This window comes from Roseibium sp. (assembly GCF_965232425.1).
GTDB lineage: Bacteria > Pseudomonadota > Alphaproteobacteria > Rhizobiales > Stappiaceae > Roseibium.
On record NZ_OZ246971.1, the window covers coordinates 5854133 to 5968291 of the forward strand.

A 114159-nucleotide genomic window follows, 5' to 3' on the forward strand; every position below is an offset into this window, starting at 1 on the left:
GCAGATGAGCCGGCCCCCACAAGCTCGCTTTATCACATTGTCTGCGCGATTTCGGAACTTGAGCGGTTCGTGCGCACCTCCTGAGGCGTGAGGACAGGCGCGGTGGCGAAACCAGAGTAAGAAACGACGCAATCTGCCTTTTTCAATTCGGACGGCCATTCTATAGCTGGTCGCAGAATTCGTTTGTTCCAATCGTATAATCGACAAGGAGGCTGAATGCCCCAGGCCCAAATCATTGATGGCAAAGCCATTGCGGAATCCGTGCGCGATGAGATCACGCGCCGCGCGGCAGCCCTTCTCAAGGAAAGCGGAAAACGCCCGGGGCTCGCGGTCGTGCTCGTCGGCGAGGATCCGGCAAGCCAGGTCTATGTCCGCAACAAGGACCGGGCCGCGGAAGCCTGCGGTTTTCATTCGATCAAGCACACGCTTGATGCCGCTTCCAGCGAGGAAGAGGTGCTGTCGCTGGTCGACCAGCTCAACAATGATCCGGAAATCCACGGGATCCTGGTCCAGCTGCCCCTGCCCGGCCATATCGGTGAAAGCAAGGTGCTGCGTCTGATTCGTCCTGAAAAGGACGTTGACGGCTTCCATCCGGTCAATGTCGGTCTCCTGACCGCCGGGGAACGCGACAGCGCCCTTGTTCCCTGTACACCGGCCGGAAGCCTGGTGCTGCTGAAACGCACACTCGGCGACTCTCTTTCCGGAAAGACCGCCGTGGTTGTCGGCCGCTCCAACATTGTCGGCAAACCGATGGCCAGCCTGCTGCTCCAGGAAAGCTGCACGGTCACGATTGCCCACAGCCGCACGCAGAACCTTCCAGACGTCGTGCGTGACGCCGACATCGTGGTTGCAGCCGTCGGACGTCCGGAAATGGTCAAGGGCAACTGGATCAAGGACGGCGCAACGGTGATCGATGTCGGTATCAACAGGATACCGGCACCCGAACGCGGTGAAGGAAAGTCGCGTCTGGTCGGCGACGTTGCGTTCGACGAGGCGGTGGACCATGCCGGCGCCATCACGCCGGTACCGGGCGGCGTCGGCCCGATGACGATCGCCATGCTCATGGTCAATACCCTGACCGCGGCACGACGTCTCATGGGACTGCCGGAAGAAGATCCGCTGTTCTGAGAACAAGCAGGTTCCGAAGAAAAGTAAAACGCGCCGGACTTGTCCGGCGTGTCTGTTTCTACCGCAGAGGAAATCAGTGTTGACCTGCGACAAGAACCGCTTCAACTGATTCCGGCAAACCCTTGCACTGTCTTCTCTCTTGCTTTCAGCCAGTCGTCATGGTCTATCAAGATTCAGCAAGATTTAACCATGGCAGCATACGTTTGCGTTAGTAGGGCTGCATAAGCAGTCCGGACGTTGTGCTTTTCAGTATCGGGAAAGCCCGGCCGGACCAACCCGTCAGGCGGCAGTTAGTGAAGGGTCTACCGTCTTGCTTCTCCGGGCTTGCCCGGATCGCGGTTTCAACCGCACCCAAGGTGTTGGTTGCCAGTATGGCGGCCGGCCCTTTTCGTGTTTCAAAATCCACCGTCGCAATCGGAGCGTTACTTCTCAGCCTCGCGCTGCCGCTTTATCCAGCCGGCGCATTTGAAATCTTCGGGTGGAAACCCTTCGGCGGTGAGGAAGAAGAACAGGGGGAAGCGGTCCCCGATCCCACCCCTTATGAAGCTGAACTCGCCGTCTCGGACGGCGACGAAGACCTGACCGGCGACCTGAAGGGCGCTTCCCTCCTCCTCCAACAGCAGGACAAACCGCCGTCAGGAGAGGCCGGTCTGATCGCGCGCGCGCTGTCGGACCGTGAACGGCTCGTTGCCAAGCTCTACTCGGAAGGCCGCTACGGCGGAACGGTTTCCATCAAGTTGGCAGGCATTCCCCTGGAAACCGCGCTTGAACAGAGCGACCTGCCCGATGCCCGGCCGGTGCGGGTTTCCATTCTGGTAAATCCAGGCCCGGTGTTCACCTTCGGCAACGTTGCCATCACGTCGGACACCAGCGAATTGTCGACGGATCCCTCCTTCTGGGGCCTGACACCTGGCGAGCCTGCCGAATCGGGCAAGATCCTGTCCGCTGAGGGACGCATCGTCGCGCTTCTGCGCGGGCGCGGGTACCCGAAAGCGAGGATCGCCGAACGCAGGATCACCGCAGACCACAGCTCCAACAGGCTGGATGTCACGCTTGTCGCCGACGCCGGGCCTCAGGCCCGGTTCGGACCGGTCGCCGTCAACGGAACCGACGTCACCGATCCGGACTTCGTCAAGCAGCAGGCAATGCTGCCGGAAGGCGGCATCTATTCTCCCGAGGACATCGCGCGGGCGCGCAAGCGGCTGAACGATCTCGGCATCTTCTCGTCCATCCGGTTTGTCGAGGGCGACATTGCGGGACCGGACGGCACTTTGCCGATCACGATCGAAGTGAGCGAACGCAAACGGCATGTCATCGGAGCCGGCGCCTCCTGGTCGAGCACGGAGGGCTTCGGAGTGGAGGCCTACTGGCGGCGGCGCAACCTATTCGGCCGCGGAGAGTTGCTCTCCGTGGAAGGCTCCGTCGGGCGGATCGGCACCGAGAGTTTCGCAAACCAGGAATACTCGGCACGAATCGCCTTCGAAAAACCCGGGGTTTTCGGTCCACTGACCAGTTTCTCGACAAGCCTGGAAGCCAGACAGGAAAACCCGGACGCCTACAAGAGCCGGACCGCGACCTTTAACGCCTTTCTCAACCGCGAGTTTTCCGACACGCTCAAGGGACGCGCGGGCGCGGAGGTTTTCTTTGCCGACGAGGAAGATGCCTTCGGCGAAAACGAATACCTGCTGCTCGGTCTGCCTGCCGACCTCACCTTCGACAACCGGGACGACAAGCTCAACCCGTCCAAGGGCGTTTTTGCATCGGTCTTCGCCGAACCGGCTTACGATACGCTCAACTCCAATGCGATGGGTTTCGTGCGCGGCACGGTGTCCAGCTATTATGCATTGGACAAGGCCAAGCGGTTCATCCTGGCCGGCAAGGTCACGCTCGGGTCCATTTTCGCACCTTCGGTCGAGGCGGTTCCGGCGAGCCGGCGCTTCATTGCAGGCGGCGGCGGCTCCATTCGCGGATATGCCTACCGCAATGTCGGCCCCAGGGTGAACGGTGAGGTTGTCGGCGGCCGATCCCTGGTAGAACTGTCAGGGGAAGTTCGTGTCCGGGTGACTGAAACCATTGGCGTTGTCGGGTTCGTGGACGCCGGAAACGCCTACGAAGACACCGTTCCGGATTTTGCCGAGGATTTGAAGGTGGGCGTGGGCGCAGGTTTGCGGTACTTTACTCCCATTGGTCCGCTTCGCGTCGATGCCGCGATTCCACTCGATCCAGGCAAGGATGATCCCGATTTCGCGTTGTATGTGGGCTTGAGTCAGGCCTTTTAGGGTACGGACCACTTTGAACACCGGTTCGGCAACACTGCTGCCTGGAAACACGTTGCCGAACGCGCTAAACCCTTGAAACCCGATTGATCAGCCTCGCGGCACCGGACAGCAGAAAACTCTGATCCTCATGCGTTTTTTGAACCTGACTCTTCGTATTTTCGGATTTCTCATCGCCCTCGTGGTGGCGATTCCGCTGCTCTTGATTGCCGTGTTGCAGGTGCCTTCGGGCCGCAATCTCGTGTCGAATGTCGTCAGTTCGGTCGCTTCGAACGAAACGCTGGCAATCAAGATCGAGGGGCTCTATCTCAGCTTCGGCCTGAACGCCGCCGTCGAGAACGTTACGCTTGCAGATCAGGACGGCGTCTGGTTCGAAGCCGAACAACTCGGTCTGAACTGGCACCCGCTCCAGCTCCTGTCGGGAACACTCGATGTCGCCAGCCTCACCGCTGACAGGATCGACCTGAACCGGCTTCCTGCCGCTCAACCCGCGAGCGCCACCGAAAGCGAGACCGAAACGAGCGAAGCGTCCAGCGGCCTTGCGCTGCCGCTTGATGTTTCGTTGACCGATCTGTCTCTTGATGAAATCAACATCGGCAACTCCGTTCTCGGCGAACCGGTGTCGTTTTCCGTTGCCGGGTCCGGGGATTTCGAACGCGATCCCGCCCTCATATCCGGCAAGCTCGACGTCAAGAGGGTGGATGGCATCGATGCGAGCCTGAACGCCTCCGCCGAGTTCGAACCCGCCGCGGAAACCCTGGCCTTTGACCTTGTTCTGTCCGAACCGCGCGGCGGAATGGCGGCGCGCCTGCTGGAGGTTCCCGACCTACCGGCCATCCGGCTGGACCTGAAAGGCAGCGGTCCGCTGACGAACTGGGCGGCCAATCTCGGTGTCGCACTGGACGGAAGGACAACCGTCACAGGGTCCGCCAACCTGGAAGAAAAGGACGCGGAACGTCTTCTCACATTCGATCTGGACGGAGATCTCGAACCGCTCGCACCACCGCAAGCCAAGGCCTTCCTGACCGGCACCACGCATGCAGCTGGCAGCGCACGTTTCACACCGGAATTCGCACCCGTCGCGGTTGATCTCGATCTCAAGACTCAGACCGTGGCACTGGAGGCGTCCGCAGACCTTGCCGATGAAAAGATCAACGCCGAAGCAAAAATGACGGTCAACGCCGGCGACAATGCCTTGATCGCCCTTGATCTCGGCGACCGGCGGATCGTTTTCGGCCCCGTTGACGCCACCGTTGCGGTGACAGGCAGCCAGTCGGCGGCAGACTGGTCGACAAACATCGGCATGGGTTCCTTTCAGACGACCGAGGCCAGAACAGGCGCAATCAAGCTTGATGCCAGCGGAACCGGCGCCAACCTGCAAGCGGATGTCCTGACATCGCCCTTCGACCTGCAACTGGCGATCGCCGACCTGGAAGGCCTGACGGCGGAGACTGAACCGCTCACGGGCGGGTTATCGCTCAAGGCTTTGGGAACGGCGAACGGCAGCACCCGGGAAGTCCGGATATCCGACCTCGCGCTCACCTCGTCCGCAGCAGCGCTCACGCTGACCGACACCCTGCTTTCGTCCACCAGTGTTACCGGTCAGGGACGGCTATCGCTGTCCGACATCAGCCTGTTCTCGAAACTGGCGCAACGGGACCTCGGCGGGAGCGTTTCCGCAACTTTTTCAGCGGACCTTGATCCGGCCGAACTCGCCGGAAAGGCAACTGCGGCGGTCACGACGCAGGACGTCGAAACCGGCATTGCCCAGGCGGACGCCTTGATGTCCGGTTCGACGCAGCTCGACGCCGTTGTTGCCCTGGCGGGTGCAGACGACATCACGGTGGAGAGCCTTTCGATCAAGAACGCCGCCTTCGCGGTTGATGGAAAAGCGCATTACCAGAAACAGGAACTGGCTTCGGACATCTCGGTCGACCTTTCCGATCTGGGCAAGCTCGATCCGCAACTTGCCGGCGCGGCCAAACTGTCCGCCCGCACGTCCGGACCGATCGACGCGCTGAATGTCGAGCTGGATGCCTCCTCCAAGCAGATCCTGCTCGCCGGCACACCACTGGACGCGCTCGAGTTCGCGGCGACGGCCATCGCGGACATGGCGGCGCCAAGCGCCAAGGTGACCTCCTCGGCCAGCCTCAAGGGCCAGCCGATTGCGGTCGATATCGAGCTGAAGAGCGAAAACGGCGGCGCCGATATCAACCCGCTGTCTGTCAAACTCGCCGGAAACACCGTTACGGGCGCGCTCGCGGTGGCCGATCTGCAGAAGCCTGTCGAGACCCTCAAGGGCGACCTTGAGATCGACGCCCCCGATCTTGCCTCGCTGTCCCCCCTCGTCCTGACCGAAATCGGCGGACAGCTTAAGGGGAGCGTCCTGGCCGATCCCGACGCTAAGAAACTCGCGATCGATCTCACCGGTTCCGACATAGATGTTCCGTCCCTGAGCATCGGAAGTGTCAGGGTGAAGGCGGACATTGCGGCCCCCTACTCTCCACAGACGGCGACCGCGGATGTCGAGCTCTCCGACCTGATCACCGACGCAACGCCGGTTCATGCGGTGGCGCTATCGGCGAAACCCGAGGGAGACGGCACCTCGATCAATGCCGACGTCAAGATTGATCAGGACAATGACGACGGGCTTTCCCTTGCCGCACGGATCGCGCAACCGGCGTCCGACACCTATGTCGTCGACCTTTCCGAATTGTCCATGCGCTACCAGGGCCTCGCGAGCCAGTTGCTTGAGGCAACACGCATTTCCTATTCGGCCGGGACCGCCGATATCCAGCCGCTCAAGCTCAAGCTCGGCGACGGATCGCTCTCCGTATCGGGAACAGCGGGTCAATCGCTTGACATGTCCGCCGAACTGAATTCCGTGCCGCTCAACCTCGCCAATGCCTTCGTGCCGTCGCTCGGACTGGGCGGAACGCTCTCCGGCTCAGTGAAGGCCGAGGGCAGTTCCGCGGCGCCGGAGGCAACCTGGTCGATTACGGGCGCGGGCCTTACCGCGAGCGAACTGAAGAACAACGGGCTCTCCGCCCTCGCCCTGAAAACGACCGGCACCCTGAAGGACAACCAGGTCTCCCAGGAAACCACGGTCAGCGATCCGAACGGCCTTGCCTTCTCCGCGTCCGGGACAGTGGGCCTTGCCCAACCGAATGCCATTGCGATCTCGCTTGACGGCACCGTTCCGGTCAACGCGCTGAAACGCCCCCTTCTCGAGGCGGGACTGCGGGGCGACGGCTCCGTGTCCCTCAAGGGCAATGTCGGCGGGTCCGCTGCTGCCCCGACCTACCAGATCACCGCGACGCCTGCGGGTCTCAAGGTCACCAGTCTGTCGACGGGTCTGACCGTCCAGAACATCGCCGGGTCGGCGACTGTCACGCAGGAACAGGCGTCGCTGAATTCAATCACGGGTGAGCTTGCCACAGGCGGCTCCTTGTCCGCGTCCGGCAGCGTCGGGATGAACGACGGCTTTCCGGCGGATCTTGCGCTCAAGCTCAATCGCGGGCGTTACGTCGACCCGGGCCTGGTCACGGCAGAAGTCGATGCGGACATCAAGATCACCGGACCGCTCGCCTCCGCATCGAACTCAGTGCTGATCGGCGGGTCCATCACCATCAACAAGGCGGATATTTCAATCCCGGAATATCTGCCAGGGGCGATTCCGCCGGTCGAGGTGAAACATGTGAACGCGTCCCAGGCGATCCGGCAGCAGGTTGCCGATCTTGGCGGAGAACCCAAACAGTCGCAGGCGGAACAGAAGTCCGTGCCGCCGCGTCTGGACATCGTGCTCAATGCACCCGGGCGGATCTTCATCCGCGGGCGGGGCCTCGATGCCGAACTTCAAGGCAACCTCAAGGTGGTCGGCACGACGGCAGATCCGCAGGCCATCGGCGCGTTTTCGCTGAAACGCGGCCAGCTCGACATCCTGACGCGCCGCCTGACCTTCTCGCGCGGCAGCGCCACCTTCGACGGCTCGCTGACACCGCTGATCGATTTTGCCGCCACGACGACCGTCAACGACACGACGATCACCGTTACCGTGAGCGGCCAGGCGGACGATCCGGAAATCGCCTTCACGTCTTCGCCTGAACTGCCCCAGGACGAGGTTCTGGCCCTGCTCCTGTTCGGCAAGAGCGTCGGCAATCTTTCCGCGACACAAATCGCGAGCCTGGCGGCCGCGATCGCGACCCTGACGGGCGGCAGCGACAGCGGGCCGCTGGCGACCTTGCGCAAGTCGCTCGGGCTGGACGCCATCGATATCAACACGGACGGAGAGGACGGCCCCTCCGTCGCCGTCGGGAAGTACATCAACGACAATATCTATCTCGGCGTCGAACAGGGAACGGGATCCGGCTCGAGCCGGGTAAAGGTCGATATCGATCTCGACCGCGGGCTGAAAGTGCGCGGTGAAGTGGGCGCGGACGGTGAATCCAAGGCCGGTATCTTCTTCGAGCGCGAATACTGACGAGCTGTCCAAAACCGTCATTTTTACCGAGGAATTTGCTCATTCCCGCCGTGGCCCACTCTCTATGCGACAAATCGCCCGGCAGCTGTTGCACTGCACAGGCCGATCATGCAAGTGTGCGCGCCATGACCCATCATTTCAGAAAAAATGTTCCGTTCTTGGCGAACGAAACCGTTCATTTGGTGACGGACCGAACCGGCCTCGACGGGAGTTCAGTCATGACGACACGAAGCAGCGAATACACTCTTGGCGAGCGTATCTGCAAGGCGCGCGACGCATCCGGTCTGTCGACAGCGCAGCTTGCCCGCCGCCTCGGCATCAAGACGTCGACCATGCAAAGCTGGGAAAGCGACCGTTCCGAGCCCCGGTCCAACAAACTGGTCCTGCTCGCGGGCGTTCTCAATGTCAGCCCGACCTGGCTGCTCGTCGGGCGCGGAGCGCCTCCCTTCGCGGAGGACCACGACGCTACGGATCTCGACAGCATGAAGGTTGCGCTCGACCGCGTGCAGAAACAGGCTCAGGCGCTCGCGGACGAAATCGCGGTGCTGCAGGAACGCCTCAGCGGATCCTGACAAGGCTTTGCGGGCCCTTCGGGGCCCGTTTTCCCTCCAAACCAGACCTCTGAACGCCCCTCCCTTCGCGAACGGTTGACTGTGATCCGACCGGTCTGACACCTCGGGCCGGGCCCAATTCCCCCTATGGCCTGAAAACGCTTGCCAGACGGCTCAAAGGCGCACTATCTCTTTGAAAACCGGTCCGGCTGGCCGTTCGGCCGCCCTTCTCCGCACAAGAATTCGGGAGTGATCCATGTCTTTGAACACCGCACTAATAAAGCAGAACGTCTACATCAACGGCGAGTGGGTTGATGCGGATAGCGGCCAGACCATTGCCGTTGCAAATCCCGCGACCGGCGAGAGCATCGGAACGATCCCCTATTGCGGACGCGGCGAGACCGCCCGTGCCATCGCAGCGGCGAAGGCGGCGTTTCCGGCGTGGAAGGCCCTCACGGCGGATGCCCGTGCGGACTATATGCACAAGCTGTGCGACGCCATCATGGACCAGGTGGACGACCTTGCCGTGCTTCTGACCACCGAAATGGGCAAACCGGTCGCCGAGGCCAAGGGTGAAATCACGCTCGGGGTCAAATACATCCGCTTCTTCGCCGAAGAAGGAAAACGCATCTACGGCGACACGATACCGTCTCCCTGGGCGGACCGCCGCATTCTGGTGACGAAGGAACCGGTCGGCGTTGTTGCATCGATCACGCCCTGGAATTTTCCGAATTCGATGATTGCCAGGAAGCTCGGCGCGGCGCTCGCCTCCGGATGCACCATGGTCATGAAGCCGGCGGAATTCACGCCCTATTCCGCCCTGATCTACGGCATCATGGCCGACAAGGTCGGCCTTCCGGCCGGCGTCGTCAACATCGTCACCGGCGACGCTCCGGCCATCGGTGAGGAGATGTGCGAAAACCCGGCAGTGCGCAAGATCACGTTCACGGGGTCGACCCGGGTTGGCAAGCTGCTGGCCGCGAATGCCGGCAAGAACATGAAGAAGATCTCGATGGAACTCGGCGGCAACGCGCCTTTCATCGTGTTCGACGATGCCGACCTGGACCGGGCCATCAGCGGGGCCATCGCCAGCAAGTTCCGCAATTCCGGTCAGACCTGCGTCTGCGCGAACCGGATCTACGTCCAGGCCGGCGTCTATGATGCGTTTGCGGCGAAGCTGAAGACCGCCATGGCTGAACAGCTGAAGGTCGGCAACGGTCTTGAGGCCGGGGTCACCCAGGGTCCGCTGATCAACGAGGCCGCCGTGGAAAAGGTTGCGGCGCATGTGCAGGATGCCCTGAGCAAGGGCGGCGAACTCGTTTCCGGCGGCAACCGGCCCGATGGCGAGGGCACGTTCTTCGAACCGACCCTGATTACCGGCGCCACTCCGGACATGAAAGTCGCACATGAAGAGACCTTCGGTCCGCTTGCGGCCCTGTTCCGCTTCGACAGCGAGGCCGATGCCATCCAGTTGGCCAACGATACGGAATACGGGCTCGCCTGCTATTTCTATTCGCAGGACCTGGGCCGGTGTTTCCGCGTGATGGAGGCGCTCGAATACGGCCTTGTCGGTGTCAATGAAGGCGTGATCACGACCGAGGTGGCTCCTTTCGGCGGCTTCAAGGAAAGCGGCGTCGGCAACGAAGGCTCCAAATACGGTCTCGATGACTATCTCAACGTGAAATACAACTGCCTCGGCGGACTGGGTCTCTAGGGTACGGACTCATAAATGAAGCCGACTTGTCGGCAGAAATGGCAAAATCTCGCGAGGAAGTGTGCGCAGAGCGGGCTTTATGCCCGGTCAAGCGCGGTGACGTTGCGAGGTGAAGCCATTTTGCCGTCCTTCGGATTTGGCCGTTTTGGCCATCTGCATCGTCGCGAAAGGCTTGAAAATGAACCACATTTCCTGCGCTTGCGCTCCTCGCAATTGGTCAAAACGATCCAAACCAAGTTGACTTCATTTATGAGTCCGTACCCTAGACACACCGAACTTGGTACCGCGTTTCAAGGTTAGACTGCCAACAGCAGAAGCGAAATCCTGACTGTCTTCGTGACGTCAGGTATTGCGCGTCACACGCACCGCCAGAAGCGGCACGAGACACATCAGCAGCGCCAGCGCCAGGAAAGCCGTTTGCAGGCTGGTGGCGTTGGCAACGAAGCCTATGGCGGCCGGTCCGAGCAGGATGCCACCGTAGCCGGTCGTTGCGACCGCGGCGACCGCTTGCCCGCTCGGCATGTCCTTCTGCGTTCCGGCGAGGCTGAACAGCACCGGCACGATGTTGGATGCACCCAGTCCGATCGCGACGAAGCCGATCGCCGAAATCGCGATGTGAGGCGTCAGCGTCACGAGCAGTATGCCGCCGATCGTTACCCCGCCACCCCAGATGAGGCACCGGCGGCTCCCGACCGCCGCGACAAACCTGTCGCCGAAGATCCGGCCGACCGTCATGGCAACGGAAAACAGCATGTAGCCGAACCCGCCCATGGCGATGCCGACCAGCCCCTGTTCGGTCACCAGCAGCGCGCCCCAGTCGAGGATCGCGCCTTCGACGAGGAAGGTCGTGGCGGTGAGCAGGGCGATCACGAGAACGACGCCCCTTGGAAAAACGATGGCGTTCGACCCGGCTTCCGGTTCCGCCTTCAACAGCATCGGCCAGGCCACCAGGATCGCCGCAAGGGCCAGAAGCGCGCAGGCGCTCGCGGTCAAGCCGGGCGACGCGCCGGAGGACAGCAACACGGTTGCCCCGCCTGCCCCCGCGAAGCCGCCAATGCTGAAAAGCGCATGAAACCCTGACATGAGCGGTCCGGGCGATCCGCGTTCCACTTCCACGGCGTGCGAATTCATGCCGACTTCAAGCATGCCCAGGAAGATCCCGATCAGGATGACAACGGCCCCCATGGTCCAGAGCGATCCGACGAACCCCACGGCTGGAAACAGCAGCGCCAGCCCCAGTCCGCCGGCAACCGTCACCTTGCGCGTGCCGAAGTGTGTGCAGGCAATTCCGGCAAGCGGCATTGCGGCAACCGACCCGGCACCCAGGCCGAGTAGTAGCAGGCCGAGGCCGGCATCATCGAGGCCCAGTCTCTGCTTCACGTAAGGAATGAGCGGCGACCAGCATCCGAGCACGAACCCGGCGGCGAAAAACGCGAGGCGCGTTGCCAGCCTGGTTTCGGGGCGATCGGCCGAAAGACCTGCGGCTTCCACACTCATCGGACGGCCCCCCGTCTTGCCGCAGGCGGCGCGGCCGTCAGGACCTGATTTGTTTCGGTCCTGAACTCCGCCCGGCAATCTTCGCTCACACGCGCTTCCAGAACCAGGCAGTCGATCCCGCCAAAGGGGAGGATCCTGTGCGGCAAGCGGGCGCCAAGCTTCTGTTCGGTCGCCAGGATGACAACCCGGTCGCTTGCGCTGACTGCAGCCCGCTTCACATCGGCATCCTGCGCGTCAAAGGCGCTGACGCCGGTCTCGCGGCAAAGGCCGCAGGTGCCGAGAAATGCCAGGTCGAACCGGAAAGCCTCCAAAGCCCTGATGGTTTGCGACCCCGTCGTCCCACCCACGTCCGCGTTGACGGCGCCGCCAAGCGAAAAGACGTTCAGGCCCTTTTTCCCCGTCAGCTTGGCGATTACCGGGATGGAGTTGGTGACGACCGTGAGTTCAAGGTTCAGAGGCAGGTATTCCGCGAGGATGATGTTGGTGCTGCCGACATCCAGAAACAGGCAGTCTCTTGGCCGGATCAGCGAGAGCGCGGCTTTTGCCAAGGCTTCCTTGCGCTCGACATCTTCCGTGGTGCGCACCGAAACCGGCTGCGCTGACGGCGCCACCGGCAACGCGCCGCCATAGACTTTCTCGCAATGGCCCTCTGCGGCCAGTTTGCGCAGATCCCGGCGGATAGCGTCTTCGGAGACGGCGAAGTCGGCTGCCAACTTTGCCGCCGACACTGCTTCGCCACGGGCAAGGATTTCGAGAATGGCCGCGCGACGCTGATTGGGAAGATGAGAAACATTGGACATAAATGTGCAATAACATGCAAAACTGTGCATGAACAAGAACAAAATTACGTCCCATTTCAAGTATCACCACGTGCGCGAACGCGACGACTTCAAACGGATGGATGGATTTCGGAAAGGAGAATGCCGGGTCAGGCGGCGACCACAAGACGCTCGGCAACGTCAATCGCTGTCATCGGACGGCCGAAGTAATAGCCCTGACCGAGCTGACAGCCCAGTTCCTGCAGCCGGCAGGACTGCTCGAATGTCTCGATGCCCTCGACGACCACCGACATGCCGTAGCCTTCAGCGAGCAGGAGCACCGCCTCGATCACGGCCGTGTCTTCCTGCCGGTCGATCGTTTCCTTGATGAAGGACCGGTCGAGCTTGATCTTGGAGAACGGGAACTTGGTGATGTATCCGAGCGACGAGTAGCCGGTGCCGAAATCGTCCATGGAGAAGTTGCAGCCGCGCGACTTCAGGTCTTCCATGCACTGCATCAGCTCAGGGCTGTCATCGACGAACAGCGATTCCGTGACTTCGAGATCCAGCCTGTCGGCCGGAAAGCCCGAACGTTCAAGCGCTTCGGAGACCGTTTCGACAAGATCCCCGCGGAAGAATTGCACAGGCGACACATTGACCGAAAGCCGCAAGGGCTGCTTCCAATGCAAGGCTTCCTTCATGCCGCGATTCAGCACCCAGGCGCCGAGTTCCTGGATGTATCCGTTTTCCTCCGCGATCGGAATGAACTCCGCCGGCGAGACCGGACCGAATTCCCGGCTGTCCCATCTCAAGAGCGCTTCAACACCGAAAAGCGTGCTGTCGTTCAGGCGCACCAGCGGCTGGTATTCGAGACGCAATTCATCCCGGATGATTGCCTTGAACAGTTCCGTCTCCAGCTTTCTGCGACGCTGAAGGGCGGTGTCCATTTCCGACTTGAAACAGACGATCGGATTCTGGCTGTCACGCCGTGCCGTCGACAGCGCGTTGCCGGCGCGTTTCAGAATGAGGTCCGGATCCCCCTCACCTTCGGACACGACATAGCCGAACTTGAGCTGCACCGAGATGCGCGCGCCATCGATGGCGTAGTCTTCGCCGATGATTTTCTGAACTTCCTCGACGATCGCGAGTTCCGTTTCACTGCCGGTTTTCGACACGCTGAGGCCAGCGAAGACGTCGGCGTTGATGGCGGCCCAGGTGACGTCCTTGGCCAGATGGCTTTTCAGACGCGACGCGATCGACTGGCGCACACGGTCGCCATAGGTGAAGCCGAGCGTCGCTACGATCTGGTCGAGATTGGTCACGGCGAACTGAACCACGCAGACAGCCTCGCTCTTGGAACAGGTACTTTTGGTCTGTTTTTTCAACGCCCGCTCAAATCCGTTGCGGTTGAGGAGGTCGGTGATCGGATCGAAACGTGCCAGGTATTCCAGCCGGGCCGCGGATTCCCGCTCGTCGGTGACATCCCTGCAGGTCAGGCAGGCTAGCGCCCGCGTTTCAGTCTTGTTGGGGTGTCTGGCTTCGGCCAGTGTCTTTTCGGCCTTCGTGACCACGTATTCGATGAAACGGCGTTTTGTTCCTTCCTGGGCGAGAACAAGGATCTGCGGAACCGGATCGCGCCCGTCGGCGGCCTGAAGCGCAACGATCGCTTCTTCAACGAGCGCATTCGGCAGAGCTGAGCGCGCACTGCTGCCGGCAAGCGTTTCGTTGGAGAAAAGGGACCGCGCCGTCCTGTTGGCCGCCGTGATCAGGCAATCGCTGTCGATGACGATGATGGCGTCGAAACTGTCATCGAAAACCTGACCGAGCATCCGGTCGCTGTTGCGCTGCTTGATGTCGGCGACATGTGCGAGAAGCTTGTGCAGTCCGAGTTCGCGCAAAACGACAATCACAGCCGCCAGGAGAAGCAGAACATGGGCGCTGCCGGTGGGAACGAGAACCGGATGCGACTGCTGGACGGTGAACGCCACGATCTCGATCGCCAGGGCGGACAGCAGGAAGATGCCGAGCTTGATCGCCCATCCCTCGATCTTGGTGATCAGCAAAAGGGCGAACACAAGCACCGCGAAGAGGAGCGCAAAGGCTTCGCTCACGGGGGTCAGCGCCCGCTTCTGGAGGAGCGTTTCCGCACCGAGCGCCTGGACAAGCGCTCCGGGGATGATCCCGTGCACCGGCACGGCGAAAAGGTCGCGCAGTTCGAGCGCGCTGGCCCCGACGATGACTTTCTTGCCGGTGACCTGACCCAGATCGGCCGTTCCATTCAACACGTCGGCCATGGGAATTCGGGCAATGCCATCGACGTCGATCCCGTAGTCGAGATAGAACGCGCCTTGCGTGTCACCGCTGTGTTCCCCGAGATAGGCGGCGGCGGAGATCTCGGTGATCCCGTCTATCTCATAGCCATAGAGATTGCGCCAGATCCGGCTGTCAGCCTCCATCGGCACCATGACGACCACTGGCCAGGCATGATCCAAAAAAGGGTCCGCAGGAAGATTGATGACTTCATTTTCGCCGGACTGCGCGGAGGCCGCCTGACGGAAGGCGGCGAGGCTGACATTGCCCGCCTGCTCGATCGCACGCGCGAACAAAGCATCATCTTCCGGGTTGGACGCGGCACTGAAATCAACGTCGAAGACGATATCCTGCGCACCGGCGCCCGCGAGCCGGTCGACGAGATCGGCATGGATCCGGCGGGGAAAGGGCCAGACCCCGACCTCCTCGAGACTGCCGGCATCAATATCAATGAAGACGATCTGACCCGAGACCGGTTTGGTGTCCAGGCTGAACCTGGTCTCCCAGGCAAGTCTGTCGATGCTGTCGGTCAAACCCGCGAAGCGCAAAACGAGAATAGCCGCGGCCAGGAAGACCGCGACCAGAAAGGCGTTCACAAAACGACCGCCAAATTTCTCGTTCCAGACGTTCACCCCGCCTCACCCGGTTCGCAAACGATGCAACACTGGGCGTGTCTCTTTCGAGTTCACATCATTTGCCACTGTTGCCGTTCGAATTGCCATTTCCGTTGCCGTTCGAGTTACCGTTGCTGTTGCCGTTCGAATTGCCGTTGCCGTTGCCATTCGAATTACCGTTGCTGTTGCCGTTCGAATTGCCGTTGCCGTTGCCATTCGAATTGCCGTTGCCATTGCCATTCGAATTGCCGTTGCTGTTGCCGTTCGAATTGCCGTTGCTGTTGCCGTTCGAATTGCCGTTGCTGTTGCCATTCGAATTGCCGTTGCCATTGCCATTCGAATTGCCGTTACCGCTCGAGCTCTCGTTGGAGCCGAACAGACCGCCGAACAGTCCCTTTGCCTTTTGAGGCTTCTCTTTCTGAATCTCGACCGGTGCCGGACGTCCGAGCGCCGCCACTTTCGGGCTGCGTTTCGGCCCCTTGCGCACGTCCGGTTTGGTGCGTCCGCCGACACTCAGGCCACCATTGTTTCCGTTCCCGCTGGAGGCGTTCTGCCCGGCCGTCAGATCGGCGCGATCTCCGGAAGAGAAGTCTTCAACCCCGACAACACCCCTGTCCACGGAGACGCGCGCGCGCGACTCGTCAACAGAGACGTCGAACCGGGTGCCCTTGACCACGGCGGCCAGAAAAGGCGTTTCGACGAAGAAGTGCGGCCGCGACCGTTTCGCGACATCGACGGTGACCTTTCCCTTGCGCTGCAAGAGGGTCGTTTTCGACCTGTTGCTTTGATATTTCGAGATCGCAAAGGTGGTGTTGGGCCCCACGCTGATGGTTTCCTCACCGCGCGCGATCAATGCCCGGCCGCCTGCCCTCGTGCCCATGGTGTAGCCTTTTTCAAAAGCCATGCCGCGCTTGACGCGGAAGGCCTCGACATCCGGGGCGACAAAATAGACGATGCCGGATACGCGCTTGACCACCCATTCGGACGCTGCCGCGCCGGTCACCGTCCCTGCGAGGAAAAGCGGTATTAAAAACAAGGCAGCAAAAAGGACGGCCGGGGTTTTACTCGACCGACTTTTATATTTGGAATGCTTTGAAGGGTCTGATATCTTTAAGTTGCTCTTCAAGTTACAGACAACCATAGCTAAACTACCTCACAGGTAAAATTCAGCTTTTTTCTTAGCGATTTCTGCTTAACTCAAAATAAATATTTAGAAATAATTGACCCGTTCGACGAACAGGGTTTCCAGTAAGTGAATCCCTCTTCTCAAATTTGAACAAACGGGACAATCATTCAGCAGGTGCCAGCAACGCGCTTTCAACTTCCCGGAACACCTCGACATGATCGATGTTCATCTGTTCGATACCGTAGCGAACCGCTTTTTCGAACATGTCCCTGTCGTCGCCGTCGTAGAACATCTGCGTTATGAGGTTCGCATCCCGGGCTTCCTTTACGAGATCTTCGCGCAGAGTGTCCTTGTCGAATTCGAGGATATGGGCGTCCTGGGCCACGGCGCGTTCCACGGAGCCGACATGCGCGAACAGAAGCATGCGCTTCAGATCCGGCACCTTCGCCCGTGCCAACGCACGGATCGACTGATCGAAGGAAAAGGTCCAGGCGTCATTGAGCATGCCACGCGCCGCAAGCATGTCCCGGACTTCACCGGGATCGCCTTCCTTGATTTCCACGTAGGTCCCGATCCGGCCGCGGCAGGCATCCAGGAATGCATCCAGACGCGGGATGCGTTCACCGGCAAACTCGGGTGAGAACCAGGTGCCTGCGTCGAGGCGGTCAAGTTCGGCGGAAGAGAAATCCGAAAGCCGGCCGGCCCCGTTTGTGGTCCGCTCGAGCGTGTCGTCATGCAGAACGTAGAGGACACCGTCCTTCGACGGCCTGACGTCGAGCTCGACGACATCCGCGCCGAGTTCGATGGCCTTTTCGAGCGAAGCAAAGGTATTTTCGGGAGCGTGTCTGCATGCACCCCGATGGCACACGATGACTGCCTGTTTCACGTAACGTACTCCTTGTAGCCGAACCGGACCGGCCGCCCCCCGATTGCCTTCTCACCTCTTTGGACAAGATTATCCATACTTGCTGCCTGAATTTCTTGATGGATTGATGACAAATGTACTCGTTCTTTGTTTTCATGAGCTTACGAACTCTGCTTTTGCCTTCCGCAACCAGAAAATGCAGGAATATCGCAGAACACGCGTTTTCGATTCGCTGTCTGAGCCTCCCGTTTCAACGGCCGGCATCTCCCGGGAGAATCGCTCCAGCGGTGCGACATATTGTTCAGCGACACCGAACGGTCAGTCAAATTGCACTGCAAAATTTCTTTCTTATCTTCCCGGTGCAGCGTTCATGAGCGAACGCTCTTCGATCAACGATATGAGGTTCTCCCATGATCCGTTTTGCAGCTTCCGCACTTGCTCTTTCCCTTCTCGCAGCCCCGGCGATCGCCGAACCGGTCGCTTATGACTTCGACAAGTCCCACGCCAATCTCTCCTTCACCTACAACCACCTCGGCTATTCGACGACCGACGGACGCTTCGGCGACTGGGACGGCACCTTGCTGATCGACAAGGAGACGCCTGCGAACTCCTCCATCGAGTTCACGATCAACATCGACAGCCTCGACACGTTCTGGGCGGATCGCGACACGCACCTGAAGAGCCCAGATTTCTTTGACGCGGCCAAGTTCCCGCAGGCAACGTTCAAAAGCACCAAGGTCGAGCAGACCGGCGAGAACCAGCTGGACGTCACCGGCGACCTGACGCTGCGCGGCATCACCAAACCGGTCACGCTGACGGTCGACGTCCTTGCCATGGGTGACCATCCGATGGCCAAGAAACCGGCTGCCGGATTCTCGGTCACCACCGTGATCAAACGTTCCGACTTCGGCATGGACAAGTTCGTGCCCTATGTAGGTGACGAGGTCACTGTGACGTTCCATGCCGAAACGCTGGTTTCGCAGGCAACGAACTGACCCGACCGACACGGAGGCCGGTTTGACCGGCCTCCCAACTCAAGGAGCCCGCCATGCTGCGCAACACTTCAACCGGTTACGGACGCATTGCAATCGCCTTTCACTGGACGATGGCCGTGCTGATCGCCGGAATGCTTGCTTTCGGGCTCTATATGACGTCGCTGCCGCCAGCAGACCCGGAAACGTTTCAGCTCTATCAGTTGCACAAGTCGGTCGGCTTCGTGGTCCTGACGCTTGCCGTCCTCCGGTTGGCCTGGCGCTTTGTGAATCCCTCCCCGAAACTGCCTGCCGGCATGCATCCGCTTGAGAAAACGGCCGCGCATCTCGGACATATCGGTCTCTACGCCCTTATCTTCGCGATGCCGATCACGGGCTGGTTCATGGTTTCGGCGTCGCCCTGGGGCATTCCGACGGTGCTCTTCAACGTCCAGCCCGTGCCGCATCTGCCGGTTCCCGAAGCACTCGGCACCAAGGAACAGGCGGAAGGCTTCTTCAAGGTCCTGCACGCATATGGCGCCTACCTTCTGATCGCGCTGATCGTCGTTCATGTGGCCGCCGCACTCAAACATCACTTCATCGCCCGGGACGACACTTTGAAACGCATGGTGTCGACCGGACCGGCCAAGGCCAAGTCTTAATTTCTCACTTCAGGATTTCGTAACATGATACTGAAACAACTTGTCCTCTCCGGCTTGTCCTTGTCAATGTTTGGCGCGGTTTCCGCTGCGCAAGGCGAGGCCTGGAGCGTGGATCCAGCGAGCAGTACGCTTGCCTTCGAAGTCCAGCAGGGCAGCGCAGCACTGACCGGAACCTTCACCACCTGGGATGCCAGCATCGATTTTGATGCCGCCGCTCCCGAGAGCGCCGTCATCGTCGCCACGATCAACCCGGCCAGCGCCTCGACAGGCAATCCGCAGTTCGACACGACCCTGCCCGCCGCAGACTGGTTCGATGCCGTCGGCTTTCCCGTTGCAGAGTTCAAGGCAGAAGGCGCCACGCTCGTTGAAGGCAACAGCTACAAGGCCGACGGCACATTGACCATCAAGGGCGCGTCGCATCCGGTGACACTCGACTTCACGCTCGACATCGACGGCGACACCGCGAGGGCGGCCGGAACCGCGAAACTCAATCGCCTCGACTACGGGCTCGGCGCCGGCGTCGGCACGGACACGGTCGGCGATATCGTCACCGTCACGCTCGACCTGACGGCAACGCGCTGACATTCACACAGATTGTGCAACCAATTGTGCAGGCCGCGGGACTTGGCGTCCGCGGCCTTTTTGCCGTATGAGAACGGCAGATATCGTTCCAGCGCCGCCGGGTGATGCCGAGGCAGCCAGATCAGGAAAGACGCCTCATGAACGCTCCCGTCACCCCTCCCGAATATCACCACAGCGCACTCTTCCCGCAGGACGAGGATCAGACCCCGTACCGCAAGCTGACGTCCGACCACGTCAGCACCGCCGAATTCAACGGAGAAAAAGTGCTCATGGTCGATCCGGAAGGGCTGCGCCTGCTGGCGGAGGAAGCCTTCAAGGACATCAATCACTATCTCCGGCCCGGCCACCTTGAGCAGCTGAGGAAAATTCTCGACGATCCGGAAGCAACGGAAAATGACAAGTTCGTCGCCTTCGATCTTCTGAAAAACGCAAATATCGCCTCGCACGGTGTGCTGCCGATGTGCCAGGACACCGGCACCGCGATCATCATGGGCAAGAAAGGCCGCAGGGTCTGGACCAAGGGCGGCGACGAAGCCGCCCTCGGCGAAGGCGCCCGGGACGCCTATTTCAAGAAGAACCTCCGGTATTCCCAACTCGCGCCGATCTCCATGTTCGAGGAGAAAAACACCGCGAGCAACATGCCGGCGCAGATCGAGCTCTATGCCGAAGGCGAAGATGCCTACAAGTTCCTGTTCATGGCCAAGGGCGGCGGCTCGGCGAACAAGACGTTCCTTTTCCAGGGGACGCCGTCGCTGCTCACGCATGACCGCATGATCGATTTCCTGAAGGAAAAGATCCTGACGCTCGGTACGGCTGCCTGCCCCCCCTATCACCTGGCGATCGTGATCGGCGGCACCTCGGCTGAAATGAACCTCAAGACGGCCAAACTCGCCTCAGCCAGATACCTCGACGGCCTGCCGACCGGCGGATCGGAAAGCGGCCACGCGTTTCGCGACCTTGCCATGGAAGAGGAAATCCACAAGCTCACGCAGGCAACGGGCGTCGGCGCCCAGTTCGGCGGCAAATATTTCTGCCACGATGTCCGCGTCATCCGCCTGCCCCGTCACGGGGCCTCGCTCCCCATCGGCCTTGCGGTCTCCTGCTCGGCGGACCGCCAGGCCGTCGGCAAGATCACGAAGGACGGTATCTTCCTCGAGCAACTGGAGACGCAGCCCGAAAAGTACCTTCCGGAAGTGACCGACGAATCGCTGTCGGACAATGTCGTGAAGATCGACCTGACCCGGCCAATGTCCGAAATTCTGGGCGAGCTCAGCAAGCATCCGGTCAAGACGCGTCTGTCCCTCACCGGTCCTTTGATCGTGGCCCGCGACCTCGCGCACTCCAAGTTGCGCGACCGCCTTGAAAGCGGCGAACCGCTGCCGGACTATTTCAAGAACCACCCGATCTACTACGCGGGCCCGGCAAAGACACCGGACGGCATGCCGTCGGGCTCATTCGGACCGACCACGGCCGGGCGGATGGACGCTTACGCCGATCAGTTCCAGGCAGCCGGCGGCTCCATGGTCATGCTGGCGAAGGGCAACCGCTCGGCCCAGGTGCGCAGAGCCTGCCAGGCCCATGGCGGTTTCTATCTCGGGTCCATCGGCGGACCGGCAGCGCGTCTTGCCCAGGACTGCATCAAGAAGGTTGAGGTCGTCGAATTCGAGGAACTCGGCATGGAAGCCATCTGGAAGATTGAAGTCGAGGACTTCCCCGCCTTCATCGTCATCGATGACAAGGGCAACGATTTCTTCAAGGAACTGAATTTGGGCTGACCGGGGTCAGGACTCATTAATTTGGTTGAATTGGCGCAGCGAACGTCGATGAGCTGCAAGGAAAAGCGCGACAAGCGGGCTTCCCGCCCGGCCAAACAAGAAAAAGGCGGCTCTGGCCGCCTTTTCCCAACAGGTTCTGTTGGTATTTGTCCAAAAAACTTTACCTGATCTTTATTCCATGCAGTCACAAATGTGGGTGAAAACTCAACATCATAGATGTCTGCATGGTTAAATTCGCACTTTACCTTCTGGTTCTTGTCATTTTTGCGTATGGCAGCAAGCAGCTCGGCTTTCCCAAGGCATATTTTCTGTTTCTGGTTGCGATCCTGGGAAGTGTCGCGGGCATGGTGCTGCTGCCGCTTTTCAAACCGGTCTTCAGTTCGCTCTGGTCGCTTTTGCCGCTGAAGTCCAACCGGAAGCAGAATGCCGAGACGCAAGACATCAATGACGGCCGCTTCCAGCAAGTCCTGGTGAAGGAGACCAAGAAGCTGCCCGAGGAAACGGAGCCGGCAGAAGCCGACGCCGAGCCGGCGCCGGAACGCAAGGAGGTCCTTGAGCTCAAGCGCGAGCACAGGAAAGAGGCAAAACTCGACCCGGAAACCGGCGACACGTTCGACAGCCTGCGCAGCCGGCTTGCCCGTCCGGCGGTTTATGCGTTTCGTCCCTATCCGCCGCATCGCGAGAAACACGGGCGCAGCAAGATCGGCGGACTGCCGGATCTTCCCAACAGCATTCCCTGGCCGAAGGCACCGGGGCACGGCGATCAGGTCAAGGCGGACCTTCCGCTGCACTTTCTGGCGCAGATCGACCTTGCGGATCTGCCCTGGCGCCCGGAAGGCATTCCGAAAGCCGGCATGCTGTTTTTCTTCGGCCGGTTTGACGAGAGCCTTTCCTGGTCCGAACCCGAGGTCGCCAGCGCGAACGACATTCGTGTCCTCTACGATGCGGACTATGCCGGCGCACCAACCGCTTTCCCGAAGAACCTGCCCTCGCTCCGGGACGGCAACTATCACTTCGACCTCCTGTTCGGCCTTCCGGGCGACGAGAAGTCCCGCATCTTCCCCGAATGGCCGCTGAACTTCGCGAAGGTCGAAACGATGCCGGTTGCCGAGGGGCTGCCCTTCGAGGCGCCGGAGGGATACAGGGAGGCGCACACCCGCCACCTGACGGATCAGCTGCTGACCGCGTTCGGAACCATGACGGCGGACAACGCCCGGCACCGGGAGTTCCATCTGTTCGCGCCCTGGACCGAAGAGGACAAGGCGGCCGGCAAGCCGCTTGTTGTCAGGCCCCACGAGGAAACCGGATTCCCGTTCGCCCCGAGAGGCATCGGCCTGATCTGCCGTATCCTGCGCAACCGGCACGCGGCCAAGCTGGAGGAAACCGGATTTGAAACCTGTTTCGAAGACTGGCAGCTGCAGGCGGACAGATCTCACGAAACAGCCATCGAACAGCGCGCGATCGAGGCCTTCATCGAAGACCTCAATGATTTTCTCGCCCAGGCGGCCGACAAGCGATACAGCAACTATCTGAAATCGGATATCGAACGGGCGATGCACAGGCTGGTGACGGAATCGGGTGCCGATCCGGAGCTTGCAAAGCATGTCCCCGAGCTGGTCTATGTCGCGGCGGCGGACAGGCATCCCGTATTCCTGAAGGATGCCGACGGTGTCCAGTGCCCCGAATTTCCCGGCGCCCGCTCCGGCAACTGCTACCACCAGATGTTCGGGCACCTCTCCTCCGTCCAGTTCCAGATGGCCCATGACAGTCCGGAGCAGTTGCTCCTGCAGCTGTTCAGCGACTGGGGTGCCGAGATGACCATCGGCGACGGCGGCGAGTTCGACTTCATGATCAATGAAAGCGATCTTGGCGAACAGGAATTCGACAAGGTCTCGGCGGCGCATTGCGCGCATTGATCCCGGAAGTCGGAATCAGGCCGGACCGTTCGTGATCGGACGGAAAGCGTCGACATTTCGGCGCATATCTCTTCATTTCCCTCAGATCAATAATCGAGGCGGATCACTGCCGAATTGAAGAAAGTTGCGCACTTTTTAAGTGCAATACCAAAATTTTTCTCTTAATGGGAGAAATTTCCGTTGCAATTTCGGCACATTTGATCGACCGGCCGCCTCCTCACATCATCGTGAGATTCCTTTCCAATCAAAATTAGGCCATGATTGTTAATAGTGCGGCAAGGAGATTTTCCTAACGTAACCTTCGATGTGATGCGCGCTCTGACGTGGGCAGGCGCTGAAGGGGGATAAATATGAAGACTTATTTCTACGCAGTGATTGCAATACTGGCAGGCTCGTTCCTGTTACCCGCCGAAGTGTCGGCTCGCGCCGGATACTTCGACCACAGCACCAACACCTGGGTGACGCCGAAGTATCACCCCGGCGGCAAGTCGCCCGTGCGGCGCAAGCAGGTCAAATATAGCGGACCATACTCGCCCGGAACCATCGTGATCGACACGTCCGAGCGCCGCCTCTATCACGTTCTGCCCAACGGCAAGGCCATGAAATACGGCGTTGGCGTCGGCAAGCAGGGCTTCCAGTGGGCCGGCACGCACCGCGTCACCCGCAAGGCGGAATGGCCGAGCTGGACACCGCCTGCGCAGATGCGGGCGCGTGAGCGCAAGAAAGGCCGGATCCTGCCGACCTACATGCCGGGCGGCCCGAACAACCCGATGGGTGCGCGCGCGCTCTATATCGGCTCGACCCTTTATCGCATTCATGGAACCACCGAGCCGTGGACAATCGGTTCTGAAGTTTCTTCAGGCTGCATCCGTATGGCGAACGAAGACGTGATCCATCTCTACAAGAACGTCAGCGTTGGCTCCAAGATCGTGGTCAAGCGCTAAGCATCGACCGCAGCTCATTCAAGAAAAGGCCGGATCTTGTGATCCGGCCTTTTTTCGTACCCTCGCCAGCTTTCCCGCCTTCCCCTGTCATCCGGGTCCCGGGTGAACAGCCAGCTTGCCGTCATGCAGAAAGCAGCCCCTGTCGAACAGCGACAGGTTGACGGGGTTGGGCAGCCTGACGTCCGCCCAGTCCGGGAGAGCCTTGCCTGCCGGGTCATAGGACCGGTGAACCTGCGACAGGACCACCAGCCGCAGGTCCCCGGTGGCCGCAAACCCTTTGAGCATTTCGACCTGATCAGACAGTTCGGGGGACGCGCGGTTCTGGTCCAGAACCTGCAGATAATCGATGACAGCGACCACACCACCGGCGTTTCCCGAAAGACAATCCTTGACCGTATTCGCATTCAGCGTATCCGTGAGCACGGCTTCGAACCTGTCGCGTCCAGGCCCGGGATGCCGGATCGCCGGACCAAGCTGCGACAGCTCCTTTTCGGAAAACTCCGAGGAGAAAAACACCGAAGAGAAACCACGGCTGGATGCCTCCGACAACAGATCGAGACCCAGGCGTGTCTTTCCATGCCCGGGCCGTGCGGCCAGCAGCATCAGTTCACCCGGTTGAAGAACCTCCAGCAAGCGTGCTGATGGCGCTCTTTTTCCGTGGACGGAGACCAGGCGGTTCCAGCTGCTGAACCCTTCCGCATTCGCAATGCGGTCCAGTGCCCTGGAAAGAGGAATATTTTCGCGTCTGGCAAGGTTTCTGGCCCTGCGTCTGAGGCGATAGACCGGAGCGGACAACTTCATTGGCAGATCCTGTTTGCGCCGGTCCGCAATCCCTCCTCATGCGCGCGCATCTAGCCAATGTCGTGTGGAGCCCTGCAGGTCAGCTGCTTTTCCGGTCGGAGGGGGAAGGCTCGGGTCAGCCTTGCGCCAGTCTATCCGATTCGCGCCATCAAGGTGGGTAATCCGGATCTAGATGTCCCGGCTGAGGCCTTTTTGCGCAAGTTCCTGGAGGTAGACGCCCCAGTGGCTCTCCGGCCGTTCGCCAAGGTCCAGCAAATAGCGCCATGAATAGATGCCCGAACTGTGCATGTCGTCGAAATGGATGCGAACGGCGTAGTTGCCGACCGGTTCGACCTTGATGATCTCGACATTGCGCTTGCCGGGAACCGTCTGCTTTTGCGACGGTGCATGACCCTTGACCTCCGCAGACGGCGAGCAGACCCTCAGGTATTCAGCGGACAGGTCATGGGCAGCCCCATTGTCGAACGCAACTGTCAGCGTTTTCCTGTCGCTTGCGACCCGCAGTTCTGTCGGCCAGGGAGTGGACTCGTCCGCCATTGATTTTCTTCCGGAACGTTTGAGTTTTCAGGTGTGCCGGGACGATACTGCGCACAATCGATGCGTCAAGCGGCGTTTTGACCGGCGAGCTTCACCGCCTCATATCCGTCGAGAGCCGCCTGCCGCGCCGCCGCGTGATCGACAATCGGCATGGGATAGTCCCTGCCGAGCACGATATCCGCCCGTTCCAGTTCGGTCTTTGAGGCGCTGAACGGCTCGAACAGATAGTCCGTTTCCAACCCTTTCAGCTCCGGTACCCAGGTCTTCACATAGGTACCGTCCGGATCAAATTTCCTGCCCTGCGTGATCGGATTGAAGATCCTGAAATAAGGTGCCGCATCGGCCCCGGATCCGGTCACCCACTGCCAGCTGGCAGAATTGTTGGCAAGGTCCGCATCGAGCAACGTGTCGCGGAACCATGCCTCGCCATGGCGCCAGTGCAAACGAAGGTGCTTGACCAGAAAACTCGCGACGATCATCCGGACGCGGTTGTGCATGTATCCGGTCTGCCAGAGTTCACGCATGCCCGCGTCGACGATCGGATAGCCGGTTTCACCTTTTTGCCAGCGTTCGAGATCTTCCGGAGACTCCCGCCAGGGATAGGCGTCGAACGAAGGACGCCAGTTTGCCTGCGGCAGCTCCGGAAAGTGATAGAGGAGATGATAGGAAAACTCGCGCCAGGCGATTTCCGACAGGAACTTGTGACCGTCCTTGCGGTATCCGTCCTCGGCATCGATTGCCTTCCAGGTTTCGTTCCAGATCTGCCGCGGAGAGATATCGCCGAAATGCAGATGTGGGGACAGCCTGGAGACATTCGGCAAATCCGGCCGGTTTCGAAGCTCGCCGTAACCTTCCAGGCCTTCCGCCAGAAACGTCTTCAGGCGCTTCGACGCGCCGTTTTCACCGGGCTGCCACAGGCGATCCCATCCCGCCGCCCAATTCGGCTTTGACGGCAGCAGCCCGAGGTTCTCAAGGGCTTCGCCATGCGCGCTGTCCAAGAAGGTCACCTCTTTTGGTGCGGGCAAGGGTGCGTTCACCGGCTGCTGCTGCGCCGTCTTCCAGAAGGGCGAATAGACCTTGAAGGAGCCTCCGGTCTTGTTGGCGAGTTCCCATGGTTCGAACAGAAGCGATGCCTTGAAGCTCTGGACCTCGAAACCGCCGTCCTTCAGAAGGGACTTGATTTCCGTGTCGCGCTCGATCGCCTGCGGCTCGTAGCACCGGTTCCAGTAGACCGCGCGAACCCCGCTCTCCCGTGCGATCTGTGGAATGAGATGGCGCGCGTCGCCCCTGCATACGATCAGACCCGGCAGGTTCCGTTCGAGGGTTTCAAGGCTGTGATGAAGCCACCATTTGCTGGCACCTCCGAGCGGATGGGTCTCACCGGTCTGCGCCGGATCCTCTAGCACGAACACGGGCAGAACCGGCCCGTTTTTCACCGCTTCATGGAGCGCCGGGTTATCAGCCGTTCTCAGGTCCTGCCGGAACCAAACAAGTGTGGTCATGATGCCTCGAATTTGTTGACTGTTCCAGATACGTCCATGACCGCGACTGGATCAACGGTGCGGCCGGCAATTTCCGCCGGCCGCCGACATCAATACTCCAGTTACGCGGGAACAGGTTCGCGAACCTGGGTGCGGAACCGTCCGAAATGCTCGTCCCAGCCCGCATCAAGCGCGCTCAGCATCATGAAAGCTGCCTCTCCTGCCGCCTGTTCGATGCCTTCGTGAACAAGCGTCAGACGCGTTCCGCCAGCCGCATCCTCCAGCGTCCAGCGAACGGTGGTCATAGCCCCGTTCAATGGCTTCACGGTAAAGGTGTAGACAAGGCATTCGTACGGTTTCATTTCGAGAACCCTGCCCCAGCAGATCCTGTTCATGTCACCATGCTGGTCGAGAAGCGTATAGTCCGCGCCTTCCTGCAGGTCTTCTTCCGCCGGATGGAACCAGCGTGCAAGCTTGTCCTTCTCGGTCAGGAATGACCAGACATGTTCGCGCGGCGCGTTCAGGAATATCGTCTTGGTGATCGTGGTCGCAGTCATTTCGGTTTTCCTTCCTTTTCCTTCATGTCCCTGGCAATTTCACGCTGCAGATCGGCCAGTTTGCGGTCCCAGAACTGTTCGAAGAATCCGAGCCATTCGAATGCCGACCTCAACGGCTCCGGAGAGAGGCTCTTCCGGCGCTCCCGTCCGATCGTCTCGCTCCTGACGAGACCGCCCTCTTCAAGGATCGCCAGATGCTTGTTGATTGCGGTCCGCGTGATGCCGAACCGTTCCGAAATTTCGGAGATCGCGAGGCTTTCCCGGCTCAGATGCAGCAGGATCTCGCGCCGGGTCGGATCGGAAAGCGCCCGGAAAACAGGTTGCGGTCCCGTATTCATCGGCGCTCCTCCCCGACCGGCAGAAAGTCGAACGGTCCGTCCTGGTACAGAAACGTGACGCAATCGACTTGCGAGACGCATTTGCTCAGGTGCGGCAGTCCGGCGGGGATTTCATAGTAGTCTCCGCTTCTCAGGACGTTTTCCGCGCGGTCCGCCCCGTCCCCGGCCAAATGAACCATTTCACCGGCAACGACGAGGCCATACATTCCGGCGCTCTTGGTGTGGACCGGACTGACGAGACCGGCCGGCAACCGCACCATCGCCATGTAGCTTTCCTCGAAACGGTTCCCTTTCAGCGGCGCAAAGGCGACACCCTCGCCCGTCGTCTGCCATGCAAGATCCGGCTGAGCCGTCAGCTTGATCTCTGCCGCACCGGCCCCGACAACCGGAGCACCAGCAAAAAGGGTGGCAGCAACCGCTCCCAGGCATTTCGTCATGCACATCTGCACCTCCATTAACAACACCTTTTGGTGTCATTTTAAATAACACCTTTTAGTGTCATTACAAGCCTCTCTTTCAAAGATTTCCGAAAACGCGGCAGCCAGGTTGATTTTAGTACGATATCGCACTATTTAGTTCGATATCGTACCAATGGAGAGACTGATGACCCTGACACGCAGAAAGACCCTCGCGATTCTCGGCGGCGGCGCCGTGGTTGCGGCCACCGCGTCGGCCGGCACCTTCCTGGCAACACGTACACCCGAAAAAGCACTCGCCCCCTGGGACACTGCCGGCACCTACGAGGACCCGAGGCTGTTCGCACTGTCCCATGCATTGCTGGCACCCAACCCGCACAACAGGCAACCCTGGCTTCTTGAACTCTCAGGCAACGACGATTTCCTTCTGCATCGGGACGAGACCCGGGATCTGCCGCATACCGATCCGTTTCACCGCCAGATTTTCATCGGTCTGGGGTGTTTTCTGGAGCTGATGTCCGTCGCCGCCACGCTGAAGAACCGTGCCGCCGATATCGTGCCATTCCCGGAGGGCGAGCACGGCCCTGTTGCCCGCGTGTCGCTGCGGTCCGGCAGCGGCGTTGATCCCCTGGCAAACCAGATCCTGGCAAGGCGGACCTGCAAGGAGCCGTTTCAGGACAGGGCTGTCCCGGCCAGCATGGTCGCCGCACTTGAAGCGTTCGGAGCCGTCATAACCGACACCGCGCAGGTGGCCCAGATCAGGGATCTCACCTGGAATGCCTGGCTTACGGAAATGCAGACCCACAGAACACTGAAGGAAAGCGTTGACCTGATGCGGTTCGGCAAATCCGAAATCAATGCCAATCCGGATGGTATCGATCTCGGCGGCCCCTTTCTAGAAACCCTGATGCTAGCCGGCGTGTTGAACCGGAAGGATCAGCTCGACCCGGCCTCGACCGGGTTTCAGGAGGGGGTGAAGATCTATCGCGAAATGCTGGCTGCAACACCGGCCTATGTCGTCCTGACAACCCGGTCAAATGCCCGGAGGGACCAGATTGACGCCGGGCGGCGCTGGCTGCGTCTGAACCTGGAAACCACGAGACTGGGGCTCGCCCTGCACCCGGTAAGCCAGGCGCTCCAGGAATTCGAGGAAATGCAGCCGCATTATCGTGAGGCGCACGAACTCCTTGCCAAGCCCGGCGAAACGGTTCAGATGCTGGGCAGATTGGGCTACGGTCCGACAACGCCTCCCTCGCCGCGCTGGCCGCTCGAAACACGGATCATGAATGGATAACGAAACCCGAACGCTGTTTTTCGCGTTCTTCAACGAAATCGGGATAATCGCGCAGCTCAGCCGAACGGCTCTGGAGGCGCGTTTGCCCAAGGGGCTGACCCTGCCTCATTTCAGCGTCGTCAATCACCTCATCCGGGTCAAGAACGGACAGACCCCGCTCGCGCTCGCCAGGGCGTTTCAGGTCCCCAAGACCACAATGACCCATACGCTGAGCGGCCTTGTTGAGCACGGCCTCGTCGAGATCCGTCCAAATCCCGAAGACGGCCGCAGCAAGACCGTTTGGCTGACGGATGCCGGCCGGCTGTTTCGCGATGCCGCCATCAAGTCGATCGATCCCGACATAGACGTCTTCCGGAAGCAGTATCCGGAGGACAGGATCCGAGAGCTTGTCCCTGCCCTTTCCGAAATCCGCACCCTTCTCGATGCGAACCGGGACGAGAAGACCTGAAGCACGCGATTGACAAAACTACACTCTCAAGTTTACCTGTCGTCCGGGGTGCCCCGAAGCATGGCGGTTTCCATTGCTATTGTCGCACGGCGCGCCATATGATGTGGTCAACAAAAATGAACGCATGGGAGAGTAAAGCGTGACAGACGGGAAAATTGTCGTTCCTACCAATTCGGCCGATGCCCCGGGCCCGACATCTCCTATGATTGATCCCTTCGGCCGTGCCGTCACCTACCTGCGCGTTTCAGTGACCGATCGCTGCGACTTCAGATGCGTTTATTGCATGGCGGAGGACATGACCTTTCTTCCCAAGCGGGAGGTGTTGAGCCTCGAAGAACTCGACCGGCTTTGCTCCGCATTCATCGAAAAAGGCGTGCGCAAGCTGCGTCTGACGGGCGGCGAACCGCTGGTGCGCAAGAATATCATGAGCCTGATCCGGAGCCTGGGACGTCATCTCGACAGCGGGGCTCTCGAAGAATTGACGATCACCACAAACGGATCCCAGCTCGCCCGCTACGCGACGGAGCTCTACGATTGCGGTGTCCGCCGCATCAATGTGTCCATCGACACGCTTGATGCGCAGAAATTCAAGGCGGTAACCCGCTGGGGCGATCTTGAAAAGGTACTCGGCGGCATCCGTGCAGCGACCGCTGCCGGTCTGAAGGTCAAGATCAACATGGTGGCCCTCAAGGACGTCAACGAGCACGAAATCGTCGAAATGCTGCAATGGTGTCATGGCGAGGGCCATGATCTGACCCTGATCGAGACAATGCCGCTCGGCGAAATCGACGGCGACCGGACAGACCAGTATCTGCCGCTCTCGACAGTGCGCCAGCGGCTTTCGGAGCAATACACGCTGACGGACATCCCCTACAAGACGGGCGGGCCGGCGCGGTATGTGACGATCGAGGAGACCGGCGGCCGCTTGGGCTTCATCACGCCGTTGACACATAATTTCTGCGAAAGCTGCAACCGCGTGCGCGTCACGTGCACCGGACAGCTTTACATGTGCCTCGGGCAGGACGACATGGCCGATCTACGCGCCCCGCTGCGTGCATCGGAGGGTAATGACGTCCTGAACGACGCCATTGACGAGGCGATCGGCCGCAAACCCAAGGGCCATGATTTTGTCATCGACCGGAAATCCAAGCAGCCGGCGGTCTCGCGCCACATGAGCGTGACAGGCGGCTGATTGCAGCCTTCAGGCTTGTCACCAAAAAAGAAGTGAGACCGCTATTCAGCGGGTACGAACCGCTGTGGAGCCGTGGCCCGCTTGATTGTCATTGCCGCGACAAGGTTGGCTGCGGCCCCGAGAGCCATGATCAGGATCATGCTCCAGGCAGAGCCGGCGAGAAAACTGTCGGCAAACAGCCACGCGACGAGTGTCCCGGCAGCGGCCCCCAATCCGACCTGCATCGAGGCAACCAGCCCGGATGCCGCACCCGCGAGCTCGGGACGGACACTGACCGCACCCGAAATCGTACTCGGAAGGCACACACCGTTGCCGAGCCCCAGCACGAACATCGGCAGAAAGAGGCTCGCCGCCGTAACGATGCCGGCGGAGGCGAACCCTGCCATCATCGCGACGGCGACGGCGCTCAGCAGCGTGCCTGAAATGATCATCGGATAGAGCCCGAGCCGCTCGGAAAATTTCCCGGACAGGAAGTTTCCGGCAATGTATCCGATCGCAACGAACATGAAATACAGACCCATGTCCGCTGCGCTCAACGCGAGCAGCTGCGCAGCGATGAAAGGCGCACCGCCGAGATAGGCAAAATACGTCATCGCGGCAAAGGCTGCGGTCAGCGCATAGCTCCAGAACAGGGGTTCACTCATCAAGGTGCCATAAGCCCGGAAGGCCCTGCCGAAACCTGCCGAACGGCGTGACCGATTGGTTTCGGGAAGAAAGAGATAGCTTGCAAGGAAAGCGCCGAGCCCGATCAGCAGCAGCAGGAAGAAACCACCCTGCCAGCCATAATACGCATCCAGGACACCGCCAAGGGCCGGTGCGATCGTAGGCATCACGGCCATGCCCATCATGACATAGCCGATCCGGCTTGCTGCCTGGGCAGGGCCATAGAGATCCCTGACAATTGCCCGTGCGAGCACCATGCCGGCGCTTCCCCCCGCGGCCTGCAGGACCCGTGCGGCAATCAGCCATTCAATTGTCGGGGCAAAAAGACACCAGACGGTGCCCGCCACAAACAGAGCCATTCCCGCGACAATCACGGGCCGGCGTCCGAACTGGTCGGACAGGGGTCCCCAGAACAGTTGCGAAACCGCCACCGCGATGAAATAGGCGGACATGGAGAGTTGAATTTCGCCGGCCGATGCCGAAAACACGATCATCATGCCGGCCAATGACGGCAGATAAATCTGCATTGCCAGCGGACTGACCGTGGATATGGCTATCAAAACGCCGAGAGACGGTGCCTCGACAATCCTGTTCTGCTCTGGATGGCCATAGTCCATTCCGCAGCGCAACCCCTACGTCCGATTGAAAACTTTTCACACTCAACGCTGGGTACTCTAATGCCGGGGCGTGATCCGCCCGTGAAAATGTGTCACGTAACGTCACGACGACTTCGATATGCGCTTCCTCTCCTTAGGAAAAGCAGCTCTAACTCTCTGACTTATCGAACTTTCTAAAAACCTGTGTGTTTTGAAAAATCGCCCGCATACCACCATCCGCGTCCCCTGAACGCGTCCGGTCATGAACGTGGTCAATCACGGAATCCCGCCCGCATTCGTCTTCAATCGCAGTCAACCGGGTTTTCGGTTCAATCGAAGACGATCTTGGGGGCGGCCCGATCGGGCGAGGTTGCAGCGCTTTCGATCGTGGCGACAACCTGCCCCGCAATGGTCTTGTAGATCTCGGCGACCGGACCTTCCGGATCAGACACCACGATCGGCGTGCCGGCGTCCGAAGTCTCGCGTATCTTCATGGTCAGCGGTATTTCGCCGAGGAACGGAACGCCGAGGCGCTCTGCTTCCGCACGCGCACCGCCATGTCCGAATATGTCGTGGCGGCTGCCGCAATCGGGGCAGAGGAAATAGCTCATGTTCTCGATGATCCCGAGCACCGGCACGTCGACACGCTTGAACATGTTCAGGCCCTTGCGGGCATCTATCAATGCAAGGTCCTGAGGTGTCGAAACGATCACCGCGCCGGCAAGGGGAACCTGTTGCGCCATGGTGAGCTGGGCGTCGCCCGTTCCGGGGGGCATGTCGACGACAAGCACATCGAGGTCGCCCCAGGCGACTTCCCTGAGCATCTGGGTCAGCGCGGAAATGACCATGGGCCCGCGCCAGATCATGGGGGTTTCCTCCTCGACCATGAAGCCCATCGACATCACCTTGATGCCATAGCCCTCAAGCGGCTTCAGAACGCGCCCCGACACGGTTTCCGGCCGGCCCGACACATTGAAGAGCCGTGGCACGGAAGGGCCATATATGTCGGCATCCAGAACGCCGACCTTCAGGCCGTTTGCCGCCATACCCAGCGCAAGATTGGCCGTTGTCGTCGACTTGCCGACGCCGCCCTTGCCCGAAGCAACGGCAATTATGTGCTTGATGCCCGGCACGCCGGGCTTGGCTGCCGCCTGTTCTTCAGGCGCACGTTGCGCCGGACGGGGAGCCGGCTTGGGTGGGGGGGCGGTGTTGCGCGTGGCGCCCGGTGCGCGCTCCGCGGTCAGCGCCACCATGGCGTTCTCAACGCCGTCCACTTCCCTGACAACTTTTTCGGCCGCTTGCCGCAAGGGTTCGAGTTCCTGCGCGCGTGCGGCGGGGACGGTGATTGAGAAGGCGACACGACCGTCGGAGACGAACACATCGGAAACCAGCCCGAGCGACACGATGTTCCCTTCAAGGTCCGGACCCTTGATCTGTTTCAGGCTCTCGATCACGGCCTGCTTGATTCCATCGCTCATTTCACTGTCCTGTTGCTGTGCGCGCTGTCTGAAGGAAACGCGGTATTTCGCAAGGAAATCTAATTTGCGCGCCGACAAAAACAAGCCGCCAAATTGCTGCATGCGTCTGTTTGTTGACTACGACGGCCACACTAGGAGCATATTCCGGTGGCTGGCGCGAATCCGGTTGCACCGCAGCCGGCTCACGGTAGTGTACTGGCCGCACTGCAAAGCGCCATCTCAAGGCCAACGAAACATCAGGACGTCACATGCCCACTTGTCTCATCACCGCGACCAATCGCGGGATCGGCTTAGAGCTTGCGCGAAAGGCTCTCGCCGACGGCTGGACCGTCTACGGATCGGTCCGGTCGCAATCAGCAGCACAGGAAAGCGCTGAAACGCTGGGTGAAGGTTATGTTCCGCTTGTTTTCGACGTGACCGACCATGACGGCGTGCGCCGCGCTGCAGAGGATCTCGATGAAGTCCTCGACCTGCTCATCAACAATGCCGGCATCATCACCCCGGACCGGCAATCCCCGCTCGACATGGACTTCGAGGGCTTCCTGAAAACGCTGGAAGTCAACACGCTCGCCCCGCTGGCGGTCTCGCAGATCTTTTTGCCGCATCTCAGGAGGTCGGGCGTTGCGAAGATCCTCACCATCTCCAGCCAGATGTCCTGGATGGGATACCGCAAGCCGGACACCCTCGCCTACCGGGCTTCGAAAGCCGCGGTCAACAAGGTCATGCAGGGGCTGGCAACCGAACTGGAGCCTGAGGGAATTCCGGTCGCACTGATCGATCCCGGCTGGGTACGAACGTCGATGGGAGGGGCTGCGGCAGACAATTGCCCCGCCGATGTCGCCGCAGGTATCCTGGCTGTCGCGGCAACGCTCGACCTTGAACGCACCGGAAGGTTCTTCAAGTGGACCGGCGAGGAACGTCCCTTCTGAAACACCGCAATCCGAACTCCGGAGCACACGCATGAGCTGGCCCCCTCCCGTTACCCTGACAGGCATTCACGCAACCCTTTGCCCGCTGGCGCAGAGCCATGCCGCAGACCTGGCCGTTGCCGCGGCCGAGGGAGACCTGTGGAAAGCCTGGTACACATCCATTCCTGCGCCCGGCGAAGTCGAGGCCGAGATCAACCGCCGGCTCGCGTTGCAGGAGGCCGGGTCGATGCTGCCTTTCGCCGTGTTGACACCGGACGGGACGGCTGTGGGCATGACCACCTATATGAACATCGATGCCGCAAACAAGCGCGTTGAAATCGGCTCAACCTGGTACCGCAAATCAGTTCAGAGAACCGGCTTGAATTCCGAATGCAAACGCATGCTTCTCGCCCACGCCTTCGAAGAGCTCGACTGCATTGCCGTAGAGTTCAGAACCCATTTCATGAACAGGCAGAGCCGGGCGGCGATTGAACGCCTCGGTGCGAAACTCGACGGCGTTCTCAGATCGCATCAGCGTGCTGCGGACGGGTCATTGAGAGACACGGCGGTGTATTCGATTCTCTCTCATGAGTGGCCTGCCGTCAGAACCGGGCTGGACTACACCCTGTCAAGGCAACGATGATTTTTCCACACAAAGGTTTGGTGTCCGGTTTTTCACAGCTTTCTTTCACTAGGAACGCAACGGTGAAGCACTGATTTCCTCAGAACTTTACAATCTATTCAGCGTTTCCCCACTTCTTCTTCCAATTTGACTAAGATTTTAAGCAATTGTGAGGAATTGAGGCGCAGGCTTTGTCTATCGGCACAGAAACGATTGGACACGCAATGGAGCTTTATCGCGCCTGCTACCGCAGCAAAATCAAATGGGACAACATGCGTTTGCCGTTGCCCGACGAGATCGACAGAACCCTCCTCCGGATCCGCAGGATCAACCGGAAGGCGGGGGTGACCGGAGCCCTGCTGCTCGTCGACCAGCATATTGTCCAGATCCTTGAGGGTCAGACCGGACAGGTGCTGGATACCGTCTATTGCGTGATGAACGATCCGCGCCTCGAAAGCATCGAGGGCATCATCCACGAGCCCGTGGATTTTCGCCTGTTCCCCAATTCACTCATGTTCTTCCGCGATCTGACCGACGGTGTCGCAGCGGCGTCCCATCCGGTGTTGCGCCCGCTGCTGGATCACCCGGGCGACGTCACGCGGGACGAAGCCTATCTGGCCTTCAGCCACTTCGCGGCCGAATTGCAGGCCGGCCGGCTCACCAATGACATGCTGATGATCTGATGCCCGTCGCGGCGTTGCCTGCGCCGCGTCAACCGTGATGCCCTGAAGCGCATGCCGGAAGCCCATCGTGTCCAGTCCGTGCTTCCGCCGCGCCCAGCTCCTGCTTCCGCACATCGAATTGCCAGCGCCCGTCCTGCGGACGGGTGCAAGGCACTTTGCACAGTTCCTTGCCCGCGAACCTGAACAGAGCATCGAATAGGTTCTTACCTATCGAGGTTGGTATAAGACCTTGCCCTTTGCCTGCCGCGTCCCATAGTGTCTCCAAAACAATCAGTTGTGGAGTTACGCGCCTTTGTCAGGCCCTTACGTGCTGAAACCCGACCCCCTGGACGCCAGGCTTTCAACGACGGTCACCGGAATCGATCAGAACGGGCAATCCGTCGAAACCAGGGTCGTGACCGAAAAACCCCTGACCCTTTATCTCAACGCGCAGGAAGTCGTCACGATGATGACGATCGGCGATCATCCAGACCTGCTCGCTGTGGGCTACCTGAAGAATCAGAACATGCTCACCGACGACGATGTGGTGACCGAGATCGACTATGACGATGATCTCGAGGTCGTGGTTGTCCGCACCGAGCGGGAAACCGACTACGAGGAGAAGCTGAAGAAGAAGGTCCGCACGTCTGGCTGTGCGCAGGGAACCGTTTTCGGCGATGTCATGGACGGCTTCGAAACGGCATCGCTGCCGGCTGACGCCAGACTGCGGACATCCTGGCTCTACAGTCTGACCAAGGCGATCAACACGACACCTTCGCTCTACCTGGAGGCGGGAGCGATTCACGGCTGCGTGCTTTGCCAGGAAGACCGTCCGCTGGTCTACATGGAAGACGTCGGCAGACACAATGCGGTCGACAAGATCGCCGGATGGATGATGCTCAATAGTGTCCCTGCGGGTGACAAGATCTTCTATACGACCGGGCGGCTGACATCGGAAATGGTGATAAAGACCGTGATGATGGGCATTCCCATCCTCGTGTCACGCTCCGGTTTCACAGCCTGGGGCGTCGAGCTGGCACAACGGGCCGGGCTGACGCTGATCGGCCGTGCAAGGGGCAAAAGGTTCGTGGCTCTGGCGGGATCAGAGCGCATCGAGTTCGACATGGACCCTGCCACGGCCGAGGACGAACCGGAAAAATCGAAACGAAAAGGGAGCCTGGCAGCGCAATGACGGCAAAGCGCGACGCCTTGACCATCGACAAGGTTCTCGGGTGCGTCCTGGCGGGCGGGCAATCGCGGCGCATGGGCGGCGGCGACAAGAGCCTGCTTGATATCGGCGGCAAGTCGATGCTCGACGTGATCCTCGCCCGGTTGTCGAGACAGGTCCCTGACATCGTTTTGAACGCCAATGGCGATCCGGCGCGGTTCGCGCAGTTCGGGCTTCCGGTTGTTCCCGATCCGGTCGGGGAATTCGCAGGCCCGCTTGCCGGGGTTCTGGCGGGACTGACCCACGCGGACACATGTCATCCCACGGTCAGTCACGTGGTATCGGTCGCCGGTGACACGCCGTTCTTTCCGACCGACCTTGTGGAGCGCCTGTGTGCGTCCGTGCCGGCCGATGTCCCCGTGATCGCGCTTGCCTCGTCCTCGAGCAAATTGCATCCGGTCTTCGGGCTCTGGCCCGTCAGACTGAAAGACGATCTTCACAGGTGGCTCGAGACCGGACAGAGCGGAAAGGTGCTCGCCTTCGTCGACCGGCACGACAGCGTGGAAGTTTCCTTCGATCGGGACCCGGCAACGGGTCTCGATCCCTTTTTCAATGCCAACAAGCCAGACGACCTGGCGACCGTCCGCAATACGCTGAGTGCACGCTTCACATGACGACCACACCCGTCTTCGGTATCACCGGCTGGAAGAACTCCGGCAAGACGCAACTCGTGACCCGGCTGGTCGCGGAGTTCACTGCACGCGGGTTCAAGGTGTCGACCGTCAAGCACGCGCACCACAATTTCGACATCGACAAGCCTGGAGCGGACAGCTACCGGCACCGCGAGGCAGGTGCCAGCGAGGTCGCCCTGGTTTCCGGCCGCAGGTGGGCGCTGATGCACGAATTGCGGCAGGAGGACGAGCCGTCTCTGGCCGACATCCTCGCGCGGCTCGCACCGTGCGATCTTGTTCTCATCGAAGGCTACAAACGCGAGGATCATCCGAAAATCGAGGCTAGGCGAACGGAAACCATCGATCGTGGCCCCCTCGCCCCGAAGGACCCGAACATTCTCGCCGTCGCTGCGGACCATGCCTTGCCCGATGAGAGCCTGCCCGTCTTCGACCTGGACGATGTTCCTGCCATGGCCGATTTCATCGAGCGCCACCTCGATCTGGAGAGGACCGGACCATGACGGCAAAACGTCTGCTGGATGACTGCTTTCTGCACGACAAGGACAGGCTGAAACATCATGAGGCGCTCGCGATCCTCAAGGACAGGCTGACGACGATTGCGGATGCTGAAACCATCCGGCTCGAAGATTCGCTTGAACGGATCCTTGCCGAAGACGTGAGTGCCCCGCGCGATGTTCCTCTTGCCGACAATTCCGCCGTGGACGGCTACGCGTTCCGGCATTCGGATTTCGACGAAGCCGGCGGTTTCTTCCGGCTCAATCAGCGCGTCGCCGCCGGCCACGCGAGCGGTACCGTACTTGGCCCCTGGGCCGCCGCCCGGATTTTCACCGGTGCCGTCATGCCCCCCGGCGCCGATACCGTGGCCATGCAGGAAGACTGCGAGACCCACACGCAGGACGGCGAGAACTTCGTCATCATTCCGCAGGGCCTGAAACCCGGTGCGAATTGCCGCAAAGCCGGTGAAGACGTTTCGGCCGGCACGTCAATCGTCAAGGTTGGTCACAGATTGCGGCCGCAGGACATGGCGGCCATTGCATCGACCGGCAAGCCGGATGTCAGCGTCTACAGGAAACTCAGGGTCGCGCTCGTTTCGACCGGAGACGAGGTGCGCCGGCCCGGCGACCTGATAACGGTCGGCGACGTCTATGACAGCAACCATTTCCTTCTTCGCGGCCTGTCCGCCATTGCCCCGGTCGATATCGAGGATCTCGGTATCCTGAAGGACGACAAGATGCTGATCGAACGCACGCTACGGGATGCGGCGGAGCGTTTCGACGTCATCCTGACGACGGGCGGCGCCAGCCGCGGTGAAGAGGATCACATTCTCGATACGCTCGACAAGCTCGGACAGCAGCATATGTGGCAACTGGCCATCAAGCCAGGCCGGCCAATGATGTTCGGAACCATCGGGTCTTCCGTCTTTCTCGGACTTCCGGGAAACCCGGTTGCCGCGATGGTCTGCTTTCTTCTCTATGCGCGGCCGGTCATGAGTGTCCTCGCCGGCGGGCAATTTCTTGAACCGCAGAGCTTTCAGGTGCCGGCAGGCTTTGAAATTCCGAAGAAAAAGCCGGACCGGAGGGAGTTCTACCGGGGCTATCTGGAAACGAACAGCGATGGTGTGCAGGTTGCCCGGAAATTCATGCGCGACGGATCCGGCCTGATCACGGGGCTGCGTGAAGCAGACGGCCTGATCGAGATCCCGGAAGATGTCACGCAAATCAAGGCAGGCGACCTGGTCACCTACCTGCCCTTCTCCGGCTTCGGGATCAAGTAATACCAACCTCAACAGGTAAGACCCTATTCGATGGTCTTTTTCAAGCCCGGCGGCTGGCCGCCGGGCTCGAAATCAACATCATCAATAGGCGTAGGGCCATCCGGCGGCGACGAAACGATAGGCGTCACCATCCTTGGCAACGCGGCCCATGCCCGGGAACGGGATGTGGGAGCCGGCAAAGAGCAGCTTATCGGTCGCCGCCTGATCGAAGAAGCGCTTTCTGGTTTCCGCGGCCTTGCCGGAGTCGATGTCGAACCCGATTCCCCAGCCCGGCTGGTCAAACTGGTAGACCGTCATGTGGATGATATCACCCGCAATTACCAGTGTTTCGCCGTTGCTGTCGAAAACGTAGCCCGTATGACCTGGTGTATGTCCCGGAAGCGCCATCGCGCTGACACCCGGCATCAGTTCCTTGTCGCCGGTGAAAAGCGTCTGGCTGCCCTTGTAGGCATCCGCGGCCTTGCGCGCGCCGAGGAAGAAGGGCTTGAACTGTTCGGGCGCACCATTCATGGCCGCATCATCGAACCAGAAGGCATTGTCGGTTTCCGGAAGCATCAGTTCCGCGTTGGCGAACACCCTGTTGCCGTCGCCATCGACAGCCCCGAAAAGGTGGTCGGGATGCATGTGCGTGATGAGGATCGCGTCGATCTGGTCCGGCGAGACACCCGCCGCTTCAAGCGCCGAAGGAAGACGGCCCATGGTCGGGCCGAGCGCATCGGAGGTTCCCGCATCAACCAGCACCAGCCGGTCGCCCGTATTGACCAGATAGGCGTTGACGGGAATGCGCAGCGCGTCGCCCTCGATCAGCGCGGCGTCCCTGAGGCGCTTGCCTTCCGCCGCATCGTAGCCGACCACGACCTCGGGCGTGACGTCGAGATAACCGTCCAGCAGCGCGGTCACTTCCATGTCGCCCACCTTGTAGCGCAAGGCACCCGCCATCGGCTGGCCGGCCTTGGGCGCAGCCGCATTGGCTGCGCCACCGACTAGCGTGATGCCGCCGGCAGCCGCAATTGCACCAGCGCCAGCTGCGGCGCCCAGAAGGGAACGTCTGGAAAGAGAGGGATTGGAATGGGTCATGAACTGCCTCCCGGCTTGACCTGAAGAAGATGTATTTGAAGGCCGGCAACCGTGACACCGGTGCGGCTTCCTAGAAGTTGTTTCATTCATATTGTTTTTGAAGAGCGGACAACCTTATAAAACTCATAAGCAGCAATTATATATACGGATACCTCCACCGACGTCGGATTCAAGAACTCAAATGGACAAACTCAGCGCACTCTCGGGCTTCGTTCAATCAGTCAATCTCGGCAGCTTTTCGGCTGCAGCAAAGCACCTCGGGGTGTCTCAACCCGCCATCAGTCAGCAGGTCAGAGGACTTGAGGACCAGCTCGGCACGCGTCTGCTCAATCGCACGACGCGGCAGCTTCAGCTCACGGAAGCCGGTGAACGCTATTACGCCTACGCACGCGACATTCTGGAAAGGATGGTCGAGGCCGACAGATCGGTCCAGAGCGATGAAACCCAGATGTCCGGCCCGCTCTCGATCGGGCTGCCGCTCGGATTTGCGGAAAGCGTTCTGTCCGATTTCCTCATCCGGTTCAAGAAGGAACATCCCTGTCTGCTGCTGGATATTTCACTATCCGACCAGTTTGTCGATGTCATCCAGGAACGGCTGGATGTCGCCATCAGAATGGGGGAAATCAGGGACGAACGGCTGATCGTGCGGCGTCTTGGTGTTGCGCAGCGTTGCCTGGTCGCGTCACCGGAGTATCTCGACCGCAAGGGCCGCCCCCGCCACCCGGCCGAACTGCCCGAACACGAGTATCTGCTCTACAAGAACATCTCGACGGGTGACCGGGTGCCGTTCATCAGCACGCTGGGAGAAAAGCTGTCGATCAAGATCAATCCGGCGATGATCGTCAACAATTCCTCTACCCTGCGCCAGGCGGCGCTTGCAGGGCTCGGAATTTCGATTGCAAACCGCTGGCTGATCGAGCCCTACCTGGTCTCCGGTGAACTGGAGCTGGTCCTGCCCGAATGGCAATACCCGCCGCACCCGATCCACGCGGTCTACCCGTCCAACCGCTTCATTCCGATCAAGGTGCGCCGGTTCGTCGACAGGCTTCAGGACTATTTCAAGGAAATGGGTGCGCTGGACAAGACTTTCGACGCGCGCAGCTGAGGGACCGGGTCAGCGGATCGCAATTCCAGGCGGCGACAAAACGGAGGAACGCCGCGACGCGCGTTCTAGACTTCGTCGACCGCGACGTACCAGGTTTCTTTCAGTGCCTCCGCCTCCCAGGCCTGCCAGGCTTCCGTGCCGGTCAGCGCGGCGTGATACTGCTGAAAGACCGGGTCCTGCGTGAGCGTATAGGTCGCGAAGCGGCTGACAACCGGCGCGTACATGGCGTCGGCGATCGTGAAATCGCCGAACAGGAACGGCCCGCCGGAGGCATTCAGGCATTCGTTCCAGATATCCACGATCCGCGATACGTCCGCCTTGACGGCATCATCGACGGCCAGCACCTCCACCTGACGGCGCATGTTCATCGGACACGCGTTTCTGAGCGCCGAGAAGCCGGAGTGCATCTCCGCCGAAACGGCGCGGGCGCGGGCGCGCATCTGCCTGTCCTGCGGCAGGAGACCCTTTTCCGGAAAACTCTCGGCCGCATATTCAAGGATCGCAAGACTGTCCCAGACCGTCAGCGATCCGTCTTTCAGCACGGGCACCTTCATGCTCGGAGAAAAGGCGCGAAACTCCGGGTTGCCGTTTTCGAAGTCGAAGGGAACGAGCTTCTCCGCAAAGGCAATGTCCTTGTGCCGCAAGGCAATCCACGGCCGGAACGACCAGGACGAATAGTTCTTGTTGCCGATAAAGAGTTCGAAAGACGTCATTCGGGCCTCCATGGATCGGGAACGGACACCATGCGGCCGGTTCACGAGTTTCACTGTTGCGGTTACCAACTGCTTAGTGGGTCTCTCCGGCCCGAACAAATTCAACTATTTCATGAATTCGATGAAAAAGTCTGATCCGTCCGCGCCACGCGCCGCCGAAACCGGTCAGACCGGCAGATTGGCAACAAGCGGCTCCGATCCTGCCGCCAACGGCACAGCCAGATGGTGCCTTCCGCATCGGCACACAATCTGAAGGCGCAAAAAGCGCAAATTACAATGTGTTTTTTTGTTGGGCATGCTTGAAATTTAGACGGAAGTGTATGGAATAGGGCCTTCGGGCAAAAAGGCGGGAAGAACCCGCTTGCGCCGCGACAAAATATTAGGGGAAGTAAAAATGCGTGTTTTGCGTATGGCTGCAGCCGCAGTTGCTGTTCTGGCTGCCGTTGGTGGTGCTCAAGCGAAGGACTGGTCGAAGGTCCGTATCGGGACTGAAGGCGCCTACCCTCCATTCAACTCACTGACCTCCGACGGTCAGCTCATCGGCTTTGACGTCGACATCGCCAAGGCGCTCTGTGAAGAGATGAAGGTCGAGTGCGAATTCATCACTTCTGACTGGGACGGTATCATTCCCGGCCTGCAGGCCGGCAAGTACGACGCGATCATCGCGTCCATGTCGATCACCGACGAGCGCAAGCAGAAGGTCGACTTCACGAACAAGTACTACAACACACCGCCGGCGATCGCCGTACCGAAGGATTCCAGCATCGCCGGAACCTCCGATGCGGACCTGAGCGGCATCGCGCTCGGCGCCCAGTCGTCGACCACCCATTCGAACTATGCCGAGGAAAAACTGGGGTCGGCTGACCTCAAGCTTTACCCGACGCCGGATGAGTACAAGCTCGACATTGCCAGCGGCCGTATCGACGCCGTCATCGACGATGTCGTGGTCCTTTCCGACTGGCTGGCAACCGAAGACGGCGCCTGCTGCAAGATCCTCGGCACCCTGACGCCGGACCCGGTCATCAACGGTGAAGGCGCGGGCATTGCCATCCGCAAGGACGACGGCGAGCTCAAGGACAAGTTCAACCAGGCACTCGAAGCCATCCTCGCGAACGGCAAGTACAAGGAAATCAACGACAAGTACTTCACCTTCGACGTTTATGGCGGCTGATTTGACGGCCCTTTGACGACCACGGGAGCGCGGCGCGGAACAAGCGCCGCGCTTTCGTTTGCGATATGAATCGCAATACCGGCCAGAGGGGTGGCCGGGCCAGCAACGACAAGAAAAGAAAGAAGCGCCGGCTTATGGAAGAAGCTTTGACGCTGCTGTCCTTCGGGGAAAATGGCTGGGGCGACACGATCGCCAAGGGTGTGCTGATCACCGTCTCGCTTTCGCTTGCCACACTGCCCTTTGGACTGATCATCGGTTTCCTGATTGCGCTCGCCAAGAATTCCAGCGAGCCGAGCCTCAAGCTGGCGGCCAATATCTACACGACCATTTTTCGCGGATTACCGGAACTCCTGACCCTCTTCCTGGTCTTTTTCGGCGTCCAGATCGGATTGCAGCAGCTCCTGAAGCTCATGGGCTTCGACATCTATATCGAGGTCAATTCCTTCGTCGCGGGCATGATCGCGCTCTCGCTGGTGTTTTCCTCTTTCGCCTCGGAAGCGTTTCTGTCGGCATTCCGGGGCATCCCCCAGGGCCAATATGAGGGCGGTTATGCGCTGGGGCTGTCGCGCTTCCAGACGATGGCACTGATCATCCTGCCGCAGCTCATCCGGCTGGCCTTGCCCGCGCTCGGAAATCTCTGGCTGATCCTGCTGAAGGACACGGCCCTCGTCTCGACCATCGGCCTTTCTGATCTGCTGCGCGAAACCAGCATCGCGGCGCGGGTCACGAAGGAACCGTTCCTGTTCTTCGGCCTCGCCTGCCTGATCTACCTTGTCCTGGCGATGATTTCCTCAACCGCCTTCACGCGCATCGAGCGCTGGTCCAAACGCGGTGAGGTGCAAAGATGATCGCGCCTGATCCCACAACGGGCATGAAACCGCCGCCTCCGCGCCCCCTGCCCTGGACCAATGCCAGGATTGCCGGTCACGTGCTCATGGCGCTGTGGATCGTCGCCGGCGTCTCCCTGGTCGTCTATCTGCTCGGCAATCTCGAAAAACCGATCCTGGAGGTCCTTCGGCCCTACCTTCCCGCCGACTGGGCGACCTGGGCGAACGCGCGTCTGGAAACTCATGAATTCGACAGCTTCCTGGAGCGCTACGGCGCCAAATATGTCGAGGGTTTTCTGGTCACGCTGCAGATCGTGGGCCTGTCGCTCCTGTTCGGAGCCCTGCTGTCCATTCCGATCGCGCTGGCGCGGTCGTCATCATGGCGGATCTTTTCCGCGCCGGCCTATGCCTATGTCTACTTCTTCCGCGGAACGCCGCTGCTGGCACAGACCTTTCTCATCTATTACGGGTTCGGGTCCTTCCGGCCCGAACTGCAGTCCGTCGGTCTCTGGTGGTTCTTCCGTGACGCGTTCTACTGCGTCGTCTTTGCATTTTCGCTGAACACGGCCGCCTACCAGGCAGAAATCCTGCGCGGTGCGATCCAGAACATTGCGCGCGGACAGTGGGAGGGCGCGGCCGCGCTGGGTCTCACGCGGCCTGTCACGTTCTTCAAGGTGATTCTGCCCCAGGCACTCATGGTGGCCCTGCGCCCCTATGGCAACGAAATCATTCTCATGATCAAGGGATCGGCCATTGCGGCCATCATCACGATCTACGATATCATGGGTGAAACCCGGCGCGCCTATTCCCGCACCTATGACTTTCAGGCCTATATCTGGGCCGCGGTCATCTATCTCATGATCGTGGAAACGCTTCGCCGGGTGTGGGACAAGATCGAAGCCCGCCTCACCCGTCACCTGAAACGCTGACGCCGGTCGCCTCCCGGGAAGCGTCACAACCCGTCAAGGTCACATGTCAAAGTCACCACGTCCGAATTCCGGTCTTCACCCTGACAGTCTCCTCGCCCATGCGGGCGGCGGGTTCGATCCTGCGACGGGAGCGGTCGTCCCGCCGATCCAGACCGCAACGACCTTCGTGCGCGACGAAGACTATGAACCGATCCGCTCAGGGCACATCTACAGCCGCGACAGCAACGATCTCTACCTCAAGGCGGAAAAGCTGATTGCCGCGCTGGAGGACGGTGCGGAAAGCCGCCTGTTCGCATCGGGCATGGCGGCGATAGCGGCCATCGTCCGCAGTATCAAACCGGGCGGCACCCTTCTGGTCCAATCCGGTATCTACTGGGGCACGACCCTGTTCTTGCGCAAGCACTGCGCGCGCAACGACATCGTCCTCGTGGAATCGGATGCCAGCAATTTCGACAGCATTCACGACGAGATTTCGATCACCAAGCCCGACATGGTCTGGCTGGAAGTTCCGAGCAACCCTTATCTGAAAGTCGCCGATATCGGCCGGATATCAAAGCTGTGCAAGGAGCATAATGCCCTGCTTGCCGTCGACGCGACGGCGGCAACGCCCCTGATCCTGAAGCCGCTTGCGCTCGGTGCGGATCTTGTCATGCACTCGGCGACCAAGGCGCTTAACGGCCACTCTGATCTTCTGGGCGGTGTCGTTTCGACCAGGGATGCCGACAGCGAGGCGTGGACATTCATCTGCGAGGAACGCCAGATAGCAGGCGCTATTCTCGGCTCATTCGAAGCCTGGCTGCTGCTGCGCGGTCTCAGAACGCTGGCGCTGCGGGTCGAACGCATGAACGCCAACGCGATGGCGCTGGCGCAATATCTGAAGACGCATCCGAATGTCGACGATGTCCTTTACCCCGGGCTTCCCGGCCACCCGCATCATGATCTTGCGAAGGCGCAAATGACCGGTGGTTTCGGCTCGCTCCTGTCTGTCCAGGTCAAGGGCGGCAAAGCCGCTGCGCTCCGTGTTGCCGGAAGTCTCGACGTCTTCCAGCGCGCCACGTCGCTCGGCGGTACGGAAAGCCTCGTTGAGCACCGCCACACGATCGAGGGCGACGTCACGAATGTGCCGGAAAACCTGCTTCGGCTCTCTGTCGGCATTGAACACGAGGCCGACCTTGTTTCGGATTTCGAGCAGGCACTGACGGCGATCAAGTGAGGCTTGGAAGACACGCGTGAGGTCCGGCGTGCAACGTGGCTGCTGACACCTCGGCACCCATGCAGGCCTTACGAGGCCGGCGATGGCTTGTTGCGATTTTTTCCGATGCCTGCGACGACCGGTTCGTTGAACCCGTCTTGCTACGACTGCGCAGTTCACATTTTCTGGCGAAATCGCGCAAGTTCGGGGCGTTGTGCCTGTTGATCGCGCTGTCAGACGACGACGCCTCATTTTCAACGTGATAGGATTTCGACGTTTCATATCTTTGGGCGAGATCATTTCGTGAGTACAATCAAACGCTTTTGCCTGTTGGCGACGATCTCTCTGGCGGTTGCGTCTTGTGCCGGGAATGGAATAACCCACCAGCCGCTTCCGGAAGACCTCGTCGAAGGTGCGTCGGTCCTGAATTTCGAAACTGCAAGGACATGGGCAGATGCGTTTTCTCCCGGATACTCCGCGACACTGAAGACACGCGAGAAGCAGATCAGAGCTTCGGGACTGGCAAGCGGAGATGTCAACATCCTGGTCTTGTCCGGAGGCGGTCAGAACGGAGCTTTCGGGGCCGGCTATCTGAATGGCTGGACGAAACGCGGAGACCGCCCGCAGTTCGAAATCGTGACGGGTGTCAGTACGGGTGCGCTCATTGCGCCGCTCGCGTTTCTCGGACCGAAATACGATGCGGATCTGGAACGCTTCTACACCACCCACAGCACGCGTGACATCATAAAGCCGAACTACATCGCAGGTCTTTTGAGCGGGGCGGCCGTTACCGACAGCAAGCCTCTTGCAAGCCTTATCGCGGAATTCGTAACCCCGGAATTTCTGGCCGAGGTTGCCAGGGAACATCGGCGTGGCCGGCGCCTGGCGCTGATCACGACAAACATCGAAGCGCAGCGCCCGGTGATCTGGGACATGGGACAAATCGCGGAAGCCGGAACCGTCGAATCCGTCGACCTGTTCCGCAAGGTCGTGCTGGCCTCGGCCTCCATTCCCGGCGCGTTCCCGCCGGTTCAGATAGACGTTGTGGCGGACGGTCAAACCTACAGCGAACTGCATGTGGACGGCGCGACGACGACAAACCTGTTCCTTGCCCCGTTGAACCTGACCGTCTTCAACGACACTCCGAAGCGCAGGGGCCGGATTTTCATTTTGACGAACGGGAAATATCTCCCGGAATACAGACCTGTGAAAGCCAAGACCATACCGCTGGCAGGCCGTGCGTTTTCAACACTGCTGAAATACAGCACAAAGGCCGATGTCCAGCGGCTGCAGCTTTTCGCCGACCGCACCGGGGCCGAACTGCGCTTCGTTTCGATACCAATCGAGTTTGACGAGGACAGCACGGAACCCTTCGACAAGGATTACATGAACGCGCTCTACGACTTCGGCTACGGTGCCGGTGAGCGCCGCGACCTGGAGACGTCCCGGCCAAGGGTGTTCTAGGCGCGGCGTGCGGCGCGACCGCTGCCAATCGAACACCCGATCAATTGCCGAAGATCCACACCCTGTATCCGGCCAATGCCAATCCTGCCTTTATCGAGCTCTCGGGGACAGAATGCCGGTGTTTGTGCTAGGGATTCGGGGAACGCCCCGGACCTGACCCGGCCCGTTGACAGCCGCCACGTTTACCTGAGAGAACTCAAATGCACACACATGACATGTCATCCTGGACGCACGACCACGTCTTCGGACAGGACAAGGCACGCCCCGGTGAACGGCGCACGCTGATCATCGTGCTTGTGACCGCCGTCTTCATGGTCGTGGAGATTGTTGCTGGGCTTTACTACGGCTCCATGGCGCTGCTCGCGGACGGGCTTCACATGGCCAGTCACGCGGCTGCCCTGGGGATCAGCGTCGCCGCTTATGTTTATGCCCGGCGCCACGCAAGCGACCGGCGGTTCTCGTTCGGAACCGGCAAGGTCAACAGCCTTGCGGCCTTCGCCAGTGCGATCCTACTGGGCGGGTTCGCGGTTGTGATGGCAGTGGAGAGCATCGAGCGCCTTTTCAATCCTGTCACGATCAGCTTCGATCAGGCGATCCTCGTGGCCGTTCTGGGACTTGCCGTGAATGGTGCGAGCGCCTGGCTGCTGGCTTCGACCCCTCACCATCATCACGGGCATGATCATGGTCATGGGCACGATCACGGCCATGATCATCATCATGAGCACCACCACCACCATCATCACGAAGAGGGCGAGACAGCCTCCGAACTCCACAAGGACCACAATCTGAGGGCAGCCTACCTTCACGTCCTTGCCGATGCACTGACATCCCTGCTCGCGATCATCGCGTTGCTGGCAGGCAAATTTGCCGGTGCTGCCTGGCTGGACCCGATCATGGGCATCGTTGGCGCCGTCTTGGTGGCTCACTGGTCCCTGGGTCTGTTGCGGATGTCGGCGAAGGTGCTGCTGGACTGGCAGGCGGAAGAGCCGAAGGTCGAGAAACTGCGCCGCGCACTGCTCGCAGATGACACCGACCGGATCGCGGATATTCACGTCTGGTCAATCGGACAAAGCCAGTATGCGGCCGAAGTCGTGATTGTCAGCGATACCCCGCGCAATCCGGGCCACTACAAGGCGCTCATCCCGGACAATCTTGGCATCGTGCATATGAGCCTGGAGGTTCACCGCTGCGGCGCGTTGCAAGAGGCGGCCTGACGGCCTCAACATATCCGGACAAAACAAGGATGTGCCACGCGCCCGCCGGGACGGGCGCGTGGCGCAGGACTTAGTCGCTGCGGACGATGCCGCTGTAGTCGCCGCGCAATTGCAGCGTTACCGTGATCGCTGACTTGTCGCGGTTCCGCCAGAACCAGCCATGGTCACCCGCGAACGGGGTCTCGAAGCTGCCCTCACCCGAGGTCTGGCCGCGGCCCTTTTCATAGGTCACGTTTTCCCCGCCTGCATGGGCGTGCAGATCGAAGTTGATCCGTCCGCCGTCTGCGACCCAGGCGTAGGTCAGCGTTGCGCCCTTCTCCATGGTTGCCTTGATCTCGGTGTAAGCTCCAGGCTCAAGCGTGAAGGTCACCTCGTCGGTCCACGCCTCCTGCGCATGCGCAGTCGAGACGAACAGACCGAGGACATCGTCAATCAAGGACGATGATCCCTCCGCACCGTGCAGCTTTTCGTCTTCGGCGGCTTCCTTCGCCAGTTGCTGCTTGATCTCGCCCATTTCGGTGAGGCCGAGAACAGTGCCGACCCCGGTGGGATCGATGCCGTACTCGGCCGGCAGGTAGACCATGGTGCCGATTGCGGCAGCACCGATAAGGGCAACGATCGACATGCGGCGGAGCTGCCGGTTGCTCGGCAGGTCTTCGAGTTTGGGTTGGGGGGCGTTGTACATTGCTCTCTCCAATCATGCCGTGCTGGCGATGTAACCGGCGATCTGCTGGTAGGTCAGCAGCACGCCGAGGAAAACCATGATGATATTCGCGATTTTGGCCTGTTGCAGGAACTTCGGGCTTTTGCGCCAGTATCCCATGACAATGAGGATCACGAACAGGGCCAGAAGCTGCCCGATCTCGACACCCACGTTGAAGGCGAGCAGATTGGCCAGAAGGCCGTCCGGGGAGATCCTGTATTCCAGGATCTTGGAGGCCAGGCCCGTCCCGTGGAACAGTCCGAAGATGAACGTCGCGGCCTTGGTGTTCGGCTGAAAACCGAACCATGTCTGAAAGGCACCGAGATTGTCGAGCGCCTTGTAAACCACCGACAGGCCGATGATCGCGTCGATGATGTAAGCATTGATGCCCCAGCCATACCAGACGCCGAGAAGCATGGTGATTGAATGGCCGAGGGCAAACAGGCTCACGTAGAGAGCGACTTCCTTCATCCTGTAGAGAAAAAAGACGACTCCCAGGAGGAAGAGAATGTGGTCGTATCCCGTGACCATGTGCTTGGCCCCGAGATAGATGAACGGGATGATGTGGACACCCCAGATTTCCTGGATGTAACCCGCGTCGCCCGGGGTTACATCATGCGCGGCAGCTGTTTGGATGCCTGCGGCAAAACACAGAAACAGGAGTGAAAGGGCAACGACCAAGGCATGCGACAGCCTGGTTTGCCCCGTGATTGAATAAGGCTTCATAAGGTCCTTCCAAGTGAATGACAGATTCTTGACGTGCCCGAGGCGGGCGAACTGTCAGCCCCTTGGAGGACGTTTCGGCGGGGAAGTGAGCGCGGAGGTCGCGTCGCTGACGGGCAGCCGCCAGGACGAGTTATCAAACACATGCGGGGATTTCGGGCCGGACTTCACAAGGACAGCGGCGTTGTGGTCATGGTCCGCAAGGTCGTGCTGATGGCCATGCATGGCCCACAGCAGATCGATCTCGAACCCGTGTGAATGGCCGTGGTCTTCGATCATCTGAAAATGTTCCTGGACCGTTTCCAGGATCCTCGGTGTGTGAGACGCGGACGGAACGGTCGTCCAGACGCACAGGCAAATGCACACCAGCCCCGTCAGGAGCCTCCGCAAAACCAGATTTTTTCTCACCCTCAATCGGCTCAAGTCGGCTTCCTGTTCACCTAGAAACGCCAATGAATGAATCGGCTGCGTGACCTGCTTCTTTGAATTAGCGGGAAATATGGCCAAACAACAGGCGTTTGCAAGAGCCAAGTTCGTTGAGCGCGGCGTCGGTGTCCCGTTCTCGCCGAGATTTTCACTGCAGCAGATCGCGACTGGCGAAGAGCACGATGAGCAGGCCTGCGGCGGCATCAAGCAACCGGGATACGGTCGCAAAGGCATCCCCATTGCCTGAAACGGTCTGCAATATGGTCCGGCGCCCAACCACGGCAGCAACAGCGACCAGACCGAGCGTCAGCGCGATCCCGATCACCATCGATCCGGCGAACACGAGCCCGGCTTCCGGAACGCCCTGCGACAAGGCCGCGACGACAACGAACAGGGTCAATGGGCACGGAACCAGGCCGGTCGTCAACGCGACCCCGATTCCTTCGTGACGGCCTTCCCGCCGTGTGGCGCGAACGGCGCGAACGAGCAACCACAAACCGATCGCGACCAGTATGGCGCGGCTCAGGACCTCCAGAGCCGGGGCACGCCCGCCGCCGACGAACGACCGCTCCATCAGATGGGCTGCAAAAAAGGCAATCAGGACCGCAGTGACAACGTGCGTTGCCGCCAGAACCGTGGAGAGCGACAGCGCCCGCATGAACCCGTTTTCCGAGCCCGCGACGTAACTGGCCAGTATGCTCTTGCCATGGCCCGGCGTCAGCGCATGGATCGCGCCGAACACGATCCCGGTTCCGATCATCCCCGGGAGCAGCCAGACATCGCTCGACTGGCCGAACTCCAGGATCGAGCTCCGCACCCCTTCGTAAATCCAGCGTTGCCACGCGACCAGCAGGTCCATCATCTCTTCATTCCGGATACCGGGGGTGTCTCGCAGTTGAACTACTTCAAGTCTTGTCGACCTTGCTATGGCGGATCTGTGCAACTGCGCCACTGAATAAATCATATGACATCACACACCAGCTGTAACAAAGTGCTGCTTGGGGAGATCGTTATGTCAGATGTTTTCGACCGCATTTCAAACTGGTTGCAAAGACTGGCTTTCTTCGACGGCGATGTCGGTGGCCTGGTAGAGAACCTAAGCCACAGGCTGATTGATGGCGGCGTTCCGGTCGCGCGTGTTTCTCTGGGCCGACTTCTGATGCATCCTGTCATCGGGCTGCTTGATGCGACCTGGGACGCATCAAACGACCGCATCGACTGGAGTGTCCTGCCGCGCAGTTCGGTAACGGATGACCTCTTCGACCAGGCGCCGTTCGGCGAGAACACCAAGCTCACCGACAAACTCGCCAAAAAATTCCTGCACAACGAAATATGGGAGTTGGCCGACGGCCTGGTCGGCGAACTGGAAATGGTTCCGTTCCTTCGGGCCGATCTGACGGACCCGTCCATCCATGACAAGTATCCGATATATCGAAAACTCGCGGCGTCGGGTGTGACCGACTATCTCGTCTTTTCCGCTCCGTTCGGGAAACGCTCCATAACCTTTGACAGCGGTACGGAGTGGATGCTCGGAGCATCTGTGTCCTTTGCAACAAAGAAGCGCTCAGGCTTCACGCAGCGCGAAATCGATGGCCTCGCCCGGCTCTCCATCCCGCTATTCGGCACTGTTCGCATATTTTCCGAACAGTTCCTGGCTGCGGAACTCATGGAAGCGTACCTGGGAAGGATTTCCGGACGGTCCGTTTTGAGCGGCCAGATATCGCGGGGCGATGTTCGCGAAATCGATTGCGCGCTCCTGTTCAGTGACATGCGCGGCTCCACCGCTCTAAGTCAAAGGCTTTCTCCGGAAGACTATGTTGCGGCAGTCAACAGGTATTTTGACTGTGTTGCAGGGGCAGTTCATGACCACGGCGGCGAAGTGCTTAAATTCGTGGGAGATGGCCTGCTTGCGATTTTCCCGTTCGACGGACGCAGGCGCTTGCCCGAGGACATGTGCGAGGCCGCGTTGTCGGCTGCCCGCGAGGCATTCCAGAGGCGCGAAGAAATGCCCCCTGAAGATCGGACTGATTTCGGCATTGGTCTGCACGTTGGCTCAGCCATCTACGGCAATGTCGGGACCGAAAGAAGACTGGACTTTACCGTGACAGGCTCATCTGTCGCTAAGGTCAGTAGATTGGAAGGCTTGACCCGGTCGCTCGATGTTCCCCTTCTGGCAACCAGTGATTTCGCTTGTCTCGTCTCAGAACAGTTCCGCAAGCTGGGACCTCACACCCTGCGGGGTTTCGAAGAAGACGTCGAAGTCCTTTCCTTCGATCCGCTTGGCTGACGTCCGTCCGTTTTCCGCCTTTGCCGATGTCGCCTTTTGGCAGTCGTTCGCCGTCAGAATATATCCGGTTCCGCAACCGGTTTGCCGAAATCGGTTCGCAGGAAGTCGAAGTCGCAGCCCTTGTCGGCCTGTTCGACATGCCTGGAAAACATGTGGCCGTAGCCGCGTTCGTAGCGGGGCTCCGGCGCTGACCACCGGGCCTTGCGCGCGGCCAGCTCGTCGTCGTCCAAGTCGACTCGCAGCGTTCTGTTCGGCACGTCCAGCTCGATGATGTCCCCGGTTTCGATCAGGGCCAAGGGGCCGCCGATGAAGGCTTCGGGGGCCACATGCAGGATGCAGGCCCCGTAGGATGTTCCGGACATCCTGGCATCGGAAAGCCGCACCATGTCGCGGTGCCCGTCTTTCAGGAGCGCCTGCGGCATCGGGATCATGCCCCATTCCGGCATGCCCGGGCCGCCCTGCGGTCCCGCGTTGCGCAGGACCAGCACGTGATCGGGAGACATCGGGTAATCCGGGTCGTTGATGATCTGCTTCAGGTCAGGATAGCTGTCGGCGACAATCGCCGGGCCTTTGTGCCGGTGAAACTTCGGGTCGCAGGCAGCCGGTTTGATGACAGCGCCATCGGGCGCGAGGTTGCCGCGCAGAACGGCAAGCGAACCCTCGTGATAGACCGGGTTCGTGAGCGGCCGGATAACGTCGGGATTGTGGTTCTCGGCCGCCGCGATGTTCTCACCCAGCGTCTTCCCGTTCACCGTCAGTGCCGACAGATCCAGTTTCCCGCGCATTTCCTTCATCAGGGCCTGCAGACCGCCGGCATAATAGAAATCCTCCATGAGATACTCGGTGCCGGACGGCCGGATGTTGGCGATCACCGGGACCTCGTGACCGATGCGGTCTAGATCATCGAGACCCCAGTCCACGCCCGCGCGCCGGGCCATGGCGATCAGGTGAATGACCGCATTCGTGGAGCAGCCTGTCGCCATGGCAACCGCCGTGGCGTTTGAAGTCGAAGCGCGCGTCACGATCCTGTCGGGTGTCAGATCCTCCCAGACCATCTCCACAACGCGGCGTCCGCAGGCGGCGGCCATGCGTTTGTGCGCAGCGTCCGGCGCCGGAATGGAGGACGCTCCAGGAAGGGTCAGCCCGAAAGCCTCGGCAATCGACATCATTGTCGAGGCCGTGCCCATGGTCATGCAGGTGCCGTAGCTGCGGGCTATGCCGCCCTGAACCCCGTCCCACTCCTCCTTGCCGATGGTGCCCGCGCGCCGCTCGTCCCAGTATTTCCAGACATCCGTGCCCGAACCCAGCTTGCGGCCGGCATAGTTCCCGCGCAGCATGGCGCCGGCGGGCATGAACAGGAACGGAAGCCCCATGCTGAGCGCCCCCATGACCAGCGCAGGTGTGGACTTGTCGCACCCGCCCATCAGCACGACACCGTCAATCGGGTGCGCCCTCAGCGTCTCCTCCACTTCCATGGCCCCCATGTTGCGATAAAGCATCGATGTCGGCTTGAGGAACTGCTCGGAAAAGGAGTGCACCGGCATTTCGACCGGCATGCCGCCGGCCTGGTAGACCCCTTTCCGGACGAACTCCGCCCGGTCGCGAAGATGGTGATGGCACGGGGACAGATCCGACCAGGTATTTATGATCGCAATGACAGGCTTGCCCTGCCAGTCCGCGCCGTCGAGCCCCATCTGCATAGCGCGCGACCGGTGCCCCATGGACCGCAGGTCATCAGGCGCGAACCAGCGGGCAGAGCGAAGATCTTCTGGGCGTTTGGTCATGGATGCAACTCTCGTTCTATTTCCGCTATTCAAACACAAAAGCACCCGGTTCTGCCGTCCCGGTCGCCATTTTTGTATGACTGCCCAATATGGCGGAGCATGTCCGGCAGGAAGACTGGATCAGGGGTGCAGGGCATTCAGACGTTTGCCGAGGTTTTCCGTTGTTTTCAGGGCCTCGAGATAGATTTCGAAGAGTTCATCATAGAATGCCCGGCGGGCTGGATCGGGTTCCCATTCCTTGTCGGTTCTTGAAAATGGCGCATGCGCCTCTGCGAGTGTTTCGCTCATGCCGGAGGCAACCGCAGCAATACAGGCAGAACCGACAACGCCCGCTTCGCCAAGCGCAAGGCGCTGCAGCGGCCGGTCAAGGACATCGCTGCGGATCTGGCCCCAGATGTCGGACCTGAAGCCGCCGCCCGCGCAGGTCAGACAAAGCGCGCGCGTATCGCCTGAGGCTTCAAGAGCGGAAAGAACATGGCGGGCGGACAAGGCGACGCCCTCATAGACTGCACATGCGAAATCGGCTGTCCGCATTCCGGCCTCCAGCCCCAGAAATGCCCCGCGCAGATCTGCGTTCCAGACCGGCGCGCGTTCGCCGGCCAACTGTGGCAGAAACAATGGGGCACGGGACCGGGGCCGGTCCTGAACCAGTCGTGCCATCTCCGGGATGGTCAATCCCGCGACATCACAAAACCATTGCTGCGACGCGCCACCTGACTGCGTGGGTCCGGCGTGCAGCCGCAGTCCCTGCGCCTCTGCAAAAACGACGACACCCGGTGCGTGCGTGACGGTGTGACCGGACAGCCCCAGGATCTCGCTGGTGCCACTCAGATAGGCGAACGCATTTTCGCGGCAGGCCCCTGCCCCGACCAGACCGGCCCAACCATCCATCGTGGCCAAGGCAAGCGGGATACCGTCCCGGCTTTCACCGACCAGCGATGTCATCGAGCGAAGCGGCGCCATGCGGTCGACGGCGCCGGGAACAAGGTCGAGGATGTTCAGGGCGTAGTTCCCGTCCAATCCGACAAGTCCGATATTCGACAAGGCGTCTGTTGCAAGCTCCCCGGTCAACTGAAGCAGCGCGTAGTCTTTCGGCAGCAGAACATGGGCGGTCCTGTCCCATGTCCCGGGCTCATGGCGCTTGACCCAGAGCATCCGGGCCAGGGCATGAGACGCATCCATCGGGATCGGTGCGCCAAGGATCGCAGTCCTTTCAGCATCGCTCATGCGGGCGTTCAACTCCCGCGCTTCCTGTGTCGCGCGCGTGTCCTGCCAGAGGATGGCAGGCCGGAGCGGGTGTCCGACCCGATCAACAAACACATGGGTATTGACCTGACTGGTCAATGCGCCGCAGCGCACCGAACCGGCGAGGCCGGCCGCACGAACCTGTTCCATGGCCCCGTCAATGAGCCGTATCCAGTCGGCAGGGTCCTGCTCGCAAATGCCCGGGGAAGGACGGCGTGTCGGATAGTGTTTGGCAAACCCGGCAAGCTGCGTGCCGTCGGACGCAAAAACGCCGGCCTTGACGGAGGTCGTCCCAAGATCAATTCCCAAGAGCAAATCGTTCACGATCCGGCCTTTGTTTTCGCTTTGCCAGTGGGACACAGATACCCCGGGGGCCAATGTTGAAACAAGCCGCATGGCGCCGGTGACAGGCGGCCTGTTTCGCGCACCTCGTAACACGGCACGAGGCAGGACCGGCTTTACCGTCGCGAAAGGTCCCTCCGCTAGTCTGGCCGAAACCGCACTCAGACGAGAGACAGATGCCGTCCTCCAGCACCGCCGCCCTTGACATTTTCAATCTGCACAAGCGCTTCAGTGAACCCGCAGTCAACGATCTTTCGCTGACGGTGCGCAGCGGCGAGTTCTACGCCTTGCTGGGTCCGAACGGTGCGGGCAAAACCACGACGCTGCGGATGGTCGCAGGTTTGCTCGAGGCTGATGCGGGCTCCGTCAGCATCTGCGGCATCGACGCCTTTGCGGACCCGGTTGCCGCCAAGCAGATCCTGGCCTGGGTTCCGGACGAACCCATGGTCTACGACAAGCTGACACCGCTGGAATATCTGGAATTCGTCGCGGGACTGTGGAGCATGGGGCCGGACCACGCGCGTTTCAGGGCCGACACGCTACTGGACTCCTTCGGACTTGCCCCCCATTCCAACGAGCGCTGCGGCGGCTTCTCGAAGGGCATGCGCCAGAAGGTGGCGCTTGCCGGTGCGCTGATCCACGAACCGCGTCTGATCATTCTCGATGAACCGCTCACCGGACTTGATGCCGGGTCAGCACGGCAGGTGAAAAAGGTGCTGTCCGGCCTGGTTGCGACAGGCGTGTCGATCATCATGACGACACATATCCTCGAAGTCGCGGAGCGCATGGCGGACCGGATCGGGATCATCGCGCGCGGACAGCTTGTTGCGGAAGGAACGCTGGAAGAGTTGCGCGAGCGGGCAAGCGCCGACGGGAATTCGCTTGAGGATATTTTCCTGAAGATCGTCGGCGGCGACACCGACGGCAGCGTTCAGACGCTCGAAACAGGCCGCCTTGGCGAGAAAGTAGCATGAGCCAGTTGGCGGCACATTCCGCCCTGCTGCGCTTTTCGCGGCATGAATTGCGGCTCGCCTGGCGCGACTGGGCCTGGATGTTCTCAGGCTGGCGCAACACCAGCCTTCGGCGCGCACTGATCGGCATGAGCCTGTTCTACGCGATCATGCATCTGATCGCGTATGCCGTGCTGTCCCCCCGGTTGACCGAGGGGTTCGTGCTCGATCAGGCAGCCCTTGCAATGCTGTCGGTTACGGTCGTGCTCAGCTTCACAATGATGCTGTCACAGGCAATGGAGTCGGTGACGCGCGCGTTCTACGCGCGCGATGACCTCGACCTGATCCTTTCCTCCCCCGCACCCTCCCGCGATCTGTTTCTCGTGCGCATCGGGATGATGGCTTTGACAAGCTGGGGGATGTCGGCGCTGGTCATCTCTCCGTTCCTCAACATTGCTGTAGCGCTTGGCGGGGCGCGCTGGCTCGCGGGATATGCGGTTCTCCTGGCCGTGTCGCTGACCGCAACCGGGGCGGGCGTCCTGATCACGCTCGCGCTGTTCGGAACGATCGGCGCGCAGCGCACGCGCCTTGCCGCGCAAATCCTGGCAGCGGTGGTCGGTGCGGCCTTCCTGATCGGCATGCAGGTTGTTGCAATCCTGTCGTTCGGGTCGATGTCCCGTTTCTCGTTGTTCGATCCGGCCTTCCTGGCAATACATGCGCCGGCTGCAGGCTCCGCGTGGTGGTTTCCCGCACACGCGGTCGCCGGGCAGAGCAGTGCCGTTCTTGTGTTGCTTGCCGCATCCGCGATGATTTTTGCCGTGGGTGCCTGGCGTGGCTCGGTACAGTTTCGACGTCTCGTGGTGTCGGCACTCGGTATCACGGAAAAGACTTCGCGCGGACGCGCCACCGAACGGGCGTTTCGCGGTTACGCGCCGCTCGGCGCGCTCGTTCACAAGGAACTCAAGCTGATCGCCCGCGACCCGTGGCTGGTTTCCCAGACGCTGATGCAGGTTCTCTATCTCATCCCGCCGGCCGTGATGCTCTGGGTCAGCTTTGGCGAGAAGACCGAGATTTCGGTGATCGTTGCGCCGGTTGTTGTCATGGCCGTCGGGCAGCTTGCCGGCGGCCTCGCCTGGCTGACCATCTCCGGAGAGGATGCACCCGACCTGATTGCAACGGCCCCCGTCTCCGCGTTTACACGCCTGTGGGCAAAGGTATTGTCGGTTCTGATGCTTGTCGCCGCGATCCTGCTGCCGATAGCTGTGTGTCTGGCGCTCCTTTCGCCCTGGGGTGCCGTGGTCACCTTCACCGGTGCAATGATCGCCGCTGCAAGCGCGATCCTTGTTCAGCTCTGGTTCCGCGCGCAAGCCAGCCGTTCCACCTTCCGGCGCAGGCAGGTCGCTTCGAAGGCCTCGACGCTCGCGGAGGCCGCTGCGTCCATTTCCTGTGCAGCCGGCACGGCCCTCGTCGCGGCGGGAAGCCCGCTGGCGCTCTTTCCCGTCCTCCTGCTCCTGATCGTGCTCGGCATCGCCAGGAGTATCCGGCCGAAGCGCAACGCAGCATCCTGAGGGGTGGTGATCCGTTCCCCTTGCTCCGGTGCGATCCGGGGCGGGAACCGCGATGATTCAGAGTTTTGCCTCGACCTCCTCACAGGTCGGGAATCGCTCTTCCCCAATGCGCGAGACGAACAGCGCAGCCGCCGCGTTTGCGAATTTCACGGCGTGCGGCTCATCATTCCCGTCTGCTAGCGCGAGGGCGAAGGCACCATGCCAGACATCGCCTGCTCCCAGGGTATCCAATGGCGTCACCTGTGGTGGCGCAAACCGGCTGCCGTCATGCACCTCAACATCGGCCGCTCCGCGCGTCACGCACGCCCAGCAGTCATGTTTTGCGGCGATCCCGCCGAGCGATCTTCCGCCAAATTCAGCCAACCCCTGTTCGGAAAGCGCGAGATGGCTGACAAACGGCAGGAGGTCGAGCGGCAGCGGGGCCTCCCCGTCCAGAACCGCCGGCCTGCCCTGCCGCGTGGCTGCTTCAAACAATCCTCTTGCCAGATTGAAGCACCGCGTGTCCGCCAGAACGGCGTCAAAGCCGGAGACATCGTGCGTCAGTTTCCTGTCGAGTAACCGGTCCGGTCTCTGATTGACGATGGTGCGTTCTCCGCACGCGGTGACGAACACCGCCGAATGGGATGTTGTCTCGCCCGGGACGGTTTGCACCAGAGTGTCGTCAATTCCACGCAGCTTCATCTGGTCACGAAGATATCGACCGAACTGATCGTCACCCACGGCACCGGCAAGCCGGCCCCGCCCGCCCAACCGCGCAATCGCCGTGGCGGCGATCATCGCGCCGCCTCCGGGAACAAGTCGGGCGGCATCTGCCCTCACCTTGCTGCCTTCGGCCGGATAAGCCGACAGGTCGTATACCGCATCCAAAGTTATCAAACCTGCGCAGATCACGGTCGGCATGGCGGCCCTCCAGATTTTTCTTGTAACATGTTAGGCTGTACATGGTTAAAATGTCATGTATCATATACGGGTTCAATTCAGGGGAACCAATGGCACAATACGGCATCCTGACAGCTCTGCTGACCCCATTTTCAGCCGATGGGTCGATCGACGGTGCGCGGCTCGCCGCTCACGCGGCCTCGGTGGTCGACCGGGGTGTTGCCGGTGTCACGCTGTTCGGCACCACGGGCGAAGGGGCTTCGATTGCCGCCAGCGAACGGCACGAGGGAATCAGCGCCCTGCTCGACACGGGCCTTTCTGCCGACCGGATCGTGCTGGGGGTCTACGGATCGGCCGCAGCGGATGTCGCTGCCCAGATCGACGAGGGACTGCGCGCCGGGATCACGCGGTTTCTGGTGCCGCCGCCCTGCTATTTCAGCGATGCCGGGGAAGACGGGATCTTTCAGTGGTTCGCCGAGCTGCTGGCTCTCAGCGCCTCTGAAGCCGGGATCATTCTGTACAACATTCCACAAGTAACGGGTGTCGGCATTTCATGCCCCCTCACCTGGCGTCTCAAGGGTGCCTATCCCGAACGGATCATCGCCATCAAGGACAGTTCCGGAGACTGGGCCAACGCCGTGCGCCTGTTGGAAAGCAGGTCGCTGCCGGTTTTGCTCGGCGACGAACGCCTGCTTCACAAGGGTGTTGCAATGGGTTGTGTCGGATCGATCACGGGCGTTGCCAATCTCTATCCCGAACGGCTTTGCAACCTGCTCGCCTCGTCCACCGAGGATCCGATGCTGTCGCAAACGGTGGACCGCATCATTGCCTTGCCTGTCATCCCGGCCCTGAAAGTGCTGCTTGCAGACGCCTTGGACGATCCGGCCTGGGAAAATGTGCGGGCGCCCCTGACCGGCTTGAGTGCGGAGCAGAAATCCGAAATCCTTGCGCTGGAAGGAAAGGGCATGGCCGCATGAACAGGTCCGCAAGACGCCTGCGCGATGACGCCTATTCCAGCTTTACCGAAAAGCTTCTGTCGCGCGATATCCAGCCCGGTCAGATCGTCTCCCAGCGGGAACTTGTCGAGCTCACGGGGATGCCCCTGGGCGCAATACGCGAGATGATCCCACGGCTGGAGGCAGATGGTCTGATCCGCACGGTGCCCAAGCGGGGGCTCCAAGTTCTCAGCATAGACCTGGAACTGATCCGCAATGCCTTCCAGCTCCGCAGGATCATCGAAAGCGAGGCCTTTGCGGCCTTTTGCAGGAATGCTCCCGATGCCGACATCGAACGCATCGCCGGCGAACATCGCGAAATCCTGAGGGAAGCGGAACACGGCGTGACGCCGGACTTGCTGTCGCGCGCTCAGCACATGGACTGGGCCTTCCACGATTTTGTCATCGATGCCCTCGGCAATCGGATCATTTCCGATATTCACCGGGTCAACGCCATCAAGATACGTCTGATCAGAAACTCCGACACACGCATGCTGCCGGAACTGGTGGTGTCCGTCATGAGCGAACACCTGGTGATCATCAACGCTCTCGAAATTCGCGACGTGGAGAAAACGGTTGAAGCTGTGCACGCACATGTGGACAGCGCAAAACGCCGGGCCCTCGGGGTCTGACGACAAATGCGGGGCAACCGCAATGACAGAGGAGGAAGTGCAATGAAATCTTCTTTTTTCCGTAGTGGCCTGGCCGCATTGGCGGCTGTGGCGATGACTGCGTCCGCAGTGGCGGCCGACAAGGTTACGCTGCGCATGTCGACGCCGGCATCGGAAACCGACCAGCGGTCGGTGGCCCTGGCCGAGGTGTTCGCACCGGAGGTGGCGGAGTTTGCGACATACGAACCGCATTACAACGCATCTCTGATCAAGCAGAACTCGGAGCTCGAGGCCATCGCATCGGGCGACCTGGAGATGTCGATCGCATCCGCCCAGGAACTGGCGCAGTATTTCCCCGAGTTTTCGATCTTTGCGACCGGTTATGTGCATCAGGACGCGGATCACCAGGTGCGGGTCTTCAACGATCCCTTGATGGAGCCCTTCAAGCAGAAGGTCGAAGACGAACTCGGCGTGAAGCTCCTTGCCGTCATGTATCTGGGCCGCCGCCACGTAAACCTGCGGCAGACCAAGGATGAGTTGACGGTGATGACCCCGGCCGACCTTGCCGGCGTGAACCTGCGCATGCCAGGTACCGATGCCTGGCAGTTCCTTGGCAAGGCCCTCGGGGCAAACCCGACCCCCATGGCTTTCACGGAAGTCTATACCGCCTTGCAGACCGGTTCCGTCGATGGACAGGACAACCCGCTGCCGACTGTCGTGGATGCCAAGTTCTTCGAAGTCACCAACCAGATCGCCCTGACCTCGCATCTGGTGGACCTGAACTATGTGGCGTTCTCCAAAGCCGTCTGGGATGAACTGACCCCCGAACAGCAGGCGAAAGTCCAGGCTGCGGCGGAGGCTGCAGCCGAAAGCGGCCGCAAGGCCCAACTGCAGAAAGAAGCCGATCTGGTGTCGTATCTGGAGGAACAGGGCCTTGCGATTTACGAGCCGGACCTGAAAGCCTTCCGTGAACACGTGCAGTCTCAATACGTTGGTTCGGAATTCGCGGCTTCCTGGCCCGATGGTGTTCTGGACAAGATCAACGCACTGGGCAACTGACCCGCGCAGGGCAAGGGTGGAAGTCCGCCCTTGCCCGCATTGGTGAACGGCACTCATGAAACAGATTGCAGCAGGTCTGAAACACGCGGCCCAGGCCGTCGCGGCTGCCATGATGGCCGTCATGTTCCTGACTTTCGTCCTACAGATTTTCATCCGCTACTCGGCGCGCCTGGAATGGCTGCCGGACTATTTTCCCTTTCTGGAACCGACACGATTTGGCTGGACGCTGGAGCTTTGCCTGGTCCTGTGGCTCTGGCTGGTCTTCTGGGGCAATGCCTTCGTGGTGCGCGAGAGCGACCATGTGCGTTTCGACATCCTGTACAGCCGGGTCAGCCGCGGGACACGGCGCATCTTCGTGATCTTTTTCGGTCTCTGCATCGCCCTTGGGCTGGCGATCTCGATCGAACCGACCTGGGCCAAGTTCTACATCCTGAGGCTCAAGAAGACCGCAACCCTCTCCTCCCTGTTCGGGGACGGCATCAGGATGCGCGACCTTTACGTGGTCTACATGCTGTTTCTCACTGCTGTCTCCGCGCGTTACTTCTGGATCGTGTGGCAGGCCTTCCGGTACGGCGTGCCGGAAACGGCCGGCTCCGATGACACGAGGCCTGGCGAATGAGTGTTCAGTTTCTGCTGTGCCTTGGAACGCTGTTTCTGCTGGCGGGAATGGGTGCGCCGATTGCCTATGCCATCCTGATCTCCTCGCTCGTCTATCTGTTCGCCGCGGGACAGGACATCGGCCTTGCCGGCAAAGTTCTCATGGACGGGCTCTATTCCAGCTTCGTGCTTCTGGCTGTTCCCCTGTTCATCGTCGCCGCGAACATTATGAATGCAGGCACGATCAGCGATCGGCTGCTGCAGTTCTGCATTGCCCTTGTCGGTCGCTTCCGCGGAGGGCTGGGCCACGTGAACATCGTGGCGTCCCTGATCTTTTCCGGAATGTCGGGATCCGCCGTGGCCGATGCGGCGGGGATCGGCAAGATCATCATCGAGATGATGACCAAGAGCGGCCACTACACGCGCGGCTATGCCGCCGCGATCACCGCCGCCTCCGCCACCATCGGGCCGATCATTCCCCCCTCGATCCCGATGGTGCTTTACGCACTCGTTTCCAACACCTCGATCGGCTATCTGTTTCTGGGCGGGATCGTTCCGGGCCTGTTGATGGGAGCGGTCCTGATGGGGCTCAACATCTGGCTGTCACACCGCCGGAATTTCGCATTGGAGCCCGCGGTTCCCCTGGTCGAGTTGCCGCGCCTGACGGTCAACGCCTTCCCGGCGCTCCTGATGCCCGCGATCCTCCTCTACGGCATTTATGGCGGCGTCACGACCCCGACCGAAGCGGCCGCGGTCGCCGCCTTTTATGCCCTTATCCTTGCGGGGCTGTTCTATCGGGCGCTGTCACTTGGCACGCTTTACACCATCCTGGTGGAGAGTGCGCGCTCCTCTGCGGCGGTGGGCATCGTGATCGGCGGTGCGCTGATCCTGAACTACGTCGTCGCCTCGGAGAACATTCCGACGATCCTGGCGGCGCAGCTGGTCGGTCTCGACATCCACCCACTGGCTTTCCTGGTGATGGTGAATGTTCTGCTCTTGCTTCTTGGATGCGTTCTGGATGCCACCACGATCATCCTCGTGATCATTCCGCTGTTCATACCGACATGCCGCGAACTCGGCATCGACCTGGTTCACTTCGGTGTCGTGGCGGTCGTGAACTGCATGATCGGGTTGATCACCCCGCCCTACGGTATCCTTCTGTTCGTCATCAACGCGGTCACCCGCATCCCGCTCAACGAAATCATCCGGGAAATCTGGCCGTTTCTGGGCGTGTTGCTGGCAGCGCTGGCCGCGTTGATCCTGTTTCCGGGGCTTGTGCTCTGGCTGCCGCAGGTGTTCGGATACGCGGGTTGAAAGCCTAAGCCGGATCACCGCCTGTCCGTTGCAGCAGCGGCGAACTGCGCAAGGGTTGCGCGAATCTGGTCAATGCGAACCGGCTTCGACAGGAACCCGTCCATGCCCGCCTGAAGGCAGCTTTCCTCATCCTGCGCCATCGCATTTGCCGTCATCGCGACGATCGGAACCTTCGACGCCGCACCGGGCAGCTTGCGTATTTCCCGCGTGGCCTCCAATCCGTCCATGTCAGGCATCTGCATGTCCATGAAAACGAGGTCGTACCCGGTTTCCTGAACAGCTGCGAGCGCGTGCCGGCCATCTGCTGCAATGTCTGCCTCATGCCCCAGGGTGCTCAGGTAGCCCGACATGACCAGCTGATTGGTGACGATGTCTTCAACGATCAGGACCTTGAGCGGGCGTTCGCCTGACGTGTCCCCGCCGGCAACACCTGGATCGGAAACTGTCCCGCGCTTCTCTACCAACCTCTCGGTGAATACGTCCGGCATCAGTGCCCTTGCGACGCTGTCATGCGCGAGCGGTTTGGGCAGGATCACCAGGTTCGAAGCCGTCCGAGACGGCGCGGCATCCGTTGTCGTGGCCAACAGAACCGGCGCGCACCGGTCCGGTTCCAATAGGAGAAGGTCATCCAGTTGGGCGCTGCTCACGGCACTTGCCAAGACAGCCTCGTAGCTATGCGTCGCCAGGTGCTCTCGGACCTGCTCCACCGACCGGGCATGATCAACCGTGAAACCGAGGTCTTCCAGTGTCTCGGCATACACCCCGGCGACAGGTACAAGCGCACTGAAACAAACGATGCGGCCATGAGCCATCCGGGTCAGTCGGTTGCTCTTTTCGGGACCTGCGTGAACCGGCGGGAACGGTATCTGGAACCAGAAGGTGCTGCCGGCACCGAATTTGCTCTCTACCCCGATCCGGCCTCCCATCAACTCGGCCAGCTGCCTGGAAATCGCCAGTCCCAGACCGGTTCCGCCGTGACGGCGCGAATTGCTTTGATCGACCTGAAAGAACTTGTCGAACAACCTGGGCAGCCGGTCGGATTCAATCCCGATGCCGGTGTCCTCCACTTCGAAACGCAGTTCCTTGACTTCCGCGGCCTGTGAAACCCTGAGAACGACGGCCCCCTTCGTCGTAAACTTGATCGCGTTTCCGATCAGGTTCATCAGGATCTGCCGGAACCGACCGGGATCGCCGATGACCCTGGACGGCACGGACGGAGCAATATGACACGCCAGTTCGGTGTTGCTGGCGAGTGCGACAGGCGTCAGGATTTCGATGACGCCGTCGACAGCCCCTCGCAGATCAAAAACCTCTTCGGACAGGTCGATGCGGCCGGCTTCCAGCTTCGAAAGATCGAGGATGTCGTTGATGATTGTCAGCAACGCCTCGCCCGAGGAAAGCACCGCGTCGGCATAGCGCTTTTGTTCGGACGACAGCCCGGTTTCCTGCAACAGGGAGATCATGCCGATAACACCGTTCATCGGCGTGCGGATTTCGTGGCTGATATTTGCAAGGAACTGGGACTTCGCCTCGTTTGCCGAGACGGCGTCCAGCATGGCGGACTGCAACTCTGCCGTCCGTTCCTCCACCTGTCGTTCCAGCTGCGAGAGGGTCACCTTGAGCGTCTGGTTGATCTCGTAGAGCTCACTGCTCTTGCGTTCCAGAAGCCGTTCGGCCTCCTTGCGCGCCGCCCGCTCCCGCTCAAATCTCCGGATCCACTTGGATGCTTCGAGGTTTTCGCTCATCAGGCTTCCCGGCTAATGACGAATTGAACCTTCATGGGACCGTTTTCATCCGTCCTTTCAATCGTCAGGTTTTCCTTGAAATGCGCTCCGCACCCCTGGATGAGCCCCTGTGCCAGGTCCCCGAACGGACGCTTGGAGCTGTAGTTCATGATCAGCTTGTTCTCGTCCACCCGTTCGCACAGAAAGGTCGGCAGCTCCGCATTCGGGTAGAGTTTCTTGACCTCAACGTGAATGTATTCCTCGATTTTCTGTAGAAAATCCAAACTGCTTTCCGTTTTTTCGAAGAAATGCGCATGTGTCACGGTAAAGCGTCCAAACAGGTGCTCGCCGAAAACAACGATCAGTGTATCGATATCAATGCCGGTCACCTTGTGGAGGGCGGCGACGAGTTTGACCATGTCATTGTGATCGTAGTCCTGCACGGCGGTGAAGCCGGTCTCGCTTCCGACCCCGGACAGTTCCATAATCTCGTCGGCAACGTCGAAGGAAAACTTGTCTTCGACCATCTCCATAAACTCAGTGAAAACGACGCCCAGCATGGATGCTCACCCTTGATTCGGATCGCCGCGAGATCCTTCCAGGGACCATCGCGGCAACTCAATACGCACGCTACTTTCAATGAAGGCTTTGCAACAGTGTCAAATACCTCAATCGACGCCATTCGAGACCGCGATCAATGACAGCGCGGCAGGCAGGCCATCGAGTGACGGCTGTCTCATATGACGTCTGTGCAGTTTGAACGGGAAAACTTAAGAAACACGTGACTTGTCTCCGGCCTGTGCCGGTGAAAAAGAAGTTGCCCGATGCGCTCAAGATGCCTTGTCGAAATATAAGAAAACTCCTATCTTCTGCGACCCTTGTCGGGCGGAGGAAAGAATGAATAAAACGGTCGTAAGTAGCTGGAACGAATGGGATCCTTTGAAACACGTCATCGTCGGGCGCGCCGATGATTGCCATATTCCTCCCGAGGAACCGGCACTTGATGCGAAAGTCCCCGAAGACAGCGACATGCGCGGACAATGGGGACGGCGCCCGCAGGAAACGATCGATCGCGCCAACGAACTCCTGGACACGTTCGCGGCCCAGCTGGAGGCGCGGGGAATCCGGGTCGACCGGCCGGTTCCCATCGATCATTCGCTGCCTGCGACGACACCCGATTTTCACACCGACAGCCAGTTCGGATGCATGCCGCCGCGCGATGTGCTGCTGACCGTCGGCTCGGAAATCCTCGAGGCGACGATGTCCTATCGGTGCCGCTGGTTCGAATATCTGAATTACCGCCCGCTGCTGCAGCGCTATTGGGATGAGGATCCGAATTTCCGGCACGAGGCCGCGCCCAAGCCTCGGCTCACCGATGCCGATTATCATCCGGACTACCTGTCAGAGAAGATCGGCGTGCAAAAGCGTCTGCAGTGGGCTGCCGAGAAGTTCTTTGTCACGACGGAAGAAGAGCCACTGTTCGATGCCGCGGACGTGTTGCGTTTCGGCAAGGATCTCGTCGTGCAGCACGGTTTCACGACGAACCTGAAAGGCATTGAGTGGCTGCGCCGGCATTTTCCGGACCATCGCGTCCATACCGTGAATTTTCCCGGAGACCCCTACCCCATTCACATTGACGCGACGTTCACGCCGCTGCGTCCGGGATTGATCCTGAACAACCCGCAACGGCGCCTGCCTTCGGAACAGCGCGGATTGTTCGAAGCGAATGGCTGGGAGATCGTGGATGCCGCCCAGCCCGCACACAACGCGCCGCCGCCTCTTTGCTATTCCAGCGTCTGGCTGTCGATGAACGTGCTGGTTCTCGATCCGAAGACAGTGTGTGTCGAGAAGTCCGAAGTCTATCAGGCGGAGCAAATGGACAAGCTGGGCATGGAAGTCGTCGAGGTCGAACTGCGCGACGCCTATGCCTTTGGCGGCGGTTTGCACTGTTGTACGGCCGATGTGTACCGCGAAGGTGGTTGCGAAGACTATTTTCCGAACCAGTAGCCAAGAGTGCCCCCACACAGACGCTGGAGACAGGACCTGCGGACCGGTTGCCGTGCCGTGAAGACCCTGAGCGTTTCGGTTTGGTGCGACCGCATGGACAGGCTTTGTGGCCGGAACCCCGCCGTTTGATGCCGACTGCGGACGCGCTGGCCTTTCAGACAGTGATGCCGCATTGCCGTCAGGAACCGCCTGCTCTAAGACCGACAGGTGGTACAAATGCTTTTTGGGAAAAGAATGCAGGTACCGGCCGTACGCAGGAGCCCTGATACATGGCGGAAAAACCAGTCTGGCAGCTGAGCGCGAGCGAACTCGTCAACCAGATCGCAAGGCGCGAAACAACGGCTGAAGCCGTTGTGGCCGGCACCGTTGCGCGCATGCGCGCGGAAAATGGTCATCTGAATGCGGTTGTCGACGACCTGGGCGACGAAGCGATCGAAACCGCGCGCAATCTGGATACCGTTCATGACAAATCCGGTCCTGTCGGACCGCTGCACGGTGTCCCGGTGACCATCAAGGTCAATGTCGACCAGAAAGGCAAGTCGACCACGAACGGGGTCAAGGCCTTCACCGACATTGTCGCGCCGGATGACGCGCCGTTCGTGCGAAACCTGACCAATGCCGGTGCGATCGTGATCGGCCGCACGAATACGCCGGAATTTTCCTTTCGCGCAACCACGACCAACGAATTGCATGGACGCACCTCGAACCCGTGGAATGACTGGGCCTCACCCGGCGGGTCGTCCGGGGGCGCTTCGGCCGCCGTCATGAGCGGCATGGGTCCGATCGCCCACGGAAACGACATCGGAGGGTCGCTGCGCTTTCCTGCCGCCGCCACCGGTGCGGTTACCGTCAAACCGGGACTTGGCCGAACGCCTGCCTGGAACCCTTCTCAGAAGGCCGAGCGCGGCATGCTCGCGCAACTGATGTCCGTCCAGGGGGTGATTTGCCGGGAGGTGCGCGATGTGCGGCTCGCGATGAGGTCTGCCATCGCCTACGACCCACACGATCCCTGGCAGGCCCCCGTCCCGTTTGACGGACCCGCTCCGGAAAAGGCGGTCAAAGTCGGCTTCACCACGAACACCTATCAGTTCGAGGCGCACCCTGCGATCCTCCAGGCCCTTGAAACAGCGCGCGACTGCCTGATCGATGCCGGATACGAGGTCATCGAGATCGAGACGCCCGACATCAGCGAAATCGGCGAAACGGGCTACCGCGCCTTGATGGGCGAGGTCAACGTGCTGATGTTGAAGGATGTCCGCGAACACGGCAGTTCCGAAATCAACCGGATGTTCGACGAGTATTTCGAATTGTTCCCCCCCTTCAGGGACGACGAACTTCTGCAGCAGATGGCAAGGCGTTCCCACTTCATACGCCAGTGGAATCTCCTGTTTGAGCGGTATCCCCTCGTGTTGTGCCCCTTCCTGCCGTCTCCGACCTATGCCTGGAACAGGGATGCGGAGGGCAAGGACGGCATCATGGACGTGCTCGGCTGCGGGATCTGGTCATTTGCCATGAACTACATGGGTTTGCCCGCTGGTATCGTGTCTCCCTCCATGTACGACGGCATGCCGGTCGCGGTGCAGGTCGCCGGAAAACGCTTCCGGGAGGACCTGATTCTCGATGCACTCGAGGCGGTGGAAACACGCGTGGGCGTCATGGCCGAAAAACTGTTCGCGCGGGACACGTCCTGACCAAGGACGATGCGTGCCTGTCGACTACGGCAGATACTCTAACCTTGCGGCATGTTTTGCACCGCTCTCTGGACGCAAGACGCGATTTCCGTCGCTTTGCGCAAGTGAAACCGGCGAATTGCGTGTAGTATCAACGACACGCGATTTGCAGGAGGACCGATCTTGCCGTTTGCCTGGCCTCACCTGACCCTCGCCGTTCTGCTCGCTGCCGCCATATCGGGTGTGCCGCCTGCCGATGCGGCGCAGCAGACTTCAAGAATTCCCGGCTGGCTGCAAAAACATGTCGGCACGGCCGAGGGACAAATTGCACCGGTTGTCCTTCAAAGGGCGCGTGCGCTCTATGAGCGAAAGCGTCGCCAGGGCAAAGTCAGAAACCCCTGTTATCTCGCCAAGGACGCAACGCGTCCGAGCACGGCGCGCAATGGAAAGCCAGGGCGCCGGTTTTATGTCATTTGCGAGCAACGCAAGTTTTTCCGGGCTGTTTCGTCCGGCTACGGCAACGGGCGAAAACTGAAGCGCGCGAATTTCTCGAACGGGCGTCAATGCGCCAGGAATTTCAGCAATGCAGAGGGGTCGAAACTCACGGCGGGTGGCGCTTACGTTACGGCCGAGACGAGAACGTCCTTCAAAGGGTACCATCGCCAGTCCGGCAAACGGAGAGCCTTTCACCGGACATTCCTGTTGTTTGACGGCGAAGGCGATACCGCAAATGCCCGGGAACGGGCCATCGGCGGCCACCCCGCGGTTTTCCTGAAATGGCAATGCCGTTTCAAGAACCCGAAGAGCCCTCATGCGGACAAGGATGGCTATGTCCCGTACGGCAAGCTGGTGAATTACACCGGCGGGCGCAGCAATGGCTGCACCACTTGGTCGCCATCCGAATCACGAGAGATCCTGTCGCTTGTCGAGGGAAATCCGACCACGCTCTATATCTATCCCGAGGGACGTGACATCAACGCGGTGGCGAATGCGGTCAGGAAACGCACGTCGCTGGCCAACGCGGGGCTCTACTGGAACGCCAGTTGTCTGAAAGCAATCGGTACGCCGAAGTTCTGGCCGAAGAGAAAACTGCAACCGATCATCAATGAATGGCGGCGCTCCCTGCCGAAACGGCCACCCCTGGAACTGCCTATCTGCAAGTGAAACCGGTCTTGGATGTGCCCGAGGGCGGCCTGGGGCCTTTTCAGCCACGCGAAAGAACCAGCCAGGCATCCCGCGCCGCATCGATGGGACGGACCATCTTCACATCCCCGGCATCAGCATAGCGGCGCAAAGTGAGGGCACTGTCCCAGTGGCCTTGCAACAATCCCTCCAAGGCGGCGACGGTCGAGGTCACCTCGATCACCTCGTCGAACTCTTCGAACGATGTGTAAGAACGGGTTGCCGGATGGAGCGCAATGGTCCGGGGATGCTCGACAGCGGAGCGGGTAAGGATTGCGAGAGGCTGGCTCGTCGCAATGAAGGTGTCGGTCAAAAGGATACCGTGCGTGCACTGGGCCGTCGCGACAATTTCCGCGGCAGCCGGATGCGCGGCACAAATCATCAAATGCGTGGCATCGCCGCGGACGCAATGTTCCAGCATGCGGGTCGCGTCCGGTGCGTGGATGACCCGCGCCCGGCTTCCGCGCTCGCGCAGATAATTGCGCAGCACAAAATCATGATTGGTGCCTTCGGGGCCCAAAGTCACGTAAACCGTTTCATCTTCCGTGCCTGCCGTTCGCAAAGTACTGGTCCTGGGCTCTCTCTTTGTCTGCATTTCGCGGCCCCCGGGTTCTGCGCGTCCGAAGCCCGATACCACTTACGCGCTACACCGGCTTTCCCGCAAGCAGTGCGTCCAGCCGTCCGTCTTTCTCCAGCGCGGCAAGGTCATCGCTGCCGCCGATATGGCTCGCGCCGATGAAAATCTGCGGGACCGTGCGTCGGCCATTGCTGCGCGCGACCATGACATGCGCCGCCTCCGCGTCACGGTCCACGTCGACTTCCGCGAATGAGACCCCCTTCTTTCTCAGGAGCGCCTTGGCAGCCCGGCAATGGGGGCAATCGGGTGTCGTGTAGATCAGGACGCCGGAACCGTGCCCCCCGGCCATGTTGTCCTGAAGCCAGCCGATCACTTCGGCAGCGGACCTGTTCGGTGGAAAGACCGGATAGAAAACATGCTCGACCACGCCATCCTTGAGAATGAGGGTCAGCCGCTTGATCAGCCGCATCCCCTCGACCACCATGGTCGGCAGGCGCATGGCGTCCGAGAACTCGAAATCGGCATCGCTCAGGACCGGGAAAGACAGATCCAGGCGGTCGGAGAGTTCCTTCTGATAATCTGCGGTCTGCGTGCTCAAGCCGAAAACGCTGACTCCAAAGGCAGCGAAGACGTCCTTCTCCGCCTGAAACGACAGCGTCTGCGGGGTGCAGCCGCGCGCGCCGGGAATATCGTTCCAGCCGGGCGGCAACTCGACGCCGGGAACACCGGTCATCGGATAGGCGTAGACGACCACCCTGCCCGGCACCTTCGAAAGATCCACCCGGTCTCCCGTCGTCGCCCGCAGACCGACAGAGGACACTTTCATGCCCTTCAGATGATCAGCTCCGCCATCATCGACCGGCCGTGGCAGGTCATCGGGAAGGACAAGCGGATTGGTGGTGTTTTGCGTGCTTGTCATGCGTGCGGTTCTCCCGGCGGTTTCTGGCGGCTAGGCACAATAGATCTCAGATCTTTTCGTGTCTTCGGCGATCATGGTGCGCAGCCATGTCATCAGCTTCTTCAAGGGCGGGCGCTTGACACCCTGCCGTGTCAGCATGTGATAGCCGGTTCCCGGGTCTTCTTCATCCTCGAAAAGCACCTGCAGGCTGCCTGCGTCGATGTCCGGCTTGATAAACGCCTTGGCAGTCGCCGACACGCCCTCGCCGCGCCTGAGGCCTTCAAGCAGCATGTAGCCCGGCAGATGGGTGACGTTGAGCTTCTCACAGGGTACGACGCCCTGGTTCTCCATCCAGATGGCCAGTTCGTTGGTGCCGTATTCCTGCAGCCAAGGAAAATCCAGAATGTCCTCGGGGCTGTCGATCGCCCTGTCGCCGATCAGGCAACGTGCTCCGACAACGGCGAAGTTCGTCGGCAAAAGCAGTTCAGAATCGAGACCTGGCCAATCGCCCCTGCCGAAGCGGATCGCCATGTCGGTGCCGCCGGGGGTCAGTTCAATGACTTCGGCCGTCGGGTTGAGCATCAACTCGATGTCCGGGTGCTTCAGCCGGAAATCGTTGATCCGCGGCATCAGCCAGCTGACCGCGAATGTCGGCGTCATGGTGATGTTCAACGGCCTCGCCTGGTCGTCCTTGAGGAGCGCATCGACGGTGTCGCGGATGGCTTCGAAACCGCCCTTCAGTCCGCCGAACAATTGTTCACCTTCCAGGGTCAGCGCGACACCCCGGCCTTCCCGCACGATCAGTTTCAGTCCCATGAAACTCTCGAGGCTTCGGATCTGCTGACTGACAGCCGCATGGGTGACATTGAGCTCCCGTCCGGCGGCGGAAAGGCTTTTTGTCTCGGCCACGACGGCAAACACCTTGAGACTGTTCAGCGGAGGCAGTGCACGCCAATCCATATGTAACTTTTCCTTACATATCAAAATTCTTCCTGACTCGCGTTTCTCCCACGTCAGAGCCATATTCTCATCAGACGCCAACCGAGGAGTGTAAGTCAATGTTAGATATTTATGCACGCAGCCTTCTGGAAGCAACCCGGTCTTCGCGCGCTGAAACGATGGACCCGCGCACCAAGCGCCGTCTGGCCGAGGAACGGAACAGGGAAGAACAGGCCGCCCGTGTCTGGTGGCGCCGGCCCTATTGGGTGTGATCCCCGCGAGCCTTCATCGACGGTCTCGACAAGACAGGGTCCGGCACAAATGCCGGACCCTGCTTTTTTTTGGATCACACCGGATGCCCTTGCCCACGCAGTGCCTTCCGTTTGCTGCTGAAACTGACTTATGCTGCCCGGGTTCGACGACGCCTGAAATCAAGTCTTTGCAAGGGGAACCCATGCGCCAAGCGCCTTCGGAATGGACAGTGCAAGCGGTCCTTCAACACCTTGCCGATCTCGGAACAGAGGAAAACCGGCAGGGCATGGCGCGGTTCGGCATCGATGCTTCCAGAGCCTTCGGTGTGCCGCTTTCCGTTCTGCGCCCTTTTTCAAGGAAGCTCGAAAAGTCGCCGGACCTTGCAAGCGATCTTTGGGCTTCCGGGTTTCACGAGGCCCGGCTGCTCGCGATACTGATCACGCCTCCGAAGGCTATGACGGCAGCGCTGATGCAGCGCTGGCTTGACGACATCCAGTCCTGGGATCTCTGCGACCAGCTCACCAATGTCTACGCCCGGCGCCCGGATTCAGGCGCGCTCGTTGCGGAGCTTGTGGCGAGCGAGCGCGCGTTCGTGAAGCGGGCCGGATTTGCGCTGATCGCCTGGCGCGCCGTCCACGCGAAAACCGCTCCGGATCAGGCGTTTCTGGACTGCTTCGGCTTCATCCGCGCGGCCGCCACGGACGACCGCAATTTCGTCTGGAAGGCGGTGCATTGGGCGTTGAGGCAGATCGGCAAACGCTCGGCGTCCCTCCATGGTCCGGCGTTGAACCTGGGCGAAGAACTGGCCCGATCCGACGACCGGACCGCGCGCAGGATCGGCCGTGAAACCGTCAAGGAGCTGTCCTTGCCAAAAGTGCGTGAGCGCCTCGGAATCGGATAATCCCGCTCAAACCTCGACTTCGACGGTGCCGATCGGGTTGGAACAGCACGCGAGGATGTATCCTGCCTCTATGTCATCTTCACTGATCCCGCCGGAATGGACCATGTGCACTTCGCCGTTCAGCTTCCGGACCTTGCAGGTCCCGCAAACGCCGAACGTGCATCCGGACGGAATGTTGAGGCCGGCATCCTTGGCAACCGCAAGCACTGTATCGGTCTCGGTGCACCAGGCAGAGACACCCGAATCGGCGAAAACGATCTGCGCCTTGGTGTCTTCCTGCGGGACGACATCGTCAAACTCGGTCAGTTCCGCCTTGGTTTCGGCAGGTGCCTGGAAACTCTCCTGATGGTAGCGGTCCATATCGTACCCGAGCGCGTTCAGGATCTCCCTGACAGCATCCATGAATCCTTCCGGACCGCAGCAATAGACATCGCGCTCCAGGTAATCGTTGCACATCAGACCGAGCATCAGCTGGTTGAAATGCCCGCGATAGCCGGTCCAGACCTCGTAGGGATCGCTCTGCTTGACGACGAAATGCAGTTGCAGCCCGGTCACCCGGCTCGCCATGTATTCCAGTTTCTGACGGAAGATCAGATCCGCCGGACGTCTGGCGCACTGGATGAAACAGATGTCCGGGTCCTCGCCCCGTTCAAAAAGCGTCTGGGCCATCGACATCATCGGCGTGACGCCTGAGCCTGCCGAGATGAACAGGAACTTGCCGTCCGGGCTCGGCGGCAGATGAAAGAGCCCGGCAGGACCGAACGCTTTCAGGCGCATGCCCGGCTTCAGGTTGTCCAGAAGCCAGCGCGATCCCTGGCTCCCAGGCTGGGCCTTGACGGTCACCGAAACATAAGCGTTGGAAACCGGAGAAGACGACAGCGTGTAGGTTCTCTGCACATTGCCGCCGGGCAGCGGCAGATCCAGCGTGATGAACTGCCCTGCCCGGTAGACAAACGTCGCCCCGGACGGTGGACGGAATGAGAAGGTTTTCACATCGGGTGCTTCGGGCACCACCATCACGCATTCCAGCAATTCGCTGTCGGACCAGACAGGCGTGTCGCGTCCCGGCATCGGTATCATGGGCTTACTCCGCCGCGACACGGAAGCGTCCGAGAAGGGACGTTTCAAGATGCGCCGCATACCAGTCGACGAACTGGATGACGCCGCTTTCCTGCACCGGTGAATACGGCCCGGGCTCATAGGCCGGCGAACAGATGCCGATCTGGTTTTCCTCGACGATCCGGCGGTCCTCGTCATTGGTATGGGTCCAGACCTCGGTCAGCCGCTCCAGATCGTAGTCGACACCTTCCTGCGCATCCTTGTGAACCAGCCACGTGGTGGTCACTTCGGATTCCATCGGCCCGATCGGCAGTACACGGAAGGTGAGAACCTGATCCGACAGGAAATGGTTCCATGTGTTCGGATAGTTGAAGAACAGGCACGTTCCGGCATTGTCGAAGGGAACGGTTCCGATCCGCTTCGACACGGCCGCCTTGCCGTCCATGGTGTAGCTGACGGCTTCCCCCAGGAACGGAATGCGCACGAAGCGCCACTGCTCGTTCGGCGAGATCACGTATTTCGCGGGCAGTCCTGCGTTCTCGCAGCGCTCGACGTGCTGCTTGCCGACGTTTGAGGTGGACGCATCATCGGCCCCGACAAGGTTCGGATCGTCGGGGAACGTCCGGCACAGCGAAGGATGGGAGCCGGAACAGTGATAGCATTCCCGGTTGTTCTCCAATACGAGCTTCCAGTTGCCTTTCTCGATGATCGTCGACTGGTGCGCGACCTTCAGATTGCCAAGGTCGTGGGGCCCGAGATAACGTTCGGCCTGACGTTGCAGGCCGGATGCGTCGGGTGCGGTCTCGGCAAGACAGATGAAGACCATGCCGGACACATCAATGCAGTGAACCGTCTTCAGCCCGTGATCCCCGGGCTTGAAGTCGGCTCCCATCTCACGTGCCCAAAGGAGCTTGCCGTCAAGTTCATAGGTCCACTGATGGTAGGGACACACCAGCTTGGGCGCCGATCCCCTGGCCGCGGAACAGATGCGGCTGCCGCGGTGGCGGCACGAATTGTGGAAGGCCCGGATGACCCCGTCAGCACCGCGCACGACAATGACGGAGTACGCGCCGATCTGCAGCGTGACGAAGTTTCCGGATTTCGGGAGTTCTGCGGAACAGATCGCGAAAACCCAGTCTTTCTGCCAGATGTGGGCGAGATCGGCCTGAAACACGTCGCTGTCTGTATAGAACGGCTGCGGCAGTGAATAGCCGGGCCGCCGGCTCATCAAGAGCGATAGAATGTCCGCGTCGCTGTACATGTGTGTGATCCTGATGTGTTCGCTGCCACCGGGCGTTGATGCTGCGAAAAACTAGTCCCGGACCAATCCTCCGCCATAGCTCAAAAACGGCATCCGCTTATTCAAGTGAGACGCTGCCCAAAAATTCCGCAGCCAGGCGAAGTCAGATGTCTTTCACCAGCCTCAAAGCGTCGTAGATCGCGGCATGTGTGTTCCTGGCGGACACCGCATCCCCAATCCGGAACAGGGCAAAATCCCCATCGGGATTGGCCTCAAGCGGCTGGGGACGGCCAAAAATCAGCGCTTCCTGGTTCACGGCGCCGAGGTTTTTCGACCGTGGCTTGAGGCCGAAATAGAGCTCGTCCAGCGGAACCGTTGCGTGGTTGACGACGATCTGGTCGAAGTCGCGCGTCTCGGTATGGCTGGAATAGTCCGTTCCGATAACCGCCGTGATCCTGTTGCCCGCGCGTTTGGCGGCTTTCAGGCGATAGGTGACCGTGAAGCGGACATCCTTGTCCTGGAGCGCGCGCATGTAGGGCACCAGGTTCATTCCCATGACTTCCGGCGAGAAAGAACGATCCGGCGTCATGATCTCGACATGCGCGCCGGTCTCGGCGATCATTTCGGCCGCCTGCAGAGCTGCATGATCCCCTGCGTCGTCGAACACGAGAACCTGCCGGCCCGGTTTGACATCCCCGGCAATGATATCCCAGGCGGAGACGACCAGATCGTTGCCCTCGGACAGCACATCGGTATGGGGCAGACCACCTGTCGCGACAATAACAGTATCCGGCGATTCTGACGTAACGTCAGACTCTTCTGCGTATGTATTGAAGTTGAATCTCACATTTCTGGCAAGGCATTGCTGCATGCGCCAGTCGATGATCGATATCATCTCGCGCCGCCTCTCGGACTGGGCCGTCAGCCGCACCTGTCCGCCCGCATCGGGTGCTGCCTCGAAGACGACAACATCGTGGCCGCGTTCCGATGCAACGCGGGCCGCCTCCATGCCGGCGGGGCCTGCCCCGACAACAACCACCTTTTTGGTTTCGCTTGCCGGCGTTATCTCGTGCGGCATCGTCAGCTCGCGGCCCGTGGCGGGATTGTGAATGCACAGAGCTTCACCCCCCTGGTAGATCCGGTCAAGGCAGTAGGTCGCACCGACACAGGGCCTGATATCCTCTTCCCGCTTTTCCGAGATCTTCCGGACGATCAGGGGATCGGCCATGTGCGCGCGCGTCATGCCGACCATGTCCAGCAATCCCTCGGCGATCGCGTGACGTGCCGTTGCAACGTCGGGGATTTTGGCCGCGTGGAATGTCGGCAGGCCGATTTCCCGCCGCACCCTTCCGGCGAAGTCGAGATGCGGCGCGTTGCGCATGCCCTGCACCGGGATGACGTCCGTCAGCGCGGCGTCGGTGTCGATATGGCCGCGGATCACGTTGAGGAAATCGATTTGACCGGTCGCTTTCAGGCGCCGCGCGATTTCCAGCCCTTCCTCGGCGGTTATGCCCCCCGTCATCGCCTCGTCGGCCGTAAAGCGAATTCCAAGAATGAACTCCTCCCCGACCCGTTGCCGGATGGCATCTATGACCTCAAGGGAAAACCGCATCCGGTTCTCAAGCGTCCTGCCGCCGTAAGGACCGTCAAGCTGGTTTGTCGCCGGCGACCAGAACTGGTCCATCAAGTGGCCGTAGGCTTCCAGTTCGACGCCGTCCATGCCGCCTTCCTTCATGCGCTCCGCAGCGTCGGCATAGTCCTGGATGATGCGCGCGATATCCCAGTCCTCGACTAGTTTCGGGAAAAACCTGTGCGCCGGTTCCTGGGCCATGGTCGAGGAAACGGACGGCAGCCAGTCGCCCTTGTTCCAGCCGGTCCGGCGGCCCAGATGGGTGAGCTGGATCATGACGGCGCAGCCGTGGTCGTGGCAGGCATCGGTCAATTGCCGGATCCACGGCACGACTTCGTCGCGGTAAGCGAGGATGTTGTTGAAGGCGGGCGGCGAATTGCGCGACACGGCAGCCGAACCCGCCGTCATCGTCAGTGCGACCCCTGCCCTTGCCCGGGTCTCGTGATAGGCCCGGTAGCGCTCCTTGGGCATGCCGTCCTCGGGATAGGCCGGCTCATGTGACGTGATCATGATCCTGTTTTTCAGCGTCAGGTGCTTGAGCTGATAAGGCTGCAGCAGTGGATCCCTTGACATGCGCTTCCCTCAATTCGCATCCGGCCGGCCTGCCCGGTCAGTGGCGAGCTTATTGCGGAGGGCTGCAAGGTGAAAAGCCGCAAAAACGACATTTATGTCGTTTTTAATGACATGCATGTCAATTTGGCTTGTTCGGCCGGAAACCAACTGCTAACGAGCCTCCATGACCGAACCCCTGATCGAAAAAACCAGCGGATGGCGCGGAACACGCGAGCTCTGGATCCAGGCAGCATACAGCGCCTTGCTGGACAGCGGCATTGATGCGGTCAAGGTCATGCCGCTGGCGGAACGCATGGGCCTGTCCCGAACGAGTTTCTATGGTCACTTTTCGGATCGCAAGGATCTGCTCGACGCACTGATCGAGCTCTGGCAATCGAAAAACACCGGCAATCTGATCCGGCGAACCGAGGCCTATGCAGAGACCATCACCGAGGCCATCCTGAACGTATTCGATCTGTGGCTCATGCCGGATCTGTTCGATTCAAGACTTGAATTTGCCGTCCGGAACTGGGCCCATTCCGACATGCGGCTCGCCGGGATGCTGGAAGAGGCCGATCTGATCCGGGTCGCGGCGCTGCAGTCCATGTTCGAGCGCTTCGGCTTCGAAGCCCTCCACGCAAACGTGCGGGCAAACACGGTCTATCAGACCCAGATCGGCTATATTTCCATGAAGAAGGACGGGCCATCGGACCCGCTGGCTCCGCGCCTCGAACGCATGCGCACCTATGCGGAAATCTTTGCCGGACAGCCGGTGACCGATGCCGAGGCCGCCCGTTTTTTCGCGCGGCATCCCCTCAACAGCGCTTGAGACTCCCGGCTACGAGACAGCGTTGCACGTGCTGGCCGCAGCAGGACTGCGAAAAGACGTGGGATCATGAAGGCTAAGCGTCTCCCCGGACTTTTTCCGGAACGACGTAGGACAATGGCAGAGCCGTCGTGTTCTTGATCTGCTCCATCGCAAAGGTCGTCGACACATCCGAGATCTCTATTTTTGCGATCAGCTTTTTATAGAAGGTGTCGTAGGCTTCGATATCCGGCACGGCAACCCGCAGAAGATAGTCGACCTGCCCCGCCATGCGGTAGAACTCGACCACTTCGGGAAATTCCTGGATCACGTCGGCGAATTTTTTCAGCCAGTCTTCCGAATGCTGGCTTGTCGTGATCGCAACGAAGGCAGTCACCTTGGCGTTCACCTTGGTCGGATCCAGGATGGCCACGCGTCCGGTGATGACCCCGTCTTCCTCCATTTTCTGGATCCGGCGCCAGCATGGCGTCGTCGACAGGCCGACACGCCGGCCGATTTCGGCAACCGGAACGGTGCAGTCTTCCTGAAGTATCGACAGAATGCGGCGATCGATGCGATCAATCATGGCGGTGAGTTCCAATTCCAGGCACGCGACGTTCAACACGGACATATCAGCCTGAAGGAAATGAATCCAGAGACAGGCATGTTGACGTATGGAATTTTTCTTGCAGCATGTCAAACTTCGCCGATCGGAGCAAATTATCCTCAACCTCGCCGAAAAGGCTAGATCAGCCGTACCACTTCCGCCCTGAGAACGGGCAGAAGATCTGCTTCGAACCACGGGTTCTTTCTGAGCCAGGCGTTGTTGCGCCATGACGGGTGCGGCAGCGGCAATACCTTCGGCTTTCCGCCGGCAACCGCAGCGGTGAAATAGTCCTGCCAGGAACCAACAGTTTCCGTGAGGCTTTTCTTACGCATCGCGCCGAGATGATACGCCTGCGCATATTGTCCGATCACCAGGATCAATTCCAATTTCGGCATTTCGGCAAACAGGGCATCATGCCAGATGTCGCGGCATTCCTTGCGCGGCGGAAGATCCCCGCCCTTGTCGTCAAGGCCCGGAAAGCAGAACCCCATCGGCACGATCGCGAGCCGTTCGGCGTCGTAGAAGACGTCCTCGTCAATTCCCATCCAATTTCTGAGCCGGTCGCCGGAGGGATCGGTGAACGGCCGGCCGCTTTTGTGCACCCGCGTGCCGGGTGCCTGCCCGCTGATGCAAAGCCGCGCGTTCGACGACACCTGCAGGACAGGCCTCGGCTCGTGCGGCAGGGCCTCTCCGAGCGGATCGTCGCTGCATTTCCGGCAGGCACGAATACGCGTGGCAAGGTCGTTGAGCGATGAGGAATTATGTTGAAAGGACAAAGAGTTGCACCCTGATACAGCCGGTTAACGCAATGCTTACCACGATCCTGAGGACGATCTTAAGGAATGATGAGTCAGAGTGCATAAACACGCAGCATCACAATAACGATATCAACATTTTCCGGCGTCCCATGAAGTCCCAAGCGTCAGATACAATTGGCGACACAATCGCGATCAACAGGCGGCGCGCCGAGCGGCGGCGCGAGCTTGCACGCTCGGTGCGTGATATCCGCAGCCGCCTTGGCGCGCCTGAAAACCGCCAATCGACCTTTGAGCACGAGCGCCAGCACCTTTTTGCCGATACGCGCATCAACGCGGCGTTTGCCGCGCCGCTGCTTGCGCTGATCGTTGCGGCGATCTCCTCGCTCTGGGTCAGTCCGCAGTTCATGGGCGCCTGGTTCCTCGTCACCATCTGCACGCACTTCCTGATGGTCGTGATCAGCCACTCCTATGAAAAAGCGCCTTCGGACCAGAAAGTGCGGGTTGTCTGGCGCCGCCGGTTCACGGCCGGCGACCTGATCTACGGATGCAGCTGGGCGATGTTCTTCCTGATGCCGGAACGGATCGGGTCCGGAGAAGGCCTGGTCATCTTCCACTTTGCGACGCTGCTGATCGTCATCGCGATGAACACGATGCAGTCGGCCAATCTGCCGAAATGCCTACTGGCAAGTACGTTGCCGATCACGTTCGTCGTGACCTTCAGTTTCCTGCAGCAGTCCAGCGCCGTTCACTACACGCTCGCGGCCATGGCCATCGGAGCGCAGGGCTTCTTCCTGATCCTGGGCAACCAGCTCCTGAAAAACGCCAACACGATGCTGGAATACCGTGCGGACAAGGATCACCTGATCGCCGAACTCGAAACCGCGAATTCCGTTTCCGACGAAGCACGCCGGCGTGCCGAAGCCGCCAATCTGGCGAAATCCCGGTTCCTGGCGACGATGAGCCACGAGCTGAGAACGCCGCTCAACGCCATTCTCGGGTTTTCCGAAATCATGAAGGACGAGGTTCTGGGTCCCATGACCAACAAGAACTACCGGTCCTACGCGGAAGACATTCACGGGTCGGGCGAACATCTTCTCAACCTCATCAACGAGATACTGGACCTTTCACGGATCGAGGCCGGCCGTCACGAGTTGCACGAGGAAAGCATCTACCTGCACGACGTGGTCGCCGAATGCGGGACGATGATGAAGGTCCGTGCAAAGGCGAAGTCGATCGCGCTTCATCATGCGCACCAGGCGGATCTGCCGCGTGTCTGGGCCGATGAGCGTGCCGTGCGGCAGGTCATTCTCAATCTGATGTCGAATGCCGTGAAGTTCACGCCTGTCGGGGGTGAAGTCCGGGTAAATCTGGGACCGACGTCAGATGGCGGACAGTATGTTTCCATTCGCGACAATGGTCCGGGCATTCCCGAGGAGGAAATTCCAACGGTGCTCGAAGCCTTCGGTCAGGGGTCGCATGCGATCAAGAGTGCCGAACAGGGAACCGGTCTCGGTCTTTCCATTGTCCAGGCACTCGTCAGCATGCATGACGGCAAGTTCAGCATAAAGTCCAAGTTGGGCCAGGGCACGGAAGTGATCGTATCACTGCCGCCGTCGCGAAACATGAACTATGCGGCGGAGACGAACCATTCCCCGGCCGTTGCAGCGGCGCAGCAAAACAAAACCGCCCGCAGCGCCTGAAGTCAGGACTTTCCGGAAACACCCGCGTCAGCAAACGTCGCCATGCCGGAATGCATTTCGGACGCGGCCTTGACCACGCCGGCTGCGAGCGCCGCGCCAGAGCCTTCGCCCAGCCGCATTCCGAAATCGAACAAGGCGTCCTTGCCGAGCCTCTCAAGCACGCGTCCGTGCGCATGCTCCGCGGAGACGTGTGCGAACAGGCAATGATCGAGCCCGGCGGGGTTCATCGCGTAGACCACTGCCGCAGCGGCCGTGGTGACAAAGCCGTCGACGATGACGGGAACACGCTGCAGGCGCGCGGCGATGATGAGGCCCGCCATGGCCGCTATTTCACGGCCGCCGACCTTTCTGAGGATCTCAAGCGGATCGGTCTCGCCGTTCAGCCTGGCCACCGCTTTCTCAACGGCCTCGCGCTTGCGGGCAAGACCGTCGTCATCGACACCGGTTCCGCGGCCGATCCAATCGGAGGCCTCCCCTCCGAACAGACCATGAAAGACGGCCGCTGCGACCGTGGTGTTGCCGATCCCCATTTCACCGAGGCAGATCAGATCAATCCCCCCGGCCAGCGCTTCCATGCCGTAGGCCATGGTCGCGGCGCAGTTGGCCTCGTCCATGGCGTCTTCGCGGGTGATGCTCGGCGTCGGCATGTCAACCGCGAGATCGAATACCTTCAGGCCGATATCGTTGACCCGGCAGAGCTGGTTGATGGCGGCTCCGCCGGCCGCGAAGTTTTCAACCATCTGCTTGTTAACGGCACTTGGAAACGCCGACACGCCTTCGTCGGCGACCCCGTGCGCGGACGCAAAGATCGCGACCATCGGCCGAGTGACCTTCGGCGGCGCGTTTCCGGACCAGGCGGCCAGCCATTCCGCGATTTCTTCCAGACGTCCGAGAGAACCGGCAGGTTTCGTCAGCTGACTGTCCCTGTCCCTGACCTTCTGCAACGCCTCCTCGTCCGGACCCGGCATCGACTTGACGAGGTTGCGGATATCATCGAACGGAAGCGCGGTCTCGGATAGGGACATGGTGTTTTTCCCGGTCTGGTTTTTATGGGAGTCCCGATACTTGGTCCTCTCTGGCGGCTGATCTATAACGGCGCGTTGGAAAAACTCAAGCACAGGACCGGCCTGATGAGCTCGGAAACCGACCAATCCTCAGATTCTCGGGAAAAACACGGTCAGAACGGGTCCGCGGCCGCACGTTCGAAACCGACTGGTTCGCTGGCAATGCTCGCAGCCGACACGGCCGCGTGCGTCCGTTTTTTTTCCCGCCTTCCCCTGCCGAAAGTGAATGGTGCCGACAATCCGGCGGCGGCACCGCATTTTCCGCAAATCGCCGGCGCGGCGCCGCTGGCAGGCCTTGTCGTCGCCCTTCCCGCCGCCGGTCTTGGAACGGTGCTCGGTTACACCGCCCTGCCCGATATCGCGGTCGCCACGCTTGTCCTCGCAGCGTTGTGCACAACGACCGGGGCCCTGCACGAAGACGGCCTCAGCGATGTCGCCGACGGCTTCTTCGGCGGAACAACGCCCTCCCGCAGGCTGGAGATCATGAAGGACAGCCGCATCGGCGCTTTCGGCGCTCTCGCCCTCGTCCTGAGCGTTGTCCTGCGCATCTCCCTGCTGGCGGTTCTGTGGCAAAAATTCAGCCCGGCAGATGCAGCACTGCTGTTCCTCGGCACGGAAGTCCTCAGCCGCGCGGTCCTCGTGTGGCAATGGTCTCAACGACCGCTGGCGCGCCCGGAAGGCCTTGCGGCCAGATTTGGCAAGCCGGATGCTGGCACAGCGCGCAAAGCCGCGCTGCTGACGCTTCCCTTTCTCATTCCCGCCGCGCTTCTGCTGTCCCCCACAGCTCTTTTCCTGGGCCTTGTAATCGCAATAGGCATGGGGTTTGCCGTCGGGCACGTTGCTCAGGCAAAGATCGGTGGCGTAACCGGTGACGTTCTCGGCGCCATTCAGCAAATCTGCGGGCTTGGATTCCTTGTCGGGATGCTTATGGTGCCTTGAGCAGGTGTTAGGTGGGCGGCGACACGCGATGATTGACGAAATTCACGATGATTTGGCAGGCGCTTGGGCTCATGCCCTAAGATCCGTTTTGGTGTTGGCTCTGCTTGTCGTACTGGCCGGATGCGGAAGCCGCCCGGAATTCGGCGCGCTGGCGCTGACCGAAGTCCCCGCCCAGGGCGCAAAATCCCACGACATCATGGTCGTCACGACGCGTGAGCGCGACAGCCGTCCCGACACGTATTTCAACGGAGAGCGCGGCGAAGGGGTCAGCTACGCCCATGCCACAATCTCCGTTCCGCCGAACCACGAGGTCAGCCAGATCGAATGGCCCGAGAGCCTTCCGGGCAACCCGGAGACCGAATTCGTCGCCCGGGATGCCGGCTACATTGAGGACCAGAGCACCTTCATTCGCCAGATCAACAACCGTCTGGCGAAGATGCCACGCGGAAAACGCGACATTTTCCTGTTCATACACGGATACAACACGCTGTTTCCCGAAGCGCTCTATCGTTTTGTCCAGGTCGTCCACGACGGCGACATTGACGGTGTGCCCGTGCTTTTCACCTGGGCGTCGCGCGGGAAACTTCAGGATTATGTTTACGATCTGAACAGTGCCGCAGTCGCGCGGCAATCGCTTGCAGAAACCATGCTGCTGCTTGCCAAGACGAATGCGGACAACATCACCATTCTCGCGCACTCCATGGGCAACTGGCTGCTCATGGAGACGGCCGTCCAGTCCTCACCGGAGCAGCGCCGGGTGCTGCAGGGCAAGATCAAGGTGGTAATCCTGGCCGCGCCGGACATCGACATCGATCTCTTCAAGGCGCAGCTCAGGAAACTCGGCAGACCGACCAATCCCTATGTCGTCGTGGTTTCACGAGACGACCGCGCCCTGCGGCTGTCAAGGGCGATTGCCGGCGGCAAGGAGCGCGTCGGCGCTTATTCCAACGACGAGGAGCTTGCCGAACTCGGGGCGATCGTGATCGACGTGACGGAGCTGGATTCACTCGATTCGGCCAATCACTCCAAGTTCGCGCAGCTTGCGCAGCTCAGTCCGGAATTTCGAGAGACGCTCGGGCAATCGGGCCTGAGATCGTCGACTGACGCCTCGCGCGGCGCCACGCTGGGTGACAGTCTCGGCACTTTCGTCGGCAACACGGTTGCCCTTCCGGTCAACATCATCACGGCACCGTTCAATCCCGGCGGACTCCGCTGACGACGCATCCGCGGCTTGGACCGACGTTTTTATGACTTGGCAAAGCCATAATCTGTGGCCATATCGGCATCATGAACTCGCCATGTATAAGATTCTGCCAGATTGACCAGTCCACAGGATTGTGTGCCGGATGTTCGCGTTCGCTTGACGAAATCGCCGGCTGGGCCGGTTACAGCGAAGAACGGCGCGCCGAAATCATGGCCGACCTGCCCGGACGCCGCGCCGCCGAGGGGCAAGAAGGCGCCGAGTGATGAGCAACAAACCGAGGCAGATCAGGGGCTTCGTCGTCGCCGCACTGGTCGTCATCATGTTCGCGGCAGGGTTCTATTACTTCTTTGGCGACCCCACCGATCCGGAAAACATCAACTTCGACGACAGCGGACCGCGGATCGTCGCGTTGTCCGCGCTCGCCTTCGTCTTCCTGGCAAGCTTCATCTTCGGTCAGCCGAAAATCCGGGAAATCGTGCAGGGCACGCTTTTCTGGGGCGGTCTGTGCGCCCTTCTCGTCGTCGGTTACACGTACCGGACCGATCTCGTCCAGGCCGGTTACCGCGTGCTTGGTGCCCTTGCGCCAGGGCTCGCCGTCACGCAGCCCGACGGGTCGATCCTGATCGTCCGGGATGCAACCGGGCATTTCGTGCTTGATGGCCGGGTCAACGGGACGCGGACGCATTTCCTGCTCGATACCGGCGCCAGCGCCGTTGTGCTGACCTATGAGGATGCCCGTCGTGCCGGCTTCGATCCGGACGGGCTTTCCTTCACCGTGCCCGTCTCCACCGCCAACGGGCGGGCGATGGTCGCCCCCATCCTCATCGAGACAATCACGGTCGGCGATCACAGCCTGCGCAACATTCGCGGCTTCGTGGCGCGTGACGGGGCCTTGAACGGCAGCCTGTTCGGTCTCACCGCGCTGGACAAGCTCAGAAGCTGGCGCATCGAGGGTGATCGCCTGATCATGAATCCGTGATCTTCTACAGCATTATTCTGCTGCTTCCGCAGAGTGAGATAAGGGGCTGACCGCGGCCAGCGCCTTTTCGACAACCTCCAGCCCGACACCGGGCCGGATGGCCTCCACTGTCAGGATCCGCCGCCAGCTTCGTGCACCGGGACGCCCGTGAAAGAGACCGAGCATGTGGCGCGTCATGTGCGCCAGCTTGACGCCTTTTGAAAGCTGTCCTTCCAGGTAGCCCATATGCGCCCGCACGGCCGCCCAGGGAGACACGTCCCGCGCCGATGCGCCATAGAGCCTGCGGTCGACCTCTCCCAGGATCTGCGGCGTGTGATAGGCCGCACGTCCGAACATCAGCCCGTCCAGCGTCTCAAGAAAGGGCTCAGCCTCGTCCAGGCTCTGCAAGCCGCCGTTCAGGCCGATGAACTTCTTCGGAAAGCGGTGCTTGAGCCGCAAGACACGGTCGTAGTCGAGCGGTGGAATGTCCCGGTTTTCCTTCGGGCTCAAGCCCTTCAGCCAGGCCTTGCGCGCATGTACCCAGAGAGCATCCGCACCGGCAGCAAAAACCGCATCCACCATCCGATCCAGCGCTTCTTCCGGGTCCTGGTCGTCAACGCCGATGCGGCACTTCACCGTTACCGGGATATCGACTTCATCCTTCATGGAGGAAACGCAGGCGGCAACAAGTTCGGGTTCCTGCATCAGGCAGGCGCCGAAACGTCCCGATTGCACGCGGTCGGACGGACAGCCGACATTGATGTTGACCTCGTCATAGCCGAAATCCGCGGCGATCCTCGCAGAGGCCGCCATGTCCTTCGGGTCCGAGCCACCAAGCTGGCAGGCGATCGGATGCTCCAGGTCTGAGAACCCGAGCAGATGCTCCCGGTCGCCGTGAATGACCGCGCCGGTCGTGACCATCTCGGTATAGAGCAACGCATGCCGCGACAGCTGCCGGTGAAACGCGCGGCAATGCCGGTCCGTCCACTCCATCATGGGGGCAACGGCAAAGCGCGGCTTGTGGCCGGTATAGAGGCGGTCGGATGTCGTCATGGGCGCCTCCATATCATCAGAGTCTCTTTGACGCAAAGGTCCGGTTTGCATGACCGATCCGGCGGCGATGCATGGCACCGCCGCCGCATCAATCGCCTAGACGCGCTGGGTAAACGTCGCGGCCTTGACTTCGATGGCGTAGTCCCTGGCGAGGTCCAGGAACGCGTCATAGCTCTTCTGGACTTCCGCGAAGGCCGGATTGGCGGCTGCGTTCTCGGACATGACTTCGCCGACAGCGGTCTTCAGGGCCGCAATCACGTCGGCGGGGAATGCGCCGAAGGTGACGCCGTCGGCCTTGAGCTTCTGCATCGCGACCGCGTTGAAATAGTCGAACTGGGCCGCCGTCTCGACCGAGGTTGCCTCGGCCGCGTTGGCGATCACCGCCTGGAGATGGGCCGGCAGGCTTTCGTAAGCCGCCTTGTTGACAACAATCTCCAGCGCCGCTGACGGCTCGTGGAAGGCGGGCACGTAGCAGTATTTTGCAACCTTCTGCAGTCCGAACGCCATGTCGAGCATCGGCCCTACCCATTCCGCGGCATCGATCGCGCCGGACTGGAAGGACGGGAAGATTTCCGGCGGCGGCAACAGGACCGCGTTGACGCCGAGCTTGCGCATGGCCTCGCCGCCGAGCCCGGCAATACGCATGTTCAGTCCGGCAAGGTCGTTGAGGCTTTCGATCGGTTTCTTGAACCAGCCGGCGGACTGCACCCCGGAATTTCCGGAATAGAACGGCTTCAGGCCGCGTTCTGCATAGATCCCGTCCCAGAGATCCTGACCGCCGCCGTATCGGAGCCACGCGGTCGTCTCCACCGCCGTCATGCCGAAAGGCACGGCGGAGAAGAAGTGGAGCGCAGAGTTCTTTGAGGCCGCGTAGTAAGGCGTCGAGTGGCCGATTTCCGCCGTTCCCTGTTCCACGGCGTCTTCCACGCCAAACGGCGGCACGAGTTCGCCGCCGGAGAACACCTTGAGCGTCAGCTGGCCGTCGGACATGGCCGCGACGCGCTCGGCAAACGAAGTCACATTCGTGCCGACACCCGGGGCTTTTGCGGGAAAGGATGTGGGAAGTTTCCACTCGACCTTGCCCTGGGCAACGGCCGGTGCCGCCAGCATGGCGGCGGGTGCGGCGACCGCACCGGCTTTCAGAAATTCCCGTCTTTTCATCACCAGACTCCTCTCATCAAAACAAAACTCCGGGCAACCATGTCGCAAGAGCGGGGAAGATTGCAACAAGGCCGAGTGCCGCGAGCTGGATTGCCACGAATGGTATCACGGCGACATAGATTTGCGACGTTCGAATCTCGGCCGGCGCAACCGAGCGGAAATAGAAAAGCGCAAACCCGAAAGGCGGCGTCAGGAAAGACGTCTGCAGGTTCAGCGCGATCAGGACCGCAAACCAGACCGGGCTGATATCCGTCTGCAGAATGATCGGCCCGACAATCGGCACCACGATGAAGATGATCTCGACGAATTCCAGGATGAATCCGAGCAGAAAGATCACCAGCATGGTCAACAGCAACATGCCGTAAGCGCCGCCGGGCAGTGACTGGAGCAGTTCGGCAACATGCTCATCGCCGTCGAATCCACGGAAGACCAGCGACAAAATGCTGGCGGCCATCACGATGCCGAAGATCATTCCGGTGATCGTGACGGTCTCGCGCAGCGCGGATGCGAGCACGCCATTTCGCAGGAGCGACGCGGACACGGCAAGCATCAGGCCCAGCGCGGCAGCGGTCACGCCAACGGAGATCGCGGATTTCAGCGTCCAGCTGATGCGTCCGTCGGCAAAGTCGAGGCCGAGAATGCCGGCCTGACGGAGCGCGAACAGCGCAACAGCCAGAAGAGCGCAGAAGAGCGCCGGGCGGGCAATGGCCCGGCCCTGCCCCGCCGAAGCAATCAGCAACGCGCCGGCAACACCCACACTCGCCGCTTCCGTCGGCGTTGCAACGCCGATCAGGATGCTGCCGAGGACGGCGACGATCAGGCCGAGCGTCGGCGCAATGGCGCCAGTCAGCTGTCCGGCGGTGACGGTCTCCCGGTCCGCTTTCTGCCCTGTTTCCTTGTCGCTGCGGCTCAGGCGGAACACGACGTAACCGGCATAGAGCGCAACAAGCAGGAGCCCAGGAAGCAGGGCTCCGGCGAAAAGATCGCCGACGGTGACCGGGTCGGGCGCGAAGTTTCCGGCTTCCTGCTGGGCCTCAAAGTAGGCGTTGGAGATCTGGTCACCCAGCAGGATCAGCACGATCGAGGGCGGTATGATCTGCCCCAGCGTGCCGCTTGCACAGATCAGTCCGCTGCTCATGTGCCTGTCGACGCCGGCTTTCAGGAGGGCCGGAAGCATGATCGATCCCAGCATGACGATGGTCGCGCCGATGATACCGGTGGACGCGGCGATCAGGGCGCTGACCAGAACGACGGAAAGCGCCAGCGCCGACTGGTTACCGCCCAGCGCCGCACTCAGGCTCTTGAGCATCCGCTCCGCCTGCTGCGATTTTTCCAGCAGAAGTCCCATCAGCACGAACAGGGGCACCGCCAGCAGCAGCGGGTTCGTCATGATGCCGAAAATCCGCTGCGGAACGGCCTGGAAGAAAACAAGGTCGAAGTCGCCGAAGGATGCGGCCAGGAGCGCAACAAGCGTCGGCGCGCCCGCAATGGCCAGCAGCACGGGGACACCGGAGAGAATGCAGGCGAAGACGGTGAGCGCCATCACGAGCAGCCAGGCGATTTCGATGCTCATGACGCCTTCCGCCGAAAGAACCCGATGACCCGTGAAACGGTCAGCCAGGCCACCAGTGCCGGCAGGATCAAAAGGCAGGTCTTGACGAGGAAAAGCCCCGGCAATCCACCGGTTTCAGGCGATCCTTCGAAGATTGCCCAGGAGCTGCGCACTAGAGGATAGGCCATCCAGAGCATGATGAGGAAGACCGGCAGGGCCAGGGCCATGTCACCCAGCCAGTCGATCCGCCGATTGGCCGCCTCGGTGAGTCTTTGCCGGATAACGTCGACACGGACATGCTTGTCCGCCTCGAACGACACGGCGACGGAAAGAGCCACCAGCGAGGCGAACGCATAGTTGACCGCATCCTGAATTTCCAGAAAGCCGAAACCCAGAAGGTAGCGCATCAGGACCATGGAAAGCTGGCCCAGAAAGACGATCACCGCAAGCAGCATGCAGATCCGTCTCACGCCCGAAAACACCACTCTTATCAAATGTATCCATCCTGCCAAATGCCGCGTGTGGAGCAGCTTCCGTGTTGCGGCCTACCCTGCCGGGCGGCCTCAACTTATTCAGCGTCCGGTGCTTTGTATACAGACAACTGCCACGCGGTGTCAGCGGGCTAGCGAAGCGTCCCGCAGGTTGACCGGCCGCAGCTTACACAGCACGATGCTTCCACCTGTCTTTCTCGCGCCCGTTCTCTCAGGCCAATTGGAGATCTGTCCATGCGGATCGGTATCGAAATCCTTGTTGTTGCGTGTCTTGCAAGCGTTGCTGCAAGCGCGCAGGAGGCCCCCGCTCCCTTCGCGTCATTCGACAAGGCCGGACCCGACGTCCTGAACGATCCCCATGACCTGGCCTTCGGGCCGGACGGACGCCTCTATGTCGCGGACAAGTTCGGAAACCGGATTGCCGTCGTTGATCCGGACACGCTGGATGTCGTGGAAAGCCTGAGCGCGGGAAAGTTGCCCGGCGCGCATGACATCTCATTCGGCCCTGGCGGCGAGGTCGCAGTCGCGGTGACAGGATTTGGCAGCGTGTTCGTCTTCAGCGGTATCGAGACGCTTGATGGTGAACCCTCCGCCACGCTGGCCGCCCCCAGGACCGAGGGCGCGCTCGCGCACAGCAACGGACGCATCTATGCGATGGCAGGCGGGACCGGGCTTTTGATCGCCTACGAGAATGGCGAAGCGGTCGCGAGCGCCGGCTCGCACCCGGGCGCGCACGATGTCGCCGAAGGTCCTGACGGCTCGGTCTGGGTGGCCGACAATTTCAACCGGCGGCTTGTACGGTACTCGCCAAGCCTTGAAAAATTGCAGACGGTCGAAGGACCGCAATTCGGGTTTTACGGACCCCGCTATCTCGACATCGACAGTTTCGGCAGGCTTGTCGTCGCGGACCAGGATGCACACCGCATCCTGATGATCGATCCGGACACGGAAGACGGCGCCGTTCTCGTCGGTGTTCTGGGAACCGGGACACCCGGAAAGGGACCCAACCTCTTCGACGATCCCGAAGGCGTCGCCATTCGGGGCAACGAGTATTACTTCTCCGACAGCGACAACAACAGGATTGTCCGCTACACGGTTGCGATCAACTAATCGGGCAGGCAACGGCCGGGCACAACGTCCCGGCCGAAATCCCCATCACGGGCGATGAAAGCGCTGACGCTCCTCTTCCCTGCGCTCGTCGTCGGAGCGCAGCTCCAGCCACATGGCGTTCAGAATCGCAAGGCAGCACGCCAGCGGCATTCCGAGGATCCAGGCAAAATACCACATCTTGTCGTCTCCTCAGTAAGCCGTGTGGTTGTCGCGCTCGATGGTTTCCTCGTCCACCTTGCCCCAGAGCACCTTATAGACCCAGGCGGTGTAGACGAGGATGATCGGCAGGAAGATGACGGTTGCCACCAGCATGTTGAACAGGGTCCGGTGCGTCGAGGACGCATCCCAGACGGTCAGGCTCGCCTCCGGCTGCACCGAAGACGGCAGGATGAACGGAAACATGGAAATCCCGACCGTCGCGATGATCCCGACGATCGCCGATTTCGAAAAGGCGAAGATGAGCATCTCCATCCTTGTCTGTAGCAGCAGCAGCGTTCCGAGCAATCCGAGGAAGCCCAGGCCGGGTACGATCCAGAGTAACGGATAAGCGGCATAGTTCGCCATCCAGGCACCGTCCTCGATCGCCGCGGTCTTGGCCAGCGGGTTCGCCTGCATGTTCGGATCGACGTCCGACGTGATCCGGAACCCGTCGACATACCCGCTTGCAACGAGATAGCCGCCAAGCGCGAACAGGGCGATGCCAAGCAGCGCGGCAATCGTGCCGTATCGCCGGGCTCTTGTTGCGATTTCTCCGGTGGTGCGCATGACCAGCCACACGGCGCCATGCATCACCAGCATGGCGACGGAGAGCAGTCCGCACAGCAATGAGAACGGAGAGAAGAGGCCGAAGAAAGATCCCTCGTAGGTCATCCTGAGGTCGTTATCGAGCGAGAACGGCACGCCCAGCAGCACGTTGCCGACCGCGACGCCGAACACCAGAGCCGGCACGAAGGATCCGACAAAGAGTGCCCAGTCCCAGCTGTTGCGCCAGGACGGATCAGGCCGCTTCGACCGGTACTTGAAGGCGACCGGGCGCAGGATCATCGCGGCAAGCACCACGAACATGGCAAGATAGAAACCGGAGAAGCTGATCGCGTAGAGCGGCGGCCAGGCGGCGAAGATCGCCCCTCCCCCGAGAATGAACCAGACCTGGTTGCCTTCCCATGTCGGGCCGATGGTATTGATCACCACGCGGCGTTCGATGTCGGTTTCGGCAATGAACGGCAGCAGCGCGCCGACGCCCATGTCGAAACCGTCGGTGACCGCAAAGCCGATCAGGAGGATGCCGAGCAGGACCCACCAGATCACTTTCAGTGTCGAATAGTCGATCATTTCATAAAGGATCATGACCGGTCACTCCGCTGGAACAGGGGCTGCGCCGGAAACCGGCTGTGCGCTTGCAGGCGGCGATGCGGTCCCGGCCGGTTCGCCGTCGTCCGGACCGATCCGGATGTACTTGATCATCAGGGCGATCTCGATCACCAGCAGCGTGCTGTAGAGGATCACGAAGCCTGCCAGTGTCAGCAGGACCTCTGTGACCGACAGGCTGGAGACCGCAGCGGAGGTCGGCAGCATGCTTTCGATGATCCACGGCTGGCGGCCGTACTCCGCAACGAACCATCCCATCTCGCAGGCGATCCACGGAAGCGGGATCGACCATACGGCGACATGAAGCAGCCACCGGTGCTTTTCGCGCAGGAGATCCAGTTTTCCAGATGAGGAATAATAGAAGAAAACGGTGGTCAGCAGGATGAAGAAGAAGCCGCATGCCACCATGATCCGGAAGGCGTAGAACATCGGCCAGACGTTCGGCACGGTGGACCAGGCTGCCTCCTCGATCTGCTCGGTGGTCGCTTCCATCGGATTGTCCGTATAGGGCAGCAGCAGGTAGGCATAACCGAGCGAGCTGGCATTGTAGCTGAAGGTTTCTCGAACCTCTTCAGACACCGTTTCCGGGTTCTCGCGGATCTTCTGCAGGGCATCCCAGGCAATGGCACCCTGACGGATGCGGTCCTTGGAACGGTCGACGAGTTCATTGATGCCCGGGATCACGGTGTCCAGCGACCGGGTCGCGATCAGACCCATGACATAGGGCACCTCGATCGCGAAGATGTTCTCCCGTTTTTCCATGTCCGGCCAGGCGACGACGTTGAAGGCCGCGGGCGCCGGTTCGGTCTCCCACATGGCCTCGATCGTCGCGAGCTTCATCTTCTGGTTCAGGTTGGCCTCGTAGCCGCTTTCATCGCCGAGGACGACAACGGACAGAGCCGAGGCGAAGCCGAAGGCGGACGCGATCGCCATTGACCGCTTGGCGATCTGGAGATGTCTGCCCTGAAGCATGTACCAGGCGGAAATGCCCAGCATGAAGAGTGCGGCCGTGACATACCCGGCCGAAACCGTGTGCACGAATTTGGCCTGCGCAACCGGGTTGAACAGCACGTCGAAGAAACTGCTGACCTCCATGCGCATGGTGTCCGGATTGAAGATGGCCCCGACCGGATTCTGCATCCAGCCGTTGGCGATCAGGATCCAGAGCGCGGAGAAGTTGGTCCCGAGCGCGAGCGCCCAGGTTGCTGCCAGGTGCTGGCGCCTGGTGAGCTTGTCCCAGCCGAAGAAGAACAGGCCGACAAACGTGGCTTCGAGGAAGAAGGCCATCAGGCCTTCGATGGCCAGCGGTGCGCCGAATACATCGCCCACATACTGGCTGAAATAGGCCCAGTTCATGCCGAACTGGAATTCCATCGTAAGGCCGGTGGCAACACCGAGGACGAAATTGATCCCGAACAGCGTTCCCCAGAACTTGACCATGCGCTTCCAGATCTCGCGGCCGGTCATGACGTAGACCGTCTCCATGGTCGCGAGCAGAATGGACAATCCGATGGTCAAAGGCACAAACAGGAAGTGATAAAGCGCTGTCATGGCAAATTGCAGCCGGGACAGATCGACGACACTCAGTTCCATTGCATTCCCCCTTTTCAAACCCTCAGGGTCTGAACCTTAAGTCAGGGCTGCTCTCAACAGACATGATGCAACTCGGCGCACTCATCGCCATACAAAATGCTTGTCTTTTCCCGTCAAAAAAACCGTTAAGAGCAATAGGCTACCGAATCCGGATGGTGGCTCAGGCCAGCAGAGAGGTCAATGCGACAAGTCGTAATGGACAACCACAAATCGCAGAAAAACCGAGCGTCACCTTTGAAAAAAACGATCGCCTGTTGCCCGGTGTACCGGTCAGCTGGGCACTTTTTACAGGTGTATCACACGATCGGCGGCTTCCAGTTCCCGCGTCTTGTGGGCAATCATCAGGACAGCCGATGAGCCCTTGTATTCCAGGAACCTGTCGAGAACATCCCCGGCAGTCCCGTCATCGAGACCCTCTGTCATTTCATCGAGCACGAAAAGAGCGGGCCGTGTGAGGAATGCGCGAGCGAGCGCCAGTCTTCGCTGCTCCCCGCCGGAAAGTCCCAACCCGCCTTCTCCAAGAACGGCCGCCAGACCTTCGTGACCCGTTGCAATGCGTTCGGAGAGCGCTGCCTGCTCCAGCGCCTGCCAGAGATCCGCCTCGCCTGCCTGCGGATCAGCCACGCGCAGATTTGCAGCGAGCGTGTCATTGAAGAGGTAAGGACGCTGGCCGACGACCGTGATCGACCTGCGAAGCGCGTCTTCCGGATAGTCTTCAACCGGGTGCCCGTTGAGAAGGACCCGGCCGCTCCGGGCATGGATCAACCGGGCGGTGAGCGCGGCAATCGTGCTTTTGCCGCAGCCGCTGCGCCCGGCAACGGCAACGATCTCTCCGGGGCCGATCTCGAAGGACACTGCGTCCAACACATCCTTGGCGGCGCCTTCATAACTGAACGAAACCCCATCAAAACGCAGGACGGCGGCGGTGCCTCCAGGCTGCACTTCCGTTTTCGAACGGTCCGTGCGCGTCTCGTTGCTTCTGGCAGAGACCTCACCTGCCGCGACCGTGCGCCGGGCGGCCAATGACGTCCGGGGCAGATTTTCAAGTCCGGCAAGCAGCATCGAGATGATGTCCGGAAGCGCGGTCACGACGAGCACGAGGCCCACGGCGAAGGCAAGGCCGATGGTCCCTCCTGCGACACCGAAGGCGCAGGCCAGCAGCATTGCCGCCAGAAACATCTGTCCGATGAGGCTCGAGGTGGCGGATGTCGCGGCAGCCCGTCTTTCGAGACTATCCTCGGCCTGCTGCAGCCGGCGCCCGGCATGGGCGACGTTTTCCGCTGCAGCGTCGAGGCCGCCGTAGATGGCAAGATCGCGCCGGCCCGCCGCCAGATCCGCCGCTCGAAGCCGCATCGCCTCGGACGCGGCATCCGCGCGGCGCGCGGATATCTTGTCGGGGCGGGCAAGCGAGCGGAAGATCAGTAACGTCCACGCCAGGACAAACCCGAAACCTGCCAGGAATACGGGTATCGATACACTGGACCAGAACAGGAGAAGACACGCGAAGATGGTCAGCGCCAGGGCACCGGGCACGACGAGACGCAGGTAAATCGCATCGAGTGCCGCAATGTCAGCGGTCAACCGGTTGAGCAGCAGGCCGGACCGGCGCCCGTCGCGCGCTTTTTCCGAGCATAGTGCAAACAGCCGGTCGCGAAGATCCCCGAGGAAGCGAAAGGTCGCATCATGTGTGAGCAATCGCTCGCCATAGCGTCCCGCGGTGCGGATGATGGCCAGAGCACGGATGATGGCGCTCGGTGCGAAGATGTTCAGGAACGCCCCGCTCAGACCGGCAATCGCCGCAACAGTGATGAACCAGCCGGAGACACCGAGCAGGAGGATCCCGGCAACAGCGGGCAAAAGGGCTACCAGGATGCCAAGCCAGAAGTGAAGACGATCAAAGGAGCGCTGGCGCTTCACGATTTGCCATATTGCCGTCATGTCACCGGCTCCAACGCATGCGTCTCGAGACTGTCCAGATCCAGCACACGGCCCGGCAAATCCAGGACGGCAGCATCGTGCGAGGCGACGAGAGTTGTCCTGCCCTTCGCCAGTTGTCCCAGCCCAGTCACGACATCGGCGGCGGTTTCCTTATCGAGACCGGCGGTCGGTTCGTCGGCGATCAGCAGGACGGCATCGGTTCGCAAGGCCGCACGTGCCAACGCGATGCGGCGTATTTCGCCGACGGACAGACCGAAACCATCTTCGCCGATCCGCGTGGAGAGCCCCTGCGGCAGGCGTTCGACGAGTTCTGCAGCGCCCGCAAGGTGCAGCGTCTTCCATATCTCATCCGGGGAGACGAGATCCGCCCGCGGATGCCCTTTGAGGAGATTGGACTTGAGACTGCCGTGAAACAGTTTGGGCGCCTGGCCCAGCCACATGACGTTCGTCTGAAGATCTTTCGCCACAACGCGCACATCGGTCCCGTTCAGCAGCACCTGCCCGTCATCCGGTGTCCGGAACCCAAGCACGCAATCGAGGAGTGTGGACTTTCCACGTCCGCTTCTGCCGGTGAGCAAAAGGGTCTCTCCCGGTGCCACCTTCAACGAGAACCGCTCAAAAACCGGTCTTCCCGACAGCATGATCGACAGGTCCGAGACCAAAATGCCCGGCGGCCCGGCGAGGCACCGGGCTTTCTGCACCGCGTTGCTCTCCACGATGCCGCCGCTTTCCTTCAAAGTGTCCCGACTTCCGGTCTGCATGTCCTGAAGAAGCTCAGACAGCTTGCGGGATGCCGCGATGCCCGCTGCGCGGTCGTGATAGGCCGCGGAAAAGGCGCGCAAGGGTGCAAAGAACTCGGGCGCGAGCAGTAGAACAAACAGGCCGCCGGCGTAGCCAAGCGGGACACCCCATGTGCCGATGTCAAGATCGCCCAACAGCGTGAACCCCACATAAACCGCAGAAAAGGCAATGCCGAGCGCGGAAAACAGCTCCAGGACAGTCGACGACAGAAAGGCCACCTTCAGAACCTTCATCGTGCCGAGCCGAAAACGTTCACCTGCGACATGAATATCCGCCCTGGTGCGGTCGAGTGCGCCGAAAACCGTCAGCGTCTCCAATCCCCTGATCCGGTCGAGCAACATGCCGCTGAGACGCGTCAATTCCTCCTGCTGGTCTTCGCTCGCGGCCTTTGCCCGAGACCCGATCAGCGCCATGAAAACCGGGATCACGGGACCACAGACAAGCAGAATCAAGGCTGCAAGCCAGCTGAACCATGCGGTGACCAGAACGATGCCGATCGGCACGAGTTTGAGCCGCATGTATTGCGGCATGAAATTCCGGTAGTAAGGACCCAGCAGATCCACCTGATCGACGACATGCGCGGCAAAGGCCCCGGATGAGGGAAAGCTCTCAGAGGGCGAGCGCCTTGCGGCGGCATGAAGCAATGCCGACCTGGCTCTTTCCTGTATCTGCCGCGCGGCGCGCCGCGCCGTGTCCTGAGCATGGTATTGAAGAAAAACGCGAACAAAAGCGATCAGGACAACCATGGCCGCCGCCGTCAGGAGGACAGGTGCCAGCTGGTTTGGTGTGCCTTCCGTGCCGGAACCGGCCGATTGCGACAGCACCGCTCCCAACGACCAGGCAAGGAACCCGGCCTGCGGCACCCACAGGAGATCCGCGAGAGCCTGAACCAACCCTGCCCTGCGAAGCATCTTCCCGTCGCAATCGTCCGGGCCTCCAATCTCAGGAGCGTTTTTCGCGTGTTTTCCCAAACCCCGTCCCAGCGCCCTTCATGTCCGTCAAGACCGGTCCAGCCGATCTCTCAAGGAGCAGCCTCTCCATAAATTACGCACATTTGCAAACGTCGTCTCCCTGCATGTCCTTACAACGCCCCTTCCCGTTTCGCCACAATGGGCTGGCGGAAACTTTCGGGACTTTTTGGCGCACGGACGCCGGCGATGTGCTGACGGGATGCTGTCAGGAGGCCTGTGCGATGGTCGCGCGCATTGAAATCGTGAAACCTGCTGGAGAAAACCATGACAGATCCCTGCCTCGAACTCGTCGTCTTCAAGATCAAGGACAAGGAGAAAGCCCGATTGGCCCGCCGTGCGGCGCAGGACATTGCAAGGCAATTTGAAGGCTTTGTCTCCTGGACCGCCTATGAATCCCTGACGGACGAAAACATATTTGCCGATGTCGTCTTCTGGAAGGATCTGGACTGCGCAAAGGCAGCATCGGAAAAGATCATGAGCGATCCGACCTTCGCGGCGCTCCTTGCCGAAATCGACGGCGTCGTCACCATGTCACACTACGCACCCGACCGCACTGTGGAGGCGCCGGCCGTAGCCGCATAAAAAAACGGCGCCACAGGCGCCGTTTTCACTGCATCATTCTAAATGACTTACTTCATCGTCGGAATGACGAACTCCGCGCCGTCTTTCAGACCGGACGGCCAGCGGGAAGTCACGGTCTTGGTGCGGGTGTAAAACTTGAACCCGTCGGGACCGTGCTGGTTCAGGTCCCCGAAGCCGGACTTCTTCCAGCCGCCGAACGTGTGATAGGCAAGCGGCACGGGGATCGGAACGTTGATGCCAACCATGCCGATATTGATGCGGGACGCGAAGTCGCGTGCCGTATCACCGTCACGGGTGAAGATGGCGGTGCCGTTGCCGTATTCGTGGCTGAGCGGCAGATCGAGGGCTTCCTCGTAGCTTTCGGCACGGACGACCGACAGAACCGGACCGAAGATCTCGGTCTTGTAGATGTCCATCTCCTTGGTCACGTTGTCGAACAGACAGCCACCCATGAAGAACCCGTTTTCATAGCCCTGCATGGAGAAATCGCGCCCGTCCACGACAAGGTTCGCGCCTTCCTTGACGCCCTGGTCGACAAGACCGCGCACGCGGCCGAGTGCTTCCTTGGTCACAAGCGGACCGAAGTCGACATCGTCACCGGCCGTGTAGGGACCAATCTTCAGGGCTTCGACCTTCGGCGCCAGTTTCTCGATCAGTGCGTTGGCAGTGGTCTCGCCGACAGGAACCGCCACGGAGACGGCCATGCAGCGCTCCCCGGCTGCGCCGTAACCGGCACCAACGAGCGCGTCGGCGGCCTGATCCAGATCGGCATCGGGCATGATGATCATGTGGTTCTTGGCGCCACCGAAACACTGGGCGCGCTTTCCGTTTGCCGTTGCCCGGGAGTAGACATACTGCGCGATCGGGGTCGACCCGACAAAACCGACAGCCTGAATGGTTTCGTCGTCACAGATTGCGTCGACCGCACTCTTGTCACCATTGACCACGTTCAGGACACCGGCCGGCAGACCGGCTTCGATCATGAGCTCGGCGAGCATGATCGGCACGGAGGGGTCCCGTTCGGACGGCTTCAGAATGAAGGCGTTGCCGCAGGAGATCGCCGGACAGAATTTCCACATCGGGATCATGGCCGGGAAGTTGAAAGGCGTGATGCCGGCAACGACACCCAGGGGCTGGCGCATGGAGTACATGTCGATGCCCGGTCCCGCCCCTTCGGTGTACTCACCTTTCAGCAGGTGCGGAGCACCGATGCAGAATTCGGCCACTTCCAGGCCGCGAATGATGTCGCCCTTGGCGTCGGGAAGCGTCTTGCCGTGCTCGCGCGAAAGCGCTTCGGCCAGCTTGTCCATGTCCCGGTTCAGGAGGTCGACAAACTTCATCATGACGCGGGCGCGGCGCTGCGGGTTGGTGGCGGCCCAGCCAAGCTGCGCTTCAGCGGCATTGGCGACAGCGGCGTCGATCTCGGCCTGGCTTGCGAGCGCGACCTGCGCCTGAACTTCGCCGGTGGCCGGATTGTAGACGTCGGTATAGCGGCCAGACGTGCCCTCGACATGCCTGCCGTCGATAAAGTGACCGATTTTCTGCATTTCAATCTCTCCCAATCAACCGCAGCCGGTTTGTCGGCACGGTGTTGTGTCCACTCCGATTGCGCTCTTTTTCGCTTTTATTTTTGTTGCAAACAAGACCCAGTTTTCCGGATCTGTTGTGCATTTTTTAAAGCTATGGCATTCAGGTGCCAGAGTTGCTCCAGCCGTCCGCGTCCCATCCGACGCCCGTTGGACGCATGTTGAAACCAGACAATACGGCGCGGTTCACCGGGTCAAGCCCGCTGGTGCGGCAGGGCAGCGAGATTGGAGCGGACGTCATGAACTGGGATGACATCAGGATATTCCTTTCGATTGCCCGCACCGGGCAGATTCTGGCCGCGGCCAAGCGCCTTGGCGTAAACCACGCAACCGTCGCAAGACGCCTCACATCCCTCGAAGAAAGCCTGGGCACCAGACTGTTTGACCGGTCGACGTCCGGGTGTCTGCTGACCGAGGCAGGCAGCCGTTTTTTCGAGCGCGCGGAACGGATGGAAGCGGAAGCGGTTGCTGCGGAGGCGGATCTCGGCGGTGATACGCCGGAAATCGCCGGCACCGTCCGCATCGGTGCTCCCGATGGCTTCGGCGTCGCCTATCTCGCCCCCAGGCTCGGCAAGCTGACCGCCAGGCACCCCGGCCTGACCGTGCAGCTTGTTCCGGTCGCCCGGTCTTTTTCCCTGTCGCGCCGCGAAGCAGACATTGCCGTTACGATCGACCGACCCGAAACCGGCCGCCTGGTCGCGGGCAAGCTGGTTGATTATGCCCTCGGTCTCTATGCCTCGAAATCCTACCTGAGCCAACGCGGTACGCCCGCCTCGGCAAGCGATCTTGGCGCGCACGATCTTATCGGCTACGTTGAGGACCTTCTTTATTCACCGCAGCTGAACTACGGGGCTGAATTCAGCAAGGACTGGACGGCGCGCTTCGAAATCGCGTCCGCGCTCGGACAGACGGAGGCCGTCCGCGGTGGCGCCGGTATCGGTATCCTGCACGATTTTATCGCGCGCGAAGACCCGGATCTCGTTTCGGTTCTTCCCGCCATGAAATTGCGCCGTGCCTACTGGATGGTCACGCATGAAAGCTCCCGTCCGCTTCGCCACGTCGCCGCCGTCCAGGATTTCCTGCGCGATCAGGTCGCGCGCGATAGAGCGCTTTTCTGAAGCTCGCCTTATGACGTCTTGCTATCGGCGCGTTTGCCCGATCCAGTCCCGCGTGCGCTGCTCCGGGTCTGGGTTGCGCGTCACGTCGCTTATGACGGCAATGCTGTCCGCGCCGCTTTGCAGAACTTCCACGGCCCTTTCAAGAGTGATGCCGCCAATCGCCACGAGCGGCAGATCGCCGACCTGCCGCTTCCAGCCCGTGACCTTTGCAACACCCTGCGGTTCCCATTTCAGGGACTTGGAGCTGGTCGGAAACACGGGGCCAAGCGCGATGTAATCCGGGTCAGCGGACAGCGCTGTCTCGAGCTCATCCCCATCATGTGTGGAGACACCAAGACGAAGACCCGCGCGGCGGATGGCGTCCAGATCCGCGCCCTCCAGGTCTTCCTGACCGAGATGAACGAAATCGCAGGCTTCATCGATCGCCAGCTGCCAATAGTCGTTCACGATCAGCTGGCAGCCATGCCTTTCACAGACCTTCCTCGCTGCCGAGATTTCCTGCTGCAGCCTGTTTTCATCCTCGACGTCCTTGATACGCAACTGCAGCAGCTTCACACCAAGGGGCACAAGGCGCGCAACCCAGGTCGAGCTGTCGACGATCGGGTAGAACGGATCGAGTTTCATGAAGTCCTCTTTTGTCTGCTGCTGCGGTTTCTTGTTTCAGTCGTTGCCGGCGGAACAGTTTTGCAAAAACGCATCGAATTCAACCTTCGTTTTCAGCCGGAACACCCGCAGATGCGGCGGCGGGTTCTGATAGATGGCAAGCAGCTTGGCGCGTGCGGAATGCCGCGTACGCCAGATGAACCTGACAAATTCGATCGTTTGCAGATCAAACCGCTCGGGACAGCCATCGGCTAGGTCAGGCCGCGTTTTGCCATGGAACAGGACGGATCGCTTGAGCACCCTGAAGAGGCGCAGGCCGACCGGAACATCGAGCCAGACGAACGTGTCCGCCCTCGCGACCCGCTCCGGATAGGTGCTGGAATGTCCGCCTTCGAAGATCCAGCGATCCCGGATATGCACCTCGTGGGTCATGCGCCCCTTTTCCTCGCGGGTGCGTTCCACCCATCCGGCGCACCAGTGGATCTTGTCCATATGGAAGACGGGCAGACCCGTCAGGTCACCCAAGCGGCGCGCAAGCGTGCTTTTCCCGGAGCCCGGGCCGCCGACGATCATGACGCGTTTCATTGATTTGCTTCCGGAAACGGTTGCTGGACCGCTGTTATACACGCCCGCGATCGTCTGGTCAGATGGAAACAGACTGTTCAATGGACACTTTCCACGCTGTCACCCTATCTAAGGGGCAGAGAAGAGTTTGACGGCAAGGAGAGGTCAATGAGCTGGTTGAACAGTCCGGATCCGATACCCGGTGTCGCATCAAGTTGCGATCCCATCGACACGCTAATCGTACCGCGCACGTCCGATCTCGGCGGCTTTTCGGTTCGGCGCGCCCTGCCCTCGGCAAAGCGCCGCATGGTCGGGCCCTTCATCTTCTTCGATCAGATGGGACCGGCAGAGCTTCTGGTCGGCGGCGGCATAGACGTGCGCCCGCACCCGCATATCGGCTTGGCGACAGTCACCTATCTCTTCGAAGGGGAAATGTATCACCGCGACAGCCTCGGCACGGAAATCGCGATTGCACCGGGTGCGCTTAACTGGATGAGCGCCGGCAAGGGCATCGTGCACTCCGAACGGGAGCGTCCGGAGCGCATGACCGAAAAGCGGCCCCTGTTCGGATTGCAGAGCTGGGTCGCTCTGCCGAAGCACCTGGAAGAAGGCGATCCGACGTTCCAGCACCATGGCACGGATGAACAACCGGAATTCGCCGACAATGGCGCATCGGTCAAGCTGATCGCCGGCAGCCTTTACGGGCACACGGCCCCGGTGAAGACAGCGTCGGACATGTTCTATGCCGACATCGCCCTGGAACCGGGGGCGAAAGTTCCGCTCGATGCCGGATGGGAAGAGCGTGGCCTCTACACGATCTCCGGCCAGATAACGATTGCCGGCCAGGCGTTCGACCCGGCGCAGTTGCTGGTCTTCAAAGCGGGCGATCATCTCGTCATCGAGAACAACACGCCCAATCCGGCACGCTTCGTTGTTCTGGGCGGCGAACCGATGGACGGTGACCGCTACATCTGGTGGAACTTCGTTTCCTCCTCGAAGGAACGGATCGAACAGGCCAAGGAAGACTGGAAGCAAGGCCGCTTCGATACGGTTCCGGGCGATGCGGAAGAATTCATTCCGCTCCCCGACCGGCCCGGACCCTGACGCGCGGGACGGCAAAGCAAGCCATAAAACCAAGTTGAAGAGAGCCGGCTGTGCCCGGCTCTTTTTGCATTTCGCCTTCTGCGTGGGAACAAGGAAAGCGCCATACCGTTGGGTTTCGGCATGTTTCGGCAGGTGCACTCTTGCTTTTGGCTCCCGTTCTCGGCAAATAAAGCCCCGTTCTGACAACAGGTCACGTGTGCTGCGTTCATTCGGTTCCGGCCGCGATTTCGCTACCGCCCGCTTCCCGGGCGAGACGAAGCGCGCCGTACCGGAACGCCTCGCGCGCGTTCAACCCCGGTTTCTCCGGAACCGACTTTGACAAAACTTGACGTTGGTTCGGGCCGGCGGTTGAAAAGAAGGAAAGACACCATGCGGCTTGGGATAGACTGGGGCGGTACCAAGATAGAGATCATTGCCTTGTCGCAGGACGGGCAAGAGCTTTTCCGGCAACGCGTCGACACGCCGCGTGACGACTATCAGGGCTGTCTAGAGGCCGTGAAGTTCCTTGTCGATGCCGCCGAGACCGCTACGGGTCAGACAGGCACGCTCGGGCTCGGCATTCCCGGTTCGCTGTCGCCCAAGTCGGGGCTCGTCAAGAACGCGAACTCGACGTGGATGAACGGCAAACCGCTCGACAAGGATCTGGAAAATGTGGTCGGCAGACCCGTGCGCATTCAGAACGACGCCAACTGCCTGGCCGTGTCAGAAGCAACCGATGGAGCCGGTGCCGGTGCGCATGTCGTGCATGCGATCATTATCGGAACAGGGAGCGGTTCCGGCATCGCCATCGATGCAAAGGCGCATCTGGGCGCCAACGGAATCGGTGGTGAATGGGGAGCGATCACCGTGCCCTGGCTGTCGGCCGGGGAGTTTCCGGGACCCGACAGCTGGATCGGCCACAAGGGCGTCATCGACCGCTGGTGCTCAGGCACCGGTTTTCAGCTCGACTACAAGGAAAAGACCGGCACCTTGCTGAAGGGGCACGAAATCATGGCGCTCAAGCGCAGTGGTGACCCGGTGGCAGGCGAGATCTACGAAGCCTATGTCAGCCGCCTCGCCCGCTCGCTCGCCATGTCCGCAAACCTGCTGGACCCAGACGTGTTCGTTCTGGGCGGCGGCATGTCGAACATCGAGGAACTCTATGCCGATCTGCCACCTGCGATGGCCCCGTACATATTCTCCGATACGTTCGACACGCCCATCCGCAAGGCGGTTCATGGTGACAGTTCAGGCGTGCGCGGCGCAGCCTGGCTCTGGAACTGATACTCAGCGTCCGGCGCGGATAAGCCGGCGCTGCCCCATCGTGACGAGCACGATACCGATCCCGACAGCACCGACGGCTGCGAGTTTCGCCGCGTTCGGGACCTCGTTGAACACGAGGTACCCGAGCGCGAGACCGACGACGGCCGCAACAGATCCGATCTGACTCAGATAGACCGGTCCGGCGCTCTTCTGGAGCCGGAAATAGAGACCGTATTGCAGGCCAAAAATTGCAGTCTGCGCGGCCAGCAGCGTGACGGCCTCCCCTGTCCATTCAGCCGGTGCGACCGGAATCTTCCAGAGGGCGGTGAACAGGAACAAGGCCAGAAATCCGACAATCATCATCCCGAGTGCAAGGTCGACGGGTTTCGCACCTTCCGGCCATTTGAGCGTGCGATAAATGTTTCCGGCCGCCAAGAAAACGGGAATCGACAGTGCCAGAACGGACCACAGCGATGCATCGGCGGACAGGGTCTTGCCCGAAACCGCGAGCAGCACGCCCCCGGCGACACCGAAAATCACGCCTGCGACCATGAGCGACTGGAAACGCTGCAATCCCAGCACAACGGCGAATGCATAGGTCAGGACCAGGGGGAACGCATAACATAGCGCCACAAATCCGGCTCCGACCTTCGGCGCGGCGGTCACCGCGATCATATTCGGCAAGATGAACAGGATCCCCGTGACGGAGATGTAGACAAGCAACTGACGGCGGATTGCGACCGCCTTCCTGGAACCTGCCTTGCGGCTTTTCAGGCCGGCAAGCCGTGTTGCCGCGAACATTCCTGCGGCGCCGCCAAGAACAGACCATTGAAGCAGGCCGACCGGATGCCAGCCGAAACTCGGCGCAGCCTTGGCAAACACCGTGGAGACGGCAAGGAACGAGCCGACGATCAGCAACAGCACAATTGGCGCGTCGAGCAGGTTTCCGACACCTGCATTATTCCTGTCCCGACCTTCCCCGACATCGGAGCTGACCTCTTTTTCACATCCTGCGGTGGCGGTCATGGCACCTTCCCCATTGTTGAACAAGGGATCGTTTCCCTGTCAAACTAGGTAACATATTTTATCTTGATTTCAAGATACTTGACTTAAAGATTCTTGAAAAAGATTGACATTGCCTGCCCGAGCAGGAATGGTTCCCGGGTTAAATTCCTGAAAGATCGGCCTTTTCCCGTCGGCACAGTCGATGAGAATTTGACTGCTCCGGAAACGTCAGGCTTCGAGAAAGACATGACCAAGTCAGAGACAGACACGTCGCAAGCCGGGAACAACCTGTTCGGTGACCCGGACGACCTCCTGGTCGACCGGGCCGAGCGGGCCAGCCGGCAATGGCAAAAGGAAGTGCCGTCGGTTGCTGACAAGCTGCAGCCGATGGTTCTGCTTGGCCGGCTCAACGAAGCGGCCCAGATCATGAACCGCGACTATCTGGTGCCTGCCTATGCGGAGATCGGACTAAAACTGGGAGAATTCGACGTTCTTGCCACGCTTGTCAGGTCAGGTCCGCCCTACCAGCTCACGCCAACGGAGCTCTACAGGTCAACTATGATGAGTTCCGGCGGCATGACAGCCCGCGTCGACAAGCTGGAAAGGGCCGGCCTCGTGGAACGCCGTCCACATCCCGAGGATCGCAGGGCGCTTTCGGTCTGCGTGACACCGGAGGGCCTCAAGCTGGTCAAGGACATGATCCCCGGCTATGTCGATGTGCAGCACAGGGCGATCGGCGGGTTGACTGGCCCTGAACAGGAACAGTTGTCATCCCTGCTCGGAAAGCTGATCAGGAGCGTCAACGATCCGGCAGGCGGCAAGTAGGTCCGAGATCGCCGGGAACGTTCCCCGTAGCGTGAGATCTCGGCTCAACGGGCGGCAAACACTTCAGAACGACAAGACCGCCGTTTCCTGCTGGATGATCTCGCCGTCCCGGATCAGCATGGCCGTCCCGACATAGTTTCCCGCCGGCCAGCTTTCCTGCTTCAGCTTGCGCCCTGCAAAGGCAACCCATTGCGCCTTCTGTCCGTCAATCGGCTTGCCCCCGGTTTCGGCAAGCACCCCTTCAGGACCGACCAGTCGCAAGGCAATCCGGTCTCCCTTGCGGACATTGATCAGCCTGGCGAAGAACACGAACGCCGGGGAACCGGCCGCCGGCGTGCTTACCTCCGCGCGTTCAACGTCAATCGACTTCACCGGACTGTCGGCAAAGCCGGTTTCGATGATCTTGCCTGAGGCATCGATCAGCAGGCTGTTGATATCGGCCTGCCAGAGGGCGTCCTGGTATTGCAGCGACCCGGATCCATCCGACCGGCAGCCTTCAAGACGGGAACGGGCGTTGTCCGGGGTCCCCAGAAAGGGATCGATTATCTCGCCATTCTTGCGGACGGACAGATGCACATGCGGAAATGCGGCAAAGCCGGAATAGCCGACGCGGCCGAGCCTGGCGCCGCGTTCCACCCGTTGCCCCGCCTTCACGGTGACCGATCCAAGCTGCAGATGGCAATACTGGGTTTCCCAGCCATCGCCGTGCGCGATCACGACACCATTTCCGCACTCCTTGCCGCCGACCTGCTCGCGGTCGCTTTCGGAAAGGACAAGCCTGTCCGGCATCTCGTCCCGCACGCCCTTCACGACACCAGGTGCTGCCGCGATGACGTCAGCGCTTTTCGCCGTGTTCAGGACCCTGAAATCCGTACCCTTGTGGCCATCATATCCCGCCCGCTCGCAGGATGCGGTCATCACGGTGTCCGCCGGGTCGATGTCGACATAGTTCTGCACGAAACAGTCCTCGCCCAACGTGCAGTCGATCGGAAGCGTCAGTTCCAGATCCGCCGCCGCCGGCGTTCCGGAAGCCATGCCGAGCACGGCAAATACGCCAGCCATGAGCCCGATTGTGCCAATGCGCCGCATCATCGATGTGATCCTTTTCACGTGATCGTTCGTTAAAAGAGCGTGACTTGCATTCCCGGGGCCGATCGCCGACCCTCGGGCAACAGATTTTACGGACAGTATGGATCAAGCATGATGATTAAATGGCTGACCACTCTTTTTGTAGCGGTTTTTGTGAGCACCTCGGCACTTGCACAAACCGAACTGCAAATTCGCGACATCGAAAAGGGAACCGGGGAAGAGGCCAATGTCGGCGAGACCGTCGTCGTGCACTACACGGGCTGGCTGATGGACGGCACCAAGTTCGATTCAAGCGTTGACCGGGGCACACCGTTCTCCTTCACGCTCGGCGAGAGACGGGTCATTCCGGGTTGGGAACAAGGTGTTGAAGGCATGCAGGTCGGCGGCAAGCGCGAACTGATCATACCGCCGAACCTGGCCTATGGGGCACAGGGCGCAGGCGGCGTGATACCGCCGAACGCCACGCTCAAGTTCGAGATCGAGCTTCTGGGCGTCAAGGGCAAGAAATATTCCGACATCGGCAACGACAGGCTGAAGGAGATGCTGGCGGCAGGTTCGACGGTAATTGACATCCGCCGGCCGGACGAATGGAAGGAGACCGGCGTCATCCCCGGCACCCATCTCGTCACGTTCTTCGACGCCAAAGGCAACGTCAATCCCGAATTCGGCTCCGCGTTGCAGAAGCTCGTTTCCGGCCCCGATCAGGAAATCGTCTTCATCTGCCGCACAGGCCGGCGCAGCCAGGTTCTGTCCGAGTATCTCTCAGGTCAGGCCGGGTTCACAAACGTGGTCAATGTTGAAAAAGGCATCATGGACTGGATCGGCAGCGGGGAAACCGTCGCTGCCGCCACCCTGCCCGAAAACTGCTGGCTGTGCTGAGCGGCCGCGTCTGCGGGCCCGGGCCTCGGCCGATTAGCGCATAAACTGCGCCGGTTCCTCCCGGAGCCGTCAGTCCCCTGCCGCGAGTTTCAGGCTCAGCCTGTTGTGTTCCGCGATGACCCTGTCGATATCCAGGGTCACGATCCGGCCGTCATCGACAACCACATTGCCGTTGACGACGGTCGTCTTAGCCCCTTTCGGGCTGCAGAAAACGACCGCTGCGACCGGATCATGCAATCCGCCGGCAAACTCGATCGTGTTGAGATCGAGCGTGAAGAAATCCGCACATTTTCCGGCCTCCAATGAGCCGATATCGTCCCGGCCGAGCACAGACGCCCCTCCAAGGGTCGCAAGTTCCAGGGCTTCCCTGGCGGTCATCCATTCGCCGGAGCGCAGCGAATGCGATGGCGGCAGCGCGGCGTGCTCGTGCGCGTCGGGCGGCGTCAGCCCGAGGTTCAGGCGTGCGAGAAGCATGGCCTGGCGCACTTCCGACAGCATGTTGGAGCCATCATTGCTGGCAGAGCCGTCGACACCAAGTCCGACCTTTACACCGGCGGCCATGTATTTCTTGACCGGTGCGATACCGGAGGCAAGGCGCATGTTGGAACACGGGCAATGAGCGGCTCCGCATCCGGTCGACGAAAACACCCGGATCTCGTCATCGTCGACATGGATGGCGTGGGCGTACCAGACGTCCGGCCCGGTCCACTCCAGGCCCTCCATCCACTCCACGGGACGCTTGCCGAAGCGTTCAAGCGTGTAGCGTTCCTCGTCCAGCGTCTCACAGAGGTGCGTGTGCAGCATGACCCCCTTGTCGCGCGCGAGCCGGGCGCTTTCCCTCAGCAGATCTTCGGAAACCGAAAACGGCGAACAGGGCGCGACCACGATCCGGGTCATGGCCCCGACCGAGGCGTCATGATAGCGGTCGATCACGCGGATGCTGTCCTTCAGAATGTCGTCCTCGTCTTCGACGCACGCGTCCGGCGGAAGACCACCCTTGCTTTCGCCGAGCGACATGGATCCTCTGCTGGCGTGGAACCGGACACCGAGATCACGCGCGGCCTCGATCTGGTAGTCGACCTTGTTGCCGCTCTGAAACAGGTAGGAATGATCAAACACCGTCGTGCAGCCGGACAGGGCGAGTTCTGCAAGCCCGACCAGCGCACTCGCGCGAGACGCCTCCGGACCGGTGCGCGCCCAGATCCGGTAGTGAGCCTGCAGCCAGGGAAACAGATTGTTGTTCTGGGCGGCCGGAAGATTGCGCGTCAGCGTCTGGTTGAGATGATGATGCGTGTTCACAAATCCGGGCAGGACGATCTGACCGGACGCATCGATCACCCTGTCCGCCGTCTCCGGCAGTTCATGTGACGAACCGACGGCGGTGATCAGCCCGTCCTCGGCGAACAGGCCACCGTTTTCGATCTCCCGTCGGCCGCCATCCATCGTGACGAGGACATCCGCGTTTTTCAGAAGCAGGGTGCGTGCCATCAAAGACTTTCAGATCGTTCGAATCAGCGTTGCACGAGCCTAACGGTGTATACGTTAAGAAGTTTTTGGCCGAAAAACGGAAATGGCGATTTTTTTCAACCCCCGAAAAAACTACTCTTCCAGAGGCGGCATCCGGTTCCAGGCATCGAGTGCCGCGATCTTGTAGGCCTCGGCGAGCGTCGGGTAGTTGAAAGTGTTCTCGACGAAATACTCCAGGGTCCCTTTCAGATTGAGAACCGCCTGGCCGATATGCACCAGTTCCGTTGCGCCTTCCCCGACAATGTGGCACCCGAGCAGGCGCCGGGTCTTCAGCGAGAAGATCATCTTGAGCATGCCGGTATCGAGACCCATGATGTGCCCGCGCGACGTTTCCCTGAAACGCGCGACACCGCACTCATAGGGAATGCCACGCTCCTTGATTTCCTCCTCCGTCATGCCGACGGTGGAGATTTCCGGGACCGCATAAATTCCGTAAGGGAAAAACTCGGGCGGGTCGTAGGCCGTTTCGCCCAGCGCCTGGCACGCCGCGATACGCCCCTGCTCCATCGAAGTCGACGCAAGGCTCGGAAACCCGATCACGTCCCCGGCGGCAAAGATATGATCGACTTCGGTCTGGAAGGTCGCAGGATCGACCTTCAGCCGGCCACGGTGATCAACCGACAGCCCGCATTTGTCGAGATGGAGTTTGGGTGTCGCTCCCATTCTACCGGCCGCGAACAGGATGACGTTCGTGCGCACGCAGCGGCCGCCTTCGAGCGTGATCTCGCAGTCTCCCGGCCCGTGCTTCTCGATCTTTTCCACCGTTGCGCCGAAACGAAGCGCGATGCCCCGGTCGCGAAGCTGGTGGGTGAAGTCCGCGACGAGTTCCTGATCGAGGAAATCGAGCATGCTGTCGCGCGGTTCGACCAGCGTGACGTGAACGTCGAGCGCCGAGAAGATCGACGCGTATTCGACCCCGATGACGCCTGCCCCGATCACCGCGATGGACCGCGGAATCTCTCCCAGCTCGAGGATCTCATCGCTATCGAGCACATATTCGCCGTCGAAAGGAACATAGTCGGGCCGGAAGGGCTTGGTTCCGACGGCGATAACAAATTTGTCCGCCGAATATTTCAGGATCTCGCCGGCGTCGCCCTCGACCTCGATCAGGTTGGTGTCCAGGAAACGGGCCTCGCCCCGGACCGTATCGACCTTGTTGCGCGAAAACTGGTGTTCCAGCACATCGACCTCGTGATTGAGGGTGATGTGCAGGCGCGCCCGGAGGTCGGCTGCGGTCAAGTCCTGCTTCACGCGGTAGGAACTGCCGTAGAAGCCGCGCTCCCGCCATCCGGTAAGGTTCAGGACCGTCTCCCGCAGGGTCTTGGACGGGATCGTGCCGGTATGCACCGATACGCCGCCGACCCGGCGCCCCCGTTCGACGACCAGCACGTCGCGTCCGAATTTCGCCGCCTGAATGGCAGCACGGCGACCCGCCGGCCCGCTGCCGATCACGATCAGATCGTAGTGTTCCATTTGCCCCTCATCGCACCCGAACCGGCATTGTGAATGCCCCTCGAAGCGAAGATACATCCACAATGGTTGACGTCCTGCAAAACAGCATCTTTGTTTTCGGGTCAAGACGGGAGAAAAAATATGGGCAGCCGCTGCCCTGATATGAGCAAAAAAGCGGCACCCACCGCGGCGATCGCGATAGACCGTTGCCATCACGGCGCTCATAAGATATGCGTCAAGCCATGAGAACGAACCTGAAAGCAGCATGGTGGTGGCGCGGCGCAACATAGGCGGCCGGCGATGGATCATGCACTGAAGGGATCATAACTACGCACCAAAGGCCGCCGCGGGATACCGACGGCGGCCTTGGTGCATTTTGGGGCCGCCAGGCTTCCAACGGGCCGACGAGACGGGAACGGAAAGACCATGCCGGCATTGGCAGACCAGACCTTTGAAACGGAAAGCGGGATCACGATCCTGCGGACATCACGCCCTTCCGACTACGAAACCGGCACGTCGGACTGGATCGACAGGCTGGACAGCGAGTTGGGTGCGGTGCTTGCCTCTTCCTACGAATATCCGGGCCGCTACACGCGCTGGGACATGGCGCTGGTCAATCCGCCCCTCGTCGTGGAAGCGGCCGACCGGACCGTCGATATCCGGGCGCTGAACGAACGCGGCAAGGTTCTGGTTCCCGCCATTGCCGATGCGCTCAGAACCCACGACGTGATCGAAACCTTCGATGCCACGGACGAGCGGATCACGCTGACGGTGAAGAAGCCCGACCGGCTCTTCAACGAAGAAGAGCGGTCCCGCCAGCCATCGACCTTTTCGATCGTGCGCGCTCTCAAGGACCTCTTCGCTTGCGACGACGACCAGTTGGGCCTCTACGGAGCCTTCGGTTACGA

General features: G+C 60.6%; 105 protein-coding genes (2 of these 105 only partly in view). 56 read left to right on the forward strand and 49 right to left on the reverse strand.

All coding sequences use genetic code 11. The annotated features are described in order from the left end of the window. The 6 genes from ACO08A_RS26735 to ACO08A_RS26760 all read left to right on the forward strand — a co-directional run. A protein-coding gene (locus ACO08A_RS26735) for an AGE family epimerase/isomerase (RefSeq protein ID WP_422038882.1) crosses the window boundary here: on the forward strand, positions 1 to 84 show its 3' end. The gene continues 1095 nt to the left of window position 1, outside the view; the window shows 84 of its 1179 coding nt (coding positions 1096-1179); the start codon falls outside the window, past its left edge; it ends in the stop codon at positions 82 to 84. A gap of 132 nt (positions 85 to 216) precedes the next feature. After that, positions 217 to 1128: a bifunctional methylenetetrahydrofolate dehydrogenase/methenyltetrahydrofolate cyclohydrolase FolD gene (gene folD / locus ACO08A_RS26740; protein WP_422038883.1), complete on the forward strand. Its 912-nt coding sequence runs from the start codon at positions 217 to 219 to the stop codon at positions 1126 to 1128. Positions 1129 to 1499: 371 nt separating this feature from the next. Further along, positions 1500 to 3407 carry an autotransporter assembly complex protein TamA gene (locus ACO08A_RS26745; protein WP_422038884.1) on the forward strand — a complete coding sequence of 636 codons (1908 nt, stop codon included), beginning with the start codon at positions 1500 to 1502 and terminating at the stop codon, positions 3405 to 3407. A gap of 127 nt (positions 3408 to 3534) precedes the next feature. Further along, the gene (locus ACO08A_RS26750) at positions 3535 to 7884 is read left to right on the forward strand and encodes a translocation/assembly module TamB domain-containing protein (RefSeq protein WP_422038885.1); all 4350 of its coding nucleotides are present in this window, start codon (positions 3535 to 3537) and stop codon (positions 7882 to 7884) included. 218 nt (positions 7885 to 8102) lie between these two features. Continuing rightward, a complete protein-coding gene (locus tag ACO08A_RS26755) occupies positions 8103 to 8456 on the forward strand; it encodes a helix-turn-helix domain-containing protein (RefSeq protein WP_422038886.1) in 354 nt (117 codons plus the stop codon). A gap of 235 nt (positions 8457 to 8691) precedes the next feature. Then, complete coding sequence (locus tag ACO08A_RS26760) at positions 8692 to 10149, forward strand: NAD-dependent succinate-semialdehyde dehydrogenase (protein ID WP_422038887.1); 1458 nt, start codon at positions 8692 to 8694, stop codon at positions 10147 to 10149. Positions 10150 to 10491: 342 nt separating this feature from the next. Here ACO08A_RS26760 and ACO08A_RS26765 read toward each other — a convergent pair whose 3' ends face one another. From ACO08A_RS26765 to ACO08A_RS26785, 5 genes are all read right to left on the reverse strand, one after another. Next, positions 10492 to 11646: an MFS transporter gene (locus ACO08A_RS26765; RefSeq protein WP_422038888.1), complete on the reverse strand. Its 1155-nt coding sequence runs from the start codon at positions 11644 to 11646 to the stop codon at positions 10492 to 10494. Then, the gene (locus tag ACO08A_RS26770) at positions 11643 to 12446 is read right to left on the reverse strand and encodes a DeoR/GlpR family DNA-binding transcription regulator (protein WP_422038889.1); all 804 of its coding nucleotides are present in this window, start codon (positions 12444 to 12446) and stop codon (positions 11643 to 11645) included. Before ACO08A_RS26770 ends, ACO08A_RS26765 begins: the two co-directional genes overlap by 4 nt. Before the next feature lie 128 nt (positions 12447 to 12574). After that, positions 12575 to 15346, reverse strand: a complete 2772-nt coding sequence (locus ACO08A_RS26775) for an EAL domain-containing protein (protein WP_422038890.1) — start codon at positions 15344 to 15346, stop codon at positions 12575 to 12577. Between the two features lie 58 nt (positions 15347 to 15404). Then, complete coding sequence (locus tag ACO08A_RS26780) at positions 15405 to 16331, reverse strand: FecR domain-containing protein (protein ID WP_422038891.1); 927 nt, start codon at positions 16329 to 16331, stop codon at positions 15405 to 15407. A 286-nt stretch (positions 16332 to 16617) separates the two neighbouring features. Next, positions 16618 to 17340: a glycerophosphodiester phosphodiesterase gene (locus tag ACO08A_RS26785; RefSeq protein ID WP_422038892.1), complete on the reverse strand. Its 723-nt coding sequence runs from the start codon at positions 17338 to 17340 to the stop codon at positions 16618 to 16620. Positions 17341 to 17729: 389 nt separating this feature from the next. On the opposite strand from ACO08A_RS26785, the gene ACO08A_RS26790 reads away from it, so the two are divergent. The 6 genes from ACO08A_RS26790 (at position 17730) to ACO08A_RS26815 (ending at position 24169) form a co-directional block, all read left to right on the forward strand. Continuing rightward, a complete protein-coding gene (locus ACO08A_RS26790; protein WP_422038894.1) occupies positions 17730 to 18314 on the forward strand; it encodes a YceI family protein in 585 nt (194 codons plus the stop codon). A gap of 53 nt (positions 18315 to 18367) precedes the next feature. Beyond that, entirely contained in the window at positions 18368 to 18952 is a 585-nt protein-coding gene (locus ACO08A_RS26795; RefSeq protein WP_422038895.1) for a cytochrome b, read from the forward strand. A gap of 24 nt (positions 18953 to 18976) precedes the next feature. Beyond that, positions 18977 to 19534, forward strand: a complete 558-nt coding sequence (locus ACO08A_RS26800; RefSeq protein WP_422038896.1) for a YceI family protein — start codon at positions 18977 to 18979, stop codon at positions 19532 to 19534. 137 nt (positions 19535 to 19671) lie between these two features. Continuing rightward, a complete protein-coding gene (locus ACO08A_RS26805) occupies positions 19672 to 21309 on the forward strand; it encodes a fumarate hydratase (protein ID WP_422038897.1) in 1638 nt (545 codons plus the stop codon). Positions 21310 to 21533: 224 nt separating this feature from the next. Beyond that, on the forward strand, positions 21534 to 23225 hold the full coding sequence (locus ACO08A_RS26810; RefSeq protein WP_422038898.1) for a DUF1963 domain-containing protein: 1692 nt from the start codon (positions 21534 to 21536) through the stop codon (positions 23223 to 23225). A 350-nt stretch (positions 23226 to 23575) separates the two neighbouring features. Then, positions 23576 to 24169, forward strand: coding sequence for a L,D-transpeptidase (locus ACO08A_RS26815; RefSeq protein ID WP_420332096.1), 594 nt, complete (start codon positions 23576 to 23578; stop codon positions 24167 to 24169). Between the two features lie 87 nt (positions 24170 to 24256). On the opposite strand, the gene ACO08A_RS26820 is transcribed toward ACO08A_RS26815, so the two are convergent. The 6 genes from ACO08A_RS26820 to ACO08A_RS26845 all read right to left on the reverse strand — a co-directional run bounded on the left by ACO08A_RS26820 (position 24257) and on the right by ACO08A_RS26845 (position 28326). Then, the gene (locus ACO08A_RS26820; protein WP_422038899.1) at positions 24257 to 24970 is read right to left on the reverse strand and encodes a DNA helicase; all 714 of its coding nucleotides are present in this window, start codon (positions 24968 to 24970) and stop codon (positions 24257 to 24259) included. Between the two features lie 168 nt (positions 24971 to 25138). After that, positions 25139 to 25507 (reverse strand): gamma-butyrobetaine hydroxylase-like domain-containing protein, encoded by a 369-nt coding sequence (locus ACO08A_RS26825; protein ID WP_422038900.1) that lies wholly within the window; start codon positions 25505 to 25507, stop codon positions 25139 to 25141. A gap of 65 nt (positions 25508 to 25572) precedes the next feature. Further along, a complete protein-coding gene (locus tag ACO08A_RS26830) occupies positions 25573 to 27009 on the reverse strand; it encodes a cryptochrome/photolyase family protein (RefSeq protein ID WP_422038901.1) in 1437 nt (478 codons plus the stop codon). 101 nt (positions 27010 to 27110) lie between these two features. Next, positions 27111 to 27545, reverse strand: coding sequence for an SRPBCC family protein (locus ACO08A_RS26835; protein ID WP_422038902.1), 435 nt, complete (start codon positions 27543 to 27545; stop codon positions 27111 to 27113). Next, on the reverse strand, positions 27542 to 27883 hold the full coding sequence (locus tag ACO08A_RS26840) for an ArsR/SmtB family transcription factor (RefSeq protein WP_421982746.1): 342 nt from the start codon (positions 27881 to 27883) through the stop codon (positions 27542 to 27544). The genes ACO08A_RS26835 and ACO08A_RS26840 overlap by 4 nt, the downstream gene beginning before the upstream one ends. Then, complete coding sequence (locus ACO08A_RS26845; protein WP_422038903.1) at positions 27880 to 28326, reverse strand: cupin domain-containing protein; 447 nt, start codon at positions 28324 to 28326, stop codon at positions 27880 to 27882. Before ACO08A_RS26845 ends, ACO08A_RS26840 begins: the two co-directional genes overlap by 4 nt. 160 nt (positions 28327 to 28486) lie before the next feature. Here ACO08A_RS26845 and ACO08A_RS26850 point away from each other — a divergent pair, with 160 nt between their 5' ends. From ACO08A_RS26850 to moaA, 3 genes are all read left to right on the forward strand, one after another. Continuing rightward, positions 28487 to 29593, forward strand: a complete 1107-nt coding sequence (locus tag ACO08A_RS26850; protein ID WP_422038905.1) for an Acg family FMN-binding oxidoreductase — start codon at positions 28487 to 28489, stop codon at positions 29591 to 29593. Beyond that, positions 29586 to 30041, forward strand: a complete 456-nt coding sequence (locus ACO08A_RS26855) for a MarR family winged helix-turn-helix transcriptional regulator (RefSeq protein ID WP_422038906.1) — start codon at positions 29586 to 29588, stop codon at positions 30039 to 30041. Before ACO08A_RS26850 ends, ACO08A_RS26855 begins: the two co-directional genes overlap by 8 nt. Before the next feature lie 202 nt (positions 30042 to 30243). After that, on the forward strand, positions 30244 to 31233 hold the full coding sequence (moaA, locus tag ACO08A_RS26860; protein WP_422038907.1) for a GTP 3',8-cyclase MoaA: 990 nt from the start codon (positions 30244 to 30246) through the stop codon (positions 31231 to 31233). A gap of 41 nt (positions 31234 to 31274) precedes the next feature. On the opposite strand, the gene ACO08A_RS26865 is transcribed toward moaA, so the two are convergent. Together ACO08A_RS26865 and ACO08A_RS26870 are read right to left on the reverse strand one after the other, a co-directional pair. After that, entirely contained in the window at positions 31275 to 32513 is a 1239-nt protein-coding gene (locus tag ACO08A_RS26865; RefSeq protein WP_422038908.1) for a multidrug effflux MFS transporter, read from the reverse strand. 308 nt (positions 32514 to 32821) lie between these two features. Continuing rightward, entirely contained in the window at positions 32822 to 33970 is a 1149-nt protein-coding gene (locus tag ACO08A_RS26870; RefSeq protein ID WP_422038909.1) for an Mrp/NBP35 family ATP-binding protein, read from the reverse strand. Positions 33971 to 34218: 248 nt separating this feature from the next. On the opposite strand from ACO08A_RS26870, the gene ACO08A_RS26875 reads away from it, so the two are divergent. The 7 genes from ACO08A_RS26875 (at position 34219) to glp (ending at position 39796) form a co-directional block, all read left to right on the forward strand. Beyond that, entirely contained in the window at positions 34219 to 34899 is a 681-nt protein-coding gene (locus tag ACO08A_RS26875) for an SDR family oxidoreductase (protein WP_422038910.1), read from the forward strand. A gap of 31 nt (positions 34900 to 34930) precedes the next feature. Next, positions 34931 to 35521 (forward strand): GNAT family N-acetyltransferase, encoded by a 591-nt coding sequence (locus tag ACO08A_RS26880; protein ID WP_422038911.1) that lies wholly within the window; start codon positions 34931 to 34933, stop codon positions 35519 to 35521. 203 nt (positions 35522 to 35724) lie between these two features. After that, on the forward strand, positions 35725 to 36183 hold the full coding sequence (locus tag ACO08A_RS26885; protein WP_421982737.1) for a BLUF domain-containing protein: 459 nt from the start codon (positions 35725 to 35727) through the stop codon (positions 36181 to 36183). A 292-nt stretch (positions 36184 to 36475) separates the two neighbouring features. Beyond that, on the forward strand, positions 36476 to 37354 hold the full coding sequence (fdhD, locus tag ACO08A_RS26890) for a formate dehydrogenase accessory sulfurtransferase FdhD (protein ID WP_422038912.1): 879 nt from the start codon (positions 36476 to 36478) through the stop codon (positions 37352 to 37354). Continuing rightward, a complete protein-coding gene (gene mobA / locus ACO08A_RS26895) occupies positions 37351 to 38004 on the forward strand; it encodes a molybdenum cofactor guanylyltransferase MobA (protein WP_422038913.1) in 654 nt (217 codons plus the stop codon). Before fdhD ends, mobA begins: the two co-directional genes overlap by 4 nt. After that, positions 38001 to 38522 (forward strand): molybdopterin-guanine dinucleotide biosynthesis protein B, encoded by a 522-nt coding sequence (gene mobB / locus ACO08A_RS26900; RefSeq protein ID WP_422038914.1) that lies wholly within the window; start codon positions 38001 to 38003, stop codon positions 38520 to 38522. Before mobA ends, mobB begins: the two co-directional genes overlap by 4 nt. Further along, positions 38519 to 39796: a gephyrin-like molybdotransferase Glp gene (gene glp / locus ACO08A_RS26905; protein ID WP_422038915.1), complete on the forward strand. Its 1278-nt coding sequence runs from the start codon at positions 38519 to 38521 to the stop codon at positions 39794 to 39796. The genes mobB and glp overlap by 4 nt, the downstream gene beginning before the upstream one ends. Before the next feature lie 81 nt (positions 39797 to 39877). On the opposite strand, the gene ACO08A_RS26910 is transcribed toward glp, so the two are convergent. Further along, positions 39878 to 40873 (reverse strand): MBL fold metallo-hydrolase, encoded by a 996-nt coding sequence (locus ACO08A_RS26910; protein WP_422038916.1) that lies wholly within the window; start codon positions 40871 to 40873, stop codon positions 39878 to 39880. A 181-nt stretch (positions 40874 to 41054) separates the two neighbouring features. On the opposite strand from ACO08A_RS26910, the gene ACO08A_RS26915 reads away from it, so the two are divergent. Further along, on the forward strand, positions 41055 to 41978 hold the full coding sequence (locus ACO08A_RS26915; RefSeq protein WP_422038918.1) for a LysR family transcriptional regulator: 924 nt from the start codon (positions 41055 to 41057) through the stop codon (positions 41976 to 41978). 65 nt (positions 41979 to 42043) lie between these two features. Here the strand turns inward: ACO08A_RS26915 and ACO08A_RS26920 are convergent, their stop codons facing one another. After that, positions 42044 to 42691: a glutathione S-transferase family protein gene (locus tag ACO08A_RS26920; RefSeq protein WP_422038919.1), complete on the reverse strand. Its 648-nt coding sequence runs from the start codon at positions 42689 to 42691 to the stop codon at positions 42044 to 42046. Positions 42692 to 43085: 394 nt separating this feature from the next. On the opposite strand from ACO08A_RS26920, the gene ACO08A_RS26925 reads away from it, so the two are divergent. The 6 genes from ACO08A_RS26925 to dmeF all read left to right on the forward strand — a co-directional run bounded on the left by ACO08A_RS26925 (position 43086) and on the right by dmeF (position 49488). After that, a complete protein-coding gene (locus ACO08A_RS26925) occupies positions 43086 to 43862 on the forward strand; it encodes an ABC transporter substrate-binding protein (protein ID WP_422038920.1) in 777 nt (258 codons plus the stop codon). A gap of 134 nt (positions 43863 to 43996) precedes the next feature. Then, a complete protein-coding gene (locus ACO08A_RS26930; RefSeq protein WP_421982728.1) occupies positions 43997 to 44710 on the forward strand; it encodes an ABC transporter permease in 714 nt (237 codons plus the stop codon). Then, positions 44707 to 45618: an ABC transporter permease gene (locus tag ACO08A_RS26935; protein ID WP_422038921.1), complete on the forward strand. Its 912-nt coding sequence runs from the start codon at positions 44707 to 44709 to the stop codon at positions 45616 to 45618. The genes ACO08A_RS26930 and ACO08A_RS26935 overlap by 4 nt, the downstream gene beginning before the upstream one ends. A 43-nt stretch (positions 45619 to 45661) precedes the next feature. After that, positions 45662 to 46831 (forward strand): trans-sulfuration enzyme family protein, encoded by a 1170-nt coding sequence (locus ACO08A_RS26940; RefSeq protein ID WP_422038922.1) that lies wholly within the window; start codon positions 45662 to 45664, stop codon positions 46829 to 46831. A gap of 282 nt (positions 46832 to 47113) precedes the next feature. Beyond that, positions 47114 to 48274 (forward strand): patatin-like phospholipase family protein, encoded by a 1161-nt coding sequence (locus ACO08A_RS26945; RefSeq protein ID WP_422038923.1) that lies wholly within the window; start codon positions 47114 to 47116, stop codon positions 48272 to 48274. A 200-nt stretch (positions 48275 to 48474) separates the two neighbouring features. Further along, a complete protein-coding gene (gene dmeF, locus ACO08A_RS26950) occupies positions 48475 to 49488 on the forward strand; it encodes a CDF family Co(II)/Ni(II) efflux transporter DmeF (RefSeq protein WP_422038924.1) in 1014 nt (337 codons plus the stop codon). 70 nt (positions 49489 to 49558) lie between these two features. Here dmeF and ACO08A_RS26955 read toward each other — a convergent pair whose 3' ends face one another. The 4 genes from ACO08A_RS26955 to ACO08A_RS26970 all read right to left on the reverse strand — a co-directional run bounded on the left by ACO08A_RS26955 (position 49559) and on the right by ACO08A_RS26970 (position 52202). Further along, on the reverse strand, positions 49559 to 50173 hold the full coding sequence (locus ACO08A_RS26955) for a transmembrane anchor protein (protein WP_422038925.1): 615 nt from the start codon (positions 50171 to 50173) through the stop codon (positions 49559 to 49561). Between the two features lie 12 nt (positions 50174 to 50185). Next, entirely contained in the window at positions 50186 to 50917 is a 732-nt protein-coding gene (locus ACO08A_RS26960; RefSeq protein ID WP_422038926.1) for a HupE/UreJ family protein, read from the reverse strand. Positions 50918 to 50971: 54 nt separating this feature from the next. Further along, complete coding sequence (locus ACO08A_RS26965; RefSeq protein ID WP_422038927.1) at positions 50972 to 51193, reverse strand: hypothetical protein; 222 nt, start codon at positions 51191 to 51193, stop codon at positions 50972 to 50974. 295 nt (positions 51194 to 51488) lie between these two features. Then, on the reverse strand, positions 51489 to 52202 hold the full coding sequence (locus ACO08A_RS26970; RefSeq protein ID WP_422038928.1) for an ABC transporter permease: 714 nt from the start codon (positions 52200 to 52202) through the stop codon (positions 51489 to 51491). A gap of 150 nt (positions 52203 to 52352) precedes the next feature. Between ACO08A_RS26970 and ACO08A_RS26975 the strand changes: the two genes are divergently transcribed. Beyond that, a complete protein-coding gene (locus ACO08A_RS26975) occupies positions 52353 to 53627 on the forward strand; it encodes an adenylate/guanylate cyclase domain-containing protein (RefSeq protein ID WP_422038929.1) in 1275 nt (424 codons plus the stop codon). A gap of 53 nt (positions 53628 to 53680) precedes the next feature. Here the strand turns inward: ACO08A_RS26975 and araD are convergent, their stop codons facing one another. Together araD and ACO08A_RS26985 are read right to left on the reverse strand one after the other, a co-directional pair. Next, entirely contained in the window at positions 53681 to 55411 is a 1731-nt protein-coding gene (gene araD / locus ACO08A_RS26980) for an L-arabinonate dehydratase (RefSeq protein ID WP_422038930.1), read from the reverse strand. Positions 55412 to 55531: 120 nt separating this feature from the next. Further along, on the reverse strand, positions 55532 to 56965 hold the full coding sequence (locus ACO08A_RS26985) for a xylulokinase (RefSeq protein WP_422038931.1): 1434 nt from the start codon (positions 56963 to 56965) through the stop codon (positions 55532 to 55534). 209 nt (positions 56966 to 57174) lie between these two features. Here ACO08A_RS26985 and ACO08A_RS26990 point away from each other — a divergent pair, with 209 nt between their 5' ends. Together ACO08A_RS26990 and ACO08A_RS26995 are read left to right on the forward strand one after the other, a co-directional pair. Then, positions 57175 to 57972 (forward strand): ABC transporter ATP-binding protein, encoded by a 798-nt coding sequence (locus ACO08A_RS26990; RefSeq protein WP_422038933.1) that lies wholly within the window; start codon positions 57175 to 57177, stop codon positions 57970 to 57972. Continuing rightward, positions 57969 to 59516: a permease gene (locus tag ACO08A_RS26995; RefSeq protein WP_422038934.1), complete on the forward strand. Its 1548-nt coding sequence runs from the start codon at positions 57969 to 57971 to the stop codon at positions 59514 to 59516. The genes ACO08A_RS26990 and ACO08A_RS26995 overlap by 4 nt, the downstream gene beginning before the upstream one ends. A 57-nt stretch (positions 59517 to 59573) precedes the next feature. On the opposite strand, the gene ACO08A_RS27000 is transcribed toward ACO08A_RS26995, so the two are convergent. Continuing rightward, entirely contained in the window at positions 59574 to 60416 is an 843-nt protein-coding gene (locus tag ACO08A_RS27000; protein ID WP_422038935.1) for a PfkB family carbohydrate kinase, read from the reverse strand. Positions 60417 to 60505: 89 nt separating this feature from the next. Here ACO08A_RS27000 and ACO08A_RS27005 point away from each other — a divergent pair, with 89 nt between their 5' ends. From ACO08A_RS27005 to ACO08A_RS27025, 5 genes are read left to right on the forward strand one after another with little or no spacing between them, the layout of a single operon-like run. Next, a complete protein-coding gene (locus ACO08A_RS27005) occupies positions 60506 to 61372 on the forward strand; it encodes a dihydrodipicolinate synthase family protein (RefSeq protein WP_422038936.1) in 867 nt (288 codons plus the stop codon). Further along, on the forward strand, positions 61369 to 62022 hold the full coding sequence (locus ACO08A_RS27010; protein WP_422038937.1) for a GntR family transcriptional regulator: 654 nt from the start codon (positions 61369 to 61371) through the stop codon (positions 62020 to 62022). Before ACO08A_RS27005 ends, ACO08A_RS27010 begins: the two co-directional genes overlap by 4 nt. 42 nt (positions 62023 to 62064) lie before the next feature. Further along, positions 62065 to 63060 (forward strand): TRAP transporter substrate-binding protein DctP, encoded by a 996-nt coding sequence (gene dctP, locus ACO08A_RS27015; RefSeq protein WP_422038938.1) that lies wholly within the window; start codon positions 62065 to 62067, stop codon positions 63058 to 63060. Between the two features lie 55 nt (positions 63061 to 63115). Continuing rightward, positions 63116 to 63679 (forward strand): TRAP transporter small permease subunit, encoded by a 564-nt coding sequence (locus ACO08A_RS27020; RefSeq protein WP_422038939.1) that lies wholly within the window; start codon positions 63116 to 63118, stop codon positions 63677 to 63679. Then, positions 63676 to 64971: a TRAP transporter large permease gene (locus ACO08A_RS27025; protein WP_422038940.1), complete on the forward strand. Its 1296-nt coding sequence runs from the start codon at positions 63676 to 63678 to the stop codon at positions 64969 to 64971. The genes ACO08A_RS27020 and ACO08A_RS27025 overlap by 4 nt, the downstream gene beginning before the upstream one ends. A gap of 14 nt (positions 64972 to 64985) precedes the next feature. Here ACO08A_RS27025 and ACO08A_RS27030 read toward each other — a convergent pair whose 3' ends face one another. Further along, positions 64986 to 66716, reverse strand: coding sequence for an ATP-binding protein (locus ACO08A_RS27030; RefSeq protein ID WP_422038941.1), 1731 nt, complete (start codon positions 66714 to 66716; stop codon positions 64986 to 64988). Then, on the reverse strand, positions 66716 to 67255 hold the full coding sequence (locus ACO08A_RS27035) for a heme NO-binding domain-containing protein (protein WP_422038942.1): 540 nt from the start codon (positions 67253 to 67255) through the stop codon (positions 66716 to 66718). Before ACO08A_RS27035 ends, ACO08A_RS27030 begins: the two co-directional genes overlap by 1 nt. 337 nt (positions 67256 to 67592) lie before the next feature. Between ACO08A_RS27035 and ACO08A_RS27040 the strand changes: the two genes are divergently transcribed. From ACO08A_RS27040 to ACO08A_RS27050, 3 genes are all read left to right on the forward strand, one after another. Continuing rightward, on the forward strand, positions 67593 to 68702 hold the full coding sequence (locus ACO08A_RS27040) for a serine/threonine protein kinase (RefSeq protein WP_422038944.1): 1110 nt from the start codon (positions 67593 to 67595) through the stop codon (positions 68700 to 68702). 269 nt (positions 68703 to 68971) lie between these two features. Continuing rightward, complete coding sequence (locus tag ACO08A_RS27045; RefSeq protein ID WP_422038945.1) at positions 68972 to 70393, forward strand: amidase; 1422 nt, start codon at positions 68972 to 68974, stop codon at positions 70391 to 70393. A 162-nt stretch (positions 70394 to 70555) separates the two neighbouring features. Beyond that, entirely contained in the window at positions 70556 to 71536 is a 981-nt protein-coding gene (locus tag ACO08A_RS27050) for a hypothetical protein (RefSeq protein ID WP_422038947.1), read from the forward strand. Between the two features lie 40 nt (positions 71537 to 71576). On the opposite strand, the gene ACO08A_RS27055 is transcribed toward ACO08A_RS27050, so the two are convergent. From ACO08A_RS27055 to ACO08A_RS27065, 3 genes are read right to left on the reverse strand one after another with little or no spacing between them, the layout of a single operon-like run. Then, entirely contained in the window at positions 71577 to 72149 is a 573-nt protein-coding gene (locus tag ACO08A_RS27055; RefSeq protein WP_422038948.1) for a hypothetical protein, read from the reverse strand. Positions 72150 to 72198: 49 nt separating this feature from the next. Continuing rightward, the gene (gene grxC / locus ACO08A_RS27060) at positions 72199 to 73050 is read right to left on the reverse strand and encodes a glutaredoxin 3 (protein ID WP_422038949.1); all 852 of its coding nucleotides are present in this window, start codon (positions 73048 to 73050) and stop codon (positions 72199 to 72201) included. 30 nt (positions 73051 to 73080) lie between these two features. Next, a complete protein-coding gene (locus tag ACO08A_RS27065; RefSeq protein WP_422038950.1) occupies positions 73081 to 73989 on the reverse strand; it encodes a LysR substrate-binding domain-containing protein in 909 nt (302 codons plus the stop codon). Between the two features lie 98 nt (positions 73990 to 74087). On the opposite strand from ACO08A_RS27065, the gene ACO08A_RS27070 reads away from it, so the two are divergent. Both ACO08A_RS27070 and ACO08A_RS27075 read left to right on the forward strand, forming a co-directional pair. Further along, positions 74088 to 74240: a hypothetical protein gene (locus ACO08A_RS27070; protein WP_306143596.1), complete on the forward strand. Its 153-nt coding sequence runs from the start codon at positions 74088 to 74090 to the stop codon at positions 74238 to 74240. Between the two features lie 182 nt (positions 74241 to 74422). Continuing rightward, positions 74423 to 75121 (forward strand): DNA alkylation repair protein, encoded by a 699-nt coding sequence (locus ACO08A_RS27075; protein WP_422038952.1) that lies wholly within the window; start codon positions 74423 to 74425, stop codon positions 75119 to 75121. Positions 75122 to 75127: 6 nt separating this feature from the next. Here the strand turns inward: ACO08A_RS27075 and ACO08A_RS27080 are convergent, their stop codons facing one another. The 3 genes from ACO08A_RS27080 to ACO08A_RS27090 form a co-directional block, all read right to left on the reverse strand. Continuing rightward, positions 75128 to 76201, reverse strand: coding sequence for a 2Fe-2S iron-sulfur cluster-binding protein (locus tag ACO08A_RS27080; protein ID WP_422038953.1), 1074 nt, complete (start codon positions 76199 to 76201; stop codon positions 75128 to 75130). A 4-nt stretch (positions 76202 to 76205) separates the two neighbouring features. Then, positions 76206 to 77441 carry an aromatic ring-hydroxylating oxygenase subunit alpha gene (locus ACO08A_RS27085; RefSeq protein WP_422038954.1) on the reverse strand — a complete coding sequence of 412 codons (1236 nt, stop codon included), beginning with the start codon at positions 77439 to 77441 and terminating at the stop codon, positions 76206 to 76208. A 142-nt stretch (positions 77442 to 77583) separates the two neighbouring features. Next, positions 77584 to 79623, reverse strand: a complete 2040-nt coding sequence (locus tag ACO08A_RS27090) for an FAD-dependent oxidoreductase (RefSeq protein ID WP_422038955.1) — start codon at positions 79621 to 79623, stop codon at positions 77584 to 77586. A gap of 163 nt (positions 79624 to 79786) precedes the next feature. On the opposite strand from ACO08A_RS27090, the gene ACO08A_RS27095 reads away from it, so the two are divergent. After that, positions 79787 to 80431 (forward strand): TetR/AcrR family transcriptional regulator, encoded by a 645-nt coding sequence (locus ACO08A_RS27095; RefSeq protein WP_422038956.1) that lies wholly within the window; start codon positions 79787 to 79789, stop codon positions 80429 to 80431. Between the two features lie 73 nt (positions 80432 to 80504). On the opposite strand, the gene ACO08A_RS27100 is transcribed toward ACO08A_RS27095, so the two are convergent. Both ACO08A_RS27100 and ACO08A_RS27105 read right to left on the reverse strand, forming a co-directional pair. Beyond that, positions 80505 to 80990 carry an Lrp/AsnC family transcriptional regulator gene (locus tag ACO08A_RS27100; protein ID WP_422041823.1) on the reverse strand — a complete coding sequence of 162 codons (486 nt, stop codon included), beginning with the start codon at positions 80988 to 80990 and terminating at the stop codon, positions 80505 to 80507. A gap of 161 nt (positions 80991 to 81151) precedes the next feature. Further along, on the reverse strand, positions 81152 to 81790 hold the full coding sequence (locus ACO08A_RS27105) for a uracil-DNA glycosylase family protein (RefSeq protein WP_422038957.1): 639 nt from the start codon (positions 81788 to 81790) through the stop codon (positions 81152 to 81154). Between the two features lie 131 nt (positions 81791 to 81921). On the opposite strand from ACO08A_RS27105, the gene ACO08A_RS27110 reads away from it, so the two are divergent. Beyond that, entirely contained in the window at positions 81922 to 83472 is a 1551-nt protein-coding gene (locus tag ACO08A_RS27110) for a sensor histidine kinase (RefSeq protein WP_422038959.1), read from the forward strand. Between the two features lie 2 nt (positions 83473 to 83474). On the opposite strand, the gene cobT is transcribed toward ACO08A_RS27110, so the two are convergent. After that, entirely contained in the window at positions 83475 to 84497 is a 1023-nt protein-coding gene (gene cobT, locus ACO08A_RS27115) for a nicotinate-nucleotide--dimethylbenzimidazole phosphoribosyltransferase (RefSeq protein ID WP_422038960.1), read from the reverse strand. A gap of 105 nt (positions 84498 to 84602) precedes the next feature. On the opposite strand from cobT, the gene ACO08A_RS27120 reads away from it, so the two are divergent. The 4 genes from ACO08A_RS27120 to ACO08A_RS27135 all read left to right on the forward strand — a co-directional run bounded on the left by ACO08A_RS27120 (position 84603) and on the right by ACO08A_RS27135 (position 87658). Continuing rightward, entirely contained in the window at positions 84603 to 85475 is an 873-nt protein-coding gene (locus ACO08A_RS27120; protein ID WP_422038961.1) for an adenosylcobinamide-GDP ribazoletransferase, read from the forward strand. A gap of 91 nt (positions 85476 to 85566) precedes the next feature. Continuing rightward, positions 85567 to 86691 (forward strand): alpha/beta hydrolase, encoded by a 1125-nt coding sequence (locus ACO08A_RS27125; RefSeq protein ID WP_422038962.1) that lies wholly within the window; start codon positions 85567 to 85569, stop codon positions 86689 to 86691. A 71-nt stretch (positions 86692 to 86762) separates the two neighbouring features. Continuing rightward, a complete protein-coding gene (locus ACO08A_RS27130; protein WP_422038963.1) occupies positions 86763 to 86942 on the forward strand; it encodes a DUF1289 domain-containing protein in 180 nt (59 codons plus the stop codon). Continuing rightward, positions 86942 to 87658 carry a retropepsin-like aspartic protease family protein gene (locus ACO08A_RS27135; protein WP_422038964.1) on the forward strand — a complete coding sequence of 239 codons (717 nt, stop codon included), beginning with the start codon at positions 86942 to 86944 and terminating at the stop codon, positions 87656 to 87658. Before ACO08A_RS27130 ends, ACO08A_RS27135 begins: the two co-directional genes overlap by 1 nt. A 12-nt stretch (positions 87659 to 87670) precedes the next feature. Here ACO08A_RS27135 and dusA read toward each other — a convergent pair whose 3' ends face one another. The 4 genes from dusA to ACO08A_RS27155 form a co-directional block, all read right to left on the reverse strand. Then, positions 87671 to 88690 (reverse strand): tRNA dihydrouridine(20/20a) synthase DusA, encoded by a 1020-nt coding sequence (gene dusA, locus ACO08A_RS27140; RefSeq protein ID WP_422038965.1) that lies wholly within the window; start codon positions 88688 to 88690, stop codon positions 87671 to 87673. Between the two features lie 96 nt (positions 88691 to 88786). Further along, positions 88787 to 89851 (reverse strand): TRAP transporter substrate-binding protein, encoded by a 1065-nt coding sequence (locus ACO08A_RS27145; RefSeq protein ID WP_422038966.1) that lies wholly within the window; start codon positions 89849 to 89851, stop codon positions 88787 to 88789. 16 nt (positions 89852 to 89867) lie between these two features. After that, positions 89868 to 91424 (reverse strand): TRAP transporter large permease, encoded by a 1557-nt coding sequence (locus ACO08A_RS27150; RefSeq protein WP_422038967.1) that lies wholly within the window; start codon positions 91422 to 91424, stop codon positions 89868 to 89870. Further along, positions 91421 to 91873: a TRAP transporter small permease subunit gene (locus ACO08A_RS27155; RefSeq protein WP_422038968.1), complete on the reverse strand. Its 453-nt coding sequence runs from the start codon at positions 91871 to 91873 to the stop codon at positions 91421 to 91423. Before ACO08A_RS27155 ends, ACO08A_RS27150 begins: the two co-directional genes overlap by 4 nt. A gap of 255 nt (positions 91874 to 92128) precedes the next feature. Here ACO08A_RS27155 and ACO08A_RS27160 point away from each other — a divergent pair, with 255 nt between their 5' ends. Further along, a complete protein-coding gene (locus ACO08A_RS27160; RefSeq protein ID WP_422038969.1) occupies positions 92129 to 93004 on the forward strand; it encodes a hypothetical protein in 876 nt (291 codons plus the stop codon). A gap of 45 nt (positions 93005 to 93049) precedes the next feature. Here the strand turns inward: ACO08A_RS27160 and cydX are convergent, their stop codons facing one another. The 5 genes from cydX to cydD all read right to left on the reverse strand — a co-directional run bounded on the left by cydX (position 93050) and on the right by cydD (position 99615). After that, positions 93050 to 93181 (reverse strand): cytochrome bd-I oxidase subunit CydX, encoded by a 132-nt coding sequence (cydX, locus tag ACO08A_RS27165; protein WP_319387106.1) that lies wholly within the window; start codon positions 93179 to 93181, stop codon positions 93050 to 93052. A 12-nt stretch (positions 93182 to 93193) separates the two neighbouring features. Then, positions 93194 to 94351 carry a cytochrome d ubiquinol oxidase subunit II gene (gene cydB, locus ACO08A_RS27170; RefSeq protein ID WP_422038970.1) on the reverse strand — a complete coding sequence of 386 codons (1158 nt, stop codon included), beginning with the start codon at positions 94349 to 94351 and terminating at the stop codon, positions 93194 to 93196. Positions 94352 to 94357: 6 nt separating this feature from the next. Further along, positions 94358 to 95965 carry a cytochrome ubiquinol oxidase subunit I gene (locus ACO08A_RS27175; RefSeq protein ID WP_422038971.1) on the reverse strand — a complete coding sequence of 536 codons (1608 nt, stop codon included), beginning with the start codon at positions 95963 to 95965 and terminating at the stop codon, positions 94358 to 94360. 285 nt (positions 95966 to 96250) lie between these two features. Further along, positions 96251 to 97903: a thiol reductant ABC exporter subunit CydC gene (gene cydC / locus ACO08A_RS27180; RefSeq protein ID WP_422038972.1), complete on the reverse strand. Its 1653-nt coding sequence runs from the start codon at positions 97901 to 97903 to the stop codon at positions 96251 to 96253. Beyond that, positions 97900 to 99615 (reverse strand): thiol reductant ABC exporter subunit CydD, encoded by a 1716-nt coding sequence (cydD, locus tag ACO08A_RS27185; protein WP_422038973.1) that lies wholly within the window; start codon positions 99613 to 99615, stop codon positions 97900 to 97902. Before cydD ends, cydC begins: the two co-directional genes overlap by 4 nt. Before the next feature lie 324 nt (positions 99616 to 99939). Here cydD and ACO08A_RS27190 point away from each other — a divergent pair, with 324 nt between their 5' ends. After that, the gene (locus ACO08A_RS27190) at positions 99940 to 100257 is read left to right on the forward strand and encodes a hypothetical protein (RefSeq protein ID WP_422038974.1); all 318 of its coding nucleotides are present in this window, start codon (positions 99940 to 99942) and stop codon (positions 100255 to 100257) included. Between the two features lie 47 nt (positions 100258 to 100304). Here ACO08A_RS27190 and ACO08A_RS27195 read toward each other — a convergent pair whose 3' ends face one another. After that, positions 100305 to 101804 carry a CoA-acylating methylmalonate-semialdehyde dehydrogenase gene (locus tag ACO08A_RS27195; protein WP_421982682.1) on the reverse strand — a complete coding sequence of 500 codons (1500 nt, stop codon included), beginning with the start codon at positions 101802 to 101804 and terminating at the stop codon, positions 100305 to 100307. Positions 101805 to 102082: 278 nt separating this feature from the next. On the opposite strand from ACO08A_RS27195, the gene ACO08A_RS27200 reads away from it, so the two are divergent. Continuing rightward, positions 102083 to 102961 (forward strand): LysR family transcriptional regulator, encoded by an 879-nt coding sequence (locus ACO08A_RS27200; RefSeq protein ID WP_422041824.1) that lies wholly within the window; start codon positions 102083 to 102085, stop codon positions 102959 to 102961. Positions 102962 to 102982: 21 nt separating this feature from the next. On the opposite strand, the gene ACO08A_RS27205 is transcribed toward ACO08A_RS27200, so the two are convergent. Both ACO08A_RS27205 and ACO08A_RS27210 read right to left on the reverse strand, forming a co-directional pair. Beyond that, positions 102983 to 103585: a thiamine phosphate synthase gene (locus ACO08A_RS27205; RefSeq protein WP_422038975.1), complete on the reverse strand. Its 603-nt coding sequence runs from the start codon at positions 103583 to 103585 to the stop codon at positions 102983 to 102985. Between the two features lie 36 nt (positions 103586 to 103621). Beyond that, positions 103622 to 104149: a DNA topology modulation protein FlaR gene (locus tag ACO08A_RS27210; RefSeq protein ID WP_422038976.1), complete on the reverse strand. Its 528-nt coding sequence runs from the start codon at positions 104147 to 104149 to the stop codon at positions 103622 to 103624. Between the two features lie 147 nt (positions 104150 to 104296). Here ACO08A_RS27210 and ACO08A_RS27215 point away from each other — a divergent pair, with 147 nt between their 5' ends. Beyond that, a complete protein-coding gene (locus tag ACO08A_RS27215) occupies positions 104297 to 105232 on the forward strand; it encodes a pirin family protein (RefSeq protein ID WP_422038977.1) in 936 nt (311 codons plus the stop codon). A 369-nt stretch (positions 105233 to 105601) separates the two neighbouring features. Beyond that, positions 105602 to 106495, forward strand: coding sequence for an ROK family protein (locus tag ACO08A_RS27220; RefSeq protein ID WP_422038978.1), 894 nt, complete (start codon positions 105602 to 105604; stop codon positions 106493 to 106495). Positions 106496 to 106498: 3 nt separating this feature from the next. Here the strand turns inward: ACO08A_RS27220 and ACO08A_RS27225 are convergent, their stop codons facing one another. Further along, positions 106499 to 107500, reverse strand: a complete 1002-nt coding sequence (locus ACO08A_RS27225; protein WP_422038980.1) for a DMT family transporter — start codon at positions 107498 to 107500, stop codon at positions 106499 to 106501. A 225-nt stretch (positions 107501 to 107725) separates the two neighbouring features. On the opposite strand from ACO08A_RS27225, the gene ACO08A_RS27230 reads away from it, so the two are divergent. Next, positions 107726 to 108304, forward strand: a complete 579-nt coding sequence (locus tag ACO08A_RS27230; RefSeq protein WP_422038981.1) for a MarR family winged helix-turn-helix transcriptional regulator — start codon at positions 107726 to 107728, stop codon at positions 108302 to 108304. 63 nt (positions 108305 to 108367) lie between these two features. Here the strand turns inward: ACO08A_RS27230 and ACO08A_RS27235 are convergent, their stop codons facing one another. Then, on the reverse strand, positions 108368 to 109396 hold the full coding sequence (locus ACO08A_RS27235; RefSeq protein ID WP_422038983.1) for a M23 family metallopeptidase: 1029 nt from the start codon (positions 109394 to 109396) through the stop codon (positions 108368 to 108370). 108 nt (positions 109397 to 109504) lie between these two features. Between ACO08A_RS27235 and ACO08A_RS27240 the strand changes: the two genes are divergently transcribed. After that, a complete protein-coding gene (locus ACO08A_RS27240; protein ID WP_422038984.1) occupies positions 109505 to 110272 on the forward strand; it encodes an FKBP-type peptidyl-prolyl cis-trans isomerase in 768 nt (255 codons plus the stop codon). 69 nt (positions 110273 to 110341) lie between these two features. Here the strand turns inward: ACO08A_RS27240 and ACO08A_RS27245 are convergent, their stop codons facing one another. Together ACO08A_RS27245 and sthA are read right to left on the reverse strand one after the other, a co-directional pair. After that, on the reverse strand, positions 110342 to 111760 hold the full coding sequence (locus tag ACO08A_RS27245) for an 8-oxoguanine deaminase (RefSeq protein ID WP_422038986.1): 1419 nt from the start codon (positions 111758 to 111760) through the stop codon (positions 110342 to 110344). Positions 111761 to 111871: 111 nt separating this feature from the next. Then, positions 111872 to 113272, reverse strand: coding sequence for a Si-specific NAD(P)(+) transhydrogenase (gene sthA / locus ACO08A_RS27250; RefSeq protein WP_422038987.1), 1401 nt, complete (start codon positions 113270 to 113272; stop codon positions 111872 to 111874). Positions 113273 to 113677: 405 nt separating this feature from the next. Here sthA and ACO08A_RS27255 point away from each other — a divergent pair, with 405 nt between their 5' ends. Continuing rightward, a protein-coding gene (locus ACO08A_RS27255) for an anthranilate synthase (protein ID WP_422038988.1) crosses the window boundary here: on the forward strand, positions 113678 to 114159 show its start. It continues 1705 nt past the right edge of the window; the window shows 482 of its 2187 coding nt (coding positions 1-482); it begins with the start codon at positions 113678 to 113680; the stop codon falls past the right edge of the window.

What these genes read in the sequence shown, in the direction of transcription:
- folD (WP_422038883.1), top strand. Translation starts at nt 217, where the DNA reads ATGCCCCAGGCCCAAATCATTGATGGCAAAGCCATTGCGGAATCCGTG.
- ACO08A_RS26745 (WP_422038884.1), top strand. Translation starts at nt 1,500, where the DNA reads ATGGCGGCCGGCCCTTTTCGTGTTTCAAAATCCACCGTCGCAATCGGA.
- ACO08A_RS26750 (WP_422038885.1), top strand. Translation starts at nt 3,535, where the DNA reads ATGCGTTTTTTGAACCTGACTCTTCGTATTTTCGGATTTCTCATCGCC.
- ACO08A_RS26755 (WP_422038886.1), top strand. Translation starts at nt 8,103, where the DNA reads ATGACGACACGAAGCAGCGAATACACTCTTGGCGAGCGTATCTGCAAG.
- ACO08A_RS26760 (WP_422038887.1), top strand. Translation starts at nt 8,692, where the DNA reads ATGTCTTTGAACACCGCACTAATAAAGCAGAACGTCTACATCAACGGC.
- ACO08A_RS26765 (WP_422038888.1), bottom strand. Translation starts at nt 11,646, where the DNA reads ATGAGTGTGGAAGCCGCAGGTCTTTCGGCCGATCGCCCCGAAACCAGG.
- ACO08A_RS26770 (WP_422038889.1), bottom strand. Translation starts at nt 12,446, where the DNA reads ATGTCCAATGTTTCTCATCTTCCCAATCAGCGTCGCGCGGCCATTCTC.
- ACO08A_RS26790 (WP_422038894.1), top strand. Translation starts at nt 17,730, where the DNA reads ATGATCCGTTTTGCAGCTTCCGCACTTGCTCTTTCCCTTCTCGCAGCC.
- ACO08A_RS26795 (WP_422038895.1), top strand. Translation starts at nt 18,368, where the DNA reads ATGCTGCGCAACACTTCAACCGGTTACGGACGCATTGCAATCGCCTTT.
- ACO08A_RS26800 (WP_422038896.1), top strand. Translation starts at nt 18,977, where the DNA reads ATGATACTGAAACAACTTGTCCTCTCCGGCTTGTCCTTGTCAATGTTT.
- ACO08A_RS26805 (WP_422038897.1), top strand. Translation starts at nt 19,672, where the DNA reads ATGAACGCTCCCGTCACCCCTCCCGAATATCACCACAGCGCACTCTTC.
- ACO08A_RS26810 (WP_422038898.1), top strand. Translation starts at nt 21,534, where the DNA reads ATGGTTAAATTCGCACTTTACCTTCTGGTTCTTGTCATTTTTGCGTAT.
- ACO08A_RS26815 (WP_420332096.1), top strand. Translation starts at nt 23,576, where the DNA reads ATGAAGACTTATTTCTACGCAGTGATTGCAATACTGGCAGGCTCGTTC.
- ACO08A_RS26820 (WP_422038899.1), bottom strand. Translation starts at nt 24,970, where the DNA reads ATGAAGTTGTCCGCTCCGGTCTATCGCCTCAGACGCAGGGCCAGAAAC.
- ACO08A_RS26825 (WP_422038900.1), bottom strand. Translation starts at nt 25,507, where the DNA reads ATGGCGGACGAGTCCACTCCCTGGCCGACAGAACTGCGGGTCGCAAGC.
- ACO08A_RS26830 (WP_422038901.1), bottom strand. Translation starts at nt 27,009, where the DNA reads ATGACCACACTTGTTTGGTTCCGGCAGGACCTGAGAACGGCTGATAAC.
- ACO08A_RS26835 (WP_422038902.1), bottom strand. Translation starts at nt 27,545, where the DNA reads ATGACTGCGACCACGATCACCAAGACGATATTCCTGAACGCGCCGCGC.
- ACO08A_RS26840 (WP_421982746.1), bottom strand. Translation starts at nt 27,883, where the DNA reads ATGAATACGGGACCGCAACCTGTTTTCCGGGCGCTTTCCGATCCGACC.
- ACO08A_RS26845 (WP_422038903.1), bottom strand. Translation starts at nt 28,326, where the DNA reads ATGTGCATGACGAAATGCCTGGGAGCGGTTGCTGCCACCCTTTTTGCT.
- ACO08A_RS26850 (WP_422038905.1), top strand. Translation starts at nt 28,487, where the DNA reads ATGACCCTGACACGCAGAAAGACCCTCGCGATTCTCGGCGGCGGCGCC.
- ACO08A_RS26855 (WP_422038906.1), top strand. Translation starts at nt 29,586, where the DNA reads ATGGATAACGAAACCCGAACGCTGTTTTTCGCGTTCTTCAACGAAATC.
- moaA (WP_422038907.1), top strand. Translation starts at nt 30,244, where the DNA reads ATGATTGATCCCTTCGGCCGTGCCGTCACCTACCTGCGCGTTTCAGTG.
- ACO08A_RS26865 (WP_422038908.1), bottom strand. Translation starts at nt 32,513, where the DNA reads ATGGACTATGGCCATCCAGAGCAGAACAGGATTGTCGAGGCACCGTCT.
- ACO08A_RS26870 (WP_422038909.1), bottom strand. Translation starts at nt 33,970, where the DNA reads ATGAGCGATGGAATCAAGCAGGCCGTGATCGAGAGCCTGAAACAGATC.
- ACO08A_RS26875 (WP_422038910.1), top strand. Translation starts at nt 34,219, where the DNA reads ATGCCCACTTGTCTCATCACCGCGACCAATCGCGGGATCGGCTTAGAG.
- ACO08A_RS26880 (WP_422038911.1), top strand. Translation starts at nt 34,931, where the DNA reads ATGAGCTGGCCCCCTCCCGTTACCCTGACAGGCATTCACGCAACCCTT.
- ACO08A_RS26885 (WP_421982737.1), top strand. Translation starts at nt 35,725, where the DNA reads ATGGAGCTTTATCGCGCCTGCTACCGCAGCAAAATCAAATGGGACAAC.
- mobA (WP_422038913.1), top strand. Translation starts at nt 37,351, where the DNA reads ATGACGGCAAAGCGCGACGCCTTGACCATCGACAAGGTTCTCGGGTGC.
- mobB (WP_422038914.1), top strand. Translation starts at nt 38,001, where the DNA reads ATGACGACCACACCCGTCTTCGGTATCACCGGCTGGAAGAACTCCGGC.
- glp (WP_422038915.1), top strand. Translation starts at nt 38,519, where the DNA reads ATGACGGCAAAACGTCTGCTGGATGACTGCTTTCTGCACGACAAGGAC.
- ACO08A_RS26910 (WP_422038916.1), bottom strand. Translation starts at nt 40,873, where the DNA reads ATGACCCATTCCAATCCCTCTCTTTCCAGACGTTCCCTTCTGGGCGCC.
- ACO08A_RS26915 (WP_422038918.1), top strand. Translation starts at nt 41,055, where the DNA reads ATGGACAAACTCAGCGCACTCTCGGGCTTCGTTCAATCAGTCAATCTC.
- ACO08A_RS26920 (WP_422038919.1), bottom strand. Translation starts at nt 42,691, where the DNA reads ATGACGTCTTTCGAACTCTTTATCGGCAACAAGAACTATTCGTCCTGG.
- ACO08A_RS26925 (WP_422038920.1), top strand. Translation starts at nt 43,086, where the DNA reads ATGCGTGTTTTGCGTATGGCTGCAGCCGCAGTTGCTGTTCTGGCTGCC.
- ACO08A_RS26930 (WP_421982728.1), top strand. Translation starts at nt 43,997, where the DNA reads ATGGAAGAAGCTTTGACGCTGCTGTCCTTCGGGGAAAATGGCTGGGGC.
- ACO08A_RS26935 (WP_422038921.1), top strand. Translation starts at nt 44,707, where the DNA reads ATGATCGCGCCTGATCCCACAACGGGCATGAAACCGCCGCCTCCGCGC.
- ACO08A_RS26940 (WP_422038922.1), top strand. Translation starts at nt 45,662, where the DNA reads ATGTCAAAGTCACCACGTCCGAATTCCGGTCTTCACCCTGACAGTCTC.
- dmeF (WP_422038924.1), top strand. Translation starts at nt 48,475, where the DNA reads ATGCACACACATGACATGTCATCCTGGACGCACGACCACGTCTTCGGA.
- ACO08A_RS26955 (WP_422038925.1), bottom strand. Translation starts at nt 50,173, where the DNA reads ATGTACAACGCCCCCCAACCCAAACTCGAAGACCTGCCGAGCAACCGG.
- ACO08A_RS26960 (WP_422038926.1), bottom strand. Translation starts at nt 50,917, where the DNA reads ATGAAGCCTTATTCAATCACGGGGCAAACCAGGCTGTCGCATGCCTTG.
- ACO08A_RS26965 (WP_422038927.1), bottom strand. Translation starts at nt 51,193, where the DNA reads ATGATCGAAGACCACGGCCATTCACACGGGTTCGAGATCGATCTGCTG.
- ACO08A_RS26970 (WP_422038928.1), bottom strand. Translation starts at nt 52,202, where the DNA reads ATGATGGACCTGCTGGTCGCGTGGCAACGCTGGATTTACGAAGGGGTG.
- ACO08A_RS26975 (WP_422038929.1), top strand. Translation starts at nt 52,353, where the DNA reads ATGTCAGATGTTTTCGACCGCATTTCAAACTGGTTGCAAAGACTGGCT.
- araD (WP_422038930.1), bottom strand. Translation starts at nt 55,411, where the DNA reads ATGACCAAACGCCCAGAAGATCTTCGCTCTGCCCGCTGGTTCGCGCCT.
- ACO08A_RS26990 (WP_422038933.1), top strand. Translation starts at nt 57,175, where the DNA reads ATGCCGTCCTCCAGCACCGCCGCCCTTGACATTTTCAATCTGCACAAG.
- ACO08A_RS26995 (WP_422038934.1), top strand. Translation starts at nt 57,969, where the DNA reads ATGAGCCAGTTGGCGGCACATTCCGCCCTGCTGCGCTTTTCGCGGCAT.
- ACO08A_RS27000 (WP_422038935.1), bottom strand. Translation starts at nt 60,416, where the DNA reads ATGCCGACCGTGATCTGCGCAGGTTTGATAACTTTGGATGCGGTATAC.
- ACO08A_RS27005 (WP_422038936.1), top strand. Translation starts at nt 60,506, where the DNA reads ATGGCACAATACGGCATCCTGACAGCTCTGCTGACCCCATTTTCAGCC.
- ACO08A_RS27010 (WP_422038937.1), top strand. Translation starts at nt 61,369, where the DNA reads ATGAACAGGTCCGCAAGACGCCTGCGCGATGACGCCTATTCCAGCTTT.
- dctP (WP_422038938.1), top strand. Translation starts at nt 62,065, where the DNA reads ATGAAATCTTCTTTTTTCCGTAGTGGCCTGGCCGCATTGGCGGCTGTG.
- ACO08A_RS27020 (WP_422038939.1), top strand. Translation starts at nt 63,116, where the DNA reads ATGAAACAGATTGCAGCAGGTCTGAAACACGCGGCCCAGGCCGTCGCG.
- ACO08A_RS27025 (WP_422038940.1), top strand. Translation starts at nt 63,676, where the DNA reads ATGAGTGTTCAGTTTCTGCTGTGCCTTGGAACGCTGTTTCTGCTGGCG.
- ACO08A_RS27030 (WP_422038941.1), bottom strand. Translation starts at nt 66,716, where the DNA reads ATGAGCGAAAACCTCGAAGCATCCAAGTGGATCCGGAGATTTGAGCGG.
- ACO08A_RS27035 (WP_422038942.1), bottom strand. Translation starts at nt 67,255, where the DNA reads ATGCTGGGCGTCGTTTTCACTGAGTTTATGGAGATGGTCGAAGACAAG.
- ACO08A_RS27040 (WP_422038944.1), top strand. Translation starts at nt 67,593, where the DNA reads ATGAATAAAACGGTCGTAAGTAGCTGGAACGAATGGGATCCTTTGAAA.
- ACO08A_RS27045 (WP_422038945.1), top strand. Translation starts at nt 68,972, where the DNA reads ATGGCGGAAAAACCAGTCTGGCAGCTGAGCGCGAGCGAACTCGTCAAC.
- ACO08A_RS27055 (WP_422038948.1), bottom strand. Translation starts at nt 72,149, where the DNA reads ATGCAGACAAAGAGAGAGCCCAGGACCAGTACTTTGCGAACGGCAGGC.
- grxC (WP_422038949.1), bottom strand. Translation starts at nt 73,050, where the DNA reads ATGACAAGCACGCAAAACACCACCAATCCGCTTGTCCTTCCCGATGAC.
- ACO08A_RS27065 (WP_422038950.1), bottom strand. Translation starts at nt 73,989, where the DNA reads ATGGATTGGCGTGCACTGCCTCCGCTGAACAGTCTCAAGGTGTTTGCC.
- ACO08A_RS27070 (WP_306143596.1), top strand. Translation starts at nt 74,088, where the DNA reads ATGTTAGATATTTATGCACGCAGCCTTCTGGAAGCAACCCGGTCTTCG.
- ACO08A_RS27075 (WP_422038952.1), top strand. Translation starts at nt 74,423, where the DNA reads ATGCGCCAAGCGCCTTCGGAATGGACAGTGCAAGCGGTCCTTCAACAC.
- ACO08A_RS27080 (WP_422038953.1), bottom strand. Translation starts at nt 76,201, where the DNA reads ATGATACCGATGCCGGGACGCGACACGCCTGTCTGGTCCGACAGCGAA.
- ACO08A_RS27085 (WP_422038954.1), bottom strand. Translation starts at nt 77,441, where the DNA reads ATGTACAGCGACGCGGACATTCTATCGCTCTTGATGAGCCGGCGGCCC.
- ACO08A_RS27090 (WP_422038955.1), bottom strand. Translation starts at nt 79,623, where the DNA reads ATGTCAAGGGATCCACTGCTGCAGCCTTATCAGCTCAAGCACCTGACG.
- ACO08A_RS27095 (WP_422038956.1), top strand. Translation starts at nt 79,787, where the DNA reads ATGACCGAACCCCTGATCGAAAAAACCAGCGGATGGCGCGGAACACGC.
- ACO08A_RS27110 (WP_422038959.1), top strand. Translation starts at nt 81,922, where the DNA reads ATGAAGTCCCAAGCGTCAGATACAATTGGCGACACAATCGCGATCAAC.
- cobT (WP_422038960.1), bottom strand. Translation starts at nt 84,497, where the DNA reads ATGTCCCTATCCGAGACCGCGCTTCCGTTCGATGATATCCGCAACCTC.
- ACO08A_RS27120 (WP_422038961.1), top strand. Translation starts at nt 84,603, where the DNA reads ATGAGCTCGGAAACCGACCAATCCTCAGATTCTCGGGAAAAACACGGT.
- ACO08A_RS27130 (WP_422038963.1), top strand. Translation starts at nt 86,763, where the DNA reads ATGAACTCGCCATGTATAAGATTCTGCCAGATTGACCAGTCCACAGGA.
- ACO08A_RS27135 (WP_422038964.1), top strand. Translation starts at nt 86,942, where the DNA reads ATGAGCAACAAACCGAGGCAGATCAGGGGCTTCGTCGTCGCCGCACTG.
- dusA (WP_422038965.1), bottom strand. Translation starts at nt 88,690, where the DNA reads ATGACGACATCCGACCGCCTCTATACCGGCCACAAGCCGCGCTTTGCC.
- ACO08A_RS27145 (WP_422038966.1), bottom strand. Translation starts at nt 89,851, where the DNA reads ATGAAAAGACGGGAATTTCTGAAAGCCGGTGCGGTCGCCGCACCCGCC.
- ACO08A_RS27150 (WP_422038967.1), bottom strand. Translation starts at nt 91,424, where the DNA reads ATGAGCATCGAAATCGCCTGGCTGCTCGTGATGGCGCTCACCGTCTTC.
- ACO08A_RS27160 (WP_422038969.1), top strand. Translation starts at nt 92,129, where the DNA reads ATGCGGATCGGTATCGAAATCCTTGTTGTTGCGTGTCTTGCAAGCGTT.
- cydX (WP_319387106.1), bottom strand. Translation starts at nt 93,181, where the DNA reads ATGTGGTATTTTGCCTGGATCCTCGGAATGCCGCTGGCGTGCTGCCTT.
- cydB (WP_422038970.1), bottom strand. Translation starts at nt 94,351, where the DNA reads ATGATCCTTTATGAAATGATCGACTATTCGACACTGAAAGTGATCTGG.
- ACO08A_RS27175 (WP_422038971.1), bottom strand. Translation starts at nt 95,965, where the DNA reads ATGGAACTGAGTGTCGTCGATCTGTCCCGGCTGCAATTTGCCATGACA.
- cydC (WP_422038972.1), bottom strand. Translation starts at nt 97,903, where the DNA reads ATGACGGCAATATGGCAAATCGTGAAGCGCCAGCGCTCCTTTGATCGT.
- cydD (WP_422038973.1), bottom strand. Translation starts at nt 99,615, where the DNA reads ATGCTTCGCAGGGCAGGGTTGGTTCAGGCTCTCGCGGATCTCCTGTGG.
- ACO08A_RS27190 (WP_422038974.1), top strand. Translation starts at nt 99,940, where the DNA reads ATGACAGATCCCTGCCTCGAACTCGTCGTCTTCAAGATCAAGGACAAG.
- ACO08A_RS27195 (WP_421982682.1), bottom strand. Translation starts at nt 101,804, where the DNA reads ATGCAGAAAATCGGTCACTTTATCGACGGCAGGCATGTCGAGGGCACG.
- ACO08A_RS27200 (WP_422041824.1), top strand. Translation starts at nt 102,083, where the DNA reads ATGAACTGGGATGACATCAGGATATTCCTTTCGATTGCCCGCACCGGG.
- ACO08A_RS27205 (WP_422038975.1), bottom strand. Translation starts at nt 103,585, where the DNA reads ATGAAACTCGATCCGTTCTACCCGATCGTCGACAGCTCGACCTGGGTT.
- ACO08A_RS27210 (WP_422038976.1), bottom strand. Translation starts at nt 104,149, where the DNA reads ATGAAACGCGTCATGATCGTCGGCGGCCCGGGCTCCGGGAAAAGCACG.
- ACO08A_RS27215 (WP_422038977.1), top strand. Translation starts at nt 104,297, where the DNA reads ATGAGCTGGTTGAACAGTCCGGATCCGATACCCGGTGTCGCATCAAGT.
- ACO08A_RS27220 (WP_422038978.1), top strand. Translation starts at nt 105,602, where the DNA reads ATGCGGCTTGGGATAGACTGGGGCGGTACCAAGATAGAGATCATTGCC.
- ACO08A_RS27225 (WP_422038980.1), bottom strand. Translation starts at nt 107,500, where the DNA reads ATGACCGCCACCGCAGGATGTGAAAAAGAGGTCAGCTCCGATGTCGGG.
- ACO08A_RS27230 (WP_422038981.1), top strand. Translation starts at nt 107,726, where the DNA reads ATGACCAAGTCAGAGACAGACACGTCGCAAGCCGGGAACAACCTGTTC.
- ACO08A_RS27235 (WP_422038983.1), bottom strand. Translation starts at nt 109,396, where the DNA reads ATGATGCGGCGCATTGGCACAATCGGGCTCATGGCTGGCGTATTTGCC.
- ACO08A_RS27240 (WP_422038984.1), top strand. Translation starts at nt 109,505, where the DNA reads ATGATGATTAAATGGCTGACCACTCTTTTTGTAGCGGTTTTTGTGAGC.
- ACO08A_RS27245 (WP_422038986.1), bottom strand. Translation starts at nt 111,760, where the DNA reads ATGGCACGCACCCTGCTTCTGAAAAACGCGGATGTCCTCGTCACGATG.
- sthA (WP_422038987.1), bottom strand. Translation starts at nt 113,272, where the DNA reads ATGGAACACTACGATCTGATCGTGATCGGCAGCGGGCCGGCGGGTCGC.